A 111,513-nucleotide genomic window follows, 5' to 3' on the forward strand; every position below is an offset into this window, starting at 1 on the left:
GCCGTGGATTGAGTTGATCATGCCCGAACCCCCGATGGGGGGTTGCCGAAGTGCGGCGCGCAGTACAGGCTCTAAGCGCAGCGGAGAGGGGAGGCACGGCATGCAGGTGGGTAACGGGCTCGCGTGGCTGCTCGACGACCTGACACAGCGGGTGCCGCACGTGCAGCACGCACTGGTCCTGTCGAACGACGGCCTGGTCACCGGCGCGAGCGGGGATCTCGACCGGTCCACCGCCGAGCATCTGGCCGCCGTCTCCTCCGGGTTCCACAGCCTCGCCAAGGGCGCGGGCCGGCAGTTCGGCGCGGGCGGGGTGCGCCAGACCATGGTCGAGTTCGACGAGGGCTTCCTCTTCGTCACCGCGGCGGGCGACGGCAGCTGCCTGTCGGTGCTCAGCGGCATGGAGGCCGATGTCGGGCGGGTCGCCTACGAGATGACGCTTCTCGTGCACCGGGTCGGCGAGCATCTGGGGGTCGCGCCGCGCTCCGGCGCCGCGCCTTCGGCCTGACCGCGGGCCGCCGTCACCTCCGGAAGTTATCCACAGGCCGAAAAACGGCTGACCGCTCCACGCGATAGATTCGTCACTGTCAGTGATTGAACGTCGTGGGGGAGTGATGATGATGCAGGTGACGAAGGAAGAGCGGCAGCGGGCGGAGCAGGCTCCGGAGCAGGGGCAGTTGGTCACGCTCGGCCGGGCGCGGGAGATTCTGTGCCTGGACAGCACGGAGTTCGAGGTGGCCGTCCAGCTCGGCGAGGTGGGCGTCGTCGCGAGCCGCCGCGGCCAGTGGCGAGTGCCTGAGCGGGACGTCGCCAGGTGGCGTGAGCCGGACGGCAGACCGAAGGTGCTGCTCGAACGGATCCGGCTGATGAGCACCACCGAGGGCGCCGAGGCGATCGGCGTCAGCCGGGACCGCCTGCTCAAGCTCACCCGGGCAGGCCTCGTGCTGCCGGTGCGCTGGTACGTCAACCGCTATCGCGCGCTGGTCTGGCTGTATCGCGGCACCGAGCTGCGATCTTTCGCCGACACCAACCGGGAGCTGCTGACCGGACGACTGCCCGCGACGGTGCTCGACGCGATGGAGGAGGGCGAGGACCAGCGGGCCCGCGGCTGGCGCTCGCGCAGAGCCGGCCAACTGGTGCGGGACGCCTACGACGCGTGGGACGAGGCCGCGGTCTGGGCCGCGCTGCTCGGTCCCGAGGTCACCGACGACGTGGTGCCCGATCCCTATGAACGGGCCTGCCTGCGCCGGATCCGCACCGCGCTGCCGCCGGGCCGGCCGGGAATGCTGGCGGGTCCCGAGCTGATCAGGCGGCTCACCACCGCCGACCACCCGGAGGAGATCTCGCTGGCCCTGCTGGCACTCTCCGACGCGCTCGGCCGTGCCCGGTCCGTTCAGCCGGCGCCGCACCCGGCTCCCGAACCGCCGCCGCCGGACGCGGAACCGCCATATCCGGCCCTCGGACCGTCCCGGCCGGTCGCGGCGCCGGTTCCGCCGCCGGGCGCGTCCCGGCCGGTCACGCGGTCGGCCGCCGCGCACGCCAAACCGAGGCGCGGGCTGGGGCGGGTGCTGCGCCGACGGCGGTCAGCCGCCGATCTTCCGGAACAGGCCCTCCTGCATGACGGACACCAGCAGGCGTCCGTGCCGGTCGAAGATCTGGCCGCGGGCCAGCCCCCGCGCGCCGGTGGCGATGGGTGACTCCTGCTGGTAGAGGAACCACTCGTCGGTGCGGAACGGCCGGTGGAACCACATCGCGTGGTCGAGCGAGGCCATGTCGAACCCCCGCGGGCCCCACAGCGGTTCGACGGGGACGCGCACGGCGTCGAGCAGCATCATGTCGCTGGCGTAGGTGAGCGCGCAGGTGTGCACCAGCGGATCGTCGCCGAGCGGCCCGACCGCGCGCATCCACACCGCGCTGCGCGGCTCCGCGCCCTCGATCTCCGCGGGCGTCCAGCGCAGCCGCTCGACATAGCGGATGTCGAAGGCCATCCGGCGGCCCATCCGCGCCAGCGCCTCGGGCAACACCCCCAGATGAGCCCGGAGTTCGTCGCCGAACGGCGGCAGGCTCTCCGGCTCGGGCACGTCGGGCATCGGCAGCTGCTGTTCGATGCCCGGCTCCGGCTGATGAAAGGAGGCCGTCAAGTTGAAGATCGTCCGGCCCTGCTGGATCGCCACCACCCGCCGGGTGGTGAAGGAGCGGCCGTCCCTGACCCGCTCGACCTGGTACACGATCGGCACCCCGGGGCGTCCGGGCCGCAGGAAGTACGCGTGCAGCGAGTTCACCGGGCGGGCGCCGTCGGTGGTGCGGCCGGCGGCCACCAGCGCCTGCCCGGCGACCTGGCCGCCGAACACCCGCTGCAACGACTCCTGCGGGCTGCGCCCGCGGAAGATGTCCTCCTCGATCCGCTCCAGATCGAGCAGGTCGACCAGCTGCTCCGCGGGGTTGTCGTCCGCCGCGCCGCTGTCCGCCGCGCCGCTGTCCGCCGCGCCGCTGTCCGCGGTGCCGTCGTCCGCCGTGCCGCCGCCGGCCGGAGCGCCGTGTTCCGGGTCGTTCATCGGGTCCCTCGTGTCGTCCGCTCGGTCACAGCTCGCCGACGTTCGTCAGCCGGATCACCGCGCGGCTCTCCTCGTCGGAGGCGGCGAGGTCGACCTCGGCGGAGATGCCCCAGCCGTGGTCGCCGTCGGGGTCGGCGAAGGCCTGCCGCACCCGCCACAGGCCGTGCTCCGGCTCCTCCTCGATCATCAGCAGCTTCGGGCCGCGCGCGTCGGGTCCGGTGCCCAGGTCGTCGTACTCGTCCCAGTAGCCGTCCATGGCGTCGGCCCAGGTGTCGGCGTCCCAGCCGGCGTCGGAGTCGAGCTCGCCGAGCAGGTCGTGGCGCTCGAGCGCGGCCAGTTCGACCCGGCGGAAGAGCGCGTTGCGCACCAGCACCCGGAAGGCCCGGGCGTTCGCGGTGACCGGCTTGACCTGGTCGGCCCGCTCGGCGGCCTGCTCCGCGCTCTCCACCTCGGGATTGGCCAGCTGCTCCCACTCGTCCAGCAGGCTGGAGTCCACCTGCCTGACCAGCTCGCCGAGCCAGGCGGTCAGGTCCTGGAAGTCCTCCGACTTCAGGTCGTCGGGCACGGTGTGTTCAAGCGCCTTGTACGCGCCGGCCAGGTAGCGCAGCACGATGCCCTCGGTCCTGGCGAGCTCGTAGTAGGAGGTGAACTCCGAGAAGGTCATGGCGCGTTCGTACATGTCGCGCACCACGGACTTCGGCGACAGCGGGTGGTCGCCGACCCACGGGTGGCTCTTGCGGTACACCCCGTAGGCGTGCAGCAGCAGCTCCTCCAGCGGCTTGGGGTAGCTGACGTCCTGGAGCCGCTCCATCCGGTCCTCGTACTCGACGCCGTCGGCCTTCATCGCGGCCACCGCCTCGCCGCGCGCCTTGTTCTGCTGCGCGGCCAGGATCTGCCGCGGGTCGTCGAGGGTGGACTCCACGACCGAGACCATGTCCAGCGCGTAGGAGGGGGAGTCGGGGTCGAGGAGTTCGAAGGAGGCCAGCGCGAAGGTCGACAGCGGCTGGTTGAGCGCGAAGTCCTGCTGCAGGTCGACGGTCAGCCGGACGATCCGCCCCTCGGCGTCCGGCTCGTCCAGCCGCTCCACCACCCCGCCGGCCACCAGGGACCGGTAGATGGCGATGGCCCGGCGGATGTGCCGCAACTGGTGGCGGCGGTCCTCGTGGTTGTCCTCCAAGAGGCTGCGCATCGCCTCGAAAGCGTTGCCAGGCCGGGCGATGACCGAGAGCAGCATCGCGTGGGTGACCCGGAACCGGGAGGTCAGCGGCTCCGGATCGGAGGCGATCAGCTTGTCGAAGGTGGCCTCCGACCAGCCCACGAAGCCCTCAGGTGCCTTCTTGCGCACCACCTTGCGGCGCTTCTTCGGGTCGTCGCCGGCCTTGGCGAGCGCCTTCTCGTTCTCGATCACGTGCTCAGGCGCCTGCGCCACCACGAAGCCCGCGGTGTCGAACCCGGCCCGGCCGGCCCGGCCGGCGATCTGGTGGAACTCCCTGGCCCGCAGCACCCGCACCCGCTGCCCGTCGTATTTGGCCAGCGCGGTGAACAGCACCGTGCGGATCGGCACGTTGACCCCGACGCCGAGGGTGTCGGTCCCGCAGATCACCTTCAGCAGGCCGGCCTGCGCCAGCTTCTCCACCAGCCGCCGGTACTTGGGCAGCATCCCCGCGTGGTGCACGCCGATGCCGTGCCGCACGAAGCGGGACAGGTTGCGGCCGAAGGTCGTGGTGAAGCGGAAGTTGCCGATCAGGTCGGCGATGGCGTCCTTCTCCGCCCGGGTGCACATGTTGATGCTCATCAGCGCCTGCGCCCGCTCCACGGCGGCGGCCTGCGTGAAGTGCACGATGTAGACCGGGTACTGACGGGTCTCCAGCAGTTCGGTCAGTGTCTCGGTCATCGGCGAGGTGCGGTACTCGTAGCTGAGCGGCACCGGCCGGGACGCCGAGCGCACCACGGCCGTGGGGCGGCCGGTGCGCCGGGTCAGGTCCTCCTCGAACCGGGCGACGTCACCCAGGGTGGCCGACATCAGCAGGAACTGCGCCTGCGGGAGTTCGAGCAGCGGGATCTGCCAGGCCCAGCCGCGGTCGGGTTCGGCGTAGAAGTGGAACTCGTCCATGACGACCTGGCCGACGTCAGCGCTGCGGCCGTCGCGCAGCGCGATGGAGGCCAGCACCTCCGCGGTGCAGCAGATCACCGGCGCGTCCGGGTTGACCGAGGCGTCGCCGGTGAGCATCCCCACGTTCTCGGTGCCGAACAGCTTGCACAGGTCGAAGAACTTCTCCGACACCAGCGCCTTGATCGGCGCGGTGTAGAAGGTGACCTCGTCCCGCGCCAGCGCGGCGAAGTGCGCACCCGCCGCGACCAGGCTCTTTCCGGAGCCGGTCGGGGTGGAGAGGATCACGTTCGCACCGGAGACCACCTCGATCAGCGCCTCCTCCTGGGCCGGATAGAGCGCGATGCCCTGGCCCTGCGCCCACGTCGAGAACGCTTCGAAGAGGGCATCGGGGTCGGGCTCGGAAGGCAGCAGATCGATAAGGGTCACCCCTCCATCTTGCCCGTCCTGGCGCCGGGCGGCGGAACCGGCGGCGGAGACCGTGATCAACAACGCTAGGGTGTGCCGTCTGCGATGTGTCAACTCCGCCTGCGGGCGGCCGTGTAGGGGGGATGAACGGCACCATGATGGGACCCGCGCACTCACTGTCCGGAGCGGCGGCCTGGCTGGCGGTGGGGGCGGCCGCGGCCGGCCTCGACCACCCGATGCCGTGGCCCACGCTCGTGGTCGGTGCGCTCATCTGCGCGGGTGCGGCCCTCGCGCCCGACCTCGACCACCAGGCCGCGACCATCTCGCGGGCCTTCGGGCCGATCTCCCGGCTGCTGTGCAAGATCATCGACCTGCTGGCGCACGCGGTCTACCGGGCGACCAGGAAGAAGGGCGACCCGCGGCGGGCCGGCGGCCACCGCACCCTGACCCACACCTGGGTGTGGGCCGCGCTGCTCGGCACCGGCTGCTCGGCCGCCGCCGTCTACGGCGGGCGCTGGGCGGTGCTGGGGATCCTGTTCGTGCACATGGTGCTGGCCGTCGAGGGGCTGCTGTGGCGGCAGGCCAGGACGTCCAGCGACATCCTGGTCTGGCTGCTCGGCGCCACCAGCGCCTGGATGCTCGCCGACGTGCTGGACGACCCGGGCAACGGCAAGGACTGGCTGTTCACCCAGCCCGGCCAGCACTACATGTGGATCGGCCTGCCGATCCTGCTGGGCGCCCTGGTGCACTGCGTCGGCGACGCGCTGACCGTCTCCGGCTGCCCGATCCTGTGGCCGATCCCGATCGGCCGCCGGCGCTGGTACCCGATCGGGCCGCCCAAGTTCATGCGCTTCCGGGCCGGCAGCTGGGTGGAGATCAAGATACTCACCCCGGTGTTCTTCCTGATCGGCGGCGCGAGCGCGATGGGCGCCCTGGGCGTCTTCGGCTGAGCCCGCGCGGTCGCCGTCCCGCCCCGGCGACCGCGCCGCGGCCCCGCCGGTCAGCCGTGCCAGGACCGCCAGAGCGCCGCGTAGGCGCCCTCGGCGGCGACCAGGTCGTGGTGGCTGCCGAGCTCGGTGATCCGGCCGGCCTCCACCACCGCGATCACGTCGGCGTCGTGCGCGGTGTGCAGCCGGTGGGCGATGGCGACCACGGTGCGGCCCTCCAGCACCCGGGACAGCGAGCGCTCCAGGTGCCGGGCCGCCCGCGGGTCGAGCAGCGAGGTGGCCTCGTCGAGTACCAGGGTGTGCGGGTCGGCGAGCACCAGCCGGGCCAGCGCGAGCTGCTGGGCCTGCGCCGGGGTGAGCACCGCCCCGCCGGAGCCCACCTCGGTGTCGAGGCCGTCGGCGAGCGCCCGCGCCCAGTCCTCGGCGTCCACCGCGCGCAGGGCCTCCCACAGCTCGTCGTCACCGGCGGCCACCCGGGCCAGTCGCAGGTTGTCGCGGAGCGAGCCGACGAAGACGTGGTGCTCCTGGTTGACCAGGGCCACATGCTCGCGCACCCGTTCGGCGGGCATCCGTGCGAGCTGCGCGCCGCCGAGCGTGATGTCGCCCGAGCGCGGCGCGTAGATCCCGGCGAGCAGCCGCCCGAGGGTGGACTTGCCCGCGCCCGACGGGCCGACCAGGGCCAGCCGGGTGCCGGGCGGCACGCTCAGGCTCACCCCGTGCAGCACGTCGGTGCCCGCGCGGTAGCCGAACCGCACCTCGTCGGCCGTCATCAGCCGGCCGTCCGGCGTGATCGCCGTGTCGCCCTCGGCCGCGGCCACCTCGCGCACCCCGACCAGCCGGGCCAGCGACACCTGGGCGACCTGGAGCTCGTCGTACCAGCGCAGGATGAGGTTCACCGGGTCCACCAGCATCTGGGCGTACAGGGCGCCGGTGGTCAGCTCGCCCACCGTCACCCAGCCGTTCAGCGCGAACGAGCCGCCGATCATCAGTACCGCGGTGAGGATCAGCGCGTGCGTCAGGTTGATCACCGGGAACAGCACCGTGCGCAGCCACATCGTGTAGCGCTCCCAGGCCGTCCACTGCCCGATCCGGAGACGGGACAGCTCCTCGCGCCGCGCGCCCAGACCGTGCGCCTCGATGGTGCGGCCGGCGTCCACCGACTCGGTCAGCGCCGCCGCCACGGCCGCGTAGCCGGCCGCCTCGGACCGGTAGGCCCGCGGCGCGCGGCGGAAGTACCAGCGGCAGCCGGTCAGCAGCAGCGGCAGCGCGACCAGCACCGACAACGCCAGCGGCGGCGAGGTGACGGTCAGCGCGCCGAGCAGCAGCCCCACCCAGACCACGGCGATCGCCAACTGCGGCACGGCCTCCCGCATCGCCTCCGACAGCCGGTCGATGTCGGTGGTGATCCGGGACAGCAGGTCGCCGGTGCCGGCCCGCTCCAGCACGCCCGGCGGCAGCGCCACCGAGCGGACCAGGAAGTCCTCCCGCAGGTCGGCGAGCATCCGCTCGCCGAGGATCGCCCCGCGCAGCCGTACCAGCCGTACGAAGAACGCCTGGACGGCGAGCGCGGCGAGGAACAGGCTCACGGTGCGCCCGAGATGGACCTCGCGGTGCCCGTCGGACAGGTCCTGCACCAGGCCGCCGAGCAGGTAGGGGCCCACCATCGAGGCGAGTACCGAGATCGTGTTGACGGCCATCAGCATGGCGAAGGCGCCCCGGTGCCGGCGGGCCAGCTCGCGCACGTACCCGCGCACGGTCGCCGCCGAGCCCACCGGCAGCGTGGTGCTCTGCTGCGGCGCGGCCGGGTCGTACAGCGGCGGTGGTACGCCGATCATGCTGTCTCCTCCATCGTCGCGGCGGTACGGGGCGCGGGCGCGGCGCCGGCCACTGGGCGGGCGGCGGCGTCGGCCTCGCGGGTGACCACGGCGCGGTATTGCGCGCTGGTCCGCAGCAGCTCGTGGTGGCCGCCGCTCGCCGCCACGGTGCCGCCGTCCAGGAAGACCACCAGGTCCGCCCGGTCCAGCACCAGCGGGCTCGATGTCAGCACGACCGTCGTCCGGCCGGCCCTGACCGCGCCGAGCCCGCGGGCGATCCGCGCCTCGGTGTGCGCGTCCACCGCGGACGTCGGCTCGTCGAGCACCAGCACCTCGGGGTCGGTCACCAGCGAGCGGGCCAGGGCGAGCCGCTGCCGCTGGCCGCCGGAGAGGGACCGGCCGCGCTCGGTGATCCTGGCCCGCATCGGGTCGCCGCTCCCGGCGTCGGCGCCGGCCAGCGACTCGACCAGCGCGTCGAGCACGTCGCCGCACTGCGCCGCGGCCAGCGCGTCATCGGCGCTGACCGCACCGGAAGACGGCACGTCGAGCAGTTCGGCCAGCGTGCCCGACAGCAGCACCGGGTCCTTGTCCTGGACGAGCACCGCCTTGCGCGCCACCGCCAGCGGCAGCGCGTCGAGCGGCTGCCCGCCGAGCAGCGCGGAGGCCGCCTCGCCGGTGCCGGCCGGGCTGTGCCCGCCGAGCCGGTCGGCCAGCCGCCCGGCCTCGTCCGGGTCACCGCACACCACCGCGGTCAGCAGCCCGGCCGGGACGCGCAGCCCGGAGTGCGGATCGTGCAGCTCACCGGCCGGCGGCTCCGCGCCGCCGGTACCGGCCGTACCGCCTGCACCCGCCGCAGCGGCCGACGGCTCCGCGTCGGAGCGGCGCAGCGCCAGCACCCGGGCCGCCCGTTTCGCCGACGGCCTGGAGAAGGACCAGGCCATCGCGATCTCCTCGAAGTTTCCGAGCGGAAGCATCAGGAAGACCACCGAGCCGTACACCGTGACCAGTTCGCCCACCGTGATCGTGCCGTCGAGCGCCAGCCGGGTCCCGTACCAGGCGACCCCGACCAGCAGCAGCCCCGGCAGCACCACCTGGAGCGCGGAGATCAGCGCCCACATCCTGGCGCTGTGCACCGCGGCGGTCCGCACCTGCTGGGAGGCCGCGCGGTACCGGTCGAGGAACAGCTCCTCGCCGCCGATACCCCGCAGCACCCGCAGGCCGGCGACGGTGTCGGAGGCGAGTTCGGTGGCCCGGCCGGCCTTCTCCCGCTGGAGGTCGGCCCGCCGGGTGGCGGCCGGGAGCAGCGGCAGCACCGAGAGCGCCAGAAACGGCACGGCCGCCGCCACCAGCACGCCCAGCGCGGGCTGGTAGATCAGCAGGGCGACCGCGATCCCGACGGTGGCGAGCAGCGCCGAGGTGAAGCGGGCCACCGCCTCCACGAACCAGCCGATCTTCTCCACGTCCCCGGTGCTCACCGCGACCACCTCGCCGGCCGCCACCCGCCGGGTCAGCACCGAGCCCAGCTCGACGGTCTTGCGGGACAGCAGCTGCTGGACCCTGGCGGCCACGCAGATCCAGTTGGTCACCGCGGTGCGGTGCAGCATGGTGTCGCCGAGCGCGGTGAGCACTCCGAGCAGCAGCATCAGGCCGCCGGCCAGTGCCAGCCGGGATCCCGAGTGGTCCACCACCGCCTGTACGGCCAGGCCCACCGCCGCCGGGAACGAGGCGACCGCTGCCATGTGCAGGGTGCCCCAGCCGGTGGCGGCCAGCTGCCCGCGCCACTGGCGCAGCTCCAGCCAGAGCAGAAAACGGAAGCCGGACCGGACGTCGGGCACGCCCGGATCGGCCAGCGGAAGATCGCGGAGGGACGGCATGGTGTCCTGGAGGGTCGGTGCGGGGTGATCGGCGGGATCGGACCGAGTGGGGCGGATGCGGAGAATCGGCGCGAAGTGCGGTCCTGAGCCGTGCAAGGTTCGCGAAATCCGCCGGGCGGGGTCAACAGGTTTTCCGCCCCCGGCCCGCGGGAGACCGCCGATGGCGGCGGGAACCGGCCACAACTGTCCGCGCGTCGCTCCCCGCAGTGGGAGGATGGTCGGCGATGCGTGAGAAAACGACGATGTGCACGGCGATGGTGGCGGCAGCGGCGGCCGGGATGCTGCTGCTGTCCGGCTGCGGTGGGAAGAGCGGCGACGACGCGGGCTCCGCCGCCGCGCCGAGCGGCGCGAACGGCAAGGCGCCCGCGGCGGCCCCCTCCAAGTCCGCCTCGCCGCCCGCGGAGAGCCGTACGCTGCCCGGCGTCGGCTCCGCGATGTACGCGAAGGTGCCGGGCAGCACCCGGCAGGCCGTCGTCGTCACCGGCGCCGGCCCGAAGTCGGCGGACTCCACCCTGACCCTGTTCACCAGGTCGGGCGGCCTGTGGCACCGCGGCCCCAGCTGGCCCGCGCACAACGGCGACCACGGCTGGACGACCGCCCACCACGAGAACGACCGCAAGAGCCCGGTCGGCGTCTTCACCCTGCACGACGCGGGCGGCGTCCTGGCCGATCCGGGGGCGAAGCTGCCCTACCACCAGTCGCAGTCGTTCACCCCGCCCGCCTGGTGGGCGCCGAGCTACCAGCACGACTTCGACTACGTGATCGCCATCGACTTCAACCGGGTGGTCGGCACCTCGCCGAACGACCCGACCCGCCCGCTCGGCGAGACCAAGGGCGGCGGCATCTGGCTGCACATGGACCACGGCAGCGGCAGCTCCGCCTGCGTGACGCTGTCCAAGACGGGGATGCGCTATCTGCTGCGCACCCTCACGCCGGCCGACCACCCGGTCGTGGTGATGGGCGACAAGGCGGATCTCGCGAGCTGAGTCCGGCCCGAGCCCGGCCTGAGGCCCCGCCTGAGCCAGGACCGGGCCGGCCCGGCCCCGTACGACGGGATCTGACCAGCATCTTCACGACCGGAAGGGAACAGTCCACCCGCAGTTGACTCGGGCGTACCCGTTGGCGGCACACTGTGGACTTCCATTTCTCGGCCACAGAGGGGATCCCCCACCCATGAAGGGCTTTCGCGCGTTCCTTTTGCGCGGCAACGTCGTCGATCTCGCGGTCGGCATCGTCGTCGGCGCGGCCTTCACCAGCCTGGTGAACGGCTTCGTCAAGGCGTTCCTGACCCCGATCGTCGGCCTGCTGACCGGAGCCACCGGCGACTTCAGCGCCAGGACGTTCAAGGCCTCCGGCGTGACCTTCCCGTACGGGATCTTCATCGACGCGACGATCAGCTTCGTGATCGTCGCCTCGGTGATCTACTTCCTGGTCGTCCTGCCGATGAACCGCATGCAGGAGAGGTTCTTCCCCAAGCAGACCGCCGCGCCGATGGTGGAGTGCCCGGAGTGCCTGACCGCGATACCCGCCGCCGCCAAGCGGTGCAGCGCCTGCACCGCCCCGGTGCCGCCGAAGGTCGTCGTGCAGTCCACGGGCCCGGACGGGCCGGTGGACCTGGACTGACCCACCGCACGCGGTGCCGGCCGGCTCAGCAGCGGGCCGGCTCCGGGGCGCTCGACTCGTCGAGCACGGCCAGCAGCGCGGTCAGCGCGCCGCGCTGGTCCTCGTCCAGCGGGGCCAGCAGCTCCGCGGCGGAGGTCCGCCGGGCCTTGCGCAGGTCGAGCAGCGCCTGCCGGCCGCCCTCGCGCAGCTCGATCCGGATCGAGCGGCGGTTGTCGGGGTCGGGCATCCGCCGTACCAGCTCCAGCGCCTCCAGTGCGTCCACCAGCGTGGTCACCGCCCGCGGTACCACGTCGAGGCGGTGCGCGAGGTCGGCCATCCGGGGCGGCTGCTCGTAGTGCGCGAGCGCCCGCAGCAGCCGGGCCTGGGCCGGAGTGATGCCCAGTGGTTCGAGCAGCTGGCGCTGGGAGCGGTGCAGCCGGCGGCTGAGCCGGAGCAGCTGGTCGGCCAGACGGGCCGTGACCTCGTCCGTTCCGTCCGCGTCCACCGTGGCGGTGCGTGTCTCCATGGGACCGAGTCTATCAGGACACAGTTCATTGTGAGTATAGGTAACAATGACCTATACTCTGTTTGCCAGGCACCATCCTGATGACCCGAGGAGCCCTTTGCGCCCCGAGAACGAACTGACCTCCCGGTGGACGCCACCGAAGAAGAAACCCGACTCTCCCACCGACGTGCGCCGCATCGTGCGGCTCTTCCGTCCCTATCGCGGCCGGCTCGCCGTCGTCGGCGCGCTGGTCGCGCTGTCCTCGCTGGTGTCGGTCGCCTCGCCGTTCCTGCTGCGGGCGATCCTTGACACCGCGATCCCCGAGCGCCGCACCGGGCTGCTCAGCCTGCTCGCGCTCGGCATGATCGCCACCGCCGTCGCCACCGGCGTCTTCGGCGTACTCCAGACCCTGATCTCCACCACTGTCGGCCAGCGCGTGATGCACGACCTTCGCACGGCCGTCTACGAGCGGCTGCAGCGCATGTCGCTGGCGTTCTTCACCCGCACCCGCACCGGCGAGGTGCAGTCCAGGATCGCCAACGACATCGGCGGCATGCAGGCCACCGTCACCTCCACCGCGACCTCGCTGGTCTCCAACCTCACCGCCGTCATTGCCTCCATCGTGGCCATGATCGCCCTGGACTGGCGGCTGACCGTGGTCTCGCTGCTGCTGCTCCCGGTGTTCGTCTGGATCGCCAGGAAGGTCGGCAGGGAACGCAAGAAGATCGCCACCGACCGGCAGAAGCAGATGGCCTCGATGTCCGCGATCGTGACCGAGTCCCTGTCGGTCAGCGGCATCCTGCTCGGCCGCACCATGGGCCGCTCCGACTCGCTGACCCGCGACTTCTCCACCGAGTCCGAGCGGCTGGTGGATCTCGAGGTGCGCTCCAACATGTCGGGCCGCTGGCGGATGTCGGTGATCGGCATCGTGATGGCCGCGATGCCCGCCCTGCTGTACTGGGCGGCCGGCATCACCACGGGACACGGCGGGCCCGCCGTCTCGATCGGCACCCTGGTCGCGTTCGTCTCGCTCCAGCAGGGCCTGTTCCGCCCGACCGTGTCACTGCTGTCCACCGGCGTGCAGGTGCAGACCTCGCTCGCGCTCTTCCAGCGGATCTTCGAATACCTCGACCTGCCGATCGACATCAGCGAGCGGCCCGGCGCAGTACGGCTCGACCAGGTGCGCGGCGACGTGCGCTTCGAGAACGTCGACTTCGCCTACGACCCCGAGTCCGGCAGCGCCACGCTGCACGGCATCGACCTGGAGATCCCGGCGGGCGGCAGCCTGGCCGTCGTCGGCGCCACCGGCTCCGGCAAGAGCACGCTGAGCTACCTGGTCCCGCGGCTGTACGACGTGACCGGCGGCCGGGTGACGCTGGACGGCACCGACGTCCGCGACCTGACCTTCGACACGCTGGCTTCGGCGGTCGGGGTCGTCTCCCAGGAGACGTACCTCTTCCACGCCTCGGTCGCCGAGAACCTGCGCTTCGCCAAGCCCGACGCGACCGACGCGCAGATCAGGGCCGCCGCCGAGGCGGCGCAGATCCACGAGCACATCGCCGGACTGCCCGACGGCTACGACACGCTGGTCGGCGAGCGCGGCTACCGGTTCTCCGGCGGCGAGAAGCAGCGGCTGGCCATCGCCCGCACCATCCTGCGCGACCCGCCGGTGCTCATCCTGGACGAGGCCACCAGCGCGCTCGACACCAGGACGGAACGGGCCGTCCAGGACGCGATCGACTCGCTGTCGGCCGGCCGCACCACCCTCACGATCGCGCACCGGCTCTCCACCATCCGGGACGCCGACCAGATCGTGGTCCTCGACGAGGGCCGGATCGTCGAACGCGGCAGCCATGACGAACTCCTCGCGCAGGACGGCCGCTACGCCGCGCTGGTCCGCCGCGACACCCAGTTGGCCACCGTCGCGCCCTGAGCCTTGCCTCCGAGAGGTTACCCACCGGTAAGGTGGGTGGCCCGCCCGGTGGAAGGCCGCCGGTGGGAGCTCATCCGGTGGGAGACCGCCCGCCCTGCTCAGGAGGCCACTGGTGCCCGCACGATCCGCCCGACTGCTCGCCGGCCTGCTCGCCACCGCGGGCGCCACCCACCTGCTCTACCCGAAGCCGTACGACGCGATCGTGCCGTCGCAGCTGCCGGGCAGCGCCCGCGCCTGGACGCAGGGCAGCGCCGCCGCCGAACTCGCCCTCGCGGCCGCGGTCGCACTGCCCGCCACCCGCAAGGCCGGGGCGCTGCTCACCGCGGGCTTCTTCGTCGCGGTCTTCCCGGCCAACGTCAAGATGGCCTACGACTGGCGGCACCGCAGGGAGCCCTACCGGTCCGCGGCCATCGCCCGGCTGCCGGTCCAGGCGCCGCTGGTGCTCTGGGCGCTCAAGGTCAGCCGGAACGCGGCGCGGTAGAGCCGCCGCTGCGGGCGCGTCCGGCCGCTGCTCCCGGCGGACCGCGCCCTCAGGGCGCTTCCATCACCAGGACGACGTCCAGCGTGCGCGGCCCGTGCACGCCCTCCACCCGGTCCAGTTCGATGTCGCTGGTCGCGGAGGGCCCGGAGATCCAGGTCAGCGGGCGGCGCGGATCCAGCCGAGGCAGCGCCTGCGGCACCGCGTCCACCACCTGGTCGGGTGCCCGCACCACGCAGACATGGTGGTCGGGCACCAGAGTGATCCGCCGCCTGCCCTGGCCGGCGGAACCGTCGAGCACGATGGTGCCGGTCTCCGCGACGGCCACCGCGCAACCGGTCACGACGCTGTCCACGGCGTCCAGCTCCCGCGCGCCCAACGCGTCCTCGTCCGGCAGCACTTCGACGCCGTCCAGCTCCGCGAGCCAGCCTTCCGGCAGCCCCGCGGGTACGACCGCGCGCCGCGTGCCGTGCTCGGCGAGCAGCCGGGCGATCGTCCCGGGCAGCCCCGCGGCGTCCGTACGGTGCACCTGCGCGCGGTAGTCGGCCAGGTTCTCGGCCAGCAGCGCGGCGGTCTCGGACGGGGTCCGGTCGGCGTGCACCTGGAGGTAGTCGCGGGCCACGGGCACCGCCTCGGGCGTCTCGTCACGCGGGACGTCGGCCAGGGCGGCGCGGACCCGGCGCAGGATCTCCTCCCGGCCGCCGCCGCTGTGCTGCCCGGCGGCGGGCTGTGCCTGCCCGTTTCCCTGCTCGGTGCCCGTCACTTGTCGTCGCCCTTCTCCTGCTTCGCCGATGCCCGGGCCGCCCGTTCGCGTTGTTGCCACCAGTCGCGGAAGGTCTGGGTGGGGATCTGGGGGAGGGTGCGGGTGTTGGTCCAGGCTTTGGTGGTGCGGGTGGGGAGGGTTTTGGGGTGGAGGTGGCGGGTGGTGGTGGCGGTGCGGAGGGTGGTGTTCCAGGCGGTGGGGTGGTCCAGGGTCCAGCGGGCGGCGCGCATGGCGAGGCGTTCGGTGGTGTGGCCTTTGGCGGGTTTGATGGTGACGGTGGTGCCGTTTCGGGTGGTGGTGGTGCCTTGGGCGATGCGTTCGCGGAGGTGGACGAGGACGTCGGGGATGTTGATGGCGACGGGGCAGACGTCGTAGCAGGCGCCGCAGAGGGTGGAGGCGTAGGGGAGGGAGGCGTCCAGGGGGGTGGTGGTGCCGCGGAGTTGGGGGGTGAGGATGGCGCCGATGGGGCCGGGGTAGGGGGAGCCGTAGGCGTGGCCGCCGGCGCGTTCGTAGACGGGGCAGACGTTGAGGCAGGCGGAGCAGCGGATGCAGCGCAGGGCTTGGCGTCCGGTGGTGTCGGCGAGGGTGTCGGTGCGGCCGTTGTCGAGGAGGACGAGGTGGAGGGTTTGGGGGCCGTCGTGGGGGGTGGTTCCGGTGAAGGTGCTGGTGTAGGGGTTCATGCGTTCTGCGGTGGAGGAGCGGGGGAGGGTTTGTAGGTAGATTTCGAGGTCGTTCCAGGTGGGGATGATTTTTTCGATGCCGACGAGGGAGATGAGGGTGTCGGGGAGGGTGAGGCACATGCGGCCGTTGCCTTCGGATTCCACGATGACGAGGGTGCCGGTTTCGGCGATGAGGAAGTTGCCGCCGGAGATGCCGATTTTGGTGCGGAGGAATTTTTCGCGGAGGTGGAGGCGGGCGGCTTCGGCGAGGTCGGCGGGGGTGTCGGTGAGGTTGTCGGGGGCGGGGCGGCCCCATTGGGCCATGTGGTCGCGGAAGATGTCGCGGATCTGGTGGCGGTTTTTGTGGATGGCGGGGACGAGGATGTGGGAGGGGAGGTCGTTGCCGAGTTGGACGATGAGTTCGGCGAGGTCGGTCTCGTAGGCGTTGATGCCGGCGTCGGCGAGGGCGTCGTTGAGGCCGATCTCCTGGGTGGCCATGGATTTGACTTTGACGACCTCGGTCTCGCCGGTGGCTTGGATGAGTTCGGTGATGATGCGGTTGGCGTCGTCGGCGTCGACGGCCCAGTGGACGGTGCCGCCGGCGGCGGTGACGGCGTGTTCTGCTTGCAGGAGGTAGTGGTCGAGGTGTCGCAGGGTGCGTTCCTTGACCGCGGCACCGGCGGCGCGTAGTTCGGCCCAGTCGTCGAGTTCGCTGACGGCCTGGGCCCGCTTGTCCCGGATCGTGCGGGTGGCATGCGTCAGGTTCGCCCGCAACTGCGTATCCCGCGTAGAGTCCGCCGCCGCCTTCGGGAACGAGGGCAGACCCAGATACGTGCCGCTCATCGGATCTCTCCCGGTGTGTAGGGGTGTTCTTGGGTGGAGGCGAGGATTTCAGCGAGGTGGATGGTGTGCAGGGGGGCGTTCTGGTGTCGGGCGATGCCGTTGATGTGCATGAGGCAGGAGTTGTCGGCGCCGCAGAGGAGGGGGGCGCCGGTGTCGGTGGCGTGTCTGACCTTGTCCTGGCCCATGGCGGTGGACACGTCGGGGTTCTTCACCGCGAAGGTGCCGCCGAAGCCGCAGCATTCGTCGGCGGCGGGCAGGTCGAGGAGGGTCAGTCCGCGCACGGCCTGGAGGAGGCGTTGGGGGCGGTCGCCGAGGCCGAGCATGCGCAGGCCGTGGCAGGAGGGGTGGTAGGTGACGGTGTGCGGGAAGTACGCGCCGACGTCGGTGACGCCGAGGACGTCGACGAGGAACTCGGTGAGTTCGTAGGTTTTGGGTGCGGCGGTGGCGGCGGCCTGGATGAGGGTGTCGCCGCGGCCTTCGGCGGCGGCTTTGGCGGCGACGCGGGGGTGCTGGTCGCGGATCATCGCGGCGCAGGAGCCGGAGGGGGTGACGATGTGGTCGTAGTCGGCGAAGGCGTCGGCGTAGCGGCGCACCAGGGCTTCGGTCTGGTGCCGGTAGCCGGTGTTGTACTGCGGTTGGCCGCAGCAGGACTGCGCGGCGGGAAAGCCGACCTCCACGCCGAGTCGTTCCAGCAGGGTGACCACTGCCTGCCCGGTGCCGGGGTAGAGCAGGTCGTTCACGCAGGTCACGAAGAGCCCTACACGCATGAGTCCGCCGCCTGGTCTCGGGAACGGCCGTCCAATTGTCGATCACGCATGCGTTCATCCTGCCGCAACCGGGCGACTCAGGGAAGCCAGACATCCGATGTTTATTGATGCTGCCCGTCGTCGCGGCGAACCGACAGCGACAGGGCGGCGGCGACCACCGCCGCCGCGGCCACCGAGATGACGGCCGTCCAGCCGGCCCCGCCGAACAGCGCGACGACGACCAGGACCACCGCGGCCAGCGCGAGTATCGCGGACACGGCGGCGAGCACGGTTCTCCAACTCTGTTCGGCCATGGCTCCCACCGTAATGAACGGCATGGCCCGGCGCCGTGCTGTCGCGGGATCGACCGGAGGCGCTTCGGCAGCGCGCGTTCAGTGCGTACGGACCGGCGAACGTCCGACCTGCGCGGCTTCTGCCGTTGGCCCGGCGGGCGCTTCCGGGCGGGACGGTGCGCCGGCCAGCAGGGCGCGGATCTCCCGTACGGCGGAGCGCCCGGCGCGGTTGGCGCCGAGCGTGCTGGCGGACGGCCCATAGCCGATCAGGTGAATCCGCGGGTCCTTCACCACCCGGGTGCCGTCCATCCGGACGCCGCCGCCGGGCTCGCGCAGCCGCAGCGGCGCCAGATGGTCCAGCGCGGCCCGGAAGCCGGTCGCCCACAGGATCACGTCGGCGTCCAGGGTGCGGCCGTCCGGCCAGACCACACCCTGCGGGGTGATCCGCTGGAACATCTCCTCCCGGCGCAGCACCCCGCTCTCCCGGGCCGCCACGATCGCGTCCGTCGCGGCCAGTCCGGTGACGCTGACGACGCTCTGCGGCGGCAGCCCGCGGCGGACCCGCTCCTCCACCAGGCCGACCGCCGCGCGCCCCCACTCCTCGGTGAACGGGCCGCTCCTGAACACCGGCGGGCGCCGCGTCACCCACGTCGTGTCGGCCACCTCCGCCAGTTCCATCAGTAGTTGCACCGCGGACGTGCCGCCGCCCACCACCACGACCCGCAGGCCGCCGAACTCCTGCGCGCCGCGGTAGTCAGCAGTGTGCAACTCCCTCCCGCGGAAGGTCTCCTGGCCCGGGTAGTACGGCAGGAAGGGCCGGTCCCAGGTGCCGGTCGCGTTCACCAGCGCCCGCGCCGACCAGACACCCGCGTCGCTCTCCACCCGCAGCCGCCCGTCGCCGCCCTCGCGTACCGCTGACACGTCGACGGGCCGGCGCACCCGCAGGTCGTACGCCTCCTCGTAGCGGGCGAAGTACGCGCTGACCACCTCGGAGGCGGGCCGGTCGGGGTCGGCGTCGCCCACCGGCATGCCGGGCAGTTCGTGCACCCGGTGCGCCTTGCCGTAGGTCAGCGACGGCCAGCGGAACTGCCAGGCGCCGCCCGCGGCGGGGGAGTGGTCGAGCATCACGAAGCCGTCGCCCGCGGTGAGCCCGGCGCGGTGCAGGAAGTACCCGGCGGACAGGCCCGCCTGGCCGGCTCCGATCACGGCCACGTCCACCACCTGCACGTCTCGCGTGCCCTCCACGTCACCCATGCTGGTGGCAACCACCCTGACAGGTGAATCCTTCCCCCCGCGCCGGGCGCCCCGGCCGGTGGCGCCGCGCCGCCCGGAGGTCTGCCAAGCTTCTGGTGCCGGCCGGGTCCACCCCCACGGGCCGGCTCAGGGCGCGACCCGGCCGGGAGCGTCGCGGAGCACACGCAGGAGGCACGCAGCATGTCGCGAACCGGGCACCCGGACGGCCCGCCCGCCGGCCCCCGCGCCGGTCTGCTGTCGGAACTGTCCGCGGCGGCACGGCGCTACACCGCGTCGTACGCGCTGTTCAACCAGGCGCTCGCGGACTACTTCGGCCTGCACCCCACCGACGTGCAGTGCCTGAACCTGCTGAGCCTTGAGGCCGGTCCCGTGACCACCGGCCGGATCGCCGAACTGACCGGCCTGAGCACCGGCTCGGCCACCCGGCTGGTGGACCGGCTCGCACGGGCCGGCTACGTGACCCGCGAGCGCGACGCGGAGGACCGCCGCCGGGTGCTGGTGGCGACGGTCCCGGCGCGGATCGCCGAGTTCGGGCAGGTGTGGGAGCGGCTCAGCGGCGACTGGTGGGCGATGCTCGACGACTACGACGAGGAGCAGCTCGCCGTGCTGCTGACCCACATGCGGCGCACCGTCGAACTGGCCTCGGCCCAGGTCACCAGGCTGCGCGCGGGCGACCTGAGCCCCGCCGGCTCCGTCGGCCCCGCCGGCTCGGACGCCGCTAGCGCCTGAAGTCCGCGGCGTGCTCGTCGGCCCACTCGGCGAAGGTCCGCGGCGGGTGCCCGATGAGCCACTCCAAGGTGTCGGTGAGGCCGGTCGGAATCCCGTCGTGTGCCTGCCACCAGTCGAGCAGCCCGTCGGCGAACTCCTCCGGGATGACGCCCGCCAGAGCCGCCTTCCAGGTCGCCCGGTCCACGGCGGCGGCCTTGATCGGCTGCCCGGTGGCCGCCGCGAGGATGCCGACCTGATCGGCGAAGCTGAGCGACTGCGGTCCCGTCAGATGGTGCGCGCCGCCGCGCGGTTCCGGCCGGGTGAGCGCGGCGAAGGCGGCCTCGGCGATGTCGGCCTCGTGCACCGGGTCGGTGGTCGCGCCCGGGTAGGGCAGCGCGACCTGGCCGGCCGACCTGATCTCCGCGGCCCACTGGTAGGCGTTGGCGGCGAAGGTGCCGGGCCGCAGCACGGTGACCGCGATCGGCGAGGCCGCCAGCGCCTCCTCCACCGTCAGGTGGTGCCGGGCGAGCCGGTCGCGGTGCGCGGCCGGCTCCAGCACCGAGCTGGAGGACAGCAGCACGATGTGCTCGACGCCGGCCGCCTCCGCCTCGGCGAGGAACTCGTCGATGTGCGCGGCCCCGGCGTAGAGGAACACCGCGCCGGCACCGGCGAGCGCGGCCCGGAATCCGCCGGGATCGGCCAGGTTCAGCGCGACCGACGGCACGCCGTCCGGTAGTCGGAGGTCGGCCGGCCGCTGGGAGGCGGCGCGCACCGGGTGGCCCGCGGTGTGCAGCAGGGGGATGAGCGTCCGGGCGATACGGCCGCGGCTGCCCGTGACGAGGATGGTCATGAGAAGGCTCCAGAAAGGGGATACGAGTGACGAGGCGGGCATGCCCGCAGAAGGGGTGAGGCAGTCGCGGGCATGAGATTGCGCCGCGCAGAATCTGCGCCACGCAGATAAATATCCGCGATGCCCCCAGCACTGTCAAACGACTTCTCGGCTCGACCGGGCCTGTCGGCGTCAGCTCTCCGAGGCGGGGCCCGCGGGCGTCAGCTCTCCACGGCGGTGGCCGCGGGCATCCGCGGCTCCGAGGCCCAGCGGCGCAGCCGGGCGACCCGCTCCGCGGCCTCCTCCAGCCGGGAGAGCGCCAGGTCGCCGTCCGCGACCGCGCGGGCGGTGGCGGCGTGGATGGCGTCCCGTACGCCCGCGCCGCTGGTCGGGCCGAGCCTGACCAGATCGACGCCGGCGATCCAGGCGAGCACCGCGGCGCCCGGCACTCCCCAGCCGGCCACGATCGGCGGGGCGTCCAGCGCGTCGCTCACCACCACGCCGCCGTAGCCGAGTTCGCCGCGCAGGACGCCGGTGACGGCGGGCCTGCTGAGCATCGCGGGCAGCGCCTCGCCGCCGGGCGCGGGGGAGCGGCCCGCGGTGATCGCCCGCACGCCGGCCGCGGCGCCCTCGGCGAACGGCCGCAGCGGGCCGGTGCCGGTGAACGGTCCGAGGGCCGCGGCCACGCCGTGCGTCTGGAGATCGGTGACGAACACCCGGGTCTGGTCGGCCCGTTCGCCGGGGCGCACTCCCAGGTGCAGATTGGCGCCCGCCGCCACGAGTTCGGCCGCCGCGGCGCTGCCGCCGCCCGGCCGCTCGGGCCCGGGGTGGCCGGTGAGCGCGTCGGGGAGCGCGGCGCGCAACGCGTCGGCGGTGGCGCGGGCGGCGTCCCCCGCGGCGTGTACGGCGACGCCCGGTGTGCCGCGGTCCAGCGCGCGCAGGATCCAGTCGGGCAGCGGGGCGCCCCGGCCGCCGACGGTGGGCAGCAGGCACGAGTCGATCAGCCCGGCCAGCCGGTGCAACGCGTTCACGTGGTGTCCCCCTTCGGGGCGCGGCAGAAGGCGTGGTGCCCGCGCGCTGAATGGTACAGACCAATATGACCCGGCGGCAATCATGCCACCCTCCGCCGGAACCTCAGCCGTCCCCCCGTCCCTCGCAGACGTGACCCGGGCACCCTCCCCGTCGCGGTCCCCGTCGCGGTCCCCGTCGCGCCGCCGTCCCCGCCGGGGTGACCATGGAGGCATGGCCGACAACTTCAGCTCCCGCGTCATCGACGTCAGCACCGGCTCCACCGAGACCGTCCACGACCTGACCGACGCCTGCGCGTCGTTCCTGCGCTCGGCAGCCGGCGGCCGGGACGGGCTGCTCAACGTCTTCGTGCCGCACGCCACCGCCGGCATCGCCGTCATGGAGACCGGTGCCGGCAGCGACGACGACCTGCTCGCCCAACTGCGCGAACTGCTGCCCGCCGACGACCGCTGGCAGCACCGGCACGGCAGCCCCGGCCACGGCCGCGACCACGTGCTGCCCGCGTTCGTCCCGCCGCACGCCACCTTCCCGGTGCTCGGCGGGCGGCTCGAACTGGGCACCTGGCAGTCGGTGGTGCTGGTGGACACCAACGTGGACAACCCGCGCCGCCAGGTCCGGCTGAGCTTCCTGGGCTGACCCGACCGGCCGCGGCCTCCCTCGCCCGAGCCCCGGGGCGGCCTCGCCGTCCGCCCGGCCTACGAGCCGAGCATCTCCGTCAGGTCGTAGCTCACCGGCTCCTCCAACTGCGCGTACGTGCACTCCGCCGGCTCGCGGTCGGTGCGCCAGCGGCGGAACTGCGCGGTGTGCCGGAACCGGTCCGCCTGCATGTGGTCGTACGCCACCTCGATCACCCGCTCGGGGCGCAGCGGGATCCACGACAGGTCCTTCTTGCCGGTCCACCGGCTCGGGCCGCCGGGCAGCCGGTCAGCGGACTGCGCCTCCTCGCTGGTCCACGCCTCCCAGGGGTGGCCCTCCACCGACTCCATCCGCAGCGGCTCGAGTTCGGTCATCAGCGCGGCCCGCCGGGCCATCGGGAACGAGGCGCAGACCCCGACGTGCTGGAGCATGCCCTCGGCGTCGTACAGGCCGAGCAGCAGCGAGCCGACCACCGGGCCGCTCTTGTGCAGCCGCAGCCCGGCGAGCACGCAGTCGGCGGTGCGCTCGTGCTTCACCTTGATCATGGTGCGGTCGCCCGGCGCGTACGGCTGGTCCAGCCGCTTGGCCACGATGCCGTCGAGGCCCGCGCCCTCGAAGCGCTGGAACCAGTCCTGGGCCAGGTCCAGATCCTCGGTCACCGGCGCGGTGAACACCGGCGGCTGCGCGTCCCGCAGCGCCTTCACCAGGGCCTGGCGGCGCTTGCTGAGCGGCTGCTCCATCACCGACTCGTCGCCGAGCGCGAGCAGGTCGAACGCCACGAAGCCGGCCGGGGTCACCTCGGCCAGGTGGCGCACCCGCGAGTCGGCCGGGTGGATCCGCTCCAGCAGGGCGTCGAAGTCCAGCCGCCCGTCCCTGGCGATCACGATCTCGCCGTCCAGCACGCAGCGCGGCGGCACCTGCTCGCGCAGCGCGCCGACCAGTTCGGGGAAGTACCGGGTCAGCGGCTTGCCGGAGCGGCTGCCGAGCTCGACCTCGTCGCCGTCGCGGAACACGATCGCCCGGAAGCCGTCCCACTTGGCCTCGTACTGCATGCCCGCGGGAATGGCCGCGGCGCTCTTGGCCAGCATCGGCTTGACGGGAGGCATCACCGGAAGGTCCATACAGCGATTGTGCGACTCCCGGCCGCCCCGCGTCCCGCCGCCGCCCCGGCCGGCCCGGAATTCCCGGACTTCCCGCGCCTGCCGACGGGCATCCGGGGCCGCCGGGGCCTAGCGTGTACGGCATGGCGAAGACGCTTGAACTGACGGTGGGCGAGCGACAGGTCAAAGTCTCCAACCCCGACAAGGTCTACTTCCCGCAGCGCGGTCTGACCAAGGCCGACATCGTGAACTACTACGTGAGCGTCGGTGACGGCATCCTGCGCGCGCTGCGGGACCGGCCGACCACGCTCGAACGGTACGTGGACGGCGTGGAGGGCGAGTCGTTCTTCCAGAAGCGGGCACCCAAGAACCTGCCGGAGTGGATCCCGACCGGCCGGATCGCGTTCCCCAGCGGGCGGTACGCCGACGAGATCTGCCCCACCGAGGCCGCCGCGGTGGTGTGGGCGGCGAACCTCGGCACGTTCACCTTCCACCCGTGGCCGGTGCGCAGGGCCGACACCGACCATCCCGACGAGCTGCGGATCGACCTCGACCCGCAGCCGGGAACGGAGTACGCCGACGCGGTGCGGGCCGCGCTGGAGCTGCGCGAGGTGCTCAAGGAGCTGGACCTGACCGGGTGGCCGAAGACCTCCGGGGGGCGCGGGCTGCACGTCTTCGTGCCGATCGCGCCCGAGTGGACCTTCACCCAGGTGCGGCGGGCGGCCATCGCCGTCGCCCGCGAGCTGGAGCGGCGGGCGCCCGACCGGATCACCACGGCCTGGTGGAAGGAGGAGCGCGGCCAGAAGATCTTCGTGGACTACAACCAGACGGCGAGGGACCGGACGATCGCCAGCGCCTATTCGGTGCGACCCTTCCCGCACGCGCCGGTCTCCGCGCCGCTGACCTGGGACGAGGTGCCGGACGCGGTCCCGGAGGACTTCGACGTGACGACGATGCCGGCGCGTTTCGCCGACATCGGCGACCTGCACGCGGACATGGACGAGCACGCCTTCCGGCTGGACGCGGCCCTCGAACTCGCCGACCGCGACGAACGCGAGCACGGCCTGGGCGACCTGCCCTACCCGCCGGACCACCCGAAGGTGAAGGGCGAGCCGAAACGCGTGCAGCCCAGCCGGGCGAAGCGGCCGTCCGGCCCGGCTGACACGTAGCGGCGCACGTGCGCTGTGCGTCGGAGGACGCCCCGTCAGGGGCGCGGGGCTGTGTCTGATCTGCGGCTCCGCCGCGTGGGCGCGATCAGCCACGACCGTGCTGCACGTCACCACCGGCCCGAAGGGGCTGGTTCTGTGGTTTCCCGGCCACCGGCCGGCGGTTGGTTGCTCGCGCAGTTCCCCGCGCCCCTTCGGGGCACGCCCCCGGGGCCTATGCGGGGGCCATGAGGTGGATCGGGAGGATCTCCTCGGTGTGGTCGTCGATCACGGAGACGCGGACCGCCGGGCGGGAGGCCGTGTCGAGGGTCGCGTCGCGGTCCAGCGCGAACAGGACGTTGACCGGGCGGGGACCGCGCGAGGCGTCGGCGTAGACGCCCGTGAAGCGCAGCACCCGCCACCCCTCGTCGTCCCACGAGTCGAGCAGCGCGGAGCGGACGATCGGCGCCGCCGCCTGCCAGGCGAGGGAGTGCTCCAGCAGTTCCACCGACGCCGCCACCGGCACCCGCTCGCCGGACGCGGGCAGCGGGCTGCCGAACACCCGCAGCCGCAGGGTGCGCAGCGGCAGCAGCCAGAGCCGGTCCGCGCCCACCGACAGCGTGACCAGCACCGCCCCGGCCACCAGGACGAAGGCCCCGGACATCGCCGGCCGGTCGGCGAGCCGCGACCACCACGCGGTGTCCGCGCCCGCGCCCGCCGTGCCGCCGGCCAGCACCAGGCCGGCCCGCGCGAAGGCGGCCGCCCCGATCGGCCCCTCGGAACGCGCACTGCACCCGCAGGACGACTCCGGCGCGGTGGCCTTGGCGTAGCCGAGGTAGCCGGTGAAACCGGCCCCGAGCAGCGCCGCGGCGACGCCCGGTACGACGGTGGTCGGCGCGGCCAGCAGACCCGCCGCCACCACCAGTTCGGCGCCGCCCACGGTCCGCAGCGCCAGCGTGGCCCGGCGCCCGTCGTTGAGCACCCGCACCAGCACGGTGTTGGCGGCCAGTTGCGCCGTCCGCCGGCCGAAGAGCTTCGCCGCGCCCGTCAGCGCCAGCAGCGCGCCGACGACCAGCGGGGCGAGGTCCAGGAAGATCATCGCAAGAACCTCCTCAGTGGCCGACGGTCACGCGGGCGATGTCGATCGAGTCGTCCTCGGGCCGCCAGGCGCCGAGGATCTGCGCCGCCTGCCCGATCCGCACCCGCGACAGGTCCGAGGTGAGCGCGCCGCCCAGATACGATGCGGTGGTCGTCTCGGCGACGATCCGGCCGACCACGGCGTGGTCGTGATCGCCGTGCGTCATGTGCAGCCGGTCCTTGGCGATGCCGCGGATCGTGCAGTGCAGGTTGACGATGTTGACCCACACCGCGTCGGCCGCGACCGTGCCGTCCGGCATGTCCACCCCGCGCGCGTACAGCCCGTCGCCGACCCGGATCGCGTCCGCGGTGGTGGGCCGCAGCTTCCACACGCTGGTCGCGTTGGTCAGCTGGATCAGGTGCTGGTCGCCGTACGACCCGGCCACCTCGAGCACGCTGCCGTTGATCGCGGTGATCCGCCCCTCGGCGAAGGCCGATGTGGAGATCGCCGGATCCAGTGACGGCGACGGCGCCGCGAACGCCGCGTCCGCGTCGATCCCGCCGAGCGCGGTCGCCCCGACGATGGTGGCGCCGCCGATCGCCGCGGTGGTGAGGAACCGCCTGCGGCCGAGCCCCTGATCCTGCCCGCGGCCTTCGCCGCCGTTCCTGGTGCTCATGGCGTCCCCCTCACTCGTAGATGTAGACGGGCAGCTTGCCGGAGCTGAGGTTCCCGATCGCCGAGAAGGCCGACGGAGTCAGGTCGATGACCCGGTTGGTGCGGCAGGCGCCGCCGCAGCAGGCCGACTCGCCGCAGAAGCTCTTGGTGCGCGGCCCGCAGTCGGCCACGGTCACGCACACCGTGGCGCCGGAGCACTGGTGCTTGACGTTCATCACCGAGCCGCAGCCGCGCCGCGCGATGCTCTCGCCGCACAGGTCGGGCCTGGTGATGTCGAAGCAGGCGGCCGAGGCGTTCGGCCACGCGGCCTGGTGCGCGTTGGACTGGCAGGTGCCGCACGCGCCGGTGCCGGCGCTGCCGCAGGGGCCCCAGCCGCCGCCGCAGCAGAACCAGGTCGTCTCACCCGCCCAGAGGCTGGTCGTTCCACAAGCCATCTCGAATCCCTTTCACTCGCGCGGTCTTGTGACCTGCGCATGACAATGACCGACACGGCGCCGTGGGGGTGGTGCCGTGGCGGGTGGGGGCGGTTCGCGATGTTACGTGTGCATGACAATTAGAGCGGACCGTCCGGATGCCGGACCGGCCGCGGGAACACCGCCATGATGCGCGTTTCTACGCGCGTCCGCCAGAGGGCGTGGAGGGACGGGAGTGACATGGCCGGCATGGCTGAAATCGTCATAGGACTGTCCTTGCCGCCATCCTCCGCACCGGCCGACGATGGACGCATGACCACCCGACGCGTCGTCTTCGCCGTCTTCCCCGGCTTCCAGATCCTCGACCTGGCCGGACCGCACGAGGTCTTCGTGGGGGCCGGCCGGCTCGCGCCGGAGGGCGACGGCTGGACGGTGGACACGGTGGCGGCGGCCCCCGGGCCGATCGCGAGCGGCGGCGGCATCGTCGTCTCGCCGACCCTGACCGCCGACGAGGTCGCGGGACCGGTGGACACGCTCATCGCCGTCGGCGGCGGGGGCGTCCACCGGGCATGCGAGGACACCGCGTTCGTGGAGTGGTTCGCACGGACGTCCCGGCGCGCCCGGCGCACCGCCTCGGTGTGCAGCGGCGCCTTCCTGCTCGGCGCGGCGGGACTGCTCGAAGGGCGGCGCGCGGTCACCCACTGGTCGCGCTGCGACGAGCTGGCCCGCATCTTCCCCGGCACCACCGTGGACCCCGACCCGATCTTCGTCAGGGACGGTGACATCTGGACCTCGGCGGGCGTCACCGCCGGGATCGACCTCGCGCTCGCCATGGTCGAGGACGACCTCGGGCCCGAGGCCGCCAGGACGATCGCCAGGCACCTGGTGATGTTCGTCCAGCGGCCGGGCGGCCAGGCCCAGTTCAGCACCCAGCTGGCCGCCCGGCGGCCGTCCAGGTCACCGCTGCGCGAGGTCCAGGACTGGATCGCCGACCACCTCGGCGGGGACCTCGGCGTGCCGGCGCTGGCCTTCCGCGCCGGGATGAGCGAGCGCAACTTCACCCGGGTCTTCCGCGCCGAGACCGGCAGTACCCCCGCCGCCTACGTGGAGAGCGCCCGGATCGAGGCCGCCCGCCGGCTGCTGGAGTCCACCGCCACCACCGTGGAGGCGGTCGCCCGGCAGTGCGGCTTCGGCACCGCGGAGACCCTGCACCGCAGCTTCAAGCGGAGCGTCCGGATCACTCCGGGCGAGTACCGCAGGCGCTTCTCGGGCCACCGGGCGCCGGCCGCCGTACCGGAGGCAGCCGGCTGACCGGCGCCGCCACGCACCCCTTCACCGCACCCCTTCACCCGCGCCCCACCACACACCGCGCCGCCCTTCAGCCGCGCCCGAACATCACACGCGTCCCACTCCACCCACGTTCCACCGAACCGAAAGGCCGGATGCCATGCGCATCGTCTTCCCGATCTTCGACGGCTTCACCGCACTGGACGCCGTCGGCCCCTACGAGGTGCTGCGGATGCTGCCCGAGGCGGACGTCGTCTTCGCCGCCCGTACCCCAGGACCGGTCACCGACGGCGCGGGCCTGCTCACGCTGACCGCCACCGCGGCCTTCACCGAGGTCGAGACCGCCGACGTCCTGGTCGTCCCCGGCGGCCCCGGGGCCCGGCGGGGCCTGGCGGACGAGGCGCTGCTCGACTGGATCCGCCGGATCGACGCGGGCACCCGGTGGACCACCTCGGTGTGCACCGGATCGCTGCTGCTCGGCGCGGCCGGGCTGCTCAAGGGCCTGTCGGCGACCACGCACTGGAGCGCCGTGGACCTGCTGGAGTCCTACGGCGCCACGTACACCGCGGAGCGGGTGGTCACGCAGGGCAAGATCGTCACCGCGGCCGGGGTCTCCTCCGGCATCGACATGGCGCTGCGGCTGGCCGACCTGATCGCCGGCCGGGTGGCGGCCGAGGCGTTCCAGCTGGCCATCGAGTACGACCCGCAGCCGCCGTTCGACGCGGGCTCGTTCGCCAAGGCGCCGCAGGCCGCCAAGGACTACCTCAAGGCGGCCCGCTAGGCGCCGGGCCGCTTCCGGTCCTGGGCCGCCGCGCCGCGGCCGACCGACTCCACCAGCGGCAGCACGCGGTGCGGGACCCGCTCGCGCAGCGCTATCTCGGTGGTGGTCCTGAGCACGCCGGGCAGCCGGCCGAGGCGCTGGACGATGTCCTCCAGGCGGGCGTTGTCCGGCGCCACCACCCGGCTGGCCAGATCGCAGCCGCCGGTGATGGAGTACGCCTCGACGACCTCGGGGACGGCGGCGAGCGCCGCGGCGACCTCGTCGAGCCGCCCCTGGGTGACCTCCAGCCGGACGAAGGCCAGTACCGGGTGGCCGAGGGCGGCCGGCGAGACCCGGGGTCCTGCGGCGGTGGTCACACCGTCCCGTTCCAGCCGCTCCAGCCTGGCCTGGAGCGTGCCGCGGGCCACGCCGAGGATGCGGGCGTACTCACGGACGCTGGTCCGCGGCTGTTCCAGCAGCAGCCGCAGGATGCGGGCGTCCAGAGCATCGACGGCCATGGGCGGCGGGCCCCCTTCGGTATCGGTGAGATGGTTTGATCACCGTACTGACGGTTCGGGCGGGAACGATCAGTTCAAGCCACCGGCATGCCAGCCGTCCATGCGCCGGGCATATAGCGGCCCCGGCGCCACCCGCACGGGGACCCGGGGGCGACGCCGGGCGCGTCAGGTACTACTCTCGGCCGCCGTACAGAAAACAGGCGGAAGAGGTACGGCAGTGACCGGGCACGCTTACATCGGGTCGTTCACGTCGGCGGGTGGTCGCGGGCTGGTCGCCGCGGCCGTCGATCCCGGATCGGGAGCGCTCACGGCGCTCGGGGAGACCGCCGAGGTGCCCAACCCGTCGTTCCTCGCGCTGTCGGAGGACCGGCGCACGCTGTACACCGTCAGCGAGACGGAGCCGGAAGGCGCCGCCGCAGCGTTCTCGCTGGCCGACCCCGCCGCCCCGCGGCTGCTCGGCGCCCCGGTGCCGGTCCGCGGCGCCTCGCCCACCCACCTCGCGGTCCACCAGGGCCACCTGCTGACCGCCGACTACGGCTCCGGCGGCGTCAGCGTGCTGGCCATCCGGCCGGACGGCTCGCTCGGCGAGGTGCGCTCGGTGCTGGAGCACGAGGGCGACGGCCCGAACAAGGGGCGCCAGGAGGGCCCGCACGCGCACGCCGTGCTCTCCGACCCCACCGGCCGCTGGGCGGTCAGCGTCGACCTGGGCACCGACTCGGTACGGGTCTGCGAGCTGGACGCCGCCACCGGCGAGCTGGAGATCGAACGGGAGCTGGGCCTGCGCTCGGGCATCGGCCCGCGGCACCTGGCGTTCCACCCCGACGGCGGCCACGCCTACGTGATCAACGAACTCGACTCCGTGCTGACCGTCTGCCGCTGGGACCCCGAGATCGGCAGCCTGCGCCCGCTCGGCGGCACCCGCGTGCTACCGGACGGCGTCCAGGGCGAGAACTACCCGTCGGAGCTGGTCGTCGCGCCCGACGGGCGGTTCGTCTGGGTGGCCAACCGAGGCCACAACAGCATCGCGGTGCTCTCCATCGACGAGACGGGGGAGCAGGTGGAACTGGTCGACACCGTCGACTGCGGCGGCGACTGGCCGCGCCATCTGACCCTGGACCCGTCGGGGCGCCGGCTCTACGCCTCCAACGAGCGCTCCGGCGACGTCACCTGGTTCGAGGTCGATCCCGGCACCGGCATCCCCAAGCAGTCCGGATCGCTGCCGGCCCCGGCGGCGTCCTGCGTGCTGTTCCTCTGATCAGCCGACTTTCTGACCCGCTGACCCGCTGACCGGCTGGCCGAGCAAGCCGGCAGCACCGGCCGGAACGCCGAAGCGGCGGGCGGTCCCCCGTACAGGGACCGCCCGCCGCTTCGGCGTTCTGAGCGTTTCGACCTCTGGGCGCCTCAGTGCGCGGGAGCGCCCTGCGGCTGCTCCGGCGCGATGCCCAGCGCCGCCGCGTAGTGCGTGACCACCAGCTTGCCGACCGCCGGGTACGGGCCGAGCGCGTCGGCGCCCGAGCAGCCCGCCTCGGCCGCCGCGGTGTGCAGCAGCTGCGGGGCGATCTCCGGGCCGATCAGGTACGGGGCGAGCGCCAGCGTGCCGGAGCCGGAGGAGCGCAGCTGCTCGGCGGCCCTGCCGATCGCACCGTCCTCGTCGAGGGCCGCGGCGAGCACCGGCACCGCCAGCCGCGCGGCCAGCAGCAGCCCTGTCACGCCCGCGGCCTGGGCCGCCTCCTCGCCGCCGACGGTGGCCAGGATGATGCCGTCGGCCGCCGTGGCGACCGTGAACAGCCGGGCCCGGTCGGCGCGCGCCAGACCGGCCTCGGAGAGCCGTACGTGCACCGCCTCGGCGAGCAGCGGGTGCGGGCCGAGCACGTCGGTCAGCTCCACCTGCGCCTTGCTGTCGGCGATGGCCTGCCGGATCCTGCGCAGCACCGACGCCTCGGGGCCGGCCAGCAGCGGCACCACCACGGCCGCCGTCTCCTCGCCCGACCGCTCACCGGCGATCTGGTCGAGCACCGTGCGAAGGCTGGGGAACTCCGGGTCCTCGCTGTCGACGAAGCCGATCCGCGGATCGAGCCCGGACAGCTCGGAGCGGGCGATGCTCACGACCTCCTCGGCCAGGCTCAGCGTGGCGGAGGACGGCGTGCCGGGAACGGCGAGAAGCAGCACCGGCGCGCCCTCAGGCGCGGCGAGCGCTTCCGGCCGGCGGTGGCGCCCGGTCTGGCGCGGACGCGGCATACGAACGGGGAGACCGGAGGCGGGCCCTGTGGCAGTGCTCATGGCGACGAATGCTAACGCCTGGCGGTGGCGTGATGTCGAAGTGGGTACGAGCTGTGACAGACCTGTCCGGAACTGTCCGGTTCAGGTTTCACCTTGGGTCACCGGACGATCCGTAGCAGTGCCGGATCGGTCGGCAGCGGGAGGTCGTCGCGCCGCACCGCGCCCGCGATGAGCAGCGCCCCGTCCAGCGGGCTGCCCGCGGCCGGCACCAGTTCGGCGTCCGGCAGCAGCCACTCGGCCTGGTCCCGGAGCGGCCCGAGCAGCGGCTCGCCCATCTTGAACAGCCCGCCGGTCAGCGCCACGTCGACCGCGCCGGGCCCCGGCCGTACCGCGGCGGCCGACTCCAGGATGTGCGTGGCGGCCCTGCGCAGGATCTCCGACGCCACCGGGTCGGCCTCGGCGCAGCGCGCCACCTCGGGCGCGAACGACGCCAGCACGGCCGGCCGGTCGGCCCGCGGATAGAGCAGGCCCGGCAGCATCTCCATCTCCCCGAACCGTTCCCGCGCGCGGGCCAGCAGAGCCGCGGAACCGCCCGCCCGGCCGTCGTGCGCGCGCATCGCCGCGTCGAGGCCCGCCTGGCCGATCCAGGAGCCGCCGCCCGCGTCGCCGAGCAGATGGCCCCAGCCGTCCGCCCGCCGCCAGCCGGTGCCGTCAGCGCCGGTGCCCAGCGCGATCATGCCGGTGCCCGCGGCCACCACGACGCCGGGGCGCAGGCCGAGCGCGCCCGCGTACGCCGTCACCGCGTCACCGGCCAGTGCCAGGGCGCGCACGCCCAGGCCGTCGGCGAGCGCGGCGGGCAGTACCGCCCGCAGGTCGTCGCCGAGGGTGGCCATGCCGGCCGCGCCGACGCAGGCGGCGCCGATCGAATCAGCGCCGGCCGCCACCATCAGGTCGCGCGCCAGCGGCAGCGCGAGGCCGAGCAGGCTCGCCGCGTCGATGCCGCGCTCACCGATCAGCGCGGGCCGCGCCGACACGGCGACCGGAGAGGCCGCCGAGCCGTCGGCGCGGCAGATCGCCACCCGTACGCCGGAGCCGCCGGAGTCGACCCCCAGCACCCAGTCGGTGCCGGCGGGGACGGGGGAGGAAGAGGAGGCGGAGGCGCGGGGCGGAGGTGCGGGCGGCACGGATCAGCCAAGCCCGCGCGAGTCCTGCTTGAGCGCGGTGTCAACGGTGAGCGCCGAGGCGACGACCATGCTCAGCAGCGGATCGACCAGCGGCCGGTGGATCTGCAGGACGTAGTTGTCGGCCGTGGTGAACATGGTCTTCGCCAGGCCCTCCCAGGTCTTGGTGATCCTGGCGATCTCGGTCTCGGTGTGGTCGACGATCGCGAAGTTCCACGCCCGCCAGTTCTCGGCCTTGATCGCACCGATCTGCTGGCCGTTGTACATGAACGCGAACTTGATCTTGCCGAACGCGTTCTGCTGCACGATCTCGCCCAGCGGCTCGCCGTTGGCGCGGTGCACCAGCACCTTGGACTTCACGAACTTCGCCGGCCGGGTCAGCACCAGCTGCGGCTGCCCGTGCGCGTCCCTGACCTCCAGCTTGTGGGTCAGGAACTGGTCCACGCTGGAGACGAACCGCAGCACCTTCTTCGCGGTGCTCTGGCCGATCTCCACGACCGAGCCCAGCGTGTTGCCGTTCTGGTCGAAGACGCTGTACTCGTTGACCAGCTCGATGAGCTTGGCCTTCTGGTTCACCACCAGGACCGGTTCGCTGAACAGGCTGCCGCCGCCGAACGAGGTCGGGGCCACACCGGCCTGCTGCTGCACCTGGCGCTGCACCTGGGCCGGCTCGGGCGGCCGGCTGACGTTCAGCTCCCAGGCGCTGCCGCCTTGCTGCTGCTTGGGCAGCTGCCCCTGCGGCACCTGACCGGGGTTGGTGTGCTCGGTCCAGTTGGTGCCGTCCCAGTACCTGAGCAGGTTCGGAGTGCCTTGCGGGTCGGCATACCAGCCCGCCGGGGTATTCGAATGCGTGGTCACCCGGGCAGCGTACCGGCAAGTTCCGCTCAGGGGAGCTGCCAGTTCACCGGCTCCGCGCCCTGCCGCGCCAGCAGGTCGTTGGCCCGGCTGAACGGCCGGGAACCGAAGAAGCCGCGGTCGGCCGACATGGGGGAGGGGTGCGAGGACTCGATCGCGGGCAGCTCGCCCAGCAGCGGCCGCAGGTTGCGGGCGTCCCGGCCCCACAGGATCGAGACCAGCGGCCGGCCGCGGCCGGCCAGCGCCCTGATCGCCTGCTCGGTGACCTCTTCCCAGCCCTTGCCGCGGTGCGCGGCGGGACGCCGGGGCGCGGTGGTCAGCGCCCTGTTCAGCAGCAGCACGCCCTGGCCGGTCCACGGGGTGAGGTCGCCGTTGGACGGCCGCGGCACCCCGAGGTCGCTGCCCAGCTCCCGGTAGATGTTCTCCAGGCTGCCGGGCAGCGGCCGTACGTCGGGGGCCACCGCGAAGCTCAGGCCGACCGCGTGGCCAGGGGTCGGGTACGGGTCCTGGCCGACGATCAGCACCCGCACGTCGTCGAAGGGCTGCTGGAACGCGCGCAGCACGTTCGCCCCCGACGGCAGGTACGTTCTGCCCGCCGCGACCTCGGCCCGGAGGAAGTCCCCCATGGCCGCGATCCGGCCCGCCACGGGTTCGAGCGCCTTCGCCCAGCCCGCCTCGACGATCTCGTGCAATGGTCGTGCTGTCACGATCCGTCACTCTACTGGCTCAACAGCCGTGCCGTGGACGGCGATCCGGCGGCCGGCGCCTGTGCGTGGACCGGATCAGGGCGTGGACTGGATCAGGGCGCGGGCCGGATCGGGGCGCGGGCTCAGACCTTCGCCGCGCGCGGGAACGCCCTGGCGTACTGCGGCGGCACACTCGGTACGGCGCCCAGCTCGGCCGCCGCCTGCCGCGGCCAGTCGGGCCGCCGCAGCAGCTCCCGGCCGAGCAGCACCGCGTCGGCCTGCCCGGAGGCGAGCACCTCCTCGGCCTGCGCGGTGCCGGTGATCTCGCCGACCGCGGCCACCGGCAGGTCCGTCTCGGCCTTCACCCGCGCGGCGAACGGCACCTGGTAGCCGGGGCCGGTCGGGATGCGCACCCCGGCCGCGTTGCCGCCGGTCGAGACGTCCAGCAGATCGACCCCGCGGGCCAGCAGCTCCTTGGCCAGCCGGACGGTCTCGTCCGGGGTCCAGCCGCCGTCCGGCAGCCAGTCGGTGGCCGAGATCCGGAAGAACAGCGGCAGTTCGGCCGGCCACACGGCGCGGACCGCGTCCACCACCTCAAGGGCGAACCGGCTGCGGTTCTGGAAGCCGCCGCCGTAGGAGTCGGTGCGGTGGTTGCTGTGCGGGGAGAGGAACTCGCCGATCAGGTAGCCGTGCGCGCCGTGTAGCTCCACCACCTGGAAGCCGGCCGCCAGCGCCCGCTGGGCGGCCTCCGCGAACTGCCGCACGATCTGCTGGATCTCCGGCACCGCCAGCTCGTGCGGCACCGGGCTCGCGTCGGAGAACGGCACCGGGCTCGGGCCGAGCGGCTGCCAGCCACCGCTGTCCGCGGTCAGCGCGCCGCCGCCGGCCCAGGGGCGGTCCGTCGACGCCTTGCGTCCCGCGTGGGCGAGTTGGGTGCCGATGAGCGCGCCGTGCTCCTTGGCGAACCGGGTGATCCGGCTGAACGCGGCCACCTGGTGGTCGTTCCAGATTCCGAGGTCGGCCGGGCTGATCCGGCCCTCGGGGCTGACCGAGGTGGCCTCGGTCAGGATCAGCCCGGCGCCGCCGACCGCTCTGGCCGCGTAGTGCGCGAAGTGCCAGTCGTTGGGCGCCCCTTGGTCCGGACCCTCGGTGGCGGCCGAATACTGGCACATCGGTGCCATCCAGATCCGGTTCGCGGCGGTCAGCGATCGCAGGTCGAAGGGTTCGAACAGGGCGCTCATGGCACTCTCCTCGGCGAAGGTCCGGTCGGCATGGCTGCGTCACGGCATGGGTGTGGCGGGGATACGGCACGGGTACGGCGGCGTCCCGGCGGATCCGCCGGGGCCCGTTCCACGGTAGCCGCCCTAGTACGGCAGACGTCAAACTACGGCAGGCATCGTAATATGACGTTCATGACAGCCTCCCCGCCGTCCCCTGACGTGTCCGCGGCCGCCGGCCGTGCGCTGGAGCATCCCGCCGCCGCCGACATCCGGCTGGAGGAGGTGCTGCACGCGCTCTCCGACCCGATGCGGCTGCTCGTGCTGTGCGCCCTGGACGGCGCGGAGGGCGAGGTGGCCTGCTCGGACGTCCCGCTGCCGGTCAGCAAGTCCACCACCACGCACCACTTCCGGGTGCTGCGCGAGGCGGGCGTGATCACCCAGGTCTACCGGGGCACCTCGAAGATGAACGCGCTGCGCAGGGCCGACCTGGACGCGCTCTTCCCCGGTCTGCTCGACGGCGTCCTCGCCGCCGCCGGCCTCCAGGCCCGGCGGCTCGCCGCCGCAGGGGAACGGGACCGCTGATCAGCGAACCGGCCCGCGGGCGGCCGGGGTGATCGCGTACTCCTCGGTGTCGGGCGGCGGCGAGCCCGCCGACCAGGCCAGCCCGTAGCGCTGGAACAGCTCCGCGCGCAGCCGGGGCATCGGCATCGGGGCGCCGGGCAGCAGCAGCGCCACCGTCGCCCCCATCAGCAGCGCCCGCAGCAGCCGGTACTCCTCCTCCGGCTCCACGGCGCCCCAGCGGACCACCGACTCGCGCAGCAGCGCGGCCAGCCGCTGCTGCTCGGGGCACTGGATGAAGCCCTCCTCCTGGAGGATCGACGCCATATGGGTGCGCATCAGCGTGGTGTGCGTCTGGGTCAGGCCGAGGATCGCGTCGATCGCCCGGGCCAGGATCTCCTGGCCGTCCTCGGTGCGCGGCTCGCGCTCGAGGGCCGCGGCCAGCTGCTGGTTCATCAGCCGGTGCACCGCGGACTGCAACAGCGCGCGCTTGCCGGAGAAGTAATAGGAGACCAGGCCGCGTGCCGAGCCGGCGCGCTGGGTGATGTCGGCCAGCGTGGTGGCCTCGTATCCGCGCTCCTCGACCAACTCCAGCATCGCCTGCAACAGTCGTTGCCGCGATCGCTGTCGCATCGCTTCATTGACCGACGCGCTCCGAGGGGACATTATTTACTCCATGCGTTGACTGGCTACGAGCCAATATACTCAGCGCAGCCAGCCGGGCAGTGGCCTGAGCTGGCACGGGGACCGGCGCCGGTCCCGGCGATGCGGGGGTTCGTCGGGGCCGGCGTCCGGTGTGTGCGGGGCCCCGTCCCCTCTTCGCACCCCGTCAAGCAGGCCCGGAGGGCCGGGCCGCCTCCTGCTCGCCGAATCGCCGCTCGTCCAACGAGTCAAGCACCGGGCGCAGCGCCTCCGGCCGCTCCGCGACCGGCAGATGGTCCACCAGGAAGAGCGGGCAGCCCAGTGCCGCCGCCCCCGAGTCCGACCGCCGGTCGTCGCCGACCATCAGGGTGCTCGCCGGGTCGGAGCCCAGTGCTTCGCAGGCGATCTCGAAGATCCGCGGGTCCGGCTTCTGCGCGCCGACCTCGTAGCTCAGCACGTAGGAGTCCACCAGGCCGTCAAGTCCGTGCTGCCGGAAGACCGGGCGCAGGTCCCAGCCGATGTTGCTCACCACCGCGACCGGCACCCCGCGCTCACGCAGCGCGCGCAGCACCCCGGCGGTGTCCTGGTACGGCTGCCAGGCAGCGGGCGTCATGTGCCGGTCGTAGAGCGCGTCGTGGACGTCCCACGGCAGCTCGGCGGTACGGGACATGGCGGTGTGCGCGGCCCGGTGGTGCTCGGCGGTGAGGTCGCGGATCGCCCAGATCGGCGCCAGGTCCGGCGTGGGACCCACCGGCGCCTCGCCCGACCTGCCGCCGGGCTGCGCGCCCGCCCGGTCCAGCCGCAGCGCGCAGGCGGCCACCTCGTCCTCCGCCGCCTCGATGCCCCGCGCGTCGAGCACCGCGCGCAGCCATGCCTGGCTGGACTCGATGCGGAACAACGTGCCGGAGAAGTCGAACATGCAGGCGGTGAGGGTCATGTGTGCCTTTCGACGTCCGACGGGGTCAGGTCCTGGTGAGCGCGCCCAGGCCGGGGCTGAAGGCGATCAGCAGCGGGACGGCCGGCACCAGCAGGGCGCAGGCCGTCAGCCGGAGCCTGGCCGCCACCGACAGCCGGGGCGCCGGGTCGAGCAGCCGGTGCACCCGGCCGGGCAGCGCGGCGAGCGGCGCCGGAGCGGTGCCGAACACCCCGCGCTCCTCGTTGAGTTCGACCAGCGCCAGGGCGGTGGTCAGCCGGCCGAAGCGGCGCGAGGCGGTGTCGTCGGCGGCCAGCTCCACCAGATGGTGCACCTGGTCGCGGAACGCCGCGAAGACCGGCACCTGCGGGAACCCGCCGGCCAGCGCGCCCGCGCAGTGCAGCAGCACATCGTGCCTGGCGGTGACGTGGCCCTGCTCGTGCGCGAGGACGGCGTCCAGCCTGCGGCCCTTGAGCCGGCGCAGCGCGGCGGTGGTGATCACCAACCGGGGCTCGGCCCCGGACAGCCACCACGCGTCGGTCCTGGTGTCCTCAAGCACCACCAGCCGCTCCCCGGCCGGCACCGCCTCGTCGGGCAGCCGCGGCGCGCGGGCCCGCAGCTCGGCGTGCCGGCGGCGGCGCCTGCTCCTGGCGCCCCGCACCTCGCGGGTGAGCATCGCCGCGGTCCACAGACCGCCCAGCGCCAGCATCACCGCGAGCGCGCCCGCCCACCTGCCGTACTCGGACAGGCCGTAGGCAGCGACCACGCCGTGCGGCGCGAAGGCGAACACGTTGCCGCGCACCGAGCTCCAGGCGGCCGACGCGGTGAGCGCCATCGCCAGCACACAGCACAGCAGTACGGCGGCGACCACACACTGCCAGACCCACAGGGCCAGCACCGGTTCGCGTTCCGGCCAGCGGGCACGGGACAGCAGACGCGGCGCCATCGCCGCCGCAAGTGCGCCGAGAATCAGCAGCACGAACGGGACCGTCATGCTGATCACCCTAGGAGGCGGCGGCGAGGCCCGGGTACGGACCGCCACCGGATGTGACGCATGACTCACCGCAGCGCCTCCGTCACCCGATGCGGAACCCCGCCCTCCTCACAGCGTGAGCAGCATCGCCAGCATCCCCAGCGCCATCGAGACCCGGCAGGCGGCGGCGAGTTCGGGCGCGTGCCGCAGCCGCGGGCGGGGCGCGCCGCCGGGTATCAGCGGCCCGGCGCCCTGCGGGACGGGTGCGTGCGAGGCGGGTGCGTGCGGCCCCGCGGTGTGCGGGACGGCGACCAGCCGGACGCCGGAGCGCAGCACGTAGCCGGCGAAGTAGAGCAGCAGCAGGCCGGTGAGCAGCGGTATCCCCGCCCCCATGGCCATCGCAGCGTGACCGCCCCCGCCGCTGCCGCCGCCCATGGCCAGCGCCATGTAGACCATCGCGGCCGAGCTCACGCAGTGGTGCAGCCGGTGCCCCGACCGGTCGGCCACCAGCAGGGCGCGCAGCGCGGCGACCGCGAAGACTGCGGCGAACACCGGCGCGGCCCACGGCCGCGGGTCGAACACCGACAGCGGTACGGCCATCACCGCCATGCCGGCCCCCATCAGCGCCTCGTCCCTGCCCTCGCTGCGCAGCAGGCAGGCCGCGGCGGCGCACGCGCTGAGCAGCACGAGCAGCCAGGCGATCAACGGCGGTCCGTGCATCGTGCCCCCTCCCCACTTCTCGCGGTGTCCCGTTCGTACCCTGCCACGCCCCGGTCGAACGGTGGTTCGTTTTAAGGCTGCCCGGGCGAAGCAGCATCCACCCGAGCGCGCGGGAGTACCAGGGGGGCGCACGAAATGCCCGCGCGCCGTCTCCCCGCCGGGAGCCCTCAAGCGCCCTGGGAGGCGGCCTGCTCCGGGCCCGCGCGGCCGTCGCCCGCGAGCGGCGCGCCCTCCCGCCCGTCGAGATCCGGGCGCGGCGCCGCCTCCGGGCCGCCCCCGCCCGCATGAAGTGCGCCCCCGCGCCCCTCGGGCCCGTGCCTCTCGGGCCCGTGCCTCTCGGGCCCGTGCCTCTCGGGCCCGTGCCCGTCGGGCCCGTGCCCGCCCCGCGACCGTCCGGACCACCCGCCCCGCGCCCGCCCGCCCCGCGCCCGTCCGCCGGGCGCCGCCGACGCCCGCTGGGTGACCGCGACGCACACCAGCACCGCGACCGCCGTGGGGAGGGTGGCGGCGGTCAGCCGCTCGCCGAGCAGCGCCGCGGACCACACCAGCGTCAGTACCGGCTGCGCCAGTTGCAGTTGGCTCGCCCTGGTCACCCCGATCGCCGCCATGCCGCGGTACCAGACCAGCAGGCCGAGGAACTGCGAGACGACCGAGACCCACACCAGCCCGCCGACCGACTCCCCGGTCAGCCGGACCGGCTCCACGGCGAGCGATATCGCGGCGCCCGGCAGTGTCAGCGGCAGCGAGCCGATCAGCGCCCAGCCCACCACCTGCCAGCCCGGCATGATCGCCGACAGCCTGGCCCCCTCCACATAGCCGGCCGCGCACACCAGCAGCGCGCCGAAAAGGTAGCCGTCGCCCAGGGTCGGGGCGCCGCCGCCCTCGCCGAGCGTGAATCCGATGATCACCCCGGCGCCCGCCACGGCCGCGGCCCAGAACATCCGCGACGGCCGTGCTCCGGTGCGCAGCGCGCCCAGCGCCGCCGTGCACAGCGGGAGCGCGCCGACCACCACGGCGGCGTGCGAGGTGTCGGTACTGCCCAGCGCCAAAGTGGTGAGCAGCGGGAAGCCGATGACGACCCCGCAGGCCACCACGGCCAGCCCCGCCCAGTGCGCGCGGTCGGGCACCGCGGCCCGCCCGGCGATCACGAAGGCGCCGGCCACCGCCGCCGCCAGCACCGCCCGCACGCTGACCGCGGCCCACGGCCCGAAGCCGGACAGCGCCCAGTGCGTGGACGGGAAGGTGAGCGAGAAGGCCGCCACGCCGAGGCAGGCAAGTGCGGTGCCGCCGACCGCTACCGGCCGATGAGCGGTAGCGCTATTGTCATCTGTCATGAACGACGATAGCAGTGCCGCCGCACTGGCCGGATCGCTGCGCAGGGAGCTGCACCGCTTCTCCGGCGGTGAGAAACTGCCGTCGAACAGAACGCTGGTGGAACGGTTCGGCGTCAGCCCGGTGACGGTCTCCCGGGCGCTCGCCGCCCTCGCCGCGGAGGGACTGGTCGTCACCCGGCCCGGCGCCGGCACCTATCGCGCGTCCGAGCGGGCGGCCCTGCCGCAGACCGTGGACACCTCATGGCAGCAGGTCGCACTCACCGCCCAGGACCCGGAGGACCCGCCCCGGGTGGTGGACGCCTCCGGCGTGCTCGCCACCCTCGCGCCGCCGCCGCCCGGCGTGATCGCGTTCAGCGGCGGCTATCTGCCCCCCGGCCTCCAGCCGGAGCGGGCGCTCGGGGCCGCCCTGGCCCGCGCCGCCCGCAGGCCGGGGGTCTGGGAGCGGCCGCCGGTCGAGGGGCTGGCCGAACTGCGCGGCTGGTTCGGCCGCGACGCGGGCGTCGGCCCCGCCCAGGTGCTGATCACCGCCGGCGGGCAGGCCGCGCTCACCACCGCGCTGCGCGCGCTGGCCCCGCCGGGCGCCGCCGTCCTGGTCGAGTCGCCCACCTACCCCGGCGCGCTCGCCGTCGCCCGCGCCGCCGGGCTGCGCCCCGTGCCGGTACCGGTGGACGCCGACGGGGTGCGCCCCGACCTGCTCGCCGACGCCTTCGCCGCCAGCGGCGCCCGGGTCTTCTTCTGCCAGCCGCTCTTCCAGAACCCCACCGGCGCCGTGCTGGCCGCCGGACGCCGCCGCCAGGTGCTGGACATCGCGCACGCGGCAGGCGGCTTCGTCATCGAGGACGACTTCGCCCGCAGGCTCGGCCACGGCGGCCCGCTGCCGCCCCCGCTGGTCGCCGACGACCCGTACGGCACCGTCGTGCACATGGCGTCGCTGAGCAAGCCGACCGCGCCGAGCCTGCGGGTCGGCGCGCTGATCGCCCGCGGGGCGGTGATGGAGCGGCTGCGGGCCATCCAGGTGGTGGACAGCTTCTTCGTGCCGCGCCCGCTCCAGGAGGCCACTCTCGACCTGGTCGGCGCCCCTGCCTGGCCCCGCCACCTGCGGGCGGTCGCCGCCGGGCTGCGCGAGCGGCGGGACGCGATGCTGGCGGCGCTCGCGAGCGAACTGCCCGGGCTGGCCCCCGATCCCGCGCCGGCCGGCGGCTACCACCTCTGGCTGCGGCTGCCCGACGGCACCGACGAGGTCGCGCTCGCCGCCGCCGCGCTGCGGGCCGGGGTGGCCGTCGCGCCCGGCCGCCCGTACTTCCCCGCCGAGTCCCCGGCGCCCCACCTGCGGGTCAGCTTCGCCGACACCACCGGGCCCGAGGAGATCACCGAGGGAGTGCGCCGGCTCGCGTCGGCGCTGGCGCAGGTGATCGGCGCGAACAGCCGCGGGTGAGCTGCGTCAGGCCGGCGTCAGGGGCCGGGACCGGGCTGGGCCGTCCGGGTTAGCCTGTCCGCCATGGACACCGCAGCCCGCCCCGCCTTCCGCCCCGCCACCGCCGCCGACGTCCCCGCGCTGCTGGCACTGATCCAGTCCGCGTACCGCGGCGACGACAGCAGGGCGGGCTGGACGACCGAGGCGGACATCCTGGACGGCAGCAGGACCGACGCCGACGGGGTGCTGGAGGTCATCGAGGGTGAGAACAGCCGGCTGACGGCGGTGGAGGCCGGCGGCGACCTGGTGGCCTGCTGCCAGCTGGAGCACCGCGGCTCCTACGCCTACTTCGGGATGTTCGCGGTGCGCCCGACGCTTCAGGGCGCGGGCCTGGGCAAGGTGATCATCGCGGAGGCAGAACGTTTCGCCCGCGAGGAGTGGGGCGTGGCCGAGATGCGCATGACGGTGCTGTCGGTCCGCGAGGACCTGATCGCCTGGTACATCCGCCGCGGCTACACCCGCACGGGAGTGATGAGCCCGTTCCCGTACGGCCAGGAGCGGTTCGGCCGGCCGACCAGGGACGACCTGCAGTTCGAGTTGCTGACGAAGAAGCTCGGCTGACGGCCGGCTCACGAGCCGGCTGACGACAGGGCCCGGGACCTGACCGCAGTGCGCGGGGCCTGACCGCACTGCGCGGGCCCGCGCCCGGAAGCGCTACCCCTGCGTCCCGGCGCGCGGCAGATCCGTCGCCGCGCCGTCCAACCCCAGCGCCCGGGCCAGCTCCCAGTCCCGCGGCGTGTTCACCGTCCACGCCATCACCGCGATGCCCGCCGCCTGGCAGCGCTCCACGACGTCCAGGCTCAGCCTGCGCAGCTCCAGGCTGACCAGCCGGGCGCCCACCGCCTGGGCGCGGGTGACGATCTCCGGGCCGAGCTCGCTGGCCACCAGCACCGTCGGCACCTCGGGCAGCAGCGTGTGGATCTCGGCCAGCGCCTCGTCGTGGAAGGACAGCACGCTGACCCTGCCGGTCTCGTCCCGCTCGCGCAGCGTGTCGGCGAGCGCGCGGGCCGCGTCGGTGTCCTTGATCTCGGCCTGGATCGGCCGGCTGACCGCGTCGAGCACCTCCTCGAACACCGGCACCTGCTCGCCGAGCCCGGCGTCCAGGCCGCGCAGCTCGGCCAGTGTCAGATCGCGGATCCGGCCGCTGCCGTCGGTGGTCCGGTCCACCGTGGCGTCGTGGCAGACGACCAGTGCGCCGTCCTTGCTCAGGTGCAGGTCGAGTTCGATCTGGTCGAGGCCCTCGCGCTCCGCGCGGCGGAAGGACCGCAGCGTGTTCTCCGGCTCGACGCCCATGACGCCGCGGTGACCGACGGTGAGAAAGCTCATGAAAGGCACCCTAGCGAGTCCGGGCAGGCTGGAGGTTCAGCCGGACTCCTCCAGATGCGGGCCGGAAAAACAGCGGCCACGATGGCCTCAGGCCGGACGATCTCCCATGGCTCCCCTTGATACGGCAACAAGGTCGTGGATACGGTGGTCAGACGACAGGTTCTTCTGTGGAGGAGGGGTCATGAGCGAAGTTCTTACGCCGAAGGCGGCCAATGGGCATGGAATGTCCGGTGACGGCATAGTCCGGCACCCGCAGTGGGCGGTGCTGAAACAGGCGGTCGAAGCCATCAGGCCCTGGCAGCGGAAGGACGGCTCGATCGACTTCGACGCCGAGGGCGCGCCGAGCCAGGACGACGCCGTCCGCACCCTGGACCGGGTGGTGGACGCCGTACGCCAGCTGTCGCCGCGGCTCCCGCACGACGCCGACTACCACCAGGCACTGGTCGCCGACCTGCGCCGGTGGGCCGACGGCGGCTTCGGCGTACCGGACTTCCTGGACTCGCTGCTGGCCTTCCAGCCCGCCGCCGACCGGCGGGACGGCCTCCAGCACGTGGTGGTCTTCCCGATGTACACCCAGAACGGCAACCCGGACCGCAACCTGGAGGCCGTCGCGCTGCGCGTGGTGTGGCCGGAGTGGCTGGCCGAACTGGAGCGCACCCGGTACGACAACGCGCTCTTCGTACCGATCACCTTCGAGGACTTCACCCCCGGCTACGACACCAACTCCGCGGTGCTCTTCCCCGAGACCGTCGCGGTACGCGAGGCCCCCGAGCGCTGGACCTGGGGCGCGATCTTCTGCGACCGCGAGGCGGCCCGCTTCCGCGCGGTGACCGCCGCCGCGGTGGACACCCTGGGCCTCGAGCTGCCGCAGGAGGCGGCCAGGCTGGTGGCCGACCAGGAGCTGGCGCAGCAGACGTACACCCTGTGGGACATGATCCACGACCGCACGCACAGCCACGGCGACCTGCCGTTCGACCCGTTCATGATCAAGCAGCGCGCGCCGTTCTGGATGTACGGCCTGGAGGAGCTGCGCTGCGACCTGACCTCGTTCCGCGAGGCGGTCAAGCTCCAGGGCGAGGGCCACCCGATGGGCCTGGGCGTGCAGTACGCGATCCTCTTCGACCGGCTCTTCCGCTTCCCGGTCACCGGCGCACGGGTGCGCAACTACGACGGGCTCGGCGGCCAGCTGCTGTTCGCCTACCTGCACAAGCACGACGCCGTACGCTGGACGGACAACACCCTGCACATCGACTGGGAGCGCGCACCGCAGGTCACCAACCAGCTCTGCGCCGAGATCGAGACGCTGTACCGCGACGGCATCGACCGCCCGAAGCTCGTGCACTGGTTCGCCGCCTACGACCTGGTCGCGAGTCATCTCTCGCCGCACCCCGGATCGGTCTGGGCGAAGGGTCCCGACGCACTGGACCTGTCACTTCCGCCCCGCAAGCTCGTTGACGAAGTGCTGCCGGACGAGTTTCCGCTCAGCATGTTCTACGAGGCCCTTGGGAAGAAACTTCGCGAGGTGATCGCCTCGACCAAGGGAATCACCGGCGACGGCGGGCTCCGGAGCGCCGCGTGAACGGTGCGGGCGAGGAGGCGGACATGACGACCGACAGCTACGAAGGCGGCCTCGACGGCGCGGTGATCGCGGTGGCGGGCGCCGGCGGCCCGGCCGGCCGCGCGGTGCTCCAGCGGCTCGCCAGGTCCGGCGGCCATGTGATCGCCGCCGACGCCGACCCCGAGCGGCTGGCGCGGGCGGTCGACGACGCACGTTACGACGCGGGCGGCGCCGACATCACCGGTGAGATCGTCGACCTGCTCGACCTGGAGGCCACCCAGGACTGGGCGGCCAGGATCGAGAAGGACCACGGCCGGGTGGACGGCCTGGTGCACCTGGTCGGCGGCTGGCGCGGCTCCGCGTCCTTCCCCGAGACCGAGCTCGCCGACTGGGACGTCCTGCACGACCTGTTGATCCGTACCGTCCAGCGCACCTCGCTGGCCTTCCACGACGGCCTGATGCGCAGCCCGGGCGGCCGGTACGTGCTGGTCAGCGCGGCCGGCGCGGCCAAGCCCACCGCGGGAAACGCGGCCTATGCCGCGTCCAAGGCGGCGGCCGAGGCGTGGACGCTGGCGCTCGGCGACTCCTTCCGCAAGCTCGGCGGCGACGGCGGACCCGGCGCGGCGGCCACCATTCTGGTGATCAAAGCGCTGGTGCATGATGGGTTGCGGGCCGAGCGGCCCGACGCCAAATTCGCCGGCTTCACCGACGTCCGCGACCTCGCCGAGGCCGTCGCGGACATCTGGAACCGGAGCGCTACCGAAGTGAACGGAACCCGACAGTGGCTGACGCCCCCCTCGTGACGCCTGGACCGACCACCGACGCCGTACGGCGTCACGACCCCGGCGTCCGCGGGTTCGCCAGCGACAACTACGCCGGGGTGCACCCCGAGGTGCTGGCCGCGCTCGCACTGGCCAACGGCGGCCACCAGGTCTCGTACGGCGCCGACGAGTACACCGGGCACCTCCAGGAGCTCTTCCGCCGGCACTTCGGACCGGCCGCCGAGGTCTTCCCGGTCTTCAACGGCACCGGCGCCAACGTCACCGCGCTGCAGGCCGTCACCGAGCGCTGGGGCGCGGTGATCTGCGCCGAGTCCGCGCACATCAACGTGGACGAGTGCGGGGCGCCCGAGCGGGTCGGCGGCCTGAAGCTGCTTCCGGTGCCGACTCCGGACGGCAAGCTCACCCCCGAGCTGATCGACCGGCAGGCGTACGGCTTCGACGACGAGCACCGGGCGCACCCCGAGGTCGTGTCGATCACCCAGACCACCGAGCTCGGCACCTGCTACACCCCGGCCGAGATCCGGGCGGTCTGCGACCACGCCCACCAGCTGGGGATGGCCGTGCACCTGGACGGCGCGCGGCTGGCCAACGCGGCGGCGAGCCTGGATGTGCCGCTCGCGGAGTTCACCACCGACGCCGGGGTGGACATCCTGTCCTTCGGCGGCACCAAGAACGGGCTGCTGCTCGGCGAGTGCGTGGTGGTGATCAATCCGGAACGGGCCCGCGGGCTGCTCCACCTGCGCAAGCTGTCCATGCAGCTGGCGTCCAAGATGCGCTTCGTGTCCGTGCAGTTCGAGGCGCTGCTGGCCGGCGACCTGTGGCTGCGCAGCGCCCGGCACGCCAACGCGATGGCCCGCCGCCTGGAGCAGGCCGTACGGGACATCGACGGGGTGCGGGTGACCCAGCAGGTGCGGTCCAACGCCGTCTTCGCGGTGCTGCCGCGCGAGGTGTCGGAGCGGCTGCAGAAGCGCTACCGCTTCTACTTCTGGGACGAGAGCACCGGAGAGGTGCGCTGGATGTGTGCCTTCGACACCACCGAGGCCGACGTGGACGGCTTCGCGGCGGCCGTCGCGGAGGAGATGCGGAACGGCGGCTGACCGCATAGATATACGGTCTTCCGTAAATACATTGTCTGCCGGCCGGTCGCCTTCCTAGGCTTCAGCCATGGACCACACCATGGAGAAGAGCATCGACCGACCAGTCCAGCAGACCGCGGATCTCGCCGCCTACCTGGCGGCCGACGAGGTCGTCGACCACGGCCACCCGGTGGTGCTGCGGACCGCCGCCCGGCTGCGGGCGGGCACCGACGGACCGTATGGCTATGCGAAGGCGGCGTACGAGTACGTCCGCGACGCGGTGCCGCACTCCTTCGACGCCGGCGACCAGCGGGTCACCTGGCGGGCCTCCGACGTCCTGGAGCACCGGGGCGGCATCTGCTACGCCAAGTCACACGCGCTGGTGGCGCTGCTGCGGGCCGAGGGCATCCCGGCCGGCTTCTGCTACCAGCGGCTGACCGAGGACGACGGCTCCGGGCCGGTGATCCACGGCCTGGTCGCGCTGCTGCTGCCGGAACACGGCGGCTGGACCCGGCAGGACCCGCGCGGCAACAAGCCGGGCGTGGACGCGTGCTTCTCGCCGGCCGGGGACCGGCTGGCCTTCGCGGTGCGGCCCGAACTCGGCGAGTGCGACTACCCGCTCGTCCACGCCGCCCCGCCCGGTCCGGTGCTCGCCGCGCTCCAGGGCGCGGGCAGCGCGGCGGAACTGGCCGGGATGCTGCCCGCCGAGCTGGACTGACCCGGCGGGGCGGCCTCAGTCGGGTTGTCTCAGCCGGGCTGCCTCACTCGTGCCGCCTCGCAGCCGAACCGGCTCAGCTGGTCGGCTGCGTCTGCGGGGCCTTCGCGGCGTCCCGGCTCTCCTGCTCCTCGCGGTCGCGCCGCGCGGCCTCCTCCGGGGTCGGCGCGGTGCCGCCCAGGTGCGCGGGCAGCCACCAGCGGTCGTCCGGGCCGGACGGGCGGCCCGGATACGCCCGCTGGGCGTCCTCGAGCAGCTCCTGGATCCGCATCCGCACCCGCCGGGTCAGCGCGCCGGCCTTCTCGTTCTCCAGCGGGCGCATCTGCTCGCCGATCCGCAGCGTTATCGGGAGCCGGCTGCGGCCGAGGTTGCGCGGGTGGCCTTTGGTCCACAGCCGCTGGGTGCCCCACAGCGCCATCGGCAGCACCGGCACCCCCGCCTCCATCGCCAGCCGCGCGGCGCCGGACTTGAAGGACTTCAGGGTGAAGGACTGCGAGATCGTCGCCTCGGGGAACACCCCGATGATCTCGCCGCGGTTCAGCGCCTCCAGCGCGTGCGCGTAGGCGTGCATGCCGTCCGAGCGGTCCACCGGGATGTGCTTCATCGCGCGCATCAGCGGACCCGACACCTTGTGCCGGAAAACCGATTCCTTGGCCATGAAGCGCACCAGCCGCTTGGCGGGCAGTACGGTCAGGCCGCAGAAGATGAAGTCCAGATAGCCGATGTGGTTGCTGATCAGCAGGGCGCCGCCCTGGCGCGGCACGTGTTCGGTGCCGCGCACGTCGAACCGCAGCCCCTGCACCTTGAACATGCTGCGGGCGAAAGCGATCACCGGCGGGTAGACGAGTTCGGCCATGTCGGGGCACCTGCTCTCTCCGGGGCGGCGCTCCCGGCGGAAGTTACGCGCCCGTAGGTTGTCCGGCCGCTGAGCGATGGTGCCCCGGCGGCAGCCCCCGTGTCATCCCGTGTGTGCACGGCGCGGCGAGATTCTTCTCACGTCCTGCATACACCTGCCCCGCGCCACCCGAAAGCAGACACGTCACGGGGAATCATCGCAGTTGGACGAGTGCTGACGTCCAGGACGGAACAGGTGCGCGCATCGGCGCGGAGACCGCGGGGAGGGATCGGCGTGGTGCCGGAGGACGGCGACGAGCGGCTGACGGCGGAGGACCTCGGCGGACCGCTGGGGGAGCGGGCCACCCTGGTGCACTTCTCCAGCGCCTTCTGCGCGCCCTGCCGGGCCACCCGGCGGGTGCTCGGCGAGGTCGCGGGCATGGTGGACGGCGTGCGGCATGTGGAGGTCGACGCCGAGGCGCGGCTCGAGCTGGTGCGGCGGCTGCGCGTCACCGGCACCCCGACCGTGCTGGTGCTGGACGCGCGCGGCGCGATCGTCCGCAGGGCCCGCGGCCTGCCGCGCCGCGCGGATGTCATCGCCGCGCTGGGCGCGGCGGTCTGACGCCGCGTCCGCGACGTCGGCCAGGTCACAGTTCACGGACCTTGCGAGCGGGGAACAAGGTCTGTGTACTGACGAGTAATATATCTGTCGGGGCAGTTGCTGCGTCCCGGCCGGGAGCCGCCGCCGCGGACGCCTATGCTGCTTTTCCGGGCGCCTTCAGGGGCGCAGTCCGGGGCCGGCCGACGAAGAAGACGTGCAGGACGATGCAGTAGGAGAGCAGGCGTGAGCTTGAGGATCGTAGTCGCAGTGAAGTACGTGCCCGACGCCACCGGCGACCGTCACTTCGCCGAGGACCTGACCACCGATCGCGAAGCGGTGGACGGCCTGCTGTCGGAGCTCGACGAATACGCCGTCGAGCAGGCGCTGCAGATCGCCGAGGCCGCCGACGACGCGGAGGTCACCGTGCTGACGGTGGGCCCCGAGGACGCCAAGGACGCGCTGCGCAAGGCGCTGTCGATGGGCGCGCACAAGGCGATCCACGTGGAGGACGACGCCCTGCACGGCTCCGACGTCATGGGCACCTCGCTGGTGCTCGCCAAGGCGATCGAGCACGCCGGGTACGACCTGGTGGTCACCGGCATGGCCTCCACCGACGGCACCATGGGCGTACTGCCCGCGCTGCTCGCCGAGCGGCTGGCCGTCCCGCAGGTCACGCTGCTGTCCGAGGTCTCGGTGTCCGGCGGCAAGGTGACCGGGCGGCGGGACGGCGACGCGGCGAGCGAGCAGCTGGAGGCGTCGCTGCCCGCGCTGGTGTCGGTCACCGACCAGTCCGGTGAGGCCCGCTACCCGTCCTTCAAGGGCATCATGGCCGCCAAGAAGAAGCCGGTGGAGGCGCTCAGCCTGACCGATCTGGGCCTCGACGCGGCCGAGGTCGGCCTCAGCGGCGCCTGGACCGCGGTGGACGACGCCACCGCCCGCCCGCCGCGTACCGCGGGCACGATCGTCAAGGACGAGGGCGAGGGCGGCAAGCAGCTCGCGGAGTACCTCGCTTCACAGAAGTTCATCTGAGAAGCAGCCGCAGCGAACCAGCCGCAGCGCTGACGCCCGCACCCGCCCCTCATCTTTCCGCAGGAGAACGATTCCCATGGCTGAAGTCCTCGTCTACGTAGACCACGCGGACGGCGCCGTCCGCAAGCCGACCCTCGAACTGCTCACGCTGGCCCGCCGGATCGGCGACCCGGTCGCCGTCCACCTCGGCCCGGGCGCCGACACCGCCGCCCCGGTGCTCGCCGAGCACGGCGCGGTGCGGGTGCTGACCGCCGACGCGCCGGAGTTCGCCGACTACCTGGTCGTCCCGAAGGTGGACGCGCTGCAGGCCGCCGCCGAGGCGGTGTCGCCGGCCGCCGTGCTGGTGCCGTCCTCCGCGGAGGGCAAGGAGATCGCCGCCCGCCTCGCGCTGCGGCTCGGCTCCGGCATCATCACCGACGCCGTCGACCTCAAAAGCGGCGACCAGGGCCCGATCGCCACCCAGTCGGCGTTCGCCGCCGCCTTCACCACCACGTCCCGGGTCAGCCGGGGCATCCCGGTGATCACCGTCAAGCCCAACTCGGCGCCGGTCGAGCCGGCCCCCGCGGCCGGCACCGTCGAGCCGCTGGCCGTCACCTTCGGCGAGCTGGCCACCGGCACCAAGGTCGTCTCGCACACCCCGCGCGAGTCGACCGGCCGCCCGGAGCTGACGGAGGCCGCGATCGTGGTCTCCGGCGGCCGGGGCGTCAACGGCGCGGAGAACTTCTCGATCATCGAGGCGCTGGCCGACTCGCTCGGTGCCGCGGTCGGCGCCTCGCGCGCCGCGGTGGACGCCGGCTGGTACCCGCACAGCAACCAGGTCGGCCAGACCGGCAAGTCGGTCTCGCCGCAGCTCTACATCGCCAACGGCATCTCCGGCGCGATCCAGCACCGGGCCGGCATGCAGACCTCCAAGACCATCGTGGCGGTCAACAAGGACGCCGAGGCGCCGATCTTCGACCTGGTCGACTACGGCGTGGTCGGCGACCTCTTCCAGGTCGTCCCGCAGCTCACCGAGGCGGTCACCGCCCGCAAGGGCTGAGTCCCGCAGACCGTCCGCGGCGGCCCCGCACACCCGAACCGGGCGTGCGGGGCCGCCGCTTCGTGCTGTTGACCACCGGGTACGTCCCGACTAGCTTTCGCTTCAACGATTTGTTGAAGTTCGGGAGGGTGGAACATGGCGCAGGCGGCCGGTACGACACTGGCGGACTCGGTACGGGCGGACATCGGCGCGTCGCTGGCCGCGACCGACGCGGAACTCGCCCGCCGCTACCCCGGCGACCCCGGCACCCGGCAGCCGGTGCACACCGTCTACGTGCCGGCCGACGCCTTCACCGCCGGCACCGTGCGCGAGTGGGGCGACCAGGCACTGGCCGCACTGGAGCGGCACGCGCCGGACGCCGCCGCCCTGGCGGCCGTCCTGGGGCTGCCGGACGAGTCGGCCGGGCAGGTCTACGACCGGGTGCGGGCCAAACTGGTCCGCGAGCCGGTGGAGGACCTGCGGATCGACTTCGAGGACGGCTACGGGGCCCGCCCCGACGACGAGGAGGACGCCGCCGCGGTCTCCGCCGCCCGGGTCCTGGCCGCGGCGGTCGCCGACGGCAGCGCCCCGCCGTACGCGGGTATCCGGATGAAGTGCATGGAGGCCGCGGTCCGCGACCGGGGCATCCGCACCCTCGACCTGTTCCTCACCACGCTGCTGGACGCCGGTCCGCTGCCCGCCGGGCTGCTGCTCACCCTGCCCAAGGTCACCTTCCCCGCGCAGGTCGCCGCGATGGCGCGGCTGTGCGCGGAGTTCGAGCGGGCCGCGGGGCTGCCGGCCGGCCGGATCGGCTTCGAGATCCAGATCGAGACCACCCAGTCCATCCTGGGCCCCGACGGCACCGCCACCGTGCCCCGGCTGATCGACGCCGCCGGCGGCCGCGCCACCGGGCTGCACTACGGCACCTTCGACTACAGCGCGGCCTGCGGGGTCAGCGCCGCCCACCAGGCGATGGACCACCCGGCCGCCGACCACGCCAAGGCGGTGATGCAGGTGGCCGCCGCGGGCACCGGCGTACGGCTCTCGGACGGCTCGACCAACGTCCTGCCGGTGGGCGGCACCGAGCAGGTGCACGACGCCTGGCGGCTGCACTACCGCCTCACCCGCCGCTCGCTGGCCCGCGCCTACTACCAGGGCTGGGACATGCACCCGGCCCAGCTGCCGACCCGCTACGCGGCCGGCTACGCCTTCTACCGCGAGGGCCTGGACACCGCCGCCGCCCGGCTGGCGGCCTACGTCGCGGGTTCCGGCGGCAGCGTCATGGACGAGCCCGCCACCGCCCGCGCGCTGAGCGGCTACCTGCTGCGCGGCCTGGACTGCGGCGCGGTGGACCCGGCGGAGATCACCGACCGCACCGCGCTGACCCGCGAGCAGCTGGACACGCTCGCGGGCCGGTAGGCCGGGGGCGGAGCCCCGCCGCGGGGCCGTGCCCGGCCGCGCTCAGGACGGCGGGATCTCGCCGGACCCGCGCGGGATCAGCCGGGCCGGCAGCTCCACCCGGTGCGGCTCCTCCGAGGTGATGCCGTCGAGGCGCCGGAAGAGCAGCTGGGCGGCGCTGCGGCCCATCCCGGGCGCGTCCTGGGCCACGACGGTGACCGCCGGGTCGAGCAGGTCGGCGAGCTCGAAGTCGTCGAAGCCCACCAGCGCGATCGGCTTCGGCCGGGCGGACAGCACCCGCACCGCCGTGACGGTGACCCGGTTGTTGCCGGCGAACAGCGCGGTGACCGGCTCGGGCCCGGCCAGCATCGCCGCCAGCGCGCCGCGCACCCGTTCCGGCGTGGTGGGCCCCATCGAGCACCAGTCGGGCCGGATCGGCAGCCCCGCCGCGGCCATCGCCTCCTGGTAGCCGCGCAGCCGCTCGCCGGCGGTGTGGATGCCGGGCAGGTCGCCGATGAAGCCGATCCTGCGGTGGCCGTGCGCGATGAGGTGGGCGATGCCGTCGCGGGTGCCGCCGGCGTTGTCGGTCAGCACCACGTCGACATCGAGCTTGCCGGCCGGCCGGTCGACGAACACCGTGGCCACCCCGGCGTCGATCTCCGGGCTCAGATAGCGGTGGTCGTCGCTGGCCGGCACCACCACGAGGCCGTCCACCCGGCGGGCGCAGAACGCCAGCACGAGCTCCTGCTCGCGCCGCGGGTCCTCCGCACTCGAACCGGTGAACAGCAGCGCCCCGTGGGTGCGGGCCACGTCCTCCACGGCCCGGCTGAGGGCCGCGTAGAAGGGGTCGGCGAGGTCTTCGAGCACCAGCCCGATACTCGCCGTCCGCTTGGTCCGCAGCAGCCGCGCGCTGTCGTTGCGCCGGAAGCCCAGCGCGTCGATCGCGGCCTGTACACGGGCGACGGTGTCGGGTGTGACACCCGCTTCTTCGTTCACCACCCGCGACACGGTCTTGAGGCCGACGCCCGCCCTTGCGGCGACATCCTTCATGGTGGGGCGGGGGGCACGTCCAGGAGTATGGGTCACGGTCGTAGTATTCCCTCCTGCAAGAGATAGACAACGTTGTCACAATCAGGTGAGACTACCTTCGGTACTGCCCCCGGGTAACCCGGACGGCGGCGGCCCGAGCAGAAGGGCCGCTGACCGGTGACGGCGGACGAACAAAAGAGGGAGACCCCCGAGCGATGCACCCCCACGGCGCGACCGGTCAACTGATGGCCGCACTGGACATCGGCGGCACGAAAATCGCCGGCGCGCTGGTCGACGCGGAGGGCCGGCTGCTGATCCGGGCACTGCGCCCGACCCCGGCCGGCCGGGACGGCGAGACGGTGATGCGGGCCGTCACCGAGGTCGTGGCCGAGCTGAAGGCGGCGCCGCAGTGGCGGAACGCCATCGCCGTCGGCATCGGCAGCGCGGGCCCGGTGGACGCCGTGCACGGCACCGTCAGCCCGGTCAACGTGCCCGGCTGGCGGGACTTCCCGCTGGTGCCGCGGGTGGCCGAGCAGGCCGACGGGCTGCCGGTCGTGCTGACCGGCGACGGCGTGGCGATGACCGCGGCCGAGCACTGGCAGGGCGCCGCCCGCGGCTACGACAACGCGCTGTGCATGGTGGTCTCCACCGGGGTCGGCGGCGGCCTGGTACTGGGCGGCACGCTGCTGCCCGGGCCGACCGGCAACGCCGGACACATCGGCCACATCAGCGTGGACCTGGACGGCGACCTGTGCCCGTGCGGCTCGCGCGGCTGCGTGGAGCGGATCGCCAGCGGCCCCAACATCGCCCGCAGGGCCCTGGAGCGGGGCTGGCTGCCGCCGGCCGGCATCGAGGCCACCGCGCGGGCCGTCGCCGAGTCCGCCCGGCAGGGCGACCCGGTGGCGCTGGCCTCCTTCGACCGTGCCGCGCAGGGACTGGCGGCCGGCATCGCGGCCACCGCGACCCTGGTGGAGATCAACGTGGCGGTGATCGGCGGCGGGGTCTCGGGCGCCGGACCGGTGCTCTTCGACCCGCTCCGCGAGCACCTGACCCGCTACGCGACCCTGTCGTTCGCGGCCGGCGTCGAGGTGGTGCCCGCCAAGCTCGGCACGGACGCCGGCCTGGTGGGCGCGGCCGCCGCGGCAGGCGAGGCGCTGCACATCGACGGCTTCACCGGAACGGGCTGACCGGGCCGCAGGCACGACCCGGTCGCCTTCCGTCATCTGTTCATCCAGTCATCCCCTGTCACCGGGCCACCGGGTCCGCCCGGTGACCCGGTCCTCCCGGTCGTCCCTCAGCCCTTGCTCGAGCCGAGGGACAGGCCGGCGATGAACTGCTTCTGGAGCAGCACGTAGACGATCAGAGTCGGGACCGCCGCGATCATCGCGGCGGCCGCGATCAGGTTCTGGTTGCTCACGAACTGGCCCTGGAGGTTGGCGAGCGCCGAGGTGACCGGGCGCTTGTCTCCCGACGACATCAGGGTGATGGCCCAGAAGAAGTCGTTGTAGATCCAGGTGGTCAGCAGCGTGGCCAGCGCGGCGAGCGCCGGCCGGCACAGCGGCAGGGTGAGCCGCCAGAACCGGGTCCACATGCTGGCGCCGTCCACCATGGCCGCCTCGTACATCTCCTCCGGGATCGACTTCATGTAGTTGCTCAGCACGAAGACGCAGAAGCCGAGCTGGAACGCCACATTGATCACGATCAGGCCGAAGATCGAGTTGTACATCAGCTCGCTCTGCGCCAGGAAGTGCGGCAGCGGGATCTTCAGGTAGATCCGGAACAGCGGGGTGATGATCACCTGCTGCGGCAGCAGGTTGCCTGCCGTGAACACGATCAGCAGGGCGACGTTGATCTTGACGTTCACCCTGGTGAGGATGAAGGCCACCCCGGAGGCCAGGGCCAGCGTGATGACCACCGCCGGCACTGTGATCAGCACCGAGTTCCAGAAGAAGTGCTTCATGTCCGACTGCGTCCACGCCTGGCTGAAGTTCTTCAGCGTGAGGTGGTGCGGCATCGAGACATAGCCGTACTTGCTGGTGTCGGAGTACGGCCGGATCGCCACGTACAGGGCGAACGCGATCGGCAGCAGCCACAGCACCGAGGCGACGATCAGGAACAGCTGCGAGGCGATCTGGCCGTACGGCTTCTTCTTCGGGCGGGTGGACGCGGCCGGCGGTACCGGGACGCGCGCCAGTGTTTCCGTGGTCATCGCGTTTCCTCCCGGCGGAACGTCTGATAGAGAAAGACGCTGATCGGCACCAGCGAGATGACCAGCAGCACGACGCCGAGCGCCGAGCCGAAGCCGACCCGCTGGGTCTCACCGACGATGTTCGAGGTGACCAGCACCGAGAGCAGTTCGAGTCCGTTGAGGCCCTTGTTGGTGATGTAGACCAGGTCGAAGGCGCGCAGCGACTCGATGACCGTGACGACCATGATGACGATGTTGATCGGTTTCATGACCGGGAACACCACCCGCCAGAACGTCTGCCAGGCGTTGGCACCGTCCATCAGAGCGGCCTCGCGCAGCGTGGGATCGACCGCCTTCAGCCCGGCCAGGTAGAGCACCATCACGTACCCGGACTGCCGCCAGGTGGCCTCCACCAGCACCGCCCACAGGTTCAGATGTGGGTTTCCGAGCCAGTCGATGGCGTTGTCGTTCCCGTTCCGGCCGATCACCGTGTTGATCAGGCCGAAGTTCTGCGAGTACATGAACTCCCAGATGATCCCGACCAGCGCCAGCGACAGCATCACCGGCAGGAACAGGATGCTCTGGTACATCCTGCTGCCCTTGATGCCGCGGTCGATCAGCACCGCGAACAGCATGCCGAGCGGGGTGGCGAACAGGATGAAGACGGCCAGCCAGATCAGGTTGTGCCGGACGGCCGGCCAGAACTCCGGGTAGGTCGAGACGGCCTGGTGGTAGTTCTGGATGCCGTTCACACAGCCGTTGTTGAGGATCGACGGCAGGTTGGGCTTACAGGTCTTCGTATGGAGGCTGCCCACCCCGTTCCACTTGGTGAACGAGAGCAGGATGGTGCCGATCGCGGGGAACCAGACGAACGCCAGGTCCAGCAGCAGCGGTATGCCAAGCAGCACGGCGACGACGATGCGGTCGCGCGTGGTCAGCCTGCGCACACCTCTGCGGCGGACCCGGCGCTCGGCCGTGACCGGCTCCTTGACCGGAGCAGGCGCCTGAGAGGTGGAGCTCATCAGCTGTAGATGTCCTTCGCCTGCTGTTCCGCCTTCTTCTGGATGCTGGCGATGTTGCTGGTGGTCGGCTCGTCGATGAAGTTCTGGATCAGCGAGATCATCGCGGTGGCCATCGCCGGGTCGGCGTCGCGGTCCATGAACTGCGCCACCGCCTTGCACTTGCCGATCTCCTCGACCGACTTCTTCTGGATGGCGTTGTACGACGGCACCTGCAGGCCGTTGGCCAGGCCGACGTCCCACTGGTCGGTCTTGAGGTACGAGGCCTCGGCGGCGCCGGTGCCGATGTACTCCAGGATCGCCTTGGCGCCGTCGGAGTTCTTGGCCTTCTTGCTGAGCATGAAGCCGTCGACCGGGGCGTCCATGTAGTCCTGGCCCCACTTGGGGTTGATCGCCGGGTAGACGAAGAAGTCCAGGTCGTCCAGGTTGGCCTTGTCCGTGACGTACTGGGCGGCCACCTGCGTGCTGCCCTGGAACATCATGCCGGCCTCCTTCTTCTCCAGGGTCTTGACCGCGTCCTGGAAGATGCGGCCGTTCGCGCCGGACTGCATGTAGGGCATGAGCTCGACCCAGTGCTGGAAGACCGTGTTGACGCCCTGGTCGGTCCAGGGGATCTCGTGCTTCATCAGCTTGGAGTGGTAGTCGTACCCGTTGATCCGCAGGTTCAGGATGTCGAACGTGCCGAGCGCGGGCCAGCCGTCCTTGTCGGCGAAGGCGATCGGGATGATGCCGTCGCCCTTCATCTTCTTGACCAGGGCCATGTACTCGTCCCAGGTGGTGGGGACGGTGTAGCCCTTCTCCTTGAAGTGGCTCTTGTTGTAGAAGACCACCCACGGGTAGTTGTAGAGGGGCACGAAGTACTGGTGCCCGTCCAGGCCGGTGGACAGCTTCTTGACGGAGTCGGAGAAGTTGCCGCCGATCTTGTCCCACACGTCGTCCAACTGCTGGGCCAGGCCCTGCGCCGCGAAGTACTGCATGCGGTAGCCGGCGAACCAGGTGAACAGGTCGTCCGGCGTGCCCTGCAGGTAGCTGGTGATGTTCTGCTGGAACGTGTTGTGGTCCACCGTGTTGATCTTGACGTTCACCTTGGTCGAGGTGGTCGCCGCACCGGTGAGGGCGGCGAACGCGGCCTTGACGGCGGGGTCGGAGTAGTTCGACCCGAAGGTGACGCTGCCGCCGGCGACGGGCTTGCTGCTGCCGCCGGAGCCCGTGGTCTTCTTGTCCTTGTCGTCCGAGCCGCCGCACGCGGTCAGCAGACCGCCGGAGACCGCGGCGAGACCTGCGGCGCCGGCCACTCCCCTGAGCAGATTCCGGCGGGTCGGTGACACCTCTGTGTCCTTGCTGCGACCCGACGAGTCGACGTCCGACATGGTGCCTCCATGTGTCTGTGGGCGTATCTGGGGGAGTGGGGGGCGGGCTGTGCGACGGAGCTGGATCTGTTGGGGGTTCGAGCGGCTCTAACATCAATCGATTTCCAACAGAAGTCATCAAGATGAAACGCCGTCCCCATCGCAGGGGTAGTTCTACGCCAGATACCAGGGGCCGTCAACGCCTTGCTGTGGATGCGTTGCCAGACCGGTATGTGACGTGGTCATCGGCCCTCGCATTTCTCAGTAGCCGCTGGCCGGGCAGCGTGTCGGGCTCTGCTGGGCGGAACCGGAAGCGTTGCTGGTCCGAGCGATATCGAACCGGATGCCACAACAAGCACCACGGCCGGAACGGCCGAACGGCGGGTGTCCGTGCGTGTGGGAGCCGGGAGGCCCCCGTGTGGGCCCGTTCGGGGCCGCAACGGGACGATCCGGCCTCTTTGCCGTCCCGGCCGCCCAGGCGGCAGCTGAGGCCGGTACGGGCCACCTCTGAGCGGCCGGAGTTTGCCGGTGCCGATGATCCGGGCAATTCGTAGGGGTCTACGGAGAAGGGGGCACCGTGATCATCTGGGTGAACGGGGCGTTCGGCGCGGGCAAGACCAGCGCGGCCCGGGCGATGCTGGACCTGGTACCGGAGAGCACCCTGTACGACCCCGACGTGCTCGGCGGCTGCCTGCGCCAGATGCTGCCGGAGAAGCGGCTCCAGGAGGTCACCGACTACCAGCAGCTTCCCATCTGGCGGCGGCTGGTGATCGAGACCGCCGCCGCCTTGCTGAACGAGGTCGGCGGTGTGCTGGTGGCTCCGATGACGCTGCTCCGGCAGGAGCACAGGGACGAGATATTCGGCGGCCTCGCGTCCCGCGGTATCGAGGTCCGACATGTGCTGCTCGATCCAGGAGAAACGATACTGCGCGAGCGGATCGCCGACCGGCAGGAGTATTCGGACAATTCTGAGGCGGCCGAGGCGGCGCGCCGCTGGGCGCTCGACCGGATCGCCGACTACGAGCAGGCGCTGCCCTGGCTCGCCCTTGACGCCTACACCGTGCCCACCGCCGGACTGACCCCGCAGCAGACGGCGCTGCTGGTGACCGAGGCGGTCGGCCGCGGTGAGGGGGCCTGCGGCATCGTCCAGACCCCGGAGCCGCGGGCCGAGACCGTGGCGGCCGGGGTGCTGCTCTTCGACGACGCCGACCGGGTGCTGCTGGTCGACCCCACCTACAAACCCGGCTGGGAGTTCCCCGGCGGCGTGGTCGAGCGCGGCGAGTCGCCGGCCCGGGCCGGCCGCCGGGAGGTCGCCGAGGAGCTCGGCATCGAGCTGACCCGCGGCCTGGAGCTCCTGGTGGTGGACTGGGAACCGCCCTGTCCACCCGGCTTCGGCGGCCTGCGGCTGCTCTTCGACGGCGGCCGGGTGCCCACCGCCGACATCGGCCGGCTGCTGCTGCCGGACGCCGAGCTGCGGGCCTGGCGGTTCGTCACCGAGGACGAGGCCGCCGCCCTGCTGCCCGCGGTACGCCTGGACCGGCTGCGCTGGGCGCTGCGCGCCCGCGAGCAGGGCCGCCCACTCAACCTGGAGGCCGGCCACCCGGCCGAATGAGCCCCGCCTGACCGACCCGCTGCGCCCCGCGCCCTCCGCCGCCGCCCGGGCCGGGTTGCGGCTGAGGACTCGCCGGGGACGGCTCAGGCCGTCGCGGCGGCCGACTTCGACTCCGCGTAACGGCGCAGGAAGACCGCCTCGGCCAGCGACAGCCGCTCCAGCTCCTGCGGCGAGACGCTCTCGTTGACCGCGTGGATCTGCGCCTCGGGCTCGCTCAGCCCGATCAGCAGGATCTCCGCCCGCGGGTACAGGGTGGCCAGTGTGTTGCACAGCGGGATCGAGCCGCCCTGCCCGGCCACCGCCAGCTCCTCGCCGTAGGCGTCCCTCATCGCCTCGGCCATCGCCGCGTACGCCGGGCTGGTCGTGTCCGCCTGGAACGGCTGGCCGCTGCCGCGCAGCGCCACCTCGACCTCGGCGCCCCAGGGCGCCGCCGCCCTCAGGTGCGCGGTCAGCAGCTCGGCGGTGCGCCCGGCCTCGAAGCCCGGCGGCACCCGCACGCTCACCAGCGCGCCCGCGGTGGCCTGCACCGACGGGGTGGCGCCGATCACCGGCGGCGCGTCGATGCCGACCACGGTCACCGACGGGCGTGCCCACAGCCGGCCGCCGATGCTGCCGGTGCCGGTCAGCCCGACCCCGTCGAGCACCTTCGCGTCCCGCCGGAAGTCCTCCTCCGGGTACTCGATCCCGCTCCACTCGCCCGACGCGTCGAGGCCGTCGACGGTGGTCGCGCCCGACTCGTCCCGCAGCGAGGCCAGCATCGCGATCAGCGCCGCCAGCGCGTCCGGCGCCACCCCGCCGAACTGCCCCGAGTGCAGGTTCCCCTCCAGCGTGGCCACCCGCACCTCCATCAGCACCATGCCGCGCAGCGTCGAGGTCACCGTCGGAGTGCCCACCCGGAAGTTCCCCGCGTCGCCGATCACGATCGCGTCCGCGGCCAGCAGCTCCGGGTGCGCCTCCGCGTAGCGCTCCAGGCCGCCGGTGCCCTGCTCCTCCGAACCCTCCACGATCACCTTGACGTTCAGCGGCGCGCCGCCGTGCTCGCGCAGCGCCCGCAGCGCGGTGAGGTGCATCAGCACCCCGCCCTTGCAGTCGGCGGCGCCGCGGCCGTACCAGCGGCCGTCGCGCTCGGTCAGCTCGAACGGCGGCGACAGCCACGCCGACTCGTCCAGCGGCGGCTGCACGTCGTAGTGCGCGTAGAGCAGCACGGTCGGCGCGTCGGCCGGCCCCGGCAGGTAGCCGTACACCGACTGGGTGCCGTCCGGCGTGTCGAGCAGTGCCACGTCCTGGAAGCCCTCGGCGCCCAGTGCCGCGGCCACCCAGCCGGCCGCCTTCTCGCACCCGCTCCTCGGGAACTGGCGCTCGTCGGCCACCGAGGCGTACGACACCAGTTCGGCCAGTTCGGTACGGGCGCGGGGCATCAGCGAGGCGACGGTCTCGGCGAGCGGGACGGACGGCATGGGCTCCTCCTGGCAGGAATCGCGTGGTCGGCGCGGTGGTTGGGACAGTGGTCGGCGAGTCCGACGGGTCGCTGCCGATGGTGCCACAGCGATTCCACCGCGAGCGGCGCAATAGGATGCGCTGAACAGGGGCGACGACAGCCGGTACGGCCGAGCGGGAGCGTAGACAGACGTGAGCGGTGAGCAGGCGGCGCAGGACAGCGGTGCGGGCGGCGAGAACGGGGCGCCGGAGGTCTGGGACGTCGTGGTGATCGGCGCGGGACCCGCCGGAGCGTCGGCGGCGCACGCTGCCGCCGCCACCGGACGCCGTGTCCTGCTGCTCGAGAAGGCCGAACTCCCGCGCTACAAGACCTGCGGCGGCGGCATCATCGGCACCTCGCGGGACGCGCTGCCCCCCGGGTTCGAACTCCCGCTGCGCGACCGGGTGCACTCGGTCACCTTCAGCCTCAACGGCAAGCGGACCCGCACCAAGCACTCCCGGCAGATGCTCTTCGGCCTGATCAACCGGCCCGAGTTCGACGCCGGACTGGTGGAGGCCGCCCGCGAGGCCGGCGCCCAGGTGCGCACCGGAGTGACCGTCTCCCGGGTCGAGCAGCACGGTCCCGGTGTGCCGGACCGCCGCACGGTGGCGGTGATCCTGAGCAGCTCGGGGAGCACCGGCGCCGCCCGGGACGAAGAGGTCGTCTACGCCCGGTCCGTGGTCGGCGCCGACGGCAGTGCCAGCCGGATAGGAGCTCATGTCGGGGTCAAGCTCGACCAGGTCGATCTGGGCCTGGAGGCCGAGATCCCGGTGCCCGCCGCGGTGGCGGAGGACTGGTCGGGCCGGGTGCTGATCGACTGGGGCCCGCTGCCGGGCAGTTACGGCTGGGTGTTCCCCAAGGGCGACTCCCTCACTGTCGGTGTGATCTCAGCCCGCGGTGACGGCAGTGCCACCAAGCGCTATCTGGACGACTTCATCGCCCGCCTCGGACTGGCCGGCTTCGAGCCGAGTGTCTCCTCGGGCCACCTGACCCGCTGCCGCGCGGACGACTCCCCGCTCTCCCGTGGCCGGGTGCTGGTCTGCGGCGACGCCGCCGGACTGCTCGAACCGTGGACCCGCGAGGGCATCTCCTACGCGCTGCGCTCGGGACGGCTGGCGGGGGAGTGGGCGGTGCGGGTCGCCGAATCGCACGACGCGGTGGACGCTCGCCGCCAGGCGCTCAACTACGCCTTCGCGGTGAAGGCGGGCCTGGGAGTGGAGATGGGCGTCGGCCGCCGCATGCTGACCCTGTTCGAGCGGCGCCCCGGCATGCTGCACGCCGTGCTCACCACCTTCCCGCCGGCCTGGCGGGCCTTCGCCGGGATCACCCGGGGCAAGAGCTCGCTGGCGGAGCTCGTGCGCACCCACCCGATGGCCCGTCGCGCCCTGGAGGCCGTGGACCGCGTCTGACCGCCCGCCGTCACTGGCCGTCGGCGGTGTGGACCTCGAAGACCGGGTGCTTGGGCGCTATCGCGCGCAGCTCCTCCTGCGTCGAATCCGGGCCCACCCCGTCGAAGAAGACCCCTACCTCGGCCTTCCAGCGCTTGAGGTAGGCGCGCAGGATCGCCGGCTTGTCGTCGTCGGAGATCTCGGTGGCGGTGAACTCCTGCACCCGCTTGCCCAGCAGCAGCTGGCCGCCGCCGGCCGCCCGCATGTTGTGGGTCCACTGGACGTGGCCGCGCGGCGCCACCAGGTACTGCTTGCCCTCCAGAGTCAGCAGGTTGACCGGGGTGCGCCGCCACTCGCCGCTCTTGCGGCCGCGGACCGCCAGCACCCTGGAGCCCCAGATGCTGAAGCCGCGCCGGGTCAGCCAGGCGACGCTGCGGTTCATGATGTTGACGGTGAACCAACCGGGCTTCTTGATGTGCAGTGCCTGCTCGGACATGGTGGCTACTCCGGTTCTGTGAGCGGTGCTCTCTGTTGTGAACAGTGTGCCAGTACCTCGGCTGAAAATGCAAGAGCACCGCTCTCCTTTTTGTCTGATGCTCTCCCGCCTGGCACACTGGCAGGCATGAGCGTGATCAGAGGAGCAAGGGAACGGGCCAGAATCGAAGTGACCGCGGCCATCAAGGAGGAGGCCAGAAAGCGGTTGGCGGCCGACGGCGCGTCGCAGCTCTCGCTGCGTGCCGTCGCGCGCGAGCTGGGAATGGTCTCCTCCGCCCTGTACCGCTACTTCCCCAGCCGCGACGACCTGCTGACCGCACTCATCGTGGACGCCTACGACGCGATAGGCGAGCGCGCCGAGCAGGCCCTCGCCGGCTCGCGGCAGGCCGACCCCTTCGACCGCTGGGTGACAGTGTGCCGCGCCATCCGCGACTGGGCGGTGGCCCATCCGCATGAATACGCGCTGATCTACGGTTCGCCGGTGCCCGGCTACGCCGCTCCCGAGGACACGATCGGACCCGCCTCCCGGGCCGCGTTCTGCCTGATCAACGTGGTCAGGGACGCCCATCGGGCGGGCCTGGCCGGCGATCCGCCCGGCAGGCCGCTTTCCGGCCCGGTCCGCGCCGACGCGGCCCTCCTCGCCGCCGAACTGGCCCCGGAGCTGCCCGTGCCGGTGATCGCCGCCCTGGTCGCCGCCTGGGCACAGGTCTTCGGGGTGGTCAGCTTCGAGGTCTTCGGGCAGTTCAACCGGGTGGTGGAGGCCCGCGGCGAGTTCTTCGAGCAGGCGGCCGCCGCGCTCGCCGTACAGGTCGGGCTCAGCGCGCCGGCCAACGCGGCGGCGGCCGACGGCGTACTCCCCACGAAGTAGCCGGGGTGCCCACGTGCGGCTGACGCCACGGCGCCGCAGGCCGCACTAGCGTGGACGCATGACGAGCGTGGTCGCATGACGCAGCAGGAACGGCCCGGTCCGCCGCGCCCCTTCTGGGCCGCGCGGCCGTCCTGGCTGCCCCCGGTCTGGCCGCCGGCCATCGCGCTCGCCTTCCTCCAGGTGGTCGTCACCAGCGCGATCCAGCGGCACCAGCCCGAGCGGGTGAGCCTGGACGCCCTGGGCTACGTCCTGCTGCTCGCCGGCCCCGTGATGCTGCTCTTCCGCCGCCGCTACCCGGTGGCCGTGGCCGCAGGCACCGCCGCGGTGACCCTGCTCTACGTCGCCCTCGGCTACGCGTACGGGCCGGTCTTCGCCAGCCTGGTCGTCGCCGTCTTCAGCGCGGTGGCCGCGGGCCACCGCAAGGCGGTGCTGATCATCGCCGCCGGGGTGCTGGCCGGCCACGCGCTGGCCGGCCAGTGGCTCTACCGCTGGCTGCCGCCGTCCGGCGACCACCGGGTGCCCTGGACGCAGCTGTCGGGGGCGGCGGCCTGGCTGCTCGCCGTGCTGGCCGCGGCCGAACTGTTCAGGGTCCGCCGCGAGCAGATCGCCAGAGACCGCAAGGCGCGCGCCGAGGCCGAGCAGCGGCAGGTGGACGAGGAGCGGATGCGGATCGCCCGCGAGCTGCACGACGTGCTCGCGCACAGCATCTCGCTGATCAACGTGCAGGCCGGCGTGGCCCTCGCGCTCATGGACGAGCGGCCCGAGCAGGCCCGTACGGCGCTGACCACCATCAAGGCGGCGAGCAAGGAGGCGCTGGGGGAGGTCCGCCAGGTGCTCAGCACGCTGCGCGCCCCCGGTGAGGCACCGCGGTCGCCCGCTCCCGGCCTGGACCGGCTGCCGGAACTGCTGGAGCAGGCCGCCTCCGCCGGGCTGCACGTGGAGATCGCGGTGGAGGGCGAGCGTGCCCCGCTGCCGCCGGGCGCCGACCTGGCCGCCTTCCGCATCGTGCAGGAGGCGCTGACCAACATCGTCAGGCACTCCGGATCACGCACCGCCCGGGTGCGGCTGGAATTCCGGCCCGACCGCGTGCGGGTGCGGGTGGACGACGACGGGCCCGCCGTGGCCGGCGGCGAGAGCGGCGGCGGCAACGGCCTGGTCGGCATGCGCGAGCGGGCCGCAGCCCTCGGCGGCACCGCCGAAGCGGGCCCGCGCCCCGAGGGCGGCTTCCGCGTCAGCGCCGACCTCCCGCTGACCGCCGCCGAGCCACCACTGCCGACCGGCCGCGAGCCGCGGCCCGACCGTCCGCCCGCCCGGCCGGCGCCGGACGACCGGCCCGAAGCACCGGGGGCGCCGCAAGCCGGCGACCACCGCGAACCCGCCGGCCATGACGGCCCAGCCCCCGGACCGTCCGGCCACGACGGCCCGGACCCCCGACCGTCCCGCCACGACGATCCGAACCCCGGACCGTCCCGCCACGACGACCTAGACCCCCGACCGTCCGGTCACGCCGGCCCGGACCCCCGACCGTCCGGTCACGCCGGCCCGGACCCCCGACCGTCCCGCCGCGACGATCCGAACCCCCGACCGTCCGGCCACGGTCCGGGCGGCACCGTCCGGACGAGCACCGCAGAGGAGCGCCGATGATCCGCGTCGTGCTGGCCGACGACCAGGCTCTGGTACGTGCCGGGTTCCGGGCGTTGCTGGACGCGCAGAGCGACATCGACGTGGTGGCGGAGGCCGCCGACGGCGCCGAGGCGCTGCGACGGGTGCGTGAACTGACCCCGGACGCCGTGCTGATGGACATCAGGATGCCGCTGATGGACGGGCTGGCCGCCACCCGGGACATCACGGCCGATCCGGCGCTCGCCGAGGTCAAGGTGGTCATCCTGACCACCTTCGAGCTCGACGAGTACGTCTTCGAGGCGATCCGCGCGGGCGCCTCCGGCTTCCTGGTCAAGGACACCGAGCCGGAGGAACTGCTGCGCGCGGTCCGCGCGGTGGTGGACGGCGACGCCCTGCTGTCGCCCGGCGTGACCCGCCGGCTGATCGCCGAGTTCGCCGCCCGGTCCAAGGAGCCGGCCGCGGTCACCGGGCTGGACCAGCTCACCGAGCGGGAGCGCGAAGTGATGGCCCTGGTCGGCATCGGCCTCTCCAACGAGGAGATCGCCCGCCGGCTGGTCGTCAGCCCGCTCACCGCGAAGACCCATGTCAGCCGGACCATGGTCAAGCTCGGCGCCCGCGACCGGGCCCAACTGGTGGTGCTGGCCTACGAGTCCGGGCTGGTGCGCCCCGGCTGGCTCGGCTGATCGCTCGACGGCGCACCGCCAGGACCGCCGGAGGAGGCGTCCCGCTGCCGCGGCACCCACGGGCCCGCGGCCGGATCGGGCGCCTCACCGTCAACCTGGAGCCCGGACCGCTCGGACAGTCCGGACCGCTCGGACAGCCCCGACGGCGCTGCGAGTTGACCGAGCCCGGCTGCGTCCTCGCCCTCCGCCTGCGCGGCCCGCCCCGTGCGTTCGTACCGCCGCAGGGTGACCGCGACCCGCCCGCAGAAGATCGCCGCCGCCACGATGACCGCCGCGGTGATCCAGCCCTCGCGAGCGGTGCCGTGCGCCGCGCCGGCCATGACGGGGCTGGTCAGCGCCAGAAAGCCGATCGCGGCGAGCACCGCACCGGTGGCAGCCGCGAAGACCATCTCGACGGTGACGGCGTCCCGTTCGGCTTGCGTACGGTTGCTGCGCATCCCCCGCTCCTCCCCGCGTGACCGTCGCGGTTCGTCCCAGTCTGCCATCAGGCGGGGGGATCCGCCGGAGATAAAGTCCGCGTCACCCGACCGTGAACGGGCCGCCCGGAACGGCCCGTTGGCCGACCCCGCACGCTCCCTCCTCGCGCGGGGCCGACCAGTTGGAGTAGACGGCCAAACGGCACCGTCCGGTTGCCTGGAACCTGAATCAGTCGCGTACCACGACCTTGTCCGCGTCGCCGGCCTCGTGCGAACCGCCGAGCAGCTGCGAACTCCCGTCCGCCGCTGCCTCCTTGGCGCGCGCCGCGTCCTGCTCGGAGGAGGCGACGAGCATGCCGTACGACGGCCGCCGGGTGCGGAGGCCGGACAGGATCAGCAGCAGGCCCGCGATGCCGATGCCGGTGACCACCAGCAGACCGGGGCGGTAGCTGTCCAGGATCGCCTGCTTGCCCGACGGGTGCTCGCCCGCGCTCGCGGTGACCACGGCCGTCACGATGGCCAGGAAGATCGCGCCGCCGACCTGGAACGAGGTGTTGAGCAGGCCGGAGACCATGCCCTGCTCCTCGTCCTTGACGCCGTTGGTGGCCTGGATGTTGAGCGACGGGAAGGCCAGCCCGAACGCGCCGCCGAGCAGCAGCATCGAGGGCAGGATGACCGCGGCGTAGCTCGGGTGCAGGTCGATCCGCAGGAAGAGCAGGTAGCCGGCGACCAGCGAGACGAAGCCGACCGCGATCACCCGCATGGTGCCGAACCGGTCCACGATCGGGCCCATCCGGGTGGACAGCACGGCCACCAGCGAGCCGGCCGGCAGGAAGGCCAGCGCGGTGTGCAGGGCGCTCCAGCCGAGCACGTTCTGCATGTACTGGGTGACCAGGAACTGGAAGGCGACATACGAGCCGAAGAAGGTGGCGCCGCCGAGGTTGGCCCTGACCTGGCTGGAGGAGCGCAGGACGCCGAGCCTGATCAGCGGGCTCGCCGAGCGCTGCTCGATGGCCACGAAGCCGGCCAGCAGCACCGCCACCGCGGCGAACGAGACCAGCGTGCGGGCCGAGGCCCAGCCGGCGTCGGACGCGGAGACCACGGTGAACACCAGCAGCAGCATCGCCGCGGTGCCGGTGAGGGCGCCCGGCAGGTCGTAGCCGCGGCCCTTGGTGCTCTCCCGCGGGCTCTTGGGGATCAGCTTGAGGCCGGCGATCAGCGCGATCAGCGCGATGGGCGCGGGCAGCAGCATCGTCCAGCGCCAGCCCAGCTCGGTCAGGAAGCCGGACAGCACCAGGCCCATCGAGAAGCCGGTGGCGCCGCAGCTGGAGTAGATGGTGAGGGCGCGGTTGCGTACCGGGCCCTCGGCGAAGGTGGTGGTGATGATGGACAGGCCCGCGGGCGCGGTGAACGCGGCGCTGAGGCCCTTGATGAACCGGCTGGCGATCAGCAGCTCGCCGGAGTCCACCAGCCCGCCGAACAGCGAGGCCACGGCGAAGACGCCGAGTGCGATCAGGAAGACGCGCCGCCTGCCGAGCAGGTCGGCCGCCCGGCCGCCGAGCAGCAGCAGGCCGCCGTAGCCGAGGATGTAGCCGCTGACGACCCACTGGAGCGAGGACGTGGACAGGTCGAGGTCGGCGCCGATCGACGGCAGCGCCACACCGACCATCGACACGTCGAGCGCGTCGAGGAACAGGGCCGCGCAGAGCACGAAGAGCGTGCCCCACTGGAGGGCACTCCATCGCGCTTCAGTGCTGGGGACGGTGGTTGACGGAGTAGACGGAGAGGTCATGACGAAGAGACTACATGCATGCGCATCCAATGCAAGCGCATTTAATGAGCGTGCATAATCGTCCGCTTTCTGCTACCGTGCAGACATGACCGGCGACAAGGGTGAGCGGGCGCTCGTAGCGGAATGGCGGGGAATCCTGGCCGTTCACGCACGCACGGCATGTGAACTCGACCGCGAGCTGCATCAGTACGGTCTCGGCGCCAGCGACTTCGAGGTGCTCGACGTGCTCGGCGCCGGCGACCCGCAGGACGGCGGCTGCACCTTCCGCGTGCAGGAGCTCGCCGACCGGGTGCACCTGAGCCAGAGCGCGCTGTCCCGGCTGGTCGCCAGGCTGGAGAAGGAAGGCCTGGTCGACCGCGGGATCTGCAGCGAGGACCGGCGCGGCGTCCGGGTCGGCATCACCGAGAGCGGCCGGGCCAGGTACGAACTGGCCAGGCCGGTGCACCGCGCCGTGCTTGAGCGGATGCTGTCCAGTGCGCAGGTGCCCGCCGCGGTCTGAGCCGTCCGGCTCCAGTCCATCGCGCGGTCCAGCCTGCTGCATGAACGTGCCCTGGGATCCGGTCAGTTGACGCCGCTCGACCGCCGCCACAGCTCGACCAGCGAATCGTCGCCCGCCACCGTCAGACCGTCGAACGGCGCCCGGTTCCACAGCGCCAGATAGACGTCGACGGCCGGGCCGCTGACGGTGCAGTCCGCCTCGCCCCCACCCCCGCGCTCGGTCACCGGTGCGGCGGCCGACAGCCGCATCAGCCAGTCGCCGCCCGGCACGTCGAGGGTGCGCACCCGCAGCGAACTCGGGCGCTCGGTACGGACCTTGCCCGACCGCCTGACCTGGAAGCCGGCCAGCAGCTCATCGACGCCGTCGGCCGCGAACGCGCTGTCGATCGGCCCGGGAGCCGCACCGACGGCCGCCTCCGCGTCCACCCGGTGAATCGTCGTCTCGTGGGCCTGCCGCCTGGCCCAGAAGGCCCGCGGTGACGGCGCCGGCAGGAAGTACCAGCAGTCCAGGTCGGCCGGTGCCGAGGTCAGAGCGTCGGTCAGCCGGCCGTGCGACTTCCGGTACCAGTCCAGCAGGTCGACGCCGTCCGGTGCCTCCTCGCGCATCGGCTGCCTGCTGCGGTGGCCGTCCACCACGAACGAGGTCGCCCACCGGTGCACCGCGCCGGTGTGCGTCAGCAGATCGCGCACCCGCCACTCGGGACAGGGCGGCACCGGGGCGTCAAGTCCCGCGTTGCCGGCGGCGTCCGCCAGCATCGTGCCCTCACGGCGCAGGGTCGTGATGAAGTCGATCGTGTCCATCCCCGGATTGTCGCAACACCCGGCGGGGTGCCGCGCGGACGGTCGGCGAAGCCTTGCGGAAGGTGGGCGAAGCCTTGCGGGCGGTGGGCGGAGGCCGGTCAGCGCGCGGGGACCCGGCGCCGGGCGAGCCGGGCCGCACAGCCGAGCAGCGCGGCGTTGACCACGGCGGCGACCAGCGCCGCCACCAGCGTCAGCGTCCAGCCTGACCAGCCGTACGCCGTCACCTCGCTGTTCATGCCGCCGACGGTGACGAAAAGCAGCCAGAGCAGCGGGGTCCACGGCAGCGTGGCGATCAGCAGCCAGGTGCCGGTGATCGAGCTGCGCGTGCCCGAGTACACGGCGGTGTCCAGCAGGAACAGCAGGACGGAGGCGGCCACCACGACGAGGTAGGCCCGCGAGATCCGCTCGCGGTACAGCGGGTGGGCCGCGGTGGTCAGCCAGGTCGGTATGCGCATCGCTCCTCCTGCGAACGGTCGGCTCCGTATGCCCGGACTCCGGTCGGCACGAGCCCTGGTCGGCACCGGCCACGGTCCCGTACGAACGACGTACGGCCCCCGTTGTCCGGAACCAGGCGTCCGGGGGACCCAGCATGCCCCGTCGCGGCCCGCGGCGCACCGCCCCCGCGTCAGTTCTCCGCCCGGGTGTTGCGCACCGCATAGGCGATGACCGCCGCCATGGTGGCCAGGACGGAGACCGTGGTCAGGGCGACGGGCAGCCCCAACGCGTCGGTGAGGAAGCCGATCGACGGCGGCCCGAGCAGCATGCCGCCGTAGCCGAACGTGGAGGCCGCGGCGACCCCGGTGGGGCCGGTCAGCGCGCCGGCCCGGGCGATGGCGGTGGGGAAGAGGTTGGCCAGGCCGAGGCCGGTGATCGCGAAGCCGAGCATCACCAGCGCGACGAACGGCGCCAGGGCGGCGACCAGCATTCCGGCGGCGGCGGTGAGGCCGCCGAGCACCAGGGCGCGGGTCTGGCCGATCCGTATCAGCAGCGCGGAGCCGGTCAGCCGGCCGAAGGTCATCGCGAGCGTGACGCACGCGTAGCCGACCGCCGCGAGCCCCGGGCCGGTGTGCAGGTCCTGCTGGACGTGCAGGGCTCCCCACTCGGCGAGCGCGCCCTCGCCGTAGGCGGAGCAGGCCGCGATCAGGCCGAAGACGACGACCAGCAGGCCAATGCGCTGCCCGGACTGCGGCACCGGGCCGGCCGACTCGGTCTGCACCGGGCCCGACGACCCTGCCTGTACCAGGGCCGCCGATCCGGCTGGCTGCGAAACCGTGGAGCCGGTGGGTTGCGGGCCTGCCGATCCCGTCGGCCGCGAACCCGCGCCCGCGGTCTGTTCCGGGATGACCGCCTCCGGCTCCGCCTGCGCCACGACCCCCGCCCCCCGCGTGCCGCGCAGCGGGTGGGCGATCAGCGGCCGCCCCGCCAGCGCGACGGTCAGCAGCCCGATCGGGGTGAGCAGCAGCAGGTGGGTGCTGGGGGACAGGTGCGGCGCGAGCAGCCCGCCGAGGCCCGCGCCGATCAGGGCGCCGAGGCTGTACGCCGCATGGAAGCTGGACATCACCGGCCGGCGCAGCGCGGCGACCAGGTCGACGGCGACGCTGTTCATGGCCACGTTCAGGCCGCCGTAGCCGACGCCGAAGACCAGCAGCACCAGGCCGAGGGCGAGCGCCGAGTGCGTCCTCGGCGGCAGCGCGATGCTCAGCGCGAGGAGGACGGCGGTGACCACCGTGATCCGCTCGCTGCCGAACCGCCGGCACAGCCCGCCGGTGATCATCATGGTGGCCACCGCGCCCACCGACACGCCGAGCAGTGCCAGGCCCAGCTGGCCGGCGGAGGCGCCGGTCTGCGCCTTGATGGCCGGGATGCGGACCACCCAGCCCGCGAAAAGGAAGCCGTCCACAGCGAAGAAGACGGTCAGGGCGATGCGCAGGCGGCGGAGTTGGGGTTCTGGGGCGGGAGTGTGGTGGGATCGGCCGAGGACCGTCCCTATTTTGTTTAGCGTCGGCACAAAGTCAGAATAGGGGGGTGACACAGATTCGGACAAGGCTTGAGCGGGGCCGCGGTGCACTCGGACCCGCGCTTTCCCTCGTGCACACCGGCCGCGCGGCCACCCGCGCCCTGCTCACCGCGGAGCTCGGGGTGACCAGGGCCACAGCGGGAGCCGTCGCCGCCGAGCTGGAGGCGCTCGGCCTGATCCGGGTGGACACCCGGCCCACCGGACCGTCCGGCGGCCAGGGCCGCCCCTCGCACCGGCTAGCGGTCGCCCCGCAGGGACCGGTCGCGCTGGCCGCCCAGGTGCACGCCGACGGCTTCAGGGCGGCGCTGGTCGGACTCGGCGGCGGCATCGTGGCCACCGCGCCCGGCTCCATGACGGTGCCGGCCGACCCGGCGCACGTGCTCGGCGCGGTCGTGGAGACCGGCGCGGAGCTGCTGCGCGCCTCGGGACGGGTGTGCGTCGGCGCGGGGCTCGCCGTGCCCTCCGCCGTCGCCGAGCCCGAGGGCACCGCGCTCAACCCGCTGCACCTGGCCTGGCCGGCCGGCGCCCCGGTCCGCGAGGTGTTCGAGGAGCAGATCGCCAGGGTCGGCATCACGGGCCCCGGCGGCGACCCGGTGCCGTCGTTCGTGGCCAACGACGTGAACGTGGCCGCGCTCGCCGAGCACCGGCACGGCGCCGGGCAGGAGGCGCAGCACCTGCTCGTGGTCGCCTCAGGCCACCGCGGGGTCGGCGGCGCCCTGGTGCTCGACGGCCGGCTGCACACCGGCAGTTCCGGCCTCGCCCTGGAGGTCGGCCACCTCACGGTGGTGCCCGACGGGCGGCCCTGCCACTGCGGCAGCCGCGGCTGCCTGGACGTCGAGGCCGACCCGCTGGCGTTCCTCGAAGCGGCCGGCCGCGCCCCGGGGCCGGAGGTGTCGCTGCTCCAGCAGTGCCGCGACCTGCTCCGTACGGAGTACGCCGACCCGTCGGTACGCGAGGCGGCCGGCCTCCTCATCGACCGGCTCGGCCGCGGTCTGGCCGGCCTGGTCAACGTCCTCAACCCGGACCGGATCCTGCTCGGCGGCCTGCACCTGCACCTGCTGGACGCCGACCCGGAGCGGCTGCGCGCGGTCGTGGCCGACCACAGCCTGTGGGGCCGCAGCGGGAGCGTGCCGGTGCTGGCCTGCGCGCTCGACCACAACAGCCTGGTCGGGGCGGCGGAACTGGCCTGGCAGCCGGTGCTCGACGATCCGCTGAGCGTCCTGGGCGGCTGACCTGGGGCGGCCTGGCCCGGTGGAGCGTGGTGGCGGGTGACTGCGGTCCGGTCGGCCCTGGCGGCCTGGCGGCCCGGTGGAGCGTGGTGGCGGCTGACTCCGGTCCGGTCGGTCTGGCGGCCCGGCTGGGCCTGGTGGCGGGTGACCCCGGTTCGGTCGCTCCGGCGGCCCGGCTGACTCCGGCAGCCGCCTTCCGGCTGGCTCCGCGCCCCTTGCCGGCGTCAGAACAGCGGCTGCGGCTCCTCCACCGGTGGCGGCACCGGTCTCGTCGGCACGTCGCAGACCGCCCCGGCGGGCCGCCGCAGCGGCCAGCCGGCCGCCAGCCGGGTGTCGAGCAGCAGGCAGCCGGCCGTGGTGTCCACGTACAGGTCGTGGCCCGCGACCGCCAGGACCGTGCCGGTCAGGGCGCGGCCCGGTGGCAGCGCGGTGACCTCGGCGGCCGGGAGCGGGGGAGCCGGGTCGAGGCCGAACAGGGCGCCGTGGTCCACGACTTCGTACTCCCGCAGGCGCAGTGACCCCGGCAGCCGGTCGCGCAGCGCCAGCACCCGGTCGTACACCTCGCGCAGCCCGGCCGCCCGCTCCGCCGGCGGCGGCAGCTGCCCGCGTGCCGCGCGCTTGGCCGCGGACGGCATCCGGTCGGGGATCGCCAGGGCGGCGCCGAGCAGCGCCTCGGTGCGGCGGGCGGTCATCAGCGGGCCCTCGCCGAGGAAGGTGAAGCACAGCGCGGCCTGCTCAAGCAGCCTGGCATCGCCGCGGGCCACCCCGGTGATGCCCACCTTGTACCGGCCGGGGCCGAAACCCGCCAGGTAGACGGCGTACGGCCGCGGATCGTCCCTGGTGTCGGCCGCCACCGAGAACCTGCGGTCGAGGACCGCGCACTCCTCGCACTGGTCGCGCCGCGACGCCGCCGGAAGCGCAGCCGTTCGCGGGCACGGATTCCACCGGCCGCCGCGCCAGACCCCGGCGCAGCGCCGTACCGCCTCCTCTGCCACCGCCAGCGACAGCGCCTCGCCGAGCCGCAGCGGGCTGGTCCTGGCGGTGCCGGTGACCGGCGGCCGGCCCGGCGGTCCCTGCGGGAGCCACCAGGTCCACTGCGGGCGGCCGTCCCGCCAGCGGAGTCCCGTACAGCGCCACATGCCGCCAGCGTAGGGGCGCCCACTGACAACCGGCGGCGGCCCGCTGACAGCCGGCCTGGAGCAGCCGCCGGGGCTCCCGGTACTCCGCCGGGAGCAGGCCAGGTGCCGCTGGCCGTACGACGACCTGGCGGCCCGGAAAAGCCAGGCTCGGTGGTGTCGGAGAACCCGGCACGACCGAGGAGATGACGAGTGATGAACACCCTGGCTTGGCACGACGGCGGGCCCGGCCCGTGGATCCTGTTCTTCCCGCTGATCTGGGTCTTCGCGGTGGCCGCCGTGATCACCCTGGTGCGCCGCACCGGCTGGCGCGGCCGGGTCGGCCCCTGGCAGGGCGGACCCGGGCAGGGCAGGTCCGTCGGCGGCGAGAACTCCCCGATGGCGGTGCTCGGCCGCCGGTTCGCCGCGGGCGAGATCGACGAGGAGGAGTACTGGCGCCGGATGTCGGTGCTCGACGAGCACTTCGGCCGCGACCTGCGCGGCGGCAAGGGCGGTGCGGCATGACGCACACGGTCTCCGCGCCTGACGGCGTGATGGCCGCCCGTGTCGCCGGCGCCGCGAAGGTCTACGGCGCCGGCGACGCGGCCGTGCACGCACTGGACGGTGTGACGGTCGGCTTCCCGGCCGGCCGGTTCACCGCGATCATGGGGCCGTCCGGCTCCGGCAAGTCCACGCTGATGCACTGCGCGGCCGGCCTTGACACCCTCAGCGCGGGCGCCGCGTTCATCGGCGAGACGGAGCTCGGCTCGCTCGGCGACCGGCAGTTGACGCTGCTGCGCCGCGAGCGGATCGGCTTCGTGTTCCAGTCCTTCAACCTGGTGCCGACGCTGACCGTCGCCGAGAACATCACCCTGCCGATCGACCTGGCCGGCGGCCGCCCCGACACCGAGTGGGTGGACGCGCTGATCGACGTCGTCGGCCTCGGGGACCGGCTGGCGCACCGGCCGAGCGAGCTGTCCGGCGGCCAGCAGCAGCGGGTCGCGGTGGCCCGCGCGCTGGCCGGACGGCCCGACGTGGTCTTCGCCGACGAGCCGACCGGCAACCTCGACTCCCGCTCCGGCGGCGAGGTGCTCGACCTGCTCGGCCGGGCCGTCCGCGAGATGGGCCGCACGGTGGTCATGGTGACCCACGACCCCGGCGCCGCCGCGCACGCCGACGAGGTCGTCTTCCTGGCCGACGGCCGGCTGGTCGACCGGATGGCCGGGCCCACCGCGGCCACCGTGCTCGACCGGATGAAGTCCCTCGACGGCCGTCCGGCCGGCGCCGGAACGAGCCCGGCGGGAGGCGCGTCGGCATGAGCGCGGGCAGCACCTCACTGCGCATCGGCCTCGCCGGGCTGCGCTCCCACAAGCGGCGGTTCGCGGGCACGTTCGTCGCGGTCTTCCTCGGGGTGGCGTTCCTGGCCGGCACGATGGTCATGGGCGACACGCTGCGGGCCAGCTTCGGCACGCTGTTCGCCGACGCCAACAGCGGCACCGACACGGTGGTGCGCGGCGCCGACGAGATCAAGGCGTCGGGGCCGGGACAGGGCGCCAGGGAACCGGTGCCCACCGGGCTGGCCGGCACCATCGGCAAGGTGCCGGGGGTGGCCGCCGCCGTGCCCGACATCGAGGGCGCCGGCCAGCTGATCGGCTCCGACGGCAAGCCCGTCGGCGGCAACGGACCGCCGACCGTGGCCGGCGGCTGGATCACCGACCAGAAGCTGAACCCGTACCGGCTGGCCGAGGGGCGCGCCCCGCGCGGCCCCGGCGAGGCCGTCATCAACCGCGGCGCCGCCGACAAGGGAAAGCTGCACCTCGGCGACACGACGCTGGTCCGCACCCCCGACCCGGTGAGGATCACCATCGTCGGGGTGGCCACCTTCGGCGGCGAGGACGGCATGGGCGAGGCCACCTACACCGGCCTGAGCGCCGCCGACGCCCAGCGCTACCTGATGCCGCGGCCCGGCGAGGCCACCAGCATCAAGGTCAGAGCCGGACCAGGAGTCAGTCAGCGGGAGCTCACCGACCGGATCAGCAAGGTGCTGCCCGCGCACTTCGAGGCGATCACCGGCAAGAAGGCCACCGACGAGACGCAGAGCTCGACCTCGGGCGCGTTCCTGACCATCTTCACCACACTGCTGACGGTGTTCGCCGGGATCGCGCTGCTCGTCGCGACCTTCAGCATCCACAACACGTTCGCGATCGTCGTCGCCCAGCGCACCCGGGAGAACGCGCTGCTGCGGGCGCTCGGCGCGACCCGCCGCCAGGTGCTCGGCTCGACCATGGCGGAGGCCGCCGCGGTCGCCGTCGCGGCCTCGGTGGCCGGGCTGCTCGGCGGCATCGGGATCGCCGCCGGACTGCAGGCGCTGTTCCCCGCGGTCGGCTTCCCGTTCCCGGCCGGCGGCCTGAAGATCCACGCCCTGGCGCTGGCCGTGCCGCTGGCCGTCGGACTGCTGGTCTGCACCGGCTCCGCGGCCATGCCCGCGGTGCGGGCCGGCCGCACGGCGCCGATCGCCGCGCTCCGCGAGACCGCGACCGACAGCTCGGGCGGGTCCCGCAGGCGCGCGCTGACCGGGGCGGTGACCGGTGCCGTCGGCATCGCGCTCACCGTGACCGGTGCGGCCGGGCCGAGTGTGCTGCCCACCGCCGCCGGCGCCGTGCTCACCCTGGCCGCGTTCGTGGTGCTCGGCCCGGTGGCCTCCACGGTCGCCGTCCGGGCGCTGGGAGCGCCGGTCAGCGCGCTGCGCGGGGTGACCGGCTCGCTGGCCCGCCGCAACGCGCTGCGCAGCCCGCGGCGGACCGCCGCCACGGCCACCGCGCTGATGATCGGCGTGGCGGTGGTCTCGCTGTTCGCGGTGCTGGGCGCCTCGTTCAAGGCGACCCTCAACCAGACGGTCGACCGGTCGTTCGCCGGCGACGTCGCGATCAGCGAGAAGGTCTACGGCGCGGGCGGCGCCGGGCTCAGCCCGAAGCTGGCGCCGGCGATCGCCCGGCTGCCGGAGGTGAAGGAGACCGTCGGCCTCGGCCGCGGGGTCGCCGAGGTGAACGGCAGCGGCCGGCAGCTCACCGTCGCCGACCCGGCGGCGCTCTCCCGGCTGCTCGACCTCGGCACCGTACGCGGCTCGCTGGCCGGCCTCGGCACGCACGGCATCGCGGTCGCCAAGGACGAGGCGGACAAGCGCGGCCTGACCACCGGCAGCCCCGTCACCCTCACCTTCACCGACGGCCGGCGGCTGCCGTTCACCGTCGGCGCGGTCTACGACCAGGCCGGGTTGGCCGGGAACTACGTCATCACCCGCGCGGCCTGGAACCCGCACCGCGTCCAGGACAAGGACACCCTGGTCGCGGTGGACTTCAAGGACGGCGTCGGCACCGCGGCCGGCAAGGCCGCGGTCACCAGGGCCGCGGCGGCCTTCGGCAACCCGGACGTGCAGACCAAGAGCGAGTACGCCACGTCCTCGGCGGCCGGCATCGACACCTTCCTCACGCTGATCTACGCGCTGCTCGCACTCGCCGTGGTGATCGCGCTGCTCGGCATCGCCAACACGCTCACCCTCGCGGTGCACGAGCGGACCCGCGAGCTCGGCCTGCTGCGCGCGGTCGGCCAGACCCGCGCGCAACTGCGGGCGATGGTCCGCTGGGAGTCGGTGATGGTGGCCGCGTTCGGCACCGCGGGCGGCCTCGTCCTCGGCTCGTTCCTCGGCTGGGCGCTGGTCAGGGCGACCGACGACACGGGTACCGGCGCGTTCGCGCTGCCGCCGGGCTCGCTTGCCGTGGTGCTGCTGGTCGGGATCGCGGCAGGCGTGCTGGCCGGCTGGCGCCCGGCCCGCCGCGCGGCCCGGCTCGACGTGCTGCGGGCGATCGCCACCGAGTGAGCGGCGGCCCGGAACGCGGCTGGGCGCCGTCTCCCCTCGGCGGGGAGGCGGCGCCCGGTCGTGCCTTGTGGCGCGGACGATCGCCAGCGGGCCCGGGAAGGGCCCTCGGACGGCCGTCAGGCGACCGACGCGGCAACGGCGATCCGCTCCGGCTGCACCGGCTTGGTCTTCGGGGCCGCCGCACGCAGCGGGAGCACCGTGGGAGCCGGCAGCGGGGTGCTGCGCAAGACGAACCAGACGATCTTGCCGCCGTCCTCCGGGAGCAGGTCGGTGCCCCAGCTGTCGCTCATCGCCTCGACCATCGCCAGTCCGCGCCCGGCGGTGTCGAGCGGCTCCGTCGGCCGCAGGTGCGGCAGCCGCGGGTCGTTGTCGGCCACGGCCACCGTCAGGCAGTCGGTGGCGGCGGTCATCCGCACCGAGCAGTGCTTGTCGGGCTTGGCGTGGCGGTGCACGTTGGCGAGCAGCTCGCTGATGCCGAGCGACGCCGCCTCGATCAGCGGGTCGAGGCGCCAGTAGCGCAGTTGGGCGGAGACGATGCGCCGGATCTGCTGGATCCGGTAGGGGTCCGCGTCGAGTTCGAGCGCGCACTCACGTTCGGCAGGGTCGGTTTGGTCGGCTTGCATGATCACGGCTGCGACTCCCTTCGCGGCGAGGGCCGGAGCCGATTCCGCGGTCCGGGCCGTGCGCCGCTCCGATGGGAACACTTGAGCGAAAACGCGTAGAGTGACTGCTACAGCACTCCGTGATGCGATTTCAGAGTCACCCGTTGTGGCGAATCTCGCAACTCCCGGGAAGCCGCGGCCATGCGGCGACCGGCCTCCGGCCCCTTGCCACGGCGCGTCGGACCGGCCGGACGGCCGTATCCGAAGGACGCGCGAGCCGCTCCGGCCGGCCCGCGCGGAGGCTCACTCGTCGGCCCGCGGGTCCCGGTCTGGCGGCAGCGCCCGGCGGCCGGGCCACCGGTCGCGGGCCCGGTCCAGCATCGCTGCGGTCAGCGCGCCGACCTCGGTGAGGTCCTCTCGTTCCGCGGTCAGCCCGGAGACCACCGCCAGGCGGTGCAGCAGCCGGTCGCGGGCCGAGCCCGGCCCCCACCGCCAGTCGCCGCGTACGGCCCTGGTCAGCTGGTCGCGCCGGCCGCGCTCGTCGCGCGGCACGAGGGCGTCGCCGCGGACCAGCCAGCCGACGCAGGCGTCCACCGGGTCGCCGGGCACCGCCGTGCCCGTCAGCTCCCGCCAGACGGACGCGTAGGCGTTCTCGGCGGCGGCCAGCACCTCGGGGCGCAGCCCCATCGAGCCCCAGCAGGTGGGGAACCCGATCCGCAGATAGGCGAGTTCGACCGCGCCGCTGCCGAGCGCGGCCTGCTCGAAGTCCACGAAGACGGCGCCGGCGGTGGTGTACAGGTCGTTGCCCGGGCACGGATCGCCGTGCAGCAGCGCGTGCTGCCGGCCGGCCTCGGCCGCCAACCGCTGCGCGCAGGCGGCCAGTTCGCCGCGGGCGGCGGCGCTCGCCGGCACCCGCAGGGCCTGCGCGAGGCCGCAGAACGCCTCGACGTCGGACGCCGTCGGGCCGCTCCAGCGCGGCAGCTCCGCCGCGTCGGCCGGGCGCCCGGTGGCGTGCAGCCGGGCCAGCGCGCTCGCGTACGCCACCGGCCAGTCAGGGCCCGGCGCGGTCCGCTCCACCCGGCCGAGCACCATCACCCGGGTGGCCTCGTCGGCGGCGAGCAGCGGCGCCGCCACCGTCAGCCCGGCGCGTGCCGCGATCCGCAGCGCGGCCACTTCCACGGCGAACCGGGTTGTCTCGTCGCCGCCGCCCACGGACTGCTTCACCACCACGCCGGTGCCGCCCAACTCCGCGGACCACACCCGCGACCGCGGGCTCGACCCCAGCCGGCGCACCCCGCTCGCCGCGCCGAACTCCGCCCGCATCGCGGCGGTGAGCGGCAGGCCGCCGCGCATCAGGACGCCGGCCGGGCGCCGCGGGCTTCCCACTGCTTCCTGGTCAACTCGTACTCGACGTCGCCCGATTCGGACCCCTCGATGACCTCGGGCCAATCAGCGAAGTAGGTACGCAGGAAGCTCAGGCCCGCCTTCTCCAGCACCGCGCGCGAACGGGCGTTGACGGTCATCGTGTTGGCGGTGATCCGCTCGACGCCCAGCTCGGTGAAGCCCTTGTCGATCAGGGCGCGGGAGCCTTCGGTGGCGTAGCCGGCGCCCCAGGCGTCCCGGCGCAGCCGGTAGCCGAGTTCGGCCACCGCCGGGCTGTGGTCGTCCAGCGGCCTGAGGCCGAACCAGCCCACGAAGCGGCCGGTGTCCCGCTCCCGCGCGGCCCAGCTGCCGACACCGCCGCCCAGGCACGGGAACGGGCGCGTCAGCTTCGGCAGCCGCTCGGCCAGCACCGCCTGCCGGGAGGTCGGCAGGCCGCCGTTGATGAAGCGGGTCACCTCCGGGTCGCCGTCCAGCTCCACCAGCGCGTCCACGTCCGCCGAGGTGAACGGCCGCAGCGCGAGCCGTTCTGTCACCAGGAAATCCGCCATGGCCCGATCCTCGCCCGGCGGCGGGCCGCGCCGCCAGCGGGTATCGGGCGTGGCGGCTCGTCTCAGCGCGCGGCCTCGTCGCGCGGGTCGCGGCGGGACAGCGCGGCCAGCGTCGTCAGGGCCTGCCGCAGCGCCGCGGGGGAGGGGTTGGCGAGTCCGAGGCGCACCGCGGCCGGCGTGCGGTGCGGGCCGACGGTGAAGGAGGTCGCCGGGGTGACGGCGATGCCCCGGCGGGCCGCCGCGGCCGTGAAGGTGTCCGCCCGCCACGGGGACGGCAGATCCCACCAGCAGAAGTACGCGTGCGGGTCGGCGCGTACCGCCAGGCCCGCCAGGCACCGGGCAGCGATCGTCTGGCGGGCCGCCGCGTCGGCGCGTTTGGCCGCGGCGACCGTCGCCGCCGTGCCGTCGGTGAGCCAGCCGGTCGCCGCCTCCAGGGCGTACCCGGTGGGGGTGCTGCCCGCCGAGCGCAGGGCGTCGGTCAGCGGGCCGGCCAGCCGCGGCGGGGCGACCGCGAAGCCCAGCGTGAGGCCCGGGGCCAGCCGCTTGGACAGGCTGTCGGCCAGCACCACCTGCTTGGGCAGGTACGCGGCCAGCGGCGGCGGCGCGTCCCGCAGGAACGACCAGACCGCGTCCTCGACGGCGACCACCCCGGTCTCCCGCAGTACGTCCGCGAGTTCGGCGCGGCGGCTGTCCGGCATGGTGGTGCCGAGCGGATTGTGCAGCGTCGGCTGGAGGTAGACGGCGCTGAGCGGGGCCGCGCGGTGCGCGTCGAGCAGCGCGCGCGGGAGCAGCCCATCGGCGTCACAGGCCAGCGGCACCAGAGTCTGGCCGAGCCGCCCGGCGACCGCCCTGACCAGCGGATACGTCAGCTCCTCCACGCCGATCCGGCCACCGGCCGGCGCCAGCGCGGCCAGTGCCGCGGCGATCACCTGGCGGCCGTTGCCGGCGAACAGCAGCTCGGACGGGTCGGGTTGCCAGCCGGGGCTACCGAGCAGCGCGCCGACGGCCTCCCGGGCGGCGGCCGTACCGGTCACCCCGGCCGGGCGCAGCGCCGCGGCCAGCACGTCGGGTCTGGCCAGCCGGGCGAGACCCGCGCCCAGCAGCTCCGACTGCCCTGCCACGGCGGGGTAGTTGAGCTCCAGATCGACCGGGGCGGCGGCCGGCTCGGCGAGCGCGGGCCCGTCCTGGCTCGCGGCGGCCCGGACGAACGTGCCGCGCCCCACCTCGCCGACCACCAGCCCGCGCCGGGCCAGTTCGGCGTAGACGCGGCCGGCCGTGGAGTTCGCGATGGCGTTCCTGCGGGCGAAGTCCCGCTGCGTCGGCAGCCGGTCGCCGGGGCGCAGCCGGCCGCCGCTGATCTGCGCCGCCACCGCGTCCGCCACCTGCCGGAAGTCCCGCATCGAAGCCGCCTCCTGTCCGCCGACCGCCCCGGAGCCGGCGCTCGCCGTCCGCCCACCGGAGCCTATGCCACATTGCACCGAGATCAATTCCATCATTGCACTCACCACGGTTCCCGCCTAGCATCGGACCGAGACCGGCCAAGAGGGGGAACACGCAGGTGAGCACCGCATTCGTCAACGGCATCACGGTGGGGTACGACGACACGGGGGAGGGCGACGCGCTGCTGCTCGTCCACGGCCACCCCTTCGACCGCACCATGTGGCGGCCCCAGCCGCCGGCCGTCCCCGGGCACCGGGTGATCGCCCCCGACCTGCGCGGCTACGGCGAGACCACGGTCGTCCCCGGCATCACGCCGCTCGACACCTTCGCCCGCGATCTCGCCGCGCTGCTCGACCATCTCGGCGTCGAACGGGCCACCTTGTGCGGGCTGTCCATGGGCGGCCAGATCGTGCTGGAGTTCCACCGGCTGTTCCCCGGCCGGGTCAGCGGGCTGGTGCTCGCCGACACCTTCGCGCAGGGCGAGACCGAGCAGGGCCGCAAGGAGCGCAACGACCGGGCCGACCTGCTGCTCCGCGAGGGCATGGCCGGCTACGCGCACGACGTGCTCGACTCCATGATCGCGCCTGCCAACGTCGAGGCACTGCCGGAGGTCGCCGCGCACGTCCTGGGCATGATGCTGGCCGCGCCGCCCGAGGGCGCCGCCGCCGCGCTGCGCGGGCGGGCCGAACGCCCGGACTACACCGGCACGTTGCCCGGCATCGCGGTGCCGACGCTGGTGGTGGTCGGCCGGGACGACACCTTCACGCCCGTCTCCGACGCGCGGTTCCTCTTCGAGCGGATCCCGGGGGCGCGGCTGGCCGTGATCGAGGGCGCCGGGCATCTGCCGAACCTGGAGCGTCCTGCCGACTTCAACCGCGCGCTGGCCGGACTGCTGGCCGACGTGTCCGACGCCGGCGCCGAACCCGCGCGCCGGTGAGCCCGTACAGCCGTGAGCCGCGTTCGGCCGGAGCGACCCGCGCCGCTGCGAAACCTGTGAGGTTATGACGAAAGTCTGACGGCGGCCGGCCGGCTCTGGTCAGCGGGCCCCGTACGTGCTCGAATCGGTACATGGAAGACCGCAGGCCGGCGCCCACGAGGAGGCCGGCACCCATCGCGGTGCCCGAGCCCGACAGGCCGGACCCCGACCGATCCCGGCGCGCCGAATCCGGGCGCCCGCCGGGCGACTCCGACACGCCGGGGCCCGCCAGGCACCGGCTCGACACGCCCGACCGCGGCAGCCCGGTGGGCCGCCGGATGATCATCGGCATGCTCGGCCTCGGCGCCGCCGGAGTGGCCTTCGGCGGCGAGATGCAGAACCGGATCGACTCGATACTGGCCTCGGTCAGCGCCAAGGACCCCACCGGAGTCACCGGACTGCTGCCGGGCGGCGGCGGATTCCGCTTCTACTCGGTCTCCAACTCCATCCCGCACCGCGGCGAGGCCGACTACCGGCTGAACATCAGCGGCCTGGTGGACAAGCCGGCCGGCTTCAAGCTCTCCGACCTTCGGTCGCTGCCGCAGACCCGGCTGGTGCGCGACGTGCAGTGCGTGACGGGCTGGCGGGTGCCCAAGACCGCTTTCTCCGGCGTGCGGCTGTCCACCCTGCTCGACGCCGCCGGCGTCAAGGCGGAGGGCAAGGCGATCCGGTTCACCTGCTTCGACGGGGTCTACACCGAGAGCCTCACCATGGACCAGGCCCGCCGCAGCGACATGCTGGTGGCGCTCACCATGAACGACAAGCCGGTCACCGCCGCGCACGGCGGCCCGGTACGGCTCTACGCCGCGCCGATGTACTTCTACAAGTCCGCCAAGTGGCTCTCCGGCATCGAGGTCACCAAGGACGTCCAACCCGGCTACTGGGAGCACTACGGCTATGACGTGGACGGGTGGGTCGGCAAGTCGAACGGCCGCGATGATGAACCGACTTCATGACCTCCAGGACTCCAGGGCGGTCGTCGGTTTCCGCCGCTTCACCCGGGCCGAGACCTGGGTGCACCGCTCGGTGACCTGGCTGATGGGCGTCTGCGTGTTCACCGGCGCCTGCCTGTACTTCCCGCCGCTGGCCGAGATCGTCGGCCGGCGGCGGCTGGTGGTCACCGTCCACGAGTGGTCGGGCATCGCGATCCCGGCGCCGGTCGTCCTCGGCGTGGCCTCCCGGGCGTTCCGCGCCGACGCCGGGCGGCTGGGCCGGTTCTTCCCGCACGACTGGCGCTGGCTGCGGGTGGCGCTGCGCGCGCGGCGCCGCGAACCCACCCTGGCCGGCAAGTTCAACGCCGGCCAGAAGTTGTTCGCGTCCTTCGCCGTCGGCTCTGTGCTGATCATGGCGGGCACCGGGGTGCTGATGTGGTTCCCGCGGCTCAGCCCGCTGGTGTGGCGGACCGGCTCCACCTTCGTCCACGACTGGCTCGCCCTGATCTTCGCCGCGGTGATCACCGGCCACGTCTGGTTCGCCACCAAGGACCCGGAGGCCCGCCGCGGCCTGCGCACCGGCTACGTACCCCGCTGGTGGGTGCGTGACGAGCACCCGCTGTGGGAGCCGGACGAGGAGCAGCCGCGGGCCGGGTCGGACCGGCCGGAGCGCGACACGCGGCAGGCACCGCGCGGTTGACAGCGCGGGGCGGACACGCCGTATCGGGGCGCACCCGCGGCGTTCGCCCGGCCTGCCCGCTTTTCGCCCGCGCCCCTCGTTCCGGCCTCTCGTACGTTCCTGCCCGCCTTTCGTGGCCGCTCTGTTACGGGCAGGACATCCCGCGGTCGTCAACGGGCCACCGGGAGGCCGCAGGCCGCACCTAGCGTCCTGGTATGACGACGTCTCAGGTGACGAGGCCGGCGACGCAGAGCAGCCAGGAACCGCCGGCCGCGCCGGCACCGCGGCCGGAGGAGTACCGGCCGCCCAGGCGGTGGATCCGCCGGTCCGGCGGCGGGCCGCGACGGCTCGGCACCCGGATGGTGGCGGCGCTGGTGCTGATCGCGGTGCTGTGCGCGCTCACCGTGGCCGGCGCGATCGGGGTCAGGCGCGACACCGTCCAGTTGCGTGACACCGTCGCCCAACGCGCCGCCGCGGCGGCCCAGTTGCGCTTCGCGCTCGCCGACCTTGACGCGCAGCGCGCCGACACGCTGGCCCCCGGAGTGTCCGCGGCCGACCCGCTGGTGCTCGTCGGCAACCAGCTGAACGCGCTGCTCACCGCGCAGCAACGGCGCGCCCAGGTCAGCGATCTGCTGCGACAGCTGGCCGGCGACACCTCGCAGCAGGCGCGGGTCAGCGCGCTGCTCGACGGGCTCGGCCGCTACGACGACCTCAGCGGACGCGCCGCCTATGTCGCCGAGCAGAACCCGAACCAGATCGTCGGACAGCCGCCGAGGGTCGCGGTGTCCATGAACGTCCAGGCCGGCGAGGTCATGCACGACGAGCTGCTGCCGGCCGCCGACAGGCTGGCGTCCGCCTACCAGCAGCAGGCGGCCGACCGGCAGTCCACCGCGCACGACGGCGCGGTGCGCTGGGCGCTGGCCATCGGACTGATCGGCCTGCTCGCCCTGCTCTTCCTGGTCTGGTGGCAGTGGCAGCTGGCCCGTGACTACCGGCGGCTGCTCACCCCGGGGCTGCTGGTCGCGACCGCGGCCACCCTCGCCATCGGCCTGGCGGGGGCGCTGGCCTTCGGCGGCACCGCCGGCTCGGTGTCCAGCGCGGGCAACGACGGCCTGCGGCCCTGGACCCGGCTCGCGGAGGCGCGGGCGGTGGCGGCGCAGGCCGCGGCCAGCGAGAGCCGCTGGTTCGTGCACGGCGCCGACTACAGCGCCGCCGACACCGCCGCGTTCAACGGCCTGATCGAGCAGCTCCAGAGCCTGCTGTCGCCGGACGGCTACGCCACCGCGGCCGAACGCCCCGGTTACGCCGACGTGCTCACCCGCTTCGGCCACTTCCGCGCCGACGACAAGCGGCTGCGCGAGCTCCAGGCCCAGGGCAGGACCGCCGAGGCCGCCGAGGTGCTCACCTCGGTCACCCGCGGCGATGTGGCCTTCGACTTCTGGGACTTCGCCACCACGCTGGACGCGCTGGCCGGCCGGCAGCTCGACGACTTCACCGCCCACGCCGCCGACGCGCGCGACTCCCTCGACCAGTGGCCCGCACTGCCGGCGGGCGCCCTGGGTGTGTCGGCGGTGCTGGTGCTCCTGGCGGTACGGCCGCGGTTCGCCGAATACCGCTGACCGGCCCGCGGCCGGAGCGCCCGCGACCCGGTCGGCCGCGAGTCACCCGGGACGGCGGGCACTTCGCCGCCCTGCCCGTCTCCCTGGACTGAACGCCGTGGCGGACCGCGCACCCTGTGCCGCTCGCCGTCGCCCAGTGGGGCGTCGAGGAGGTGCTGGAGGAGCGGATGACCGCCGCCGGCGGCCGGATCCTGCGCGGCGCCGCCGTCTCGGGAGTCGAGCAGGACGATGAAGGGGTGGTCGTGACGGCCGGGTCCCTGCGGGTGCGGGCGCGCTACCTGGTGGCATGCGACGGCGGCCACAGCACCGTACGGAAGCTGCTCGGGCTGCCGTTTCCCGGCCGGTCCGGGACCCGTCAGGCGGTGCTGGCCGACGTCCGCCTGTCGGCCGTGTCAGCGCTGGTGCCCCGGGAGATCGGGCACATGAGCACGCTGACCCGCCACGCGGACGGCTACTGGGCGATGCTGGTCCCGCTCGGCGGCGACCGCTACCGGCTCACCTTCGGGCGCAGCGACCCGGCGGGCACGACGGCCGGCGGCGCGGACGGCCCCGGCGCCGGCGGCCCGGACACCCCCGAGGACCCCGCGGAGATCGCCCCCGAGGAGATCAGCGCCGCGCTGCACGCGGTGTACGGCGACGGGACCACCCTGGCCGCCGTGGAGAACTCATCCCGGTTCAGCGACGCCACCCGCCAGCTGGAGCACTACCGGGCGGGCCGGGTGCTCTTCGCGGGCGACGCGGCGCACATCCACCCCCCGCTGGGCGGCCAGGGCCTCAACCTCGGCATCCAGGACGCGTTCAACCTCGGCTGGAAACTGGCCGCGACCCTCCAGGACCGGGCCCCCGACGGCCTGCTGGACAGCTACCACGCCGAACGGCACCCGGTCGGCGCCCAGGTGCTGCACCACACGTCGGCGCAGCGGGTGCTGGCGGACCCGCGGCCGAGCGAGGACGTGGCCGCGCTGCGGGACATCTTCGTCGACCTGATGCGGCTGCCCGACACCAACCGGCACCTGGCGGGGCTGATGTCCGGCCTCTCGCTGAGCTACCCGCTGCCCGGCGGCCATCCGCTCACCGGCCGCCGCCTGCCGGACGCCGGCCTGGTCACCGCGGCAGGACCGGTCCGGCTCTCGGCGCTGTTCGCTTCGGGGCACGCGGTGCTGCTCGATCTGGCCGCCGCCGTCCCGGCCGGCCTCCGGCTGCCCGCCCGGATCGACCTCGTCCGCGGCACCTCGGACGACGACCTGGGCGCCGCCGTCCTGCTGATCCGTCCCGACGGCTACGTGTGCTGGGCCGCCGACAGCGCCGCCCAGGCCGGCGGCGCCGCCCTGGAGGCCGCCGTCGCCCGCAGCCTGCACCGCGGCTGACGCGGTCCGCCGCGGGCGCCCGGTGCGGACTTGTGGGTTCGCGGGGTCGGGAGGTAGAAGTGAAGGAGAAGATTGGTTCGCCTGTGGGGGGCGCCGCGCGAACGACTCGTTGCCCCGGCCACGCCTGGACGAGACGAGACGCGCCCGTGACCACCGAATTCCCGCCCGCATCCGAGGGCGAGCCGTCGCTGCCCGATGACGTGTGGGAGCAGTTCGCCCAAGACTCGGAGCGGGCCATCAGGCTCAGCGCGCCCAAGGAGCCGTCCGCCCGCGCCCGCATCGTGGCCAGGCGGCTGCGCGAGCAGGAGGAACGGGCTGCGGCGGCGAACGCCAGGCGCGGGCCCACCGCCCGCCGGGCGCCCGGCCGGCGGGCCCCGAAGGCCCGGCCGCCCGCCTCCGACCGTCCCTGGCGCACCGGCCCCACCATCCCGGCCGGATACGGGGAGCGCCGGGGCCGCCGGACGGCGGCCGTCGTCTGTGTCGTCCTGGTCGCCGTGCTGCTGGTGGTGGCCCTGTCGCCGGGGCAGATCTGGACCTGGCTGACCACCCACTGACACCGTGCGCCACCGTTGACACCGGGCGCGCCCGCCGGACGGTCAGCCCTCCGCGGTGTCCACCGGCTCGCCCGCCACGATCAGCCCGGACAGGTGCTCGGCGATCTCCGCCCGCAGCACCTCGGGGATCCCGGCGTCGGTGACCAGGGTGTCCACGTCCTCCAGGCTGGCGAACGAACTCAGGCCCACCGTGCCCCACTTGGTGTGGTCGGCGATCACCACCACCCGGCGCGCCGAGCGGACGAACTGCCGGTTGGTCTCGGCCTCCGCCAGGTTCGGCGTGGACAGGCCCGCCTCCACGGAGATGCCGTGCACGCCGAGGAACAGCAGGTCGAAGTGCAGTGACTGGATCGCCCGGTCCGCGACCGGCCCGACCAGGGTCTCCGAGGGGGTGCGCACCCCGCCGGTGATCACCACGGTGGCCGAGGCCTCGCCGTGGCCGGCGGTCGGCCGCCGCTGCCCGGACTGGAAGACGTCCGCGACCCGTACCGAGTTGGTCACCACCGTCAGATCCGGCACTTCGAGCAGATGGTGGGCCAGTGCGAAGGCGGTGGTGCCGCCGGCCAGCGCGATGGCGCTGCCGGGTGGCACCAGTTCCGCCGCGGCCCGTGCGATGGCCTCCTTCGCGCCCAGCTCCAGCCCCGACTTCGCCTCGAAGCCCGGCTCGTGGCTGCTCGCCTCCACCACCGGCACCGCGCCGCCGTGCACCTTCTCCACCACGCCCTGCCGGGCGAGTGCGTCCAGGTCGCGCCGTACCGTCATGTCGGAGACGTTCAGCCGCCGGGTCAGTTCGTTGACGCGGACGCCGCCGCGCCGCCGTACCTCATCGAGGATCAGAGCCCGCCGCTGCTCCGCGAGGAGGTTCTGGTTGTCGCTCACCCGTGACCCCGTCCCGTCCGTCTCGTTTTCCGCACCGCCGGTTACCGGCACGGTGCGGACATCCTTCCACGGTGATGGCCACAGGTGTACGCCTGATGACCGTCGACCGCCAGGCCGGTCGGCTCAGGGCAGTTCCGGCAGGTCGTCAGGGTAGAGCAGCTGCAGCTCCTCGTGGGTGGGCTCGGCCACCTGGGCGAGCCGCACCGCGTGCCGTTCCACCATCGCCTCGAAGGTCTGCCGGGCCGCCCTTCCGTTGCCGAACGCCGGGCCCTTGGGCAGCGCGGTGAAGTACTTCAGCAGCGCCTCGCCGGTGTCCTCGCTGAGCTGGTACTCGTGCTCGGTGGCCTGCGAGCGGACGATGTGCAGCAGCTCGTCGGCCGAGTAGTCGCCGAAGGTGATGGTCCGCGAGAATCGGGACGCGACCCCGGGGTTGGAGGCGAGGAAGCGCTCCATCTCCGCGGTGTAGCCGGCCACGATCACCACCACCGCGTCCCGGTGGTCCTCCATGAGCTTCACCAGCGTGTCGATGGCCTCCCGGCCGAAGTCCCGGCCGGCGTCCTCGGGCGCCAGCGCGTAGGCCTCGTCGATGAACAGCACCCCGCCGCGGGCCCGCTCGAACGCCTCCTGGGTGCGGATCGCGGTGGAGCCGATGTGCTCGCCCACCAGGTCCACCCGGGCCACCTCGATCAGATGGCCGCGCTCCAGCACGTCGAGCGATGCCAGGATCTCGCCGTACAGCCGGGCCACCGTGGTCTTGCCGGTGCCGGGGGAGCCGGTGAAGACCAGGTGCCGGCGCGGCGAGGGCGCCTTGAGGCCGGCCTTCTGCCGGCGGCGGCCCACCTCGATCATGTCGATCAGGGTGCGCACCTCGCGCTTGACGCTCTCCAGGCCGACCAGCGCGTCCAGGTCGCCCAGCACCGCGTCGCTCTCCCGGCTGGGCGCCGCCGCGGGGGGCTGCTCGGGCCGCTGCTCCGGCACCCCGCCGAGCAGCCCGAACGAGGGTGTCGCGGCCTGCTGGTGAGCCGGTACGGCGACCGGTACGGGCTCGGGCACCGCCGCGGTCTGGTCGCTGGTGCACTCCTCGGTGACCGGGCCCGGCGCGGCGAACTCGTAGCCGCCGCGGGCACAGCGCTCGGTACGGCAGCGGGTCAGCGTGGACCGGCAGCCGTCGATGATGTGGAAGCCGTAGCCGCGGCTGCCGGTCACCCGGCACGAGGTGAACGTGCCGCGGCCCTCCGCCGAGACGTAGATCCCCGACTCGGCGGAGTTGGTCACGGTGCAGCGTTCGAGGGCCGGGTCGGCGCCCTTGGTGACGATCACCCCGGTCGCCGTGTCGTCGATGGTGACCTGGGCCAGGGTGCCGCCGCTGCCGTGGTCGCGGAACCAGGCGCCGGTGGCCGCCTCCCGGATCCGGCAGTCGTCCAGCTGGACGTTGGCGCCGTCGCTGACCGAGACCGCGGTGTTGCGGATCTGCGAGAAGTCGGTGTCCACCACGTCGGCGCGGGAGCCGCGGTCGAGGACGAACAGGGCGTCCGGCACGTCGTGGACGCGGCAGGCGTCCAGTATGGCCACCGCGCCGTCGCTCACCCACACCGCGGGGTAGTCGCCGGTGCTGTCGTGGATCTCGCTCTGGTTGGCGTCCGCCCTGGTGCCCGGGTCCCACACCGACAGCCCGTTGCGGCCGAAGCGGCGGATCGTGCAGCGGGTCAGCGTCAGCACCGAGCGGGCCCGCAGGTCCACCGCGTTCTCCGGGATGTCATGGATGTCGCAGTCGGCGAGCGCCAGTACGGCGTCGGTGTCCAGCGACACCCCGTCGCCGGTGGTCCGGTGCACCTGGCAGTCGGTGAAGTGCCCGCTGCCGCGCTGTGACACCTGCACTCCGGTGCCCTGGATCTCGAACACCTCGCAGCCGATGGCCTCAAGGGAGCTGTTCTCACCGGCCACCGACAGGCCGGCGCCGGTGGTGTGGTGCACCCGGCAGCGTTCGAGCCGCGGGGTGGCCCCGCCGCGTACCGAGATGCCGCTCTGGCCGGCCGCGACCACCTCGCACTCCTCGAACACCCCGCCGGCCGCGTCCAGCACGCTGATCCCGAGCCCGGCCGGGTTGTCCACCGTGCAGCGCCGCACCGTGGGGCGGGCGCCGTCGCGCACCTCGATGCCGACCGCGGAGCGGGTGCTGATCCGCAGGCCGGACAGCTCCGGCGTGCCCACCTCGACCACCAGCGCGGCGGCGGAGATGTCCTGGCCCTCCACCAGCAGGTCGAAGACGCCCGCGGCGGCCCGTACGGTCAGCGCCACGCCGGCCGTGGGGGCGATCCGTACGGTGCCGGGGCCGTCGGCGCAGCGCAGCGTCACCGCGTGCTCGAGGACCAGGTTCTCCCGGTAGGTGCCGGGGGCCACCGCCAGCACGTCGCCGTCGCCGGCCACTTCGAGAGCGGCGGCGAGGGTCTCGTACTCACCTGTGCGGCGGCGCCACCGCGAACTGCTCGGGTTGGTCACCTGCACCACGCCATGTGCCATCGGGCTGCTCTGCCCCCACCTCTTGCGTCGGCCGACCGGGGATCAAAGGTAGCGCGCGCGGAGGCCCGTCGTTGACGGCCGTCCAGCCGGTGGCCGGTCATGGGCCCGCCGCGCCGCTCAGCCGTCCGCGCCCGCCCGGCCCCAGTCCTGGCCGACCCGGGCCCATTCGCGCTCCCAGGACTCCAGCCTGCGGCGCATCAGCCGCCACAGGAGTATCTGGCGGGACATCAGCAGCAGCCCGGCGGCCGCGGTGCCGGCCGCCATGCCCGCGAGCACCGAGTGGGTCGCGGCGGTGCCCGCGTCCAGCGGCGGCGCCACCAACTCGCCGTCCTTGCCGGTCCACACCCGGACGGTGCCGACCTGCCACACCTCGAGCTCCACCGGCACGGTCTCGGTGCGCGTCACATGATCGCGCCCGGTCCAGCGCAGCAGGTCGCCATGGCGCGGATCGACGGCCTTGCTCGCCGCGTTCGAGGTGTCGGTGGTGCGCGAGCCTCTGGAGGTCGGCAGCACGGTGGCGGGCACCAGGAAGCGTTCCGCGCGCTCGGCGCGCATCACATGGTGCAGCGTGCGGTCCACCGACTGGCCGGCCCACCAGCCGAGCAGCGGCGTGAGGCAGACCAGGACGGCGGTCAGCAGCCCGACACACGTCTGCACGACGTCGGAACGGCGGCGCAGCGGATTGCGCCGCAACTGCCAGCCGAGCTTCCTGCGCCCTTTGCGACGACCCATGGGGCCACCCCCTTCACACCCGTTCAACTACCGCAAACGGCGCGACTCATGCGTGTGGATTCACGCCGTGGAGGTCGCGAGGGTGACGCACCGATGCGTTACTCCACCACGATCAACGGATCGCCCACCCGCAGGGTTCCGGATCGCTCGGGGATCAGATTCTGGCCGAAAAGCAGGCCGTCGCCGAACCGGCGGTGCCTGCCGAGGGTGCGCAGCGGCTCCTTGCCGCGGGCCGCGCTGGACTGGTCGGTGGTGGTGATCACGCAGCGCGCGCAGGGTTTGGGCACCCGGAATTCCACCGTGCCTATCCGCACCCGGCGCCAGCTGTCCTCCGCCCAGGCGGCGGTGCCGTCGATCACCGCGTTCGGCCGGAACCTGTCCATCGGCAGCGGGCCCTCCTGCGGCCGGTCGCCGTCGGCGATCAGCGAGTTGAGCGCGGCGAGGGATCCCGTGGTGGTCACCATCAGCGGAAACCCGTCGGCGAGACTGACCGTGTCACCCGGCTGCGCGTAGTCCGGGTCCACCGGTCGGCGTACCGCCGGGTCGTCCATGTGCATCAGCCGCACCGGCGTGCCGAGGAGCCCGGAGAACCAGCCGTCCGCCGGCTCGCCCGCAGGCAGCACCTCGATCTTGTGCGAGAAGAGCCGCACGGTCTCCAGCGCTCCAGGCGCCGGCACGGCCACCTCCAGCGGTTCGCGACCGGGCGCGGACAGCCGCAGGCCGCCACCCCCCGAGGGTCGGGCCCGCAGCAGTGCCATCCGCGGCTGCTCCCGCTGGGTCACCGCCCGCAGCGTGCGGGAGTCGACCAGCATCCAGCGGCGGTCATGGGCGAGCCCCCACGGCTCCACGACCGCTTCCGGCAGTGCGATCCCGCGCAGCGACTTGACGGGATAGAGGTGCAGCGCGCTGAGTCGGGGCGTGGTCATGCCACCATCCTGCCAGCTGGCGCCCGCGTGTCCCCCGCAAGCCGTCTGCCAGGCGCTTCCGCCTGCCCTCTCCGCCGCCGCTTCGCGCGGTCAGTGCTGGTGTCAGCCCTGGTAGTAGCCGCCGCCCTGCTGGGCCGGAGGCACGCCGAGCCCGAGGTTGCGGCGCGGGTACTGGTCCTCCTGGTGGCCGCCGGGGACCTGCCGCGGCGGGACCGGGCGGGGCGCCATCGGGCGCGGTGTCTCGTAGCCCGACGGGGACGGCTGCGGCGGCTGGGCCGGGTAGCCGCCGCCGTTGCCGTAGCCGTTCTGGTAGCCGCCGCCGCGCGGCGCCGCTGCCTGCTGCGGGATGTACGCGGTCGGCTGCTGCTGCTGGTAGCCGCCCGTCGGGTAGCCGTTGTGCATCGCGGGCTGCATGGCCTGCTGCGGCTGCGGCTGGGCGTACTGCGAGGGGGCGGACGGCCCCGAGGGCAGCGCCGGAAGGGCGGGCAGCGCGGGCAGGTTGCTGCCGGCGTAACCACCGTTGCCGTAGCCCCCGGTCTCGTACGGGGAGTACGGGGACGGCACGCGGATGGGGGCGATCTGCGGTGTGCCGCGCTCGGCGACGAGGCTGTCGTAGATCGGGGTGTCCGGGAAGGACGAGAAAGAAGGGGAGTAGCCGCCGTAGCCGCCACCGTACGAACCGCGGGGGGTGGTCATGAGCCATAAGTTAAGCCCACGATGTGGTCGTTGGGGAGACCGATTAGCGGGTTGTTTGCGGTGCGCTGTGTGACGGCAAGTCCCCAATATGAGCGAATCCCCGGAAACCGGTCAGCGTGGCGTGGTGTGATCAGGTAAAAGCCGTGCGTCCGGGGGGTTACCAGCGGTCTCGATTCGCTGGGGGAGGGGGATTCGATGACGCTGCGCGAGGGCGGGGGCGTCCGGCTATCGGACTCCGTACTCCGGCTGGAGTTCGGCCGGCGGGCCGGCTCCGGGGTGCCGCGGGCGGAGGTGCGGGCGGTGCTGCTCGCCGGACGGTCGGCCGCCGTGCGGACGGTCGCCGCGGCGCCCCGCGGCGCGCGCCCGGAGGGTGATGGCGGCGAACTGGTGGACGCCCTCACGGTCGATCTCGGATCACTCGAAAGTGCCGTCAGGAGCGTGCGGTTGATCGCCCGCACGGAGGGCGGCCCGCTCGGCCGGGTGCCCGGGCTGTGGGTCCGGGTGCACGGGGTGGAGGCGGGCGCCGGGGCCGACTGGGAGGCGGCGGCCGGCGAGTCGCAGTACGTGGTCGGCGAGTGCGTCAGGCGCGGCGGCGGCTGGTGGTTCTCGACGGTGCCCGAGCCGGTCTACCAGCCGGTGTGGCTGCCGGAGTTCCCCGCCGCCTCGGAGCCGCGGACGGCGGAGCCCGCCGCCGCGCCGCCGGGGAGCGCCCCCGGACCCGTCACGCTGACCGAGGCGGCGCCCGCGGTGCCGCTGCCCGGGTCCGGCGGGGCTCTCTCCGGCACGCTGCGGGTCGGCGTCGGGCTGGCCGGCCCGGGGGAGTCCCGGCCCGGCTTCGATCTGTGCGCGCTCTTCGAACTGTCCGACGGCAGCAAGGGAGTCGTCCAGTCGCTCGGCGGTGGCTACGGGTCGCTCGACCGGCCGCCGTTCATCCGGCTGGACGGGGCCGGCTCCGGGGGAGCGGGCGCCACCGTCGCCCTCGACCTGGGGCGCGGCGCGCACTTCCGCCGCGTGCTGGTCTTCGCCGCCGTCTACGAGCGCGCCCGCAGCTTCGCGGGCATGCGGGCCGCCGTCACCCTGCGGTCCGAGCACGGGCCGCCGGTGGACTTCAGCACCGGCGAGTGCGCGGTCGAGTCCACCGCCTGCGCGCTGGCCCTGCTCATCCGGGACGGCGCCGGCCTGGTGGCCCGCCGTGAGGCCGTCTTCCTGGCGCCGCGGCAGGGCGTGAGCCCGCAGCGGATGGTGGACTACGCCTACGGCTGGGGGTTGCAGTGGACACCGGTCGGCAAGTGAGCAACGGCCGCCGGGCGGCGGGGCGTTCGGCCCTTTCGCGCGGGCGTCACTCCTGCGCGGAGGCGTCAGGACGGGCGTAGGTGCGGCCCTTCCAGGCCGCGCCCCGGCCCCGGTAGTGCTGGACCGCCGAGTCCACGGTCATCAGCAGGTAGAGCGCGGCGGTGTACGGCAGCGTGGGCGCCAGCAGCAGCGGCTGCCCGTAGTAGCGCAGCATCGGCAGGTACGTGCCCGCCATCACCAGCCAGGCCGCCGCGCCCAGCGCGCACAGCGGCCAGGCGCCGGCCACGGCTCCGCCGACCGCGGCGACCGGCGGCACCAGGTAGATCAGCGCGAGGCCGAGCACCGTGCCCGCCAGCACGGCCGGATTGTGCCGCAGTTGGGCGTACGCGCTGCGGGACACCATCCGCCACAGCTCGGCCAGGTCGGGGTAGGGGCGGACGCTGTCCACCCGGTCGGCCAGGCCGAGCCAGATCCGGCCGCCGGAGCGCCGCACGGCGCGGGCCAGCGCCACGTCGTCGATCACCGACTGGCGGATGGAGTCCGGCACGTCGGCCGCGGTGGCGGCCGAGGAGCGCAGCAGGACGCAGCCGCCGGCCGCGGCGGCGGTGCGGGAGCGCGGGCGGTTGATCCAGCGGAACGGGTAGAGCTGGGCGAAGAAGTACACGAACGCGGGGACGATGAGGCGCTCCCAGCCGGTCTCCACGCGCAGCCTGGCCATCAGCGAGACCATGTCCAGGTTCGCGGACTCGGCCGCGGCTGCGAGTTCGCGCAGGCTGTCCGGGCGGTGGGCGATGTCGGCGTCGGTCAGCAGCAGGAAGTCGGCGTCCGTGCGTTCGCGGGCCAGGGCGATGCCGTGCTTGACGGCCCACAGCTTGCCCGTCCAGCCGGAGGGGGGCTCGCCGGGCGAGGTCACGGTCAGCGGCAGGCCGCCGAAGCGGGTGTGCAGGTCGCGGGCGACGGTGGCGGTGCCGTCGGTGCTTCCGTCGTCGACGAGGAAGATCTCGGCCCGGCCGGGGTAGTCCTGGGCGAGCAGCGAGGGCAGGCTCAGGCCGAGCACCTCGGCTTCGTCCCTGGCCGGGACGACGATTGCCACGCTCGGCCAGTGGGGCGGGGTCTCGCGGGGCGGGAGCCGGGTGTCGGTGCGCCAGAAGCCGCCTTGTCCGAGGAGGAGCCATACCCAGGCCAGCAGGGACGCTGCCGCGATCACCGTCATCACCATCACCCGCGGCAGTCTGCACCACGCCTGCGGCGAGCCGCCCCAGCACCCCGGCGCGCCGCTCCTCGGCTCCGCCTGCCCGGTCGCGGTCGCGCCCCCGGCTTGCCCGCCGTGCTGGCTTGTCGCGCAGTTCCCCGCGCCCCTTCGGGTCGCGCTGGTTCTGGCCCGGTGGCGTGGGCCCCGTGAGGGGCGCGGGGAACTGCGCGACGAGCCACGACGGTGCGGTAGTCGGCAGGGGAGCGTAAGGGGCTGGGCCTGGCCCGTCAGGGGCGCGGGGAACTGCGCGACAAGCCACGACGGCGGCGCGGGCGGGATTGATTAGAGTAGGGAACGTGAAGATCGCGCTCGTGGACTCCGGGATCGGGCTGCTCGCCGCTGCCGCGGCGGTGCGGCGGATGCGGCCGGACGCGGATCTCCTGCTTTCGGCTGATCCTGACGGCATGCCCTGGGGTCCGCGCACCGCGGCGGATGTGGCGCGGCGCGCCATGGAGTGCGCGGTGGCCGCGGCGGAGCGGCAGCCGGACGCGCTGATCGTCGCGTGCAACACCGCCTCCGTGCACGCCCTGCCCGCGCTGCGGGCCGCCTTCGAGCCCGCGCTCCCGGTCGTCGGCACCGTGCCCGCGATCAAGCCGGCCGCCGCCCGAGGCGGCTCCGTGGCCATCTGGGCCACCCCCGCCACGACCGGCAGCGCCTACCAGCGCGGCCTGATCGCCGAGTTCGGCAACGGCGCGCAGGTCACGGGAGTGCCGTGCCCCGGCCTCGCGGACGCGGTGCAGAACGCCGACTCCGCCGCGGTGGCCGCCGCGGTGGCCGCCGCGGCCGCGCGGACTCCGTTCGACGTGCACACCGTGGTACTCGGCTGCACGCACTACGAACTGGTCTCCGACCTGATCGCCGCCGCCCTCCCCGGCATCACCCTGCTCGGCTCGGCCGACGCCGTCGCCGCGCAGGCGCTGCGCCGGATCGGCGCCGAGCCGGCCGCCGCGCCGCCCGGTTCCCGCCCCGGCGGCCTGGAGGTCATCCTCAGCGGGCGGCCGAGCCCGACTCTCCCGCCCGCGGCGCTGAGCTATCCCGAGGGCGCGGCGCTGACCGCCATACCAGGACATAACGACGCGATGGCGCGTTCGTGAGAGATGCCACGGCGTGCGTCAGAACACTGCCGACTCGCCGGTAGGTCGGTACTCTTCCTGACATGACGCACGCTCCCCGGCCGGCGGCCGGCTCGCCGCAGGTCTGGACGGGTCGGGCCAGCAACCGAATCCAGTGGCTGTTCGCAGCCGCGGGCGCCGCCTGCGTGGCCCTCGGCATCGAGCTCGCCGTCGACCAGCCGGCCACCACCGCGCTCGCCCCCCTCGTGATGTCCGTCGTCGGATGCCTGACGGTCGGACTGCTGATCCTGTTCCTGACGGTCGCCTTCACCCATGTGCAGGTACGGGTGGACCGCGAAGGCGTCTACGTGCGCTGCGGCCACATCGGCCTGCCGCGCCGCCGCATCTCACTCGACCAGGTGAGCGGCGCCCAGCTCGATCCGAGCGTCAGCCCGCGCAGCTGGGGCGGCTGGGGTTACCGCTGGCGGCCCGAGAAGGGCACCGCCGTGGTGGTGCGGCGCGGTCCCGGCGTGGTGATCGACCTGGGCGGCGGCCACCTGTTCACCGTCACCGTGGACGACGCGGAGGGCGCGGTGCAGGCCATCACCGACTGGCTGCGGCTGCACTCCGTCCCGGTCACTGGCACATCTGCCCGCTGAGCCCGCCGAGCCCCCGTCCGATCCGCCGAGCCCCCGTCTGAGCCCGCCGCCTGCTGAGCCCCGCTACGGCGCCAGATCGTCGGCAAGCGGCCTGGCCGTGGCGATCCCGGCCAGGAATCCGGCCCCCGCCGTCACCGCCGCATAGCCCAGCACATGGTCCACCGACGCCAGCATGGCGAGCCCGGTGAGCCCCGCGCCCGCGGTGAGCACGACCGGCGTGGGCCGCGGCGAGCGCCACAGCGCGCAGAGCAGCCAGCCGAACGCGATCCCCAGCAGCCCCGCGCCCGGCAGCCCCTGCTCCGCGGCCAACTGGAGCGGTGCTGACTGCGCCGAGATCGGCGAGGGCGCGTCGTCCGGTACGGCGGACCCGTCGTCGGGGAAACGCTCGGGGCCCACGCCCCGCAGCGGATGGTGCTCGGCCAGGCTGACCGCCTGGTGCCACAGGTCGACCCGCGGCTGGGTGAGCTGCCCGGTCAGCGACTGGGAGAGCCCCGACGGCAACTCGTTCTCGGCCAGCGCGTAGCTGCCGCCGACCGCCAGCAGGGTGGCCAGCGCCAGCCCGACGAGCCCGAGCAGCCGCCCCCTCATCCGTGCGGCGGCCAGCGAGCACAGCACGATGGCCAGGCCGGCGGCGAACCCCGCGGTCGAGCCGAGCGCGAGTGCCGTCGCCGCCGCGCCCGCGCCGGTCAGCCACAGGGCGGTCCGCACCACCGGGCCGCGCGCGGCCCACGCGGCGCAGCAGGCACCGCCCACCGCGAGCACCAGGAGCGCGGCATCCGCGTTGGCGTAGCCGAGCGGCGGCGAGTCGGATCCGCCGGACAGCCGGGAGGACGGCACCAGGACCAGGGCCAGCACGGTGACCGCGGCCGCGGCGGGCGCGAGCACCGGCAGCACCGCGCCCAGCACCCGTCCGGCGGCGAATCCCGCGGTGACCGCGAGCAGCGCCAGCAGCGCGCCCTCGGGGCGGGCCGCCCGGCCGGTCGCGGCGATCAGCGTCCAGACCGCGGAGCACGCGAGCACCGCGATCCCGGCGGCGTCCAGTGCCCCGACCCCGCTGTACGGTCCCGGCGCGCGCCGCGACGACGCCCCCGCGGCGGCGTCCCGGCCCCGCTCGTCCTCCCGGTCGTCCCCCCGCTCGGAATCCCGCTGTCCCTGCCGTCCCCGTCGTTCCTGCCGTCCCCGCTGCCCCTGATGTGCGGCGTCCGGCGTGCCGTCGGCCGTCGTGTCCATCCCCCGATACCCCCTGCCGCCGCCGGGGCGCGCCGGGGTGCCGGCACACCCGCGGTCCCCGCGTGGGCGCTTACTGTCCGGTCACCGTAACGGGTGACGGTGGTCCTGTGGACAGGTTGTGCGCGAACGGCGCGGACCTTGGGAGGCCTGGTGCTGATGTGGCGCGCACGGGGTTTCTCGTAGGCTCGGGCCATGGCCACTCCCCAGTTCATCCAGGACATCCGCGCCAAGGCCGGCGACGTGTTGCTGCTGCTGCCAGGTGTCGTGATGGTGGTGTTCGACGACCGCGGCCGGGTCCTGCTCAACCGGCGCTCCGACACCGGCAGGTGGGCACTGATCAGCGGCATCCCGGAGCCCGGCGAGCAGCCCGCGCTGGCCGCGGTGCGCGAGATCGAGGAGGAGACCGGGGTGCGCGCCACCGTCGAGCGGGTGCTGAGCGTGTTCACCAACGAGGCGATCGTCCACACCAACGGCGACCACGCGCAGTACATCGACATCGTGCTGCGCTGCCGGGCGCTCGGCGGCGAGGCCCGGGTGAACGACGACGAGTCGCTCGACGTGCGCTGGTTCGGGCCGGACGAGCTGCCGCCGCTCGGCCCGATCGCCCGCGGCCGGATCGAGCTGGCGCTGCGGGACGAGCCCACCTGGTTCGTGCCGGCGCCCTGACCCGGGGGCGCGGTGAGCGCCCGCCGCTCACTCGTCCAGGCCGGCCGCCGCGAGCCCCATGAAGTCCACCTTCTCGCCGCGGCCCTCGCCCCGGAACAGCGCGAAGGCGGCCACCGCGGCGGCGGCCATCACCGCCGCGCTCACCGTGAAGCCGAGCGTGAAGCCGTCGCTGAGCGCCGTGGCCTGCGGGTGCCCGGCCGCCATCCGGTGCGCGGTGCGGGACGCGGCGATGCTGACGGTGACCGAGAGGCCCAGCGCGCCGCCCGCGGTCCTGCTGACGTTCGCCAGGCCGGAGGCCAGCCCCGTCATGGACGGCGGCACCCCGGCCACCGAGGCGATCGTCATCGGTACGAAGGTCAGCGCGAGGCCGAGGCCCGCCAGCACCGACGGCAGGACGACGTTGCGCCACAGCCCGCCCGTCGGGCTGTCGTGGGCGAACACCAGCAGGCCCGCGGCGGCCACCAGCGTGCCGAGCACCAGGACGTACCTGACCCCGATCAGCGGTACGAGCAGCGGCGCCACGCCCGCGAAGACCAGCACTGTGCCGGTCATCGGCAGGTACATCAGCCCGGCCTTGACCGCCGAGTAGTGCAGGGTCTGCTGGAGGTAGAGCGAGATGAAGTAGAACATCGCCACCATCCCGCCGCCGACCAGCGCGGCCACCGCGTTCGCCCCGGTCACCGAGCGGTTGGCGAAGATCGAGAACGGGATCAGCGGGTCCTGGGCGATCCGGGTCTCGTGGACGACCAGGTAGCCGAGCAGCGCCGCAGAGCCGGCCAGCAGTCCGATGGTCCTGGCCGAGCCCCAGGGGTGCTCGCCGGTCTGCGACACCGCGTAGGCGAACAGCGAGAACCCCGCGGTGACCGCCACCGCGCCGGCCGTGTCGAAGGAGCGGTGCCTGCGGGCCGGCCGGTCGGCCGCCAGGAACCGCGGCGCGAGGGCCAGCATCAGCAGTCCCAGCGGGATGTTGACGAAGAAGATCCACCGCCAGCCGGGCCCGCCGGCGATGAGCCCGCCCACCGTCACCCCGAGCGAGCCGCTGATCCCGGCGGTGCCGCCCCAGATCGCCAGCGCCCGGTTGCGGGCCCTGCCCTCGGGGAAGGTGGTGGCGATGATCGCCAGCGTCATCGGCGCCACGAACGCCGCCGACAGGCCCTGCAGCGCCCGGGTGGTGATCAGCATGTCGGCGTTCTGCGCGAGGCCGGAGGCGAGCGAGGCCGCGGTGAACAGCGCGACCCCGCTCAGGAAGACCCGTCTCCTGCCCAGCAGGTCGCCGACCCGGCTGCCGAGCAGCAGCAGGCCGCCGAAGACCACCGTGTAGGCGTTGATCACCCAGGACAGGCTGTCCGGCGTGAAGTGCAGGTCGCGCTGCATGGTGGGCAGCGTGACGTTCACCACCGTCACGTCGATGAGTTCGATCAGCTGGGCCAGGCAGAGCAGCGCGAGCGCCACCGTGTGCCGTCCGGTCCAGACGAACTCGGGTGCGGTGGAGGCCGGTTGCTCCGCCACCGCCCGGCCGGGCAGTCCCCTGTGCTGCCCAGCCGCCTTCCGATCCTCCGGCCGCGCCATCTCAGGCGCCCACCGGTACGTCGTCCCGCGCCGCGGGTTTCCGCGGTCTGGCCCAGCGCCGCATGATGGGCCGTTCGAACGCGCTGTACATCAGGGCGGAGAGTGCCAGCGACACGGTGAGCGCCAGCAGCGCCAGGCCGGTCACCTGCCAGCCGGAGAGCCTGCTCATCATGGTGACGCCGAAGAGGTGCGCGCCGTAGGTGATGACCAGTTCGTGCACCATGTAGAAGGCGAACGAGATCTCGCCGAGCCACACCGCGCCCCTCCTGGACGCCAGCGTCCTGCGGCCGTTGATGTCGGCCGTCGCGGCGGCCGGCACGATCAGCGCCAGCGGGATGACGGTGGCCGCGACCAGGCCGTACTCGCCGTGGATGTAGACCGCCAGCACGTAGAACGGTACGAAGGCGAGCAGTGCCACCGGCAGGCTGATCCGCGGCCACAGCTTCTCGACCACGATCCTGGCGAGCAGCATGCCGAGGACGAACTCCAGCAGCCGGGTGACCGGGAAGAAGTAGACGAACCACATCTGCTCGACCGTCCAGGGCAGGAACACCGGGTTGGTGCCGCCCATGAACAGCTCGGCGATCAGCGGCACCAGCCAGACCCCGAGGACCATCAGCCCGGCGCCCCACATCAGGGTCCGCCTGGGCAGTCTGCTCAACGTCCGCAGCAGCAGCGGGAAGCAGAGGTAGAAGAACGCCTCGCAGGCCAGCGACCAGCTCACGTCGTTCAGGCCGGTGAAGAGCGCGAAGTCCGGCGTCCAGGTGTGCACCAGCAGCAGGTTCGGGATCGTCTGCCTGACGGTGAAGGAGCTGCCGATGGTCAGCACCAGCAGCAGCGCCGCCACGGCGGTGACCAGGTGGGTGGGGTAGATCTTGAGTACCCGGCGGCGCCAGAAGGCGCGTGCGGTGTCTCCCGGCACCGCCGACCAGGTCAGCACGAATCCGCTGAGGATGAAGAAGAACGAGACGCCGGCACCGCCGAAGTCGGTCCAGAAGTACCGCAGGGTGTGCCCGTCCCAGGTGTAGCTGGCGGGAATGAGCACGAAGAAGACATGAGAGGTGAACACCATCGCCGCCGCCAGGAACCGCATTCCGGTCAGCGAGTTGAGCGCGGGTCGGCGTAACGTCCGTTCTACGCTCTGTGTGCGAGTCTGTAGTGCCACCGGACACTCCCTTCGGTCAGGTGAGGCGGCCGACCCCCGTCAACCGCCTTCAGCGGGCCGTCGACAGACTCATCGCAGCGGCCCGCGACCAGAGTCGGGCACACCGGCCCCGATCCGTCCCCATCCCGTCCCCGCCTCGTCACCGGTGGCCGGTCGGGGAGTTGACAGCCCGTCCGGCGGCGGGACCCGCACGCGTTCCCAGCCCGGCCGGAGCCGGTCTATGATGCGCACTCCGGTTGCGACACGGCGCTTGCCGCCCGGGAGGGGGACGGGGTGGACTTTCGGATCCTGGGCTCGCTCGAAGCCTGGTCCGGACAGACCCGTCTGACGCTCGGCGGTCCACGGGAACGGAAAGTGCTCGCGCTCTTACTCCTTGACGCCAACCGCACCGTCTCCCTCGCCCACCTGGTCGACGCGCTGTGGGACGAGGCGCCGCCGGCCACCGCGGAGAAGCAGATCCGCAACGCCGTCTCCCGGCTGCGCGCGGTCTTCGAGGCCGGGCCGGCTCAGGCCGGCCACATCACCGTGGAGGGCGCCGCCGGATACCGGATCGAGGTGCCCGAACAGGCCCTGGACGCCGCCGTGTTCGAGCGCGAGACGGCCGAGGCGGATGCCGCTGCCGCCGCCGGCGACCTCGTCGGGGCCGCCGATCTGCTGCGCGCCGCGCTCGACCGCTGGCGCGGGCCCGCCCTCGCCGGGATGACCGGCCGGGTGATCGAGGCGGAGGCCGCCGCCTGGGACGAGCGGCGGCTCGCGGTGCGCGAGACCTACACCGACCACCAACTGGCCCTGGGACGGCACCCCCAGGTCATCGCCGGGCTCTCCGCGCTGGTCGCCGAGCACCCGCTGCGCGAGAGGCCCGCCTGCCAGCTGATGCTGGCGCTGTACCGGGCCGGCCGGCAGAGCGACGCGCTCGCCGTCTTCCACGGGGTGCGCTCCCGGCTCGCCGACGACATGGGCCTGGACGCGGGCCCGGCGATCCACCGGCTGCACCAGCAGATCCTGACCAACGACCCCGAGGTGGCCGCCCCCGGATCCGACCGGCCGCGGCCCGCCGGCCGGCCGCAGGCCGCCGACGAGCCGCCGGTGCCCCGCCAACTGCCCGCCGCCGTGCGGCACTTCACCGGCCGCGACCGGCACCTGAAGCTGCTCGACGAGGTCGCCTGGCGCGGCGCGGAGTCCGGCGGCACCGCGGTGATCTCCGCGATCGGCGGCACCGCCGGGATCGGCAAGTCCGCGCTGGCCGTGTACTGGGCGCAGACCAACGCCGACCGGTTCCCGCACGGCCAACTCCACGTGAACCTGCGGGGGTTCGCACCCGGCGCCCGCCCGATGACGGCCACCGAGGCGCTGCGCGGCTTCCTGGTCGCGCTCGGCGTGCCGGCGGCCGGCGTCCCGCAGCAGCTCGACGCCCAGACGGCGCTGTACCGCAGCCTGCTGGCCGGCCGCCGGATGCTGGTGCTGCTGGACAACGCCCGCGACAGCGACCAGGTCAGGCCGCTGCTGCCCGGCACCCCGAGCTGCGTGGTGGTGATCACCAGCCGCAACCAGCTGACCGGCCTGATCGCCGCGGAGGGCGCCACTCCGATCGCCCTTGACCTGCTCAGCCCCGCCGAGTCCTACGACCTGCTCTCCCGCCGGCTGGGCCCCGAGCGCACCGCCGCTGAACCCGAGGCGACCGCCGCGCTGACCGAGCTGTGCGCCCGGCTGCCGCTGGCGCTCGGCATCGCCGCCGCCCGCGCCATCGTCACCCCCACGCTGTCGGTCGCCGACCTGGTCGCGGCGCTGGCCGACGTGCGCGACCGGCTGGACATCCTGGACACCGGGGACGCCGGCACCGATCTGCGGGCGGTGTTCTCCTGGTCGTACGAGCACCTGACCGAGCCCGCCGCCCGGCTGTTCCGGCTGCTGTCCCTGCACCCGGGGCCCGACGTGTCGGGCGCCGCCGCCGCGAGCCTGGCCGGGATCCCGCCGGCCGAGGCCGGCCGCGCGCTGCGCGAGCTGACCCGGGCGCATCTGGTGGTCGAGCACGTCACCGGCCGGTTCACCTTCCACGACCTGCTGCGGGCGTACGCGGCCGAACTGGCCGGCCGGCACGACGGCGACGAGGTGCGGCGCGACGCCGTGGTGCGGCTGCTGGACCACTACCTGCACACCGCGGTCGCCGCCGAGCGGCTGCTCGTCCCCGGTCCGGCGGCGCCGCCGCCGGACGGACCGGCGGCCGGGACCCGGCCGGAGCGGCTCGGCGACGCGCGGCAGGCGGCCCGCTGGATGGACCAGGAGCACCAGGTGCTGCTCGCGGTCGCCGCGCACACCGACGTCTACGGGTTCGACGCCCGGTCGAGCCGGCTGGCCTGGATCGTGATGAGCCTGTTCGGCCGCCGCGGGCCGCAGCCGCCCACCGACAAGGGCCCGGCGGGCGCGCAGGTCCCGGCGCGCGACACGCCGGAGCCGGCATCCGGGGCCCCGGCGCCCGGCGGCCTCGCCCGCGAGGCGTGGCAGGGCGGCGCTCCGGCCCGGGTGCACCGGGGGCTCGGCCCGCACTACTCCTGGCTGGTCGAGTACCCCGACGTGCTGGCCCACCTGGAGCGCTTCGCCGCGGTCTACCGCGACCTGGACGACCAGACCGGCCTGGCGCACATCCACTTCGGCACCGGCGCGGTGCTCGAACAGCGTGGCCGCCACCCCGAGGCGCTCGACCACGCCCGGCGGGCGCTCGACCTCTTCGTCGCCGTGGACCACCGCGGCGGGCAGGCCAGGGCCCGCAACGCGGTCGGCTGGCTGCACGCCAGGCTCGGCGACCACCCGAGCGCGATCGCCCACTGCGGGCAGGCACTTGAGCTCTACCGCGAGCTGGGCGACCGCCCGATGCAGGCCGTCACCCTGGACAACCTCGGCTACGCGCAGCACTGCCTCGGCCGGTACGAGCAGGCGGTGCGGGCGTACGAGCAGTCGCTCGCCCTCACCCGCGAACTCGGCGATCCCTACGAGGAGGCCATCACACTGAGCCACCTCGGCGACACCCACCAGGCCCGCGGCGACCGCGCCGCCGCGGTCGCCGTCCGGGACCGGGCGCTGGCCATCCTCGACGGCCTGAGCAGCCAGGACGCGGAGGCACTGCGCGCGGCCACCGACCTCTGACCCGGCTCCCGCCAGGCCGGGTTGACGGCCACTGCTTGTGTCTGGCACGCTTTTCTCGGTGACCAGGTCTGTCACAAAGCAGCTTCCGTGCGGTGCTTCTCCCGCATCCAGGACAGCTGCTTTTCTGTTTTCCGCACCCGCTCCCGAGCAGCGCAGCGCGCAACAGCACTGACACCGCACGGCCGCCACCGGCGGTCACCGGCTCTGCTCCGGTGCCGTCCCGTGGCCAGTACCACCGCACGATCGGTCCCTCATCCAAGGCCAGTCAACCGAAGGTGGTTCCTCCCATGACGCAGGAAAAGGTCGCTCTGATCACCGGCAGCTCGCGTGGCATCGGCAAGGCCATCGCCGAGCGGCTCGGCGCCGACGGTGTCAGCGTCGTCGTCAACTACCGCTCGGACGCGGAGTCGGCCGCCAAGGTGGTCGCCAAGATCGAGGCCGGCGGCGGCCGGGCGGTCGCCGCCCAGGCCGACGTCGCCGACCCGCAGCAGTTGCGCGGCCTCTTCGACGTCGCACAGCAGACGTTCGGCGGTCTCGACATCCTGGTGAACAACGTGGGCGTCGGGCAGTTCGCGCCGATCGCGATGGCCACCGACGAGGAGTTCGAGCTGCACTTCCAGACCAACACCCGGGCCGCGTTCGTGGCGATGCGCGAGGCGGCCAGGCGGCTGCGCGAGGGCGGCCGGATCGTGGTGATCTCGTCCGGCATCGTCACCAGCCACCGGCCGACCGCGGGGCTCTACACCGCGAGCAAGGCGGCGGTCGACTCGCTGGCGGCGACGCTGGCCAAGGAGGTCGGCAGCCGCAGGATCACCGTCAACAGCGTGCTGCCCGGCGTCACCGCCAACACCACCGAGGGCGACAACGTGCCGAACGAGGTGCGGCAGCAGATCCTCTTCCAGACCCCGCTCGGCCGGCTCGGCGAGCCGGAGGACATCGCCGACGTGGTCGCCTTCCTCGCCTCCGACCAGGCCCGCTGGATCACCGGCCAGACCCTGAACGCCGGCGGCGGCATGTTCTGACCTGCCGGCGACGCGGCCGGCCGGGCATCGGCTCCGGTGCCCGGCCGGCCGCGTCGCGTGCGTCGGTGTGATCCTCATCACCGCCCGCAGGCGATGTCACACCCGGACCGCCGGAACCTCTCTTGGGGGCATGAGCTGAGCGTCGCAAGGAAGCGCACCGGGCTCGATCGCGTACGAGGCCCGGTCGTCTTACCCGGGACCACGGGTCTCACCGCGTACGACCACGTGACCGTGAGCGCCTGTCACGCCCACGGCAAGGAGGAATTGTGAACAAGTTGCGGGGCAACCCGTGGGCGATCCTGACGGTACTGTCCATCGGGTTCTTCATGACACTGCTCGACCTGACGATCGTCAACATCGCCATCCCCGACATGGTCGACCACCTGAACGCGTCGCTCGACCAGATCCTCTGGATCACCAATGCGTACACCCTGGCGCTTGCCGTACTGATGATCACCTCCGGCCGGCTGGGTGACCTCAGCGGCAAGAAGAACCTCTTCATCTACGGTGTCGGACTGTTCACCGTGGCCAGCCTCGCCTGCGGCCTGGCCCAGGACCCGGGGCAGCTGATCACCTTCCGGGCCATCCAGGGCGTGGGCGCCGCGATGCTGCTGCCGCAGACCCTGTCCCTGATCGTCGACGTCTTCCCGGCCGAGAAGCGCGGTGTCGCGCTCGGCGTGTGGGGCATCGTGGCCGGCGTGTCCGGCGCGGCGGGCCCGACGGTCGGCGGCCTGCTGGTCACCAAGCTGGACTGGCGGTGGATCTTCTTCGTCAACATCCCGCTGGGCGTGCTGTGCATCATCGGCGCCGTGATGTGGTTCCCGGAGCCCAAGCGCCAGGTCAGGCACCGCTTCGACGTGCCCGGTGTGGTGCTGTCCTCGCTGGCGCTCTTCCTGCTCTCCTTCGGCCTGATCGAGGGCGAGAAGTACGACTGGAACGGCTGGATCTGGGCCACCATCGGCGCCGCGTTCGTGGTCGGCGGGATCTTCCTGGTCTACCAGAAGGGCCAGCAGGACAACGAGCCGCTGGTGCCGTTCTCGCTGTTCAAGGACCGCAACTTCACCATCATGAACTTCATCGGCATCGCGATCTCGTTCGGCATCGTGGGCCTGTTCCTGCCGATCACCGTCTATCTGCAGTCGGTCCTGGGATACAGCGCGCTCAAGGCCGGTGTGGTGCTGCTGCCGCTGTCGGTCGGCACCTTCGTGATGGCCGGGCCCGCCGCGGTGCTGGCCCAGAAGCTCGGCGGCAAGTACGTCCTGCTGACCGGCCTGCTGCTGTTCGGCGGTGGCCTCGGCTGGATCATGGAGGTGGCCGACGTCGGCAAGAGCTGGACCGGTCTGGTCGCGCCGCTGTTCATCATGGGCATGGGCGCCGGCTGCACCTTCTCGCCGATGGCGGCGGAGGTCATGCGCAACGTGCCGCCCAAGCTCACCGGCGCCGCCTCCGGCGTCAACAACGCGCTGCGGCAGGTCGGCTCCGTGCTGGCCGGCGCCGTGGTCGGCGCGGTGCTCCAGGGGCAGCTGGCCTCCTCGCTCAAGGACCAGGCCAAGCAGCGGGCCGGCGACGTACCGGCGAGCTTCCGCCCGGAGTTCCTGAAGGGCTTCGACTCGGCCGGCAAGCACCTGGAGGTCGCCGGCAACACCTCCGGCTTCAAGCTGCCCTCCAACGTGCCCGCCTCCGCGGCCCGGCAGATCCAGGAGGCCAGCACCTCGGTGTTCGGCCACGGCTTCATCGACGCGATGCGGCCGACGCTGCTGGTCTCCGTCGGAGTGATGGCGCTCGGCGTGATCAGCTGCCTGTTCGTGCAGAAGTTCGACCACGACTCGGCGAACCCGCACGGCCTGCCGATGACCGACGAGGAGATCGCGGCGGCCGAGGCCGCCGCGGCCAACACCACGGACGCTCCTCCCGTGCACAGCTGACGGTCACCGTTGCGGCACGCGACCCGAGGCGGGCGCCGTGCCTTCGCCCTGGCGGCGGAGGCGCGGCGCCCGCTTCGGCGTGTCCGCGGTGTGCGCTGTATCTGACGTGTCTGACGTGTCCGACGTCTTCCACCTGTCCGAGGTCCCGAGGGGACGATTGCCGCCATGCCCGAAGTCCCGTACGACGACGCCATCAACGAGGCGCTGGAACGCCTCGACCACGCCGGGTTCTTCTTCGGCTCCGGCAACCAGCTCCGCGGCTTCGCCATCCACGCCCCGATGGGCGCCGAGGCCCTGGCCACCCTCGGCCGCGGCGAGCAGGTGCCGGGGTGGGTGGACTGGTACGCGGCGCAGCGGGGCCTGGGCCTGCTGCCCGACCCGTTCGCGCCGATCGACCCGGCCGACACGTCCTCCTGGCGCGGCGCGCTGGGGGAGACCCGGCGGCTGGCCGACTGGGCCACCCTGTTCCGGCACGAGATCGACGGACTCGGCTGGTACGAGACGCTGGTGCGGTGGTGGCCGCGGCTGACCCCCGGCATGCTGGCCGGCCTGACCCACGGCCTGATCAGGACCTCGCACGCGGTCCGCAGCATCGTCAGCGTCGACAAGCCCAGCATGATGCAGCTGCACGAGCTCGCCAACGGTCTCGCCTTCTGGGCCGCGATGTACCAGCCGCCGAGCAGCGCGATGGCGGTCGGCGCGCGGGTGGTCGGCACCGTCAAGACGCTCGGCCGGCAGCCCGCCTCCAAGCTGTTCGGGCCCGCCGACGCCAAGCTCGACCAGTCGGTGGACGCCGCGCTCGCGGAGCTGGCCGCCATCGGGGCCGGCCGCTATCTGCTGGTACGCGGCGGCGGCAATCCGGTGCCCGCGATCCATACCGTCACCGCGCCCGCCGCGCTGCGGATGGTGCTGCCGCACCTGCCGTCCCGGTTCGCCCGGCCCTCGTACCACGCGGTGCGCGACGTGTCGGGGACGCTGCTGAACATCTTCACCGGCCGGGCCGCCGACCCGTCATCCGCGCCGGTGGACGGCGCGGATCCGGACGTGCAGCGGCGGGTGGTGGAGGCCGCGGTGGAGCTGCGGGACGAGCACGCGATCAAGATCGCCGAGGCGGCGCTGCGGGACTACCCGGTCAACCCCGACCCGCGGTATTTCGCCGCCGCGCACCACGCCCTGACGCTGCTCGGCGGCTCGCTGCGCTGAGCGGGTCGCCGGCCGGTCCCGCGGCGGATCGCGGCCCTCCTGGCATTCCGCCCAACCCCCGTCTGGCCAGCGGACTTTGTCAGTGCTTGGGAGTAAAATCGAGAGTGTTCGAAAGGGTTGGCCCGACGCCCCAGGAGGTTGCCGATGGCCGTTGCCGTCCTGCCCGTAGTAGTCACTCTGCCGAAGAAACCGCTGCCCGCCGGAAGGCCGCGCGAGTGGTATGTCGCGCACAACCGCCGGCTGAAGACCATGCGCCTGGTGATCGCCCTGCTCGACTCGGGGGTCTACGACCCGTCCCAGGCCGGCGACCGGCGGATCCGCGCCACCGCCGACCGGATAGGCGTCCACCCGCCGTCGGACATCACCTGCAGGATGGTCCGCGGCCTGCTCAACTACGGCCGCTGACCGGGCTGTTCGACGCCCTCTTCGTCGTCTTCGTACGGCGGAGGGGGCGCCGCCGTCAGTGCGGCCAGGATCTTGCCGAGCGCGGATTCCAGATGCCGGCGCTCGTCGTCGGTGAGCTCGGCCGTCACCCGCTGCTCCAGCTCCCGGCGGGCGGTCTGGATCGGCTGCCGCGCCGCCCTGCCCTGCTCGGTCAGCCACAGCCGGACCAGCCTGGCGTCATGCGGGTCGGGCCGCTTGCCGATCAACCCGGCCGCCTCCATCCGGGCGGCTGACTTCACCACCGTCGGGGTGGCCACCCCGAGCCGCTCGGCGAGCCGCCCCGGGGTCAGGCCGTCGGTCTCCCAGAGCACCTCGAGCAGCAGGTTCTGGCCCACCCTGACCCCGTGCCTGCTCATCGCCTCGTCGGAGGCCGCACGCAGCAGTTTGTGCGTACGGGTCATCAGCCGCAGGACATCGCTCATGCCCGGAGCGTAACCGAGCGCGGTCGGGCCGCCGGTTGACGCGTGCCGGGACCGGTCCTAGGGTCATCGTTAGCCAGCTAACGATAGCTGGCTCATGAACTCCCCCCTGCCCGGAAGACCGGAAGAGGCGCGAACGACCATGACCGGCGAACCACTGAGCTTCGGCATCAAGACCACCCCGGTGCACACCGGTTACGAGGACCTGCTGCGGGTCTGGCAGGAGGCCGACGCCGTCCCGCAGATCGAGCACGCCTGGCTGTGGGACCACCTGCTGCCGCTGTTCGGACCGAAGGACGGACCCGCCTTCGAGGGCTGGACGCTGCTTGCCGCGCTGGCCGCGCAGACCAGAAGGCTGCGCGTCGGCCTGCTGGTGACCGCCAACCCGATCCGGCCGCCCGCCGTACTGGCCAAGATCGCCGCCACCACCGATGTGATCTCCGGCGGTCGGCTGGTGGTCGGCATCGGGGTCGGCGGCACCCGGCAGCCGGCAGGGGCCGGCGGGGTGCCGGGCGACAACCCGGCCGTCGCCGAATACGCGGCCTACGGCCTGCCGGTGGTGTCGCCGGCCGAGGGCCTCGCCCGGCTGGACGAGACCTGCGAGGTGATGCGGCGGCTGTGGAGCGGCGAGGTCTTCGACTTCGACGGCCCGCACACCACCCTGCGCGGGGCCCGCTGCTTCCCGGTGCCCGTCCAGCGGCCCGGGCCGCCGCTGCTGATCGGCGGCTGGGGCGACCGCACGCTGCGGCTGGTGGCCCGGCACGCCGACCTGTGGAACATCCCCGGCCCGCCGCACAACCCGGTCGAGTACATCGCGGAGCGCTCCGCGGTGCTGGACGCGCACTGCGCCGACCTCGGCCGCGACCCGGCCGCGATCACCCGTTCCGTGCAGACCCACGTCCGCTACGACGACCCGGCCGCCACCCGCGCGGTGGTCCGCGACCTGGCGCGAATCGGGGTGCGCCACCTGGTGCTGAACCTGCCGCAGCCGATCCCGCAGGGCGTCGCCCGCTGGCTGGCCGACGAGATCATCGACCCGGTGCTCGCGGACGAGCAGGTGGCCGCCGGCTGA

General features: G+C 73.4%; 104 protein-coding genes and 2 pseudogenes. 51 read left to right on the forward strand and 55 right to left on the reverse strand.

The features are described 5' to 3' along the window. Positions 1–100: 100 nt before the first annotated feature. Both ACQPW6_RS36110 and ACQPW6_RS36115 read left to right on the forward strand, forming a co-directional pair. Entirely contained in the window at positions 101–505 is a 405-nt protein-coding gene (locus tag ACQPW6_RS36110; protein WP_433893946.1) for a roadblock/LC7 domain-containing protein, read from the forward strand. Between the two features lie 118 nt (positions 506–623). Then, positions 624–1,694: a DUF6397 family protein gene (locus ACQPW6_RS36115; protein WP_433893947.1), complete on the forward strand. Its 1,071-nt coding sequence runs from the start codon at positions 624–626 to the stop codon at positions 1,692–1,694. On the opposite strand, the gene ACQPW6_RS36120 is transcribed toward ACQPW6_RS36115, so the two are convergent. Next, the gene (locus ACQPW6_RS36120; protein WP_433893948.1) at positions 1,581–2,552 is read right to left on the reverse strand and encodes an acyl-CoA thioesterase; all 972 of its coding nucleotides are present in this window, start codon (positions 2,550–2,552) and stop codon (positions 1,581–1,583) included. The genes ACQPW6_RS36115 and ACQPW6_RS36120 overlap by 114 nt on opposite strands. A 25-nt stretch (positions 2,553–2,577) precedes the next feature. Beyond that, a complete protein-coding gene (locus tag ACQPW6_RS36125; protein WP_433893949.1) occupies positions 2,578–5,091 on the reverse strand; it encodes a DEAD/DEAH box helicase in 2,514 nt (837 codons plus the stop codon). Between the two features lie 134 nt (positions 5,092–5,225). On the opposite strand from ACQPW6_RS36125, the gene ACQPW6_RS36130 reads away from it, so the two are divergent. Continuing rightward, positions 5,226–6,020, forward strand: a complete 795-nt coding sequence (locus ACQPW6_RS36130; protein ID WP_433894770.1) for a metal-dependent hydrolase — start codon at positions 5,226–5,228, stop codon at positions 6,018–6,020. A gap of 50 nt (positions 6,021–6,070) precedes the next feature. Here the strand turns inward: ACQPW6_RS36130 and ACQPW6_RS36135 are convergent, their stop codons facing one another. Both ACQPW6_RS36135 and ACQPW6_RS36140 read right to left on the reverse strand, forming a co-directional pair. After that, on the reverse strand, positions 6,071–7,852 hold the full coding sequence (locus ACQPW6_RS36135; protein WP_433893950.1) for an ABC transporter ATP-binding protein: 1,782 nt from the start codon (positions 7,850–7,852) through the stop codon (positions 6,071–6,073). After that, entirely contained in the window at positions 7,849–9,705 is a 1,857-nt protein-coding gene (locus tag ACQPW6_RS36140; RefSeq protein WP_433893951.1) for an ABC transporter transmembrane domain-containing protein, read from the reverse strand. Before ACQPW6_RS36140 ends, ACQPW6_RS36135 begins: the two co-directional genes overlap by 4 nt. 224 nt (positions 9,706–9,929) lie before the next feature. Between ACQPW6_RS36140 and ACQPW6_RS36145 the strand changes: the two genes are divergently transcribed. Both ACQPW6_RS36145 and mscL read left to right on the forward strand, forming a co-directional pair. Further along, on the forward strand, positions 9,930–10,691 hold the full coding sequence (locus tag ACQPW6_RS36145; RefSeq protein ID WP_433893952.1) for a hypothetical protein: 762 nt from the start codon (positions 9,930–9,932) through the stop codon (positions 10,689–10,691). A 187-nt stretch (positions 10,692–10,878) separates the two neighbouring features. Then, entirely contained in the window at positions 10,879–11,328 is a 450-nt protein-coding gene (mscL, locus tag ACQPW6_RS36150) for a large conductance mechanosensitive channel protein MscL (RefSeq protein ID WP_433893953.1), read from the forward strand. A 25-nt stretch (positions 11,329–11,353) separates the two neighbouring features. Here mscL and ACQPW6_RS36155 read toward each other — a convergent pair whose 3' ends face one another. Continuing rightward, positions 11,354–11,833: a MarR family transcriptional regulator gene (locus ACQPW6_RS36155; protein WP_433893954.1), complete on the reverse strand. Its 480-nt coding sequence runs from the start codon at positions 11,831–11,833 to the stop codon at positions 11,354–11,356. 97 nt (positions 11,834–11,930) lie between these two features. On the opposite strand from ACQPW6_RS36155, the gene ACQPW6_RS36160 reads away from it, so the two are divergent. Continuing rightward, entirely contained in the window at positions 11,931–13,745 is a 1,815-nt protein-coding gene (locus ACQPW6_RS36160; RefSeq protein ID WP_433893955.1) for an ABC transporter ATP-binding protein, read from the forward strand. A 112-nt stretch (positions 13,746–13,857) separates the two neighbouring features. Further along, positions 13,858–14,226 (forward strand): DoxX family protein, encoded by a 369-nt coding sequence (locus ACQPW6_RS36165; protein WP_433893956.1) that lies wholly within the window; start codon positions 13,858–13,860, stop codon positions 14,224–14,226. A 49-nt stretch (positions 14,227–14,275) separates the two neighbouring features. Here the strand turns inward: ACQPW6_RS36165 and ACQPW6_RS36170 are convergent, their stop codons facing one another. The 5 genes from ACQPW6_RS36170 to ACQPW6_RS36190 all read right to left on the reverse strand — a co-directional run bounded on the left by ACQPW6_RS36170 (position 14,276) and on the right by ACQPW6_RS36190 (position 18,754). Beyond that, a complete protein-coding gene (locus tag ACQPW6_RS36170) occupies positions 14,276–14,911 on the reverse strand; it encodes a LutC/YkgG family protein (protein ID WP_433894771.1) in 636 nt (211 codons plus the stop codon). 71 nt (positions 14,912–14,982) lie between these two features. Beyond that, positions 14,983–16,488: a lactate utilization protein B gene (locus ACQPW6_RS36175; RefSeq protein WP_433893957.1), complete on the reverse strand. Its 1,506-nt coding sequence runs from the start codon at positions 16,486–16,488 to the stop codon at positions 14,983–14,985. Next, a complete protein-coding gene (locus ACQPW6_RS36180; RefSeq protein WP_433893958.1) occupies positions 16,485–17,255 on the reverse strand; it encodes a (Fe-S)-binding protein in 771 nt (256 codons plus the stop codon). The genes ACQPW6_RS36175 and ACQPW6_RS36180 overlap by 4 nt, the downstream gene beginning before the upstream one ends. A 101-nt stretch (positions 17,256–17,356) precedes the next feature. Next, positions 17,357–17,548 (reverse strand): hypothetical protein, encoded by a 192-nt coding sequence (locus ACQPW6_RS36185; protein ID WP_433893959.1) that lies wholly within the window; start codon positions 17,546–17,548, stop codon positions 17,357–17,359. Between the two features lie 78 nt (positions 17,549–17,626). Next, positions 17,627–18,754 carry an NAD(P)-binding domain-containing protein gene (locus ACQPW6_RS36190; RefSeq protein WP_433894772.1) on the reverse strand — a complete coding sequence of 376 codons (1,128 nt, stop codon included), beginning with the start codon at positions 18,752–18,754 and terminating at the stop codon, positions 17,627–17,629. Positions 18,755–18,961: 207 nt separating this feature from the next. Between ACQPW6_RS36190 and ACQPW6_RS36195 the strand changes: the two genes are divergently transcribed. After that, positions 18,962–19,510 carry a MarR family winged helix-turn-helix transcriptional regulator gene (locus ACQPW6_RS36195; RefSeq protein WP_433893960.1) on the forward strand — a complete coding sequence of 183 codons (549 nt, stop codon included), beginning with the start codon at positions 18,962–18,964 and terminating at the stop codon, positions 19,508–19,510. Here the strand turns inward: ACQPW6_RS36195 and ACQPW6_RS36200 are convergent. After that, positions 19,500–20,339 (reverse strand): NAD(P)H-binding protein, encoded by an 840-nt coding sequence (locus ACQPW6_RS36200; RefSeq protein ID WP_433893961.1) that lies wholly within the window; start codon positions 20,337–20,339, stop codon positions 19,500–19,502. The genes ACQPW6_RS36195 and ACQPW6_RS36200 overlap by 11 nt on opposite strands. A gap of 200 nt (positions 20,340–20,539) precedes the next feature. Beyond that, on the reverse strand, positions 20,540–21,349 hold the full coding sequence (locus ACQPW6_RS36205) for a glycoside hydrolase family 3 N-terminal domain-containing protein (RefSeq protein WP_433893962.1): 810 nt from the start codon (positions 21,347–21,349) through the stop codon (positions 20,540–20,542). Between the two features lie 211 nt (positions 21,350–21,560). Between ACQPW6_RS36205 and ACQPW6_RS36210 the strand changes: the two genes are divergently transcribed. Continuing rightward, on the forward strand, positions 21,561–21,983 hold the full coding sequence (locus ACQPW6_RS36210) for a secondary thiamine-phosphate synthase enzyme YjbQ (protein WP_433893963.1): 423 nt from the start codon (positions 21,561–21,563) through the stop codon (positions 21,981–21,983). Positions 21,984–22,042: 59 nt separating this feature from the next. Here ACQPW6_RS36210 and ACQPW6_RS36215 read toward each other — a convergent pair whose 3' ends face one another. Then, positions 22,043–23,104: an ATP-dependent DNA ligase gene (locus ACQPW6_RS36215; protein ID WP_433893964.1), complete on the reverse strand. Its 1,062-nt coding sequence runs from the start codon at positions 23,102–23,104 to the stop codon at positions 22,043–22,045. 122 nt (positions 23,105–23,226) lie between these two features. Between ACQPW6_RS36215 and ligD the strand changes: the two genes are divergently transcribed. Continuing rightward, positions 23,227–24,252 carry a non-homologous end-joining DNA ligase gene (gene ligD / locus ACQPW6_RS36220; RefSeq protein ID WP_433893965.1) on the forward strand — a complete coding sequence of 342 codons (1,026 nt, stop codon included), beginning with the start codon at positions 23,227–23,229 and terminating at the stop codon, positions 24,250–24,252. 211 nt (positions 24,253–24,463) lie between these two features. Here ligD and ACQPW6_RS36225 read toward each other — a convergent pair whose 3' ends face one another. From ACQPW6_RS36225 to ACQPW6_RS36235, 3 genes are read right to left on the reverse strand one after another with little or no spacing between them, the layout of a single operon-like run. Next, the gene (locus ACQPW6_RS36225) at positions 24,464–25,327 is read right to left on the reverse strand and encodes a MauE/DoxX family redox-associated membrane protein (RefSeq protein WP_433893966.1); all 864 of its coding nucleotides are present in this window, start codon (positions 25,325–25,327) and stop codon (positions 24,464–24,466) included. 13 nt (positions 25,328–25,340) lie between these two features. Then, positions 25,341–25,982, reverse strand: a complete 642-nt coding sequence (locus tag ACQPW6_RS36230) for a cell wall protein (RefSeq protein WP_433893967.1) — start codon at positions 25,980–25,982, stop codon at positions 25,341–25,343. Positions 25,983–25,992: 10 nt separating this feature from the next. Then, entirely contained in the window at positions 25,993–26,415 is a 423-nt protein-coding gene (locus ACQPW6_RS36235) for a hypothetical protein (RefSeq protein WP_433893968.1), read from the reverse strand. A gap of 291 nt (positions 26,416–26,706) precedes the next feature. Between ACQPW6_RS36235 and ACQPW6_RS36240 the strand changes: the two genes are divergently transcribed. Together ACQPW6_RS36240 and ACQPW6_RS36245 are read left to right on the forward strand one after the other, a co-directional pair. Continuing rightward, on the forward strand, positions 26,707–27,705 hold the full coding sequence (locus ACQPW6_RS36240) for a GlxA family transcriptional regulator (RefSeq protein WP_433893969.1): 999 nt from the start codon (positions 26,707–26,709) through the stop codon (positions 27,703–27,705). A gap of 136 nt (positions 27,706–27,841) precedes the next feature. Continuing rightward, on the forward strand, positions 27,842–28,462 hold the full coding sequence (locus ACQPW6_RS36245) for a DJ-1/PfpI family protein (RefSeq protein ID WP_433893970.1): 621 nt from the start codon (positions 27,842–27,844) through the stop codon (positions 28,460–28,462). On the opposite strand, the gene ACQPW6_RS36250 is transcribed toward ACQPW6_RS36245, so the two are convergent. Continuing rightward, a complete protein-coding gene (locus ACQPW6_RS36250) occupies positions 28,459–28,959 on the reverse strand; it encodes an Lrp/AsnC family transcriptional regulator (protein ID WP_433893971.1) in 501 nt (166 codons plus the stop codon). The genes ACQPW6_RS36245 and ACQPW6_RS36250 overlap by 4 nt on opposite strands. 217 nt (positions 28,960–29,176) lie before the next feature. Between ACQPW6_RS36250 and ACQPW6_RS36255 the strand changes: the two genes are divergently transcribed. Continuing rightward, complete coding sequence (locus ACQPW6_RS36255) at positions 29,177–30,214, forward strand: lactonase family protein (protein WP_433893972.1); 1,038 nt, start codon at positions 29,177–29,179, stop codon at positions 30,212–30,214. Positions 30,215–30,360: 146 nt separating this feature from the next. Here the strand turns inward: ACQPW6_RS36255 and ACQPW6_RS36260 are convergent, their stop codons facing one another. The 5 genes from ACQPW6_RS36260 to ACQPW6_RS36280 form a co-directional block, all read right to left on the reverse strand. After that, a complete protein-coding gene (locus ACQPW6_RS36260; protein WP_433893973.1) occupies positions 30,361–31,239 on the reverse strand; it encodes a sirohydrochlorin chelatase in 879 nt (292 codons plus the stop codon). A gap of 98 nt (positions 31,240–31,337) precedes the next feature. Beyond that, the gene (locus ACQPW6_RS36265; protein WP_433893974.1) at positions 31,338–32,363 is read right to left on the reverse strand and encodes an N-acetylglucosamine kinase; all 1,026 of its coding nucleotides are present in this window, start codon (positions 32,361–32,363) and stop codon (positions 31,338–31,340) included. A gap of 3 nt (positions 32,364–32,366) precedes the next feature. Continuing rightward, positions 32,367–33,218 (reverse strand): phospholipid scramblase-related protein, encoded by an 852-nt coding sequence (locus ACQPW6_RS36270; protein WP_433893975.1) that lies wholly within the window; start codon positions 33,216–33,218, stop codon positions 32,367–32,369. Positions 33,219–33,244: 26 nt separating this feature from the next. Then, positions 33,245–33,922: a uracil-DNA glycosylase gene (locus ACQPW6_RS36275; RefSeq protein ID WP_433893976.1), complete on the reverse strand. Its 678-nt coding sequence runs from the start codon at positions 33,920–33,922 to the stop codon at positions 33,245–33,247. Between the two features lie 122 nt (positions 33,923–34,044). Further along, a complete protein-coding gene (locus ACQPW6_RS36280) occupies positions 34,045–35,142 on the reverse strand; it encodes an NADH:flavin oxidoreductase/NADH oxidase (RefSeq protein WP_433893977.1) in 1,098 nt (365 codons plus the stop codon). A 171-nt stretch (positions 35,143–35,313) separates the two neighbouring features. On the opposite strand from ACQPW6_RS36280, the gene ACQPW6_RS36285 reads away from it, so the two are divergent. Further along, positions 35,314–35,703: an ArsR/SmtB family transcription factor gene (locus ACQPW6_RS36285; protein WP_433893978.1), complete on the forward strand. Its 390-nt coding sequence runs from the start codon at positions 35,314–35,316 to the stop codon at positions 35,701–35,703. Here the strand turns inward: ACQPW6_RS36285 and ACQPW6_RS36290 are convergent, their stop codons facing one another. The 5 genes and pseudogenes from ACQPW6_RS36290 to ACQPW6_RS36310 all read right to left on the reverse strand — a co-directional run. Continuing rightward, a complete protein-coding gene (locus ACQPW6_RS36290) occupies positions 35,704–36,312 on the reverse strand; it encodes a TetR/AcrR family transcriptional regulator (RefSeq protein WP_433893979.1) in 609 nt (202 codons plus the stop codon). A 196-nt stretch (positions 36,313–36,508) separates the two neighbouring features. Next, on the reverse strand, positions 36,509–37,258 hold the full coding sequence (locus tag ACQPW6_RS36295) for an HAD-IA family hydrolase (RefSeq protein WP_433893980.1): 750 nt from the start codon (positions 37,256–37,258) through the stop codon (positions 36,509–36,511). 25 nt (positions 37,259–37,283) lie between these two features. Beyond that, positions 37,284–38,228 carry a M56 family metallopeptidase gene (locus tag ACQPW6_RS36300; RefSeq protein WP_433893981.1) on the reverse strand — a complete coding sequence of 315 codons (945 nt, stop codon included), beginning with the start codon at positions 38,226–38,228 and terminating at the stop codon, positions 37,284–37,286. A gap of 108 nt (positions 38,229–38,336) precedes the next feature. Then, on the reverse strand, positions 38,337–38,927 hold the full coding sequence (locus tag ACQPW6_RS36305; protein WP_433893982.1) for a DUF5134 domain-containing protein: 591 nt from the start codon (positions 38,925–38,927) through the stop codon (positions 38,337–38,339). 449 nt (positions 38,928–39,376) lie between these two features. After that, positions 39,377–40,261 (reverse strand): annotated as a pseudogene (locus tag ACQPW6_RS36310) (DMT family transporter); the annotation flags it as partial. On the opposite strand from ACQPW6_RS36310, the gene ACQPW6_RS36315 reads away from it, so the two are divergent. Together ACQPW6_RS36315 and ACQPW6_RS36320 are read left to right on the forward strand one after the other, a co-directional pair. Beyond that, positions 40,260–41,696: a PLP-dependent aminotransferase family protein gene (locus tag ACQPW6_RS36315; RefSeq protein WP_433893983.1), complete on the forward strand. Its 1,437-nt coding sequence runs from the start codon at positions 40,260–40,262 to the stop codon at positions 41,694–41,696. The pseudogene ACQPW6_RS36310 and the gene ACQPW6_RS36315 sit on opposite strands and share 2 nt — an antisense overlap. A 63-nt stretch (positions 41,697–41,759) precedes the next feature. Next, positions 41,760–42,296 (forward strand): GNAT family N-acetyltransferase, encoded by a 537-nt coding sequence (locus tag ACQPW6_RS36320; RefSeq protein ID WP_433893984.1) that lies wholly within the window; start codon positions 41,760–41,762, stop codon positions 42,294–42,296. Between the two features lie 93 nt (positions 42,297–42,389). Here the strand turns inward: ACQPW6_RS36320 and ACQPW6_RS36325 are convergent, their stop codons facing one another. Next, positions 42,390–43,061: a glycerophosphodiester phosphodiesterase gene (locus tag ACQPW6_RS36325; RefSeq protein ID WP_433893985.1), complete on the reverse strand. Its 672-nt coding sequence runs from the start codon at positions 43,059–43,061 to the stop codon at positions 42,390–42,392. Positions 43,062–43,242: 181 nt separating this feature from the next. Here ACQPW6_RS36325 and ACQPW6_RS36330 point away from each other — a divergent pair, with 181 nt between their 5' ends. From ACQPW6_RS36330 to ACQPW6_RS36345, 4 genes are all read left to right on the forward strand, one after another. Beyond that, on the forward strand, positions 43,243–44,640 hold the full coding sequence (locus ACQPW6_RS36330) for a DUF6421 family protein (RefSeq protein WP_433893986.1): 1,398 nt from the start codon (positions 43,243–43,245) through the stop codon (positions 44,638–44,640). Positions 44,641–44,663: 23 nt separating this feature from the next. Further along, positions 44,664–45,422 carry an SDR family NAD(P)-dependent oxidoreductase gene (locus ACQPW6_RS36335; protein ID WP_433893987.1) on the forward strand — a complete coding sequence of 253 codons (759 nt, stop codon included), beginning with the start codon at positions 44,664–44,666 and terminating at the stop codon, positions 45,420–45,422. Then, on the forward strand, positions 45,401–46,498 hold the full coding sequence (locus ACQPW6_RS36340) for a threonine aldolase family protein (protein ID WP_433893988.1): 1,098 nt from the start codon (positions 45,401–45,403) through the stop codon (positions 46,496–46,498). Before ACQPW6_RS36335 ends, ACQPW6_RS36340 begins: the two co-directional genes overlap by 22 nt. Positions 46,499–46,565: 67 nt before the next feature. Further along, positions 46,566–47,195 (forward strand): transglutaminase-like domain-containing protein, encoded by a 630-nt coding sequence (locus tag ACQPW6_RS36345; RefSeq protein WP_433893989.1) that lies wholly within the window; start codon positions 46,566–46,568, stop codon positions 47,193–47,195. Positions 47,196–47,268: 73 nt separating this feature from the next. On the opposite strand, the gene ACQPW6_RS36350 is transcribed toward ACQPW6_RS36345, so the two are convergent. Continuing rightward, complete coding sequence (locus tag ACQPW6_RS36350; protein ID WP_433893990.1) at positions 47,269–48,048, reverse strand: lysophospholipid acyltransferase family protein; 780 nt, start codon at positions 48,046–48,048, stop codon at positions 47,269–47,271. Between the two features lie 267 nt (positions 48,049–48,315). Between ACQPW6_RS36350 and ACQPW6_RS36355 the strand changes: the two genes are divergently transcribed. The 4 genes from ACQPW6_RS36355 (at position 48,316) to ACQPW6_RS36370 (ending at position 52,093) form a co-directional block, all read left to right on the forward strand. Then, a complete protein-coding gene (locus ACQPW6_RS36355; protein ID WP_433894773.1) occupies positions 48,316–48,648 on the forward strand; it encodes a TlpA family protein disulfide reductase in 333 nt (110 codons plus the stop codon). 222 nt (positions 48,649–48,870) lie between these two features. Next, a complete protein-coding gene (locus tag ACQPW6_RS36360) occupies positions 48,871–49,656 on the forward strand; it encodes an electron transfer flavoprotein subunit beta/FixA family protein (RefSeq protein WP_433893991.1) in 786 nt (261 codons plus the stop codon). Between the two features lie 76 nt (positions 49,657–49,732). Beyond that, on the forward strand, positions 49,733–50,695 hold the full coding sequence (locus ACQPW6_RS36365; RefSeq protein ID WP_433893992.1) for an electron transfer flavoprotein subunit alpha/FixB family protein: 963 nt from the start codon (positions 49,733–49,735) through the stop codon (positions 50,693–50,695). A gap of 135 nt (positions 50,696–50,830) precedes the next feature. Beyond that, positions 50,831–52,093, forward strand: a complete 1,263-nt coding sequence (locus tag ACQPW6_RS36370; protein ID WP_433893993.1) for a DUF6986 family protein — start codon at positions 50,831–50,833, stop codon at positions 52,091–52,093. 42 nt (positions 52,094–52,135) lie between these two features. On the opposite strand, the gene ACQPW6_RS36375 is transcribed toward ACQPW6_RS36370, so the two are convergent. Beyond that, positions 52,136–53,122 (reverse strand): LacI family DNA-binding transcriptional regulator, encoded by a 987-nt coding sequence (locus ACQPW6_RS36375; RefSeq protein ID WP_433894774.1) that lies wholly within the window; start codon positions 53,120–53,122, stop codon positions 52,136–52,138. Positions 53,123–53,316: 194 nt separating this feature from the next. On the opposite strand from ACQPW6_RS36375, the gene ACQPW6_RS36380 reads away from it, so the two are divergent. Continuing rightward, positions 53,317–54,288 carry an ROK family protein gene (locus tag ACQPW6_RS36380; protein ID WP_433893994.1) on the forward strand — a complete coding sequence of 324 codons (972 nt, stop codon included), beginning with the start codon at positions 53,317–53,319 and terminating at the stop codon, positions 54,286–54,288. Between the two features lie 107 nt (positions 54,289–54,395). On the opposite strand, the gene ACQPW6_RS36385 is transcribed toward ACQPW6_RS36380, so the two are convergent. Genes ACQPW6_RS36385 through ACQPW6_RS36395 form a run of 3 tightly spaced genes read right to left on the reverse strand, consistent with a single transcriptional unit; the run spans position 54,396 to position 57,615 of the window. Further along, positions 54,396–55,310 carry a carbohydrate ABC transporter permease gene (locus ACQPW6_RS36385; protein WP_433893995.1) on the reverse strand — a complete coding sequence of 305 codons (915 nt, stop codon included), beginning with the start codon at positions 55,308–55,310 and terminating at the stop codon, positions 54,396–54,398. Further along, complete coding sequence (locus ACQPW6_RS36390; RefSeq protein ID WP_433893996.1) at positions 55,307–56,311, reverse strand: carbohydrate ABC transporter permease; 1,005 nt, start codon at positions 56,309–56,311, stop codon at positions 55,307–55,309. The genes ACQPW6_RS36385 and ACQPW6_RS36390 overlap by 4 nt, the downstream gene beginning before the upstream one ends. After that, positions 56,311–57,615, reverse strand: a complete 1,305-nt coding sequence (locus ACQPW6_RS36395) for an ABC transporter substrate-binding protein (protein WP_433894775.1) — start codon at positions 57,613–57,615, stop codon at positions 56,311–56,313. Before ACQPW6_RS36395 ends, ACQPW6_RS36390 begins: the two co-directional genes overlap by 1 nt. Before the next feature lie 619 nt (positions 57,616–58,234). Between ACQPW6_RS36395 and ACQPW6_RS36400 the strand changes: the two genes are divergently transcribed. Then, complete coding sequence (locus ACQPW6_RS36400) at positions 58,235–59,269, forward strand: NUDIX domain-containing protein (RefSeq protein ID WP_433893997.1); 1,035 nt, start codon at positions 58,235–58,237, stop codon at positions 59,267–59,269. A gap of 83 nt (positions 59,270–59,352) precedes the next feature. On the opposite strand, the gene ACQPW6_RS36405 is transcribed toward ACQPW6_RS36400, so the two are convergent. Beyond that, the gene (locus ACQPW6_RS36405; RefSeq protein WP_433893998.1) at positions 59,353–60,726 is read right to left on the reverse strand and encodes a dipeptidase; all 1,374 of its coding nucleotides are present in this window, start codon (positions 60,724–60,726) and stop codon (positions 59,353–59,355) included. A gap of 172 nt (positions 60,727–60,898) precedes the next feature. Here ACQPW6_RS36405 and ACQPW6_RS36410 point away from each other — a divergent pair, with 172 nt between their 5' ends. Then, complete coding sequence (locus ACQPW6_RS36410) at positions 60,899–62,155, forward strand: geranylgeranyl reductase family protein (RefSeq protein WP_433893999.1); 1,257 nt, start codon at positions 60,899–60,901, stop codon at positions 62,153–62,155. Positions 62,156–62,165: 10 nt separating this feature from the next. Here the strand turns inward: ACQPW6_RS36410 and ACQPW6_RS36415 are convergent, their stop codons facing one another. Continuing rightward, positions 62,166–62,630, reverse strand: a complete 465-nt coding sequence (locus ACQPW6_RS36415; RefSeq protein WP_433894000.1) for a nitroreductase family deazaflavin-dependent oxidoreductase — start codon at positions 62,628–62,630, stop codon at positions 62,166–62,168. Positions 62,631–62,756: 126 nt separating this feature from the next. On the opposite strand from ACQPW6_RS36415, the gene ACQPW6_RS36420 reads away from it, so the two are divergent. From ACQPW6_RS36420 to ACQPW6_RS36430, 3 genes are all read left to right on the forward strand, one after another. Further along, a complete protein-coding gene (locus tag ACQPW6_RS36420) occupies positions 62,757–63,497 on the forward strand; it encodes a TetR/AcrR family transcriptional regulator (RefSeq protein WP_433894001.1) in 741 nt (246 codons plus the stop codon). Positions 63,498–63,572: 75 nt separating this feature from the next. Then, positions 63,573–65,141, forward strand: coding sequence for a histidine kinase (locus ACQPW6_RS36425; RefSeq protein ID WP_433894002.1), 1,569 nt, complete (start codon positions 63,573–63,575; stop codon positions 65,139–65,141). Further along, the gene (locus ACQPW6_RS36430; RefSeq protein ID WP_433894003.1) at positions 65,138–65,803 is read left to right on the forward strand and encodes a response regulator; all 666 of its coding nucleotides are present in this window, start codon (positions 65,138–65,140) and stop codon (positions 65,801–65,803) included. The genes ACQPW6_RS36425 and ACQPW6_RS36430 overlap by 4 nt, the downstream gene beginning before the upstream one ends. On the opposite strand, the gene ACQPW6_RS36435 is transcribed toward ACQPW6_RS36430, so the two are convergent. Both ACQPW6_RS36435 and ACQPW6_RS36440 read right to left on the reverse strand, forming a co-directional pair. Beyond that, positions 65,764–66,240, reverse strand: coding sequence for a DUF6332 family protein (locus ACQPW6_RS36435; RefSeq protein WP_433894004.1), 477 nt, complete (start codon positions 66,238–66,240; stop codon positions 65,764–65,766). The two genes, ACQPW6_RS36430 and ACQPW6_RS36435, sit on opposite strands and share 40 nt — an antisense overlap. A gap of 208 nt (positions 66,241–66,448) precedes the next feature. Further along, on the reverse strand, positions 66,449–68,011 hold the full coding sequence (locus ACQPW6_RS36440; RefSeq protein WP_433894005.1) for an MFS transporter: 1,563 nt from the start codon (positions 68,009–68,011) through the stop codon (positions 66,449–66,451). Between the two features lie 85 nt (positions 68,012–68,096). Here ACQPW6_RS36440 and ACQPW6_RS36445 point away from each other — a divergent pair, with 85 nt between their 5' ends. Then, positions 68,097–68,510 (forward strand): MarR family winged helix-turn-helix transcriptional regulator, encoded by a 414-nt coding sequence (locus ACQPW6_RS36445; RefSeq protein WP_433894006.1) that lies wholly within the window; start codon positions 68,097–68,099, stop codon positions 68,508–68,510. A 62-nt stretch (positions 68,511–68,572) separates the two neighbouring features. Here ACQPW6_RS36445 and ACQPW6_RS36450 read toward each other — a convergent pair whose 3' ends face one another. The 3 genes from ACQPW6_RS36450 to ACQPW6_RS36460 all read right to left on the reverse strand — a co-directional run bounded on the left by ACQPW6_RS36450 (position 68,573) and on the right by ACQPW6_RS36460 (position 71,318). Continuing rightward, on the reverse strand, positions 68,573–69,310 hold the full coding sequence (locus ACQPW6_RS36450) for a maleylpyruvate isomerase family mycothiol-dependent enzyme (protein ID WP_433894007.1): 738 nt from the start codon (positions 69,308–69,310) through the stop codon (positions 68,573–68,575). 98 nt (positions 69,311–69,408) lie between these two features. Beyond that, entirely contained in the window at positions 69,409–69,765 is a 357-nt protein-coding gene (locus tag ACQPW6_RS36455) for an SCO4225 family membrane protein (protein ID WP_433894008.1), read from the reverse strand. Positions 69,766–69,935: 170 nt separating this feature from the next. Further along, positions 69,936–71,318, reverse strand: coding sequence for an MFS transporter (locus ACQPW6_RS36460; RefSeq protein WP_433894009.1), 1,383 nt, complete (start codon positions 71,316–71,318; stop codon positions 69,936–69,938). A gap of 17 nt (positions 71,319–71,335) precedes the next feature. On the opposite strand from ACQPW6_RS36460, the gene ACQPW6_RS36465 reads away from it, so the two are divergent. Then, positions 71,336–72,559 carry an ROK family protein gene (locus ACQPW6_RS36465; RefSeq protein ID WP_433894010.1) on the forward strand — a complete coding sequence of 408 codons (1,224 nt, stop codon included), beginning with the start codon at positions 71,336–71,338 and terminating at the stop codon, positions 72,557–72,559. Between the two features lie 221 nt (positions 72,560–72,780). On the opposite strand, the gene ACQPW6_RS36470 is transcribed toward ACQPW6_RS36465, so the two are convergent. Further along, positions 72,781–73,695 carry a DUF2797 domain-containing protein gene (locus tag ACQPW6_RS36470; RefSeq protein ID WP_433894011.1) on the reverse strand — a complete coding sequence of 305 codons (915 nt, stop codon included), beginning with the start codon at positions 73,693–73,695 and terminating at the stop codon, positions 72,781–72,783. A 192-nt stretch (positions 73,696–73,887) separates the two neighbouring features. On the opposite strand from ACQPW6_RS36470, the gene ACQPW6_RS36475 reads away from it, so the two are divergent. From ACQPW6_RS36475 to ACQPW6_RS36485, 3 genes are read left to right on the forward strand one after another with little or no spacing between them, the layout of a single operon-like run. Next, positions 73,888–74,196 (forward strand): SHOCT domain-containing protein, encoded by a 309-nt coding sequence (locus ACQPW6_RS36475; RefSeq protein WP_433894012.1) that lies wholly within the window; start codon positions 73,888–73,890, stop codon positions 74,194–74,196. Further along, on the forward strand, positions 74,193–74,990 hold the full coding sequence (locus tag ACQPW6_RS36480) for an ABC transporter ATP-binding protein (protein ID WP_433894013.1): 798 nt from the start codon (positions 74,193–74,195) through the stop codon (positions 74,988–74,990). The genes ACQPW6_RS36475 and ACQPW6_RS36480 overlap by 4 nt, the downstream gene beginning before the upstream one ends. Next, a complete protein-coding gene (locus ACQPW6_RS36485) occupies positions 74,987–77,548 on the forward strand; it encodes an ABC transporter permease (RefSeq protein ID WP_433894014.1) in 2,562 nt (853 codons plus the stop codon). Before ACQPW6_RS36480 ends, ACQPW6_RS36485 begins: the two co-directional genes overlap by 4 nt. A gap of 116 nt (positions 77,549–77,664) precedes the next feature. Here ACQPW6_RS36485 and ACQPW6_RS36490 read toward each other — a convergent pair whose 3' ends face one another. The 4 genes from ACQPW6_RS36490 to ACQPW6_RS36505 form a co-directional block, all read right to left on the reverse strand. Further along, positions 77,665–78,171 (reverse strand): ATP-binding protein, encoded by a 507-nt coding sequence (locus ACQPW6_RS36490; RefSeq protein ID WP_433894015.1) that lies wholly within the window; start codon positions 78,169–78,171, stop codon positions 77,665–77,667. Positions 78,172–78,453: 282 nt separating this feature from the next. Continuing rightward, complete coding sequence (locus ACQPW6_RS36495) at positions 78,454–79,536, reverse strand: phosphotransferase (RefSeq protein ID WP_433894016.1); 1,083 nt, start codon at positions 79,534–79,536, stop codon at positions 78,454–78,456. Further along, positions 79,503–80,081 (reverse strand): GNAT family N-acetyltransferase, encoded by a 579-nt coding sequence (locus tag ACQPW6_RS36500; RefSeq protein WP_433894017.1) that lies wholly within the window; start codon positions 80,079–80,081, stop codon positions 79,503–79,505. The genes ACQPW6_RS36495 and ACQPW6_RS36500 overlap by 34 nt, the downstream gene beginning before the upstream one ends. A gap of 62 nt (positions 80,082–80,143) precedes the next feature. Next, entirely contained in the window at positions 80,144–81,481 is a 1,338-nt protein-coding gene (locus ACQPW6_RS36505; RefSeq protein ID WP_433894018.1) for a PLP-dependent aminotransferase family protein, read from the reverse strand. Between the two features lie 158 nt (positions 81,482–81,639). Here ACQPW6_RS36505 and ACQPW6_RS36510 point away from each other — a divergent pair, with 158 nt between their 5' ends. The 6 genes and pseudogenes from ACQPW6_RS36510 to ACQPW6_RS36535 all read left to right on the forward strand — a co-directional run bounded on the left by ACQPW6_RS36510 (position 81,640) and on the right by ACQPW6_RS36535 (position 87,648). Continuing rightward, complete coding sequence (locus ACQPW6_RS36510; RefSeq protein ID WP_433894019.1) at positions 81,640–82,458, forward strand: alpha/beta fold hydrolase; 819 nt, start codon at positions 81,640–81,642, stop codon at positions 82,456–82,458. Positions 82,459–82,589: 131 nt separating this feature from the next. After that, the gene (locus ACQPW6_RS36515) at positions 82,590–83,453 is read left to right on the forward strand and encodes a molybdopterin-dependent oxidoreductase (RefSeq protein WP_433894020.1); all 864 of its coding nucleotides are present in this window, start codon (positions 82,590–82,592) and stop codon (positions 83,451–83,453) included. After that, on the forward strand, positions 83,437–84,129 hold the full coding sequence (locus ACQPW6_RS36520) for a cytochrome b/b6 domain-containing protein (protein ID WP_433894021.1): 693 nt from the start codon (positions 83,437–83,439) through the stop codon (positions 84,127–84,129). Before ACQPW6_RS36515 ends, ACQPW6_RS36520 begins: the two co-directional genes overlap by 17 nt. Positions 84,130–84,323: 194 nt before the next feature. Then, positions 84,324–85,727 (forward strand): hypothetical protein, encoded by a 1,404-nt coding sequence (locus ACQPW6_RS36525; RefSeq protein WP_433894022.1) that lies wholly within the window; start codon positions 84,324–84,326, stop codon positions 85,725–85,727. Between the two features lie 53 nt (positions 85,728–85,780). Then, a pseudogene (locus ACQPW6_RS36530) lies at positions 85,781–87,094 on the forward strand (FAD-dependent monooxygenase); the annotation flags it as partial. A 146-nt stretch (positions 87,095–87,240) separates the two neighbouring features. Beyond that, positions 87,241–87,648 carry a hypothetical protein gene (locus ACQPW6_RS36535; RefSeq protein WP_433894023.1) on the forward strand — a complete coding sequence of 136 codons (408 nt, stop codon included), beginning with the start codon at positions 87,241–87,243 and terminating at the stop codon, positions 87,646–87,648. A gap of 42 nt (positions 87,649–87,690) precedes the next feature. Here ACQPW6_RS36535 and ACQPW6_RS36540 read toward each other — a convergent pair whose 3' ends face one another. From ACQPW6_RS36540 to ACQPW6_RS36560, 5 genes are all read right to left on the reverse strand, one after another. Then, positions 87,691–88,527 (reverse strand): DeoR/GlpR family DNA-binding transcription regulator, encoded by an 837-nt coding sequence (locus ACQPW6_RS36540; protein WP_433894024.1) that lies wholly within the window; start codon positions 88,525–88,527, stop codon positions 87,691–87,693. A 123-nt stretch (positions 88,528–88,650) separates the two neighbouring features. Then, complete coding sequence (locus ACQPW6_RS36545; RefSeq protein WP_433894025.1) at positions 88,651–91,047, reverse strand: right-handed parallel beta-helix repeat-containing protein; 2,397 nt, start codon at positions 91,045–91,047, stop codon at positions 88,651–88,653. A gap of 117 nt (positions 91,048–91,164) precedes the next feature. Beyond that, positions 91,165–91,779, reverse strand: coding sequence for an Rv1733c family protein (locus ACQPW6_RS36550; RefSeq protein WP_433894026.1), 615 nt, complete (start codon positions 91,777–91,779; stop codon positions 91,165–91,167). Positions 91,780–91,877: 98 nt separating this feature from the next. Next, positions 91,878–92,705, reverse strand: coding sequence for an MOSC domain-containing protein (locus ACQPW6_RS36555; RefSeq protein ID WP_433894027.1), 828 nt, complete (start codon positions 92,703–92,705; stop codon positions 91,878–91,880). Between the two features lie 102 nt (positions 92,706–92,807). Next, positions 92,808–93,401: a DUF6643 family protein gene (locus ACQPW6_RS36560; RefSeq protein ID WP_433894028.1), complete on the reverse strand. Its 594-nt coding sequence runs from the start codon at positions 93,399–93,401 to the stop codon at positions 92,808–92,810. Between the two features lie 195 nt (positions 93,402–93,596). Between ACQPW6_RS36560 and ACQPW6_RS36565 the strand changes: the two genes are divergently transcribed. Further along, positions 93,597–94,694 carry a Tellurium resistance gene (locus ACQPW6_RS36565; protein WP_433894029.1) on the forward strand — a complete coding sequence of 366 codons (1,098 nt, stop codon included), beginning with the start codon at positions 93,597–93,599 and terminating at the stop codon, positions 94,692–94,694. 46 nt (positions 94,695–94,740) lie between these two features. Here ACQPW6_RS36565 and ACQPW6_RS36570 read toward each other — a convergent pair whose 3' ends face one another. Then, positions 94,741–95,907, reverse strand: coding sequence for a glycosyltransferase (locus tag ACQPW6_RS36570; RefSeq protein ID WP_433894776.1), 1,167 nt, complete (start codon positions 95,905–95,907; stop codon positions 94,741–94,743). Positions 95,908–96,242: 335 nt separating this feature from the next. On the opposite strand from ACQPW6_RS36570, the gene ACQPW6_RS36575 reads away from it, so the two are divergent. After that, on the forward strand, positions 96,243–97,040 hold the full coding sequence (locus ACQPW6_RS36575) for a glutamate racemase (RefSeq protein WP_433894030.1): 798 nt from the start codon (positions 96,243–96,245) through the stop codon (positions 97,038–97,040). Between the two features lie 62 nt (positions 97,041–97,102). Next, positions 97,103–97,657: a hypothetical protein gene (locus ACQPW6_RS36580; protein WP_433894031.1), complete on the forward strand. Its 555-nt coding sequence runs from the start codon at positions 97,103–97,105 to the stop codon at positions 97,655–97,657. A 63-nt stretch (positions 97,658–97,720) separates the two neighbouring features. Here the strand turns inward: ACQPW6_RS36580 and ACQPW6_RS36585 are convergent, their stop codons facing one another. Further along, positions 97,721–98,887, reverse strand: a complete 1,167-nt coding sequence (locus ACQPW6_RS36585; RefSeq protein WP_433894032.1) for an O-antigen ligase family protein — start codon at positions 98,885–98,887, stop codon at positions 97,721–97,723. 192 nt (positions 98,888–99,079) lie between these two features. Here ACQPW6_RS36585 and ACQPW6_RS36590 point away from each other — a divergent pair, with 192 nt between their 5' ends. Further along, positions 99,080–99,553, forward strand: a complete 474-nt coding sequence (locus ACQPW6_RS36590; RefSeq protein ID WP_433894033.1) for an NUDIX hydrolase — start codon at positions 99,080–99,082, stop codon at positions 99,551–99,553. A 27-nt stretch (positions 99,554–99,580) separates the two neighbouring features. On the opposite strand, the gene ACQPW6_RS36595 is transcribed toward ACQPW6_RS36590, so the two are convergent. Both ACQPW6_RS36595 and ACQPW6_RS36600 read right to left on the reverse strand, forming a co-directional pair. After that, a complete protein-coding gene (locus ACQPW6_RS36595) occupies positions 99,581–101,062 on the reverse strand; it encodes an MFS transporter (protein ID WP_433894034.1) in 1,482 nt (493 codons plus the stop codon). A 61-nt stretch (positions 101,063–101,123) separates the two neighbouring features. Beyond that, entirely contained in the window at positions 101,124–102,287 is a 1,164-nt protein-coding gene (locus ACQPW6_RS36600; RefSeq protein ID WP_433894035.1) for an acyltransferase family protein, read from the reverse strand. A 273-nt stretch (positions 102,288–102,560) separates the two neighbouring features. Between ACQPW6_RS36600 and ACQPW6_RS36605 the strand changes: the two genes are divergently transcribed. The 5 genes from ACQPW6_RS36605 to ACQPW6_RS36625 all read left to right on the forward strand — a co-directional run bounded on the left by ACQPW6_RS36605 (position 102,561) and on the right by ACQPW6_RS36625 (position 109,983). Next, the gene (locus tag ACQPW6_RS36605) at positions 102,561–105,428 is read left to right on the forward strand and encodes an AfsR/SARP family transcriptional regulator (RefSeq protein ID WP_433894036.1); all 2,868 of its coding nucleotides are present in this window, start codon (positions 102,561–102,563) and stop codon (positions 105,426–105,428) included. A 287-nt stretch (positions 105,429–105,715) separates the two neighbouring features. Further along, the gene (locus ACQPW6_RS36610; RefSeq protein ID WP_433894037.1) at positions 105,716–106,450 is read left to right on the forward strand and encodes an SDR family oxidoreductase; all 735 of its coding nucleotides are present in this window, start codon (positions 105,716–105,718) and stop codon (positions 106,448–106,450) included. A 266-nt stretch (positions 106,451–106,716) separates the two neighbouring features. Then, positions 106,717–108,375 carry an MFS transporter gene (locus ACQPW6_RS36615; RefSeq protein ID WP_433894038.1) on the forward strand — a complete coding sequence of 553 codons (1,659 nt, stop codon included), beginning with the start codon at positions 106,717–106,719 and terminating at the stop codon, positions 108,373–108,375. Positions 108,376–108,540: 165 nt separating this feature from the next. After that, on the forward strand, positions 108,541–109,578 hold the full coding sequence (locus ACQPW6_RS36620) for a hypothetical protein (protein WP_433894039.1): 1,038 nt from the start codon (positions 108,541–108,543) through the stop codon (positions 109,576–109,578). Between the two features lie 144 nt (positions 109,579–109,722). Next, entirely contained in the window at positions 109,723–109,983 is a 261-nt protein-coding gene (locus tag ACQPW6_RS36625) for a hypothetical protein (protein WP_433894040.1), read from the forward strand. Here ACQPW6_RS36625 and ACQPW6_RS36630 read toward each other — a convergent pair. Further along, a complete protein-coding gene (locus ACQPW6_RS36630) occupies positions 109,971–110,444 on the reverse strand; it encodes a MarR family winged helix-turn-helix transcriptional regulator (RefSeq protein ID WP_433894041.1) in 474 nt (157 codons plus the stop codon). The genes ACQPW6_RS36625 and ACQPW6_RS36630 overlap by 13 nt on opposite strands. Positions 110,445–110,583: 139 nt before the next feature. Here ACQPW6_RS36630 and ACQPW6_RS36635 point away from each other — a divergent pair, with 139 nt between their 5' ends. After that, positions 110,584–111,513 carry an LLM class flavin-dependent oxidoreductase gene (locus tag ACQPW6_RS36635; protein ID WP_433894042.1) on the forward strand — a complete coding sequence of 310 codons (930 nt, stop codon included), beginning with the start codon at positions 110,584–110,586 and terminating at the stop codon, positions 111,511–111,513.

The sequence above is a fragment of the Streptomyces sp. CA-111067 genome (assembly GCF_050956065.1).
Classification (GTDB): Bacteria; Actinomycetota; Actinomycetes; order Streptomycetales; family Streptomycetaceae; genus Actinacidiphila.

Coding starts and splice junctions, on each gene's coding strand:
- ACQPW6_RS36110 (WP_433893946.1), top strand. CDS start 101: ATGCAGGTGGGTAACGGGCTCGCGTGGCTGCTCGACGACCTGACACAG.
- ACQPW6_RS36120 (WP_433893948.1), bottom strand. CDS start 2,552: ATGAACGACCCGGAACACGGCGCTCCGGCCGGCGGCGGCACGGCGGAC.
- ACQPW6_RS36130 (WP_433894770.1), top strand. CDS start 5,226: ATGATGGGACCCGCGCACTCACTGTCCGGAGCGGCGGCCTGGCTGGCG.
- ACQPW6_RS36135 (WP_433893950.1), bottom strand. CDS start 7,852: ATGATCGGCGTACCACCGCCGCTGTACGACCCGGCCGCGCCGCAGCAG.
- ACQPW6_RS36140 (WP_433893951.1), bottom strand. CDS start 9,705: ATGCCGTCCCTCCGCGATCTTCCGCTGGCCGATCCGGGCGTGCCCGAC.
- ACQPW6_RS36145 (WP_433893952.1), top strand. CDS start 9,930: ATGCGTGAGAAAACGACGATGTGCACGGCGATGGTGGCGGCAGCGGCG.
- mscL (WP_433893953.1), top strand. CDS start 10,879: ATGAAGGGCTTTCGCGCGTTCCTTTTGCGCGGCAACGTCGTCGATCTC.
- ACQPW6_RS36155 (WP_433893954.1), bottom strand. CDS start 11,833: ATGGAGACACGCACCGCCACGGTGGACGCGGACGGAACGGACGAGGTC.
- ACQPW6_RS36175 (WP_433893957.1), bottom strand. CDS start 16,488: ATGAGCGGCACGTATCTGGGTCTGCCCTCGTTCCCGAAGGCGGCGGCG.
- ACQPW6_RS36180 (WP_433893958.1), bottom strand. CDS start 17,255: ATGCGTGTAGGGCTCTTCGTGACCTGCGTGAACGACCTGCTCTACCCC.
- ACQPW6_RS36185 (WP_433893959.1), bottom strand. CDS start 17,548: ATGGCCGAACAGAGTTGGAGAACCGTGCTCGCCGCCGTGTCCGCGATA.
- ACQPW6_RS36195 (WP_433893960.1), top strand. CDS start 18,962: ATGTCGCGAACCGGGCACCCGGACGGCCCGCCCGCCGGCCCCCGCGCC.
- ACQPW6_RS36200 (WP_433893961.1), bottom strand. CDS start 20,339: ATGACCATCCTCGTCACGGGCAGCCGCGGCCGTATCGCCCGGACGCTC.
- ACQPW6_RS36210 (WP_433893963.1), top strand. CDS start 21,561: ATGGCCGACAACTTCAGCTCCCGCGTCATCGACGTCAGCACCGGCTCC.
- ACQPW6_RS36215 (WP_433893964.1), bottom strand. CDS start 23,104: ATGGACCTTCCGGTGATGCCTCCCGTCAAGCCGATGCTGGCCAAGAGC.
- ligD (WP_433893965.1), top strand. CDS start 23,227: ATGGCGAAGACGCTTGAACTGACGGTGGGCGAGCGACAGGTCAAAGTC.
- ACQPW6_RS36225 (WP_433893966.1), bottom strand. CDS start 25,327: ATGATCTTCCTGGACCTCGCCCCGCTGGTCGTCGGCGCGCTGCTGGCG.
- ACQPW6_RS36230 (WP_433893967.1), bottom strand. CDS start 25,982: ATGAGCACCAGGAACGGCGGCGAAGGCCGCGGGCAGGATCAGGGGCTC.
- ACQPW6_RS36235 (WP_433893968.1), bottom strand. CDS start 26,415: ATGGCTTGTGGAACGACCAGCCTCTGGGCGGGTGAGACGACCTGGTTC.
- ACQPW6_RS36240 (WP_433893969.1), top strand. CDS start 26,707: ATGACCACCCGACGCGTCGTCTTCGCCGTCTTCCCCGGCTTCCAGATC.
- ACQPW6_RS36245 (WP_433893970.1), top strand. CDS start 27,842: ATGCGCATCGTCTTCCCGATCTTCGACGGCTTCACCGCACTGGACGCC.
- ACQPW6_RS36250 (WP_433893971.1), bottom strand. CDS start 28,959: ATGGCCGTCGATGCTCTGGACGCCCGCATCCTGCGGCTGCTGCTGGAA.
- ACQPW6_RS36260 (WP_433893973.1), bottom strand. CDS start 31,239: ATGAGCACTGCCACAGGGCCCGCCTCCGGTCTCCCCGTTCGTATGCCG.
- ACQPW6_RS36280 (WP_433893977.1), bottom strand. CDS start 35,142: ATGAGCGCCCTGTTCGAACCCTTCGACCTGCGATCGCTGACCGCCGCG.
- ACQPW6_RS36285 (WP_433893978.1), top strand. CDS start 35,314: ATGACAGCCTCCCCGCCGTCCCCTGACGTGTCCGCGGCCGCCGGCCGT.
- ACQPW6_RS36290 (WP_433893979.1), bottom strand. CDS start 36,312: ATGCGACAGCGATCGCGGCAACGACTGTTGCAGGCGATGCTGGAGTTG.
- ACQPW6_RS36295 (WP_433893980.1), bottom strand. CDS start 37,258: ATGACCCTCACCGCCTGCATGTTCGACTTCTCCGGCACGTTGTTCCGC.
- ACQPW6_RS36300 (WP_433893981.1), bottom strand. CDS start 38,228: ATGACGGTCCCGTTCGTGCTGCTGATTCTCGGCGCACTTGCGGCGGCG.
- ACQPW6_RS36305 (WP_433893982.1), bottom strand. CDS start 38,927: ATGCACGGACCGCCGTTGATCGCCTGGCTGCTCGTGCTGCTCAGCGCG.
- ACQPW6_RS36315 (WP_433893983.1), top strand. CDS start 40,260: ATGAACGACGATAGCAGTGCCGCCGCACTGGCCGGATCGCTGCGCAGG.
- ACQPW6_RS36320 (WP_433893984.1), top strand. CDS start 41,760: ATGGACACCGCAGCCCGCCCCGCCTTCCGCCCCGCCACCGCCGCCGAC.
- ACQPW6_RS36325 (WP_433893985.1), bottom strand. CDS start 43,061: ATGAGCTTTCTCACCGTCGGTCACCGCGGCGTCATGGGCGTCGAGCCG.
- ACQPW6_RS36330 (WP_433893986.1), top strand. CDS start 43,243: ATGAGCGAAGTTCTTACGCCGAAGGCGGCCAATGGGCATGGAATGTCC.
- ACQPW6_RS36335 (WP_433893987.1), top strand. CDS start 44,664: ATGACGACCGACAGCTACGAAGGCGGCCTCGACGGCGCGGTGATCGCG.
- ACQPW6_RS36345 (WP_433893989.1), top strand. CDS start 46,566: ATGGACCACACCATGGAGAAGAGCATCGACCGACCAGTCCAGCAGACC.
- ACQPW6_RS36350 (WP_433893990.1), bottom strand. CDS start 48,048: ATGGCCGAACTCGTCTACCCGCCGGTGATCGCTTTCGCCCGCAGCATG.
- ACQPW6_RS36365 (WP_433893992.1), top strand. CDS start 49,733: ATGGCTGAAGTCCTCGTCTACGTAGACCACGCGGACGGCGCCGTCCGC.
- ACQPW6_RS36370 (WP_433893993.1), top strand. CDS start 50,831: ATGGCGCAGGCGGCCGGTACGACACTGGCGGACTCGGTACGGGCGGAC.
- ACQPW6_RS36375 (WP_433894774.1), bottom strand. CDS start 53,122: ATGAAGGATGTCGCCGCAAGGGCGGGCGTCGGCCTCAAGACCGTGTCG.
- ACQPW6_RS36380 (WP_433893994.1), top strand. CDS start 53,317: ATGCACCCCCACGGCGCGACCGGTCAACTGATGGCCGCACTGGACATC.
- ACQPW6_RS36385 (WP_433893995.1), bottom strand. CDS start 55,310: ATGACCACGGAAACACTGGCGCGCGTCCCGGTACCGCCGGCCGCGTCC.
- ACQPW6_RS36390 (WP_433893996.1), bottom strand. CDS start 56,311: ATGAGCTCCACCTCTCAGGCGCCTGCTCCGGTCAAGGAGCCGGTCACG.
- ACQPW6_RS36405 (WP_433893998.1), bottom strand. CDS start 60,726: ATGCCGTCCGTCCCGCTCGCCGAGACCGTCGCCTCGCTGATGCCCCGC.
- ACQPW6_RS36415 (WP_433894000.1), bottom strand. CDS start 62,630: ATGTCCGAGCAGGCACTGCACATCAAGAAGCCCGGTTGGTTCACCGTC.
- ACQPW6_RS36420 (WP_433894001.1), top strand. CDS start 62,757: ATGAGCGTGATCAGAGGAGCAAGGGAACGGGCCAGAATCGAAGTGACC.
- ACQPW6_RS36425 (WP_433894002.1), top strand. CDS start 63,573: ATGACGCAGCAGGAACGGCCCGGTCCGCCGCGCCCCTTCTGGGCCGCG.
- ACQPW6_RS36430 (WP_433894003.1), top strand. CDS start 65,138: ATGATCCGCGTCGTGCTGGCCGACGACCAGGCTCTGGTACGTGCCGGG.
- ACQPW6_RS36435 (WP_433894004.1), bottom strand. CDS start 66,240: ATGCGCAGCAACCGTACGCAAGCCGAACGGGACGCCGTCACCGTCGAG.
- ACQPW6_RS36440 (WP_433894005.1), bottom strand. CDS start 68,011: ATGACCTCTCCGTCTACTCCGTCAACCACCGTCCCCAGCACTGAAGCG.
- ACQPW6_RS36445 (WP_433894006.1), top strand. CDS start 68,097: ATGACCGGCGACAAGGGTGAGCGGGCGCTCGTAGCGGAATGGCGGGGA.
- ACQPW6_RS36450 (WP_433894007.1), bottom strand. CDS start 69,310: ATGGACACGATCGACTTCATCACGACCCTGCGCCGTGAGGGCACGATG.
- ACQPW6_RS36455 (WP_433894008.1), bottom strand. CDS start 69,765: ATGCGCATACCGACCTGGCTGACCACCGCGGCCCACCCGCTGTACCGC.
- ACQPW6_RS36470 (WP_433894011.1), bottom strand. CDS start 73,695: ATGTGGCGCTGTACGGGACTCCGCTGGCGGGACGGCCGCCCGCAGTGG.
- ACQPW6_RS36475 (WP_433894012.1), top strand. CDS start 73,888: ATGAACACCCTGGCTTGGCACGACGGCGGGCCCGGCCCGTGGATCCTG.
- ACQPW6_RS36480 (WP_433894013.1), top strand. CDS start 74,193: ATGACGCACACGGTCTCCGCGCCTGACGGCGTGATGGCCGCCCGTGTC.
- ACQPW6_RS36485 (WP_433894014.1), top strand. CDS start 74,987: ATGAGCGCGGGCAGCACCTCACTGCGCATCGGCCTCGCCGGGCTGCGC.
- ACQPW6_RS36490 (WP_433894015.1), bottom strand. CDS start 78,171: ATGCAAGCCGACCAAACCGACCCTGCCGAACGTGAGTGCGCGCTCGAA.
- ACQPW6_RS36500 (WP_433894017.1), bottom strand. CDS start 80,081: ATGGCGGATTTCCTGGTGACAGAACGGCTCGCGCTGCGGCCGTTCACC.
- ACQPW6_RS36505 (WP_433894018.1), bottom strand. CDS start 81,481: ATGCGGGACTTCCGGCAGGTGGCGGACGCGGTGGCGGCGCAGATCAGC.
- ACQPW6_RS36515 (WP_433894020.1), top strand. CDS start 82,590: ATGGAAGACCGCAGGCCGGCGCCCACGAGGAGGCCGGCACCCATCGCG.
- ACQPW6_RS36520 (WP_433894021.1), top strand. CDS start 83,437: ATGAACCGACTTCATGACCTCCAGGACTCCAGGGCGGTCGTCGGTTTC.
- ACQPW6_RS36525 (WP_433894022.1), top strand. CDS start 84,324: ATGACGACGTCTCAGGTGACGAGGCCGGCGACGCAGAGCAGCCAGGAA.
- ACQPW6_RS36545 (WP_433894025.1), bottom strand. CDS start 91,047: ATGGCACATGGCGTGGTGCAGGTGACCAACCCGAGCAGTTCGCGGTGG.
- ACQPW6_RS36550 (WP_433894026.1), bottom strand. CDS start 91,779: ATGGGTCGTCGCAAAGGGCGCAGGAAGCTCGGCTGGCAGTTGCGGCGC.
- ACQPW6_RS36555 (WP_433894027.1), bottom strand. CDS start 92,705: ATGACCACGCCCCGACTCAGCGCGCTGCACCTCTATCCCGTCAAGTCG.
- ACQPW6_RS36560 (WP_433894028.1), bottom strand. CDS start 93,401: ATGACCACCCCCCGCGGTTCGTACGGTGGCGGCTACGGCGGCTACTCC.
- ACQPW6_RS36565 (WP_433894029.1), top strand. CDS start 93,597: ATGACGCTGCGCGAGGGCGGGGGCGTCCGGCTATCGGACTCCGTACTC.
- ACQPW6_RS36570 (WP_433894776.1), bottom strand. CDS start 95,907: ATGACGGTGATCGCGGCAGCGTCCCTGCTGGCCTGGGTATGGCTCCTC.
- ACQPW6_RS36580 (WP_433894031.1), top strand. CDS start 97,103: ATGACGCACGCTCCCCGGCCGGCGGCCGGCTCGCCGCAGGTCTGGACG.
- ACQPW6_RS36585 (WP_433894032.1), bottom strand. CDS start 98,887: ATGGACACGACGGCCGACGGCACGCCGGACGCCGCACATCAGGGGCAG.
- ACQPW6_RS36590 (WP_433894033.1), top strand. CDS start 99,080: ATGGCCACTCCCCAGTTCATCCAGGACATCCGCGCCAAGGCCGGCGAC.
- ACQPW6_RS36610 (WP_433894037.1), top strand. CDS start 105,716: ATGACGCAGGAAAAGGTCGCTCTGATCACCGGCAGCTCGCGTGGCATC.
- ACQPW6_RS36620 (WP_433894039.1), top strand. CDS start 108,541: ATGCCCGAAGTCCCGTACGACGACGCCATCAACGAGGCGCTGGAACGC.
- ACQPW6_RS36625 (WP_433894040.1), top strand. CDS start 109,723: ATGGCCGTTGCCGTCCTGCCCGTAGTAGTCACTCTGCCGAAGAAACCG.
- ACQPW6_RS36630 (WP_433894041.1), bottom strand. CDS start 110,444: ATGAGCGATGTCCTGCGGCTGATGACCCGTACGCACAAACTGCTGCGT.
- ACQPW6_RS36635 (WP_433894042.1), top strand. CDS start 110,584: ATGACCGGCGAACCACTGAGCTTCGGCATCAAGACCACCCCGGTGCAC.